Source organism: Pantoea sp. CFSAN033090 (assembly GCF_001264395.1).
Taxonomy (GTDB): domain Bacteria; phylum Pseudomonadota; class Gammaproteobacteria; order Enterobacterales; family Enterobacteriaceae; genus Pantoea; species Pantoea agglomerans.
The window spans coordinates 1-112,397 of the sequence record NZ_LGYX01000001.1; the positions used below are offsets into that span (position 1 = coordinate 1).

Here is a 112,397-nt window from a genome sequence, read left to right on the forward strand (position 1 = left end):
CCTTCTCCCACCACCATCTCGTATGTTGCACACCATCCCCAAAATAATACCTAAGCTTCCTGTTCTGCGGGGAGAGGGATGAGAACCTTCGATTAAGGTTCGGGTCGAGCATCGCGAGACAACGCGCTTCAGCGCGGCCCGCAGGGTGAGGCGCAACGCGCCGAATAATCCTTCTCCCACCACCATCTCGTATGTTGCACTCAATCCCAGACCAATACCTAAGCTTCCTGTTCGCCCCCACACTCCTGCCCGCTTTCACACAATCTCAGCCTGTTCCGCCATGACTTTTACAGCAAAAATCGCTACCATCTCCGCCTGACATTTCTGAACAACGGTCGATCTCATGAAATTTGTTTCATTTAACATCAATGGGTTGCGTGCCCGCCCGCATCAGCTTCAGGCACTTGTCGAACAGCATCAGCCCGATGTTATCGGTCTGCAGGAAACCAAGGTCCATGACGACATGTTCCCGCTGGAAGAGGTGTCAAAGCTCGGCTATCACGTCTTCTATCATGGACAGAAAGGTCACTACGGTGTTGCCCTGTTAACCAAAGCTGAGCCAGTGTCAGTGAGCCGGGGTTTCCCGGGTGATGACGAAGAATCCCAGCGCCGCCTGATCATCGCGGAACTTCCCAGCCCGATTGGCGATATCACGGTAATTAACGGCTATTTTCCGCAGGGCGAAAGCCGCGACCATCCCACCAAGTTTCCGGCTAAAGAGAAATTCTATCGGGATCTGCAACGTCTGCTGACCGAAGATCTGCCTGCTGATAAGCCGGTTCTGATTATGGGCGACATGAATATCAGCAGCACCGATCGGGATATTGGTATTGGTGAAGAGAGCCGCAAGCGCTGGCTGCGCACCGGCAAATGCTCCTTCCTGCCGGAAGAACGCGAGTGGATGGACCGCCTGCTGGGCTGGGGGCTGGTTGATACCTGGCGTGAGCACAATCCGGAGGTGGCGGATCGCTTTTCCTGGTTCGATTACCGTTCGAAAGGGTTTGATGATAATCGCGGGTTACGCATCGATCTGGTGCTGGCGAGCAAAACCCTGGCGTCGCACTGCGTTGAGACCGGCATTGATTATGAGATCCGGGGCATGGAAAAACCGTCTGACCACGCGCCCATCTGGTCAACCTTCCGCTTTTAACTGACGGTCGCGTGGCAGAGCGCCACGCGACGGCTATTTCACTATTTTCCAGATCAGGTTATTAGTGCCGATGGAGTGTTCATCACGGGCACATTGCAGCAACACCCCCTCTGATTTCACCACCGCGCCTTCCGTGTAGTTACGGTTCTCAAAGATACAGCAGCGGAGACAGTCTGGCTGACGTCTCTCTGCCTGTGTCCATGCCTCGGGTGGCATATCCACCACGACATCGGTGTTACCACCGTTGCTGCCCTGCTGTGGCATCGACTGATAACGACTGTTGGCCTGCGCCAAGCTGGTTGCCAGCGACAGGGCCACGACCAGTAATACTGAATAACGCCTCATTCCGTCTCCTTCACTTTACGCCTGGTTTTGCGCACCGGACGTTTCTGTCCGGTGGACAGTAATCCCCGAAATGCATGCGCCGCAGGCTGCTGTCGCGCCTGCTGGATCAGACCGGTTAAGGTCTGCACCAGCGGCTGCATGAATTCATCATAGCGGCAGGCCTTTTCGCTGATACGCGTCAGTGTCGATTCCCACTGCGCCGTCATATCCGGGCGTGCTGCCAGATCGGGCAGGGAGTGAATCAGGGCGCGTCCGGCATCCGTAGAATTGATATAGCGGCCCTTCTTCACCAGGAAGCCACGACGAAACAGTAATTCGATAATGCCGGCGCGTGTGGCTTCCGTTCCTAAACCATCGGTCGCACGCAGTACTTTCTTTAATTCTTTATCCTGAACGAAACGGGCAATGCCGGTCATTGCAGAAAGAATGGTGGCATCGGTAAACGGGCGTGGCGGCTGGGTTTGCTTCGCCAGCACCTCTCCGCGCTCACACAGCAGCTCATCCCCTTTCGCTACCACCGGCAACGGCATGCCGTCGTTCTCTTCATCACGCTCTTTGTTGCCCAGCAGCGCACGCCAGCCCGCTTCCGCCAGGAAGCGCGCTTTCGCCACGAATTTTCCGCCAGCAATATCGAGATCGATGACACATTTGCGGAATACCGCATCCGGGCAGAACTGCATCAGATACTGGCGCGCCACCAGTTCATAGATATGCTGCTCGTTTTCACTGAGTTTCACCGCGCTGGCACGGGCCGTTGGAATAATGGCGTGGTGGGCATCCACTTTTTTATCATCCCAGCAGCGATTTCTGCGATCGGCATCGAAATCTGCCGGTGGGGTCAGCTGTGACTGATGCGCCTGTATCGCCTTTAACACCGCATGACGACCGGCAAAATGCTCTTCAGGCAGATAGCGGCTGTCCGAACGGGGATAGGTAATCAGTTTGTGGGTTTCGTAAAGCCGCTGGCAGGTATCCAGCACCGTCTGCGCACTCAGCCCGTAACGTTTAGCGGCCTCGATCTGCAGGCTGGATAAGGAAAAGGGCAGCGGCGCCACCTCATTTTCGCGCTTATCGCTGTAAGCAGTGACGATCGCTGGCTGGCCCGTAATACGCGCCACCACATGCTCCGCCAGGGCGCGTTTGAGCAGGCGGCCCTCTTCATCCTGCCACGGTTCACAGGCTTCACTGGGGATCCAGCTGGCGATAAATCGGGCGCCGTCAGGCGTGAGGATGTGCGCTTTAACTTCGAAGTAATCTTTCGGCACGAAGTTCTCGATCTCTTCATCGCGCCGGACCACCAGCCCAAGCACCGGCGTCTGCACCCGGCCCACCGACAGTACGCCATCATAGCCTGCATTGCGTCCCAGCAGCGTCCAGGCGCGGGTCATGTTAATGCCATAGAGCCAGTCCGCCCGGGCGCGGGCCAGCGCCGAGACGCACAACGGAATAAACTCGCGATTTTCACGCAGGCGGTTCACTGCCCGATCCACCGCCTGAGGATTGAGGTCGTTAATCAGACAGCGCTGCACCTTGCTGCGTTTTTCAGCCGGCAGGTTCAGGTAGTCGAGCACCTCATCCACCAGCAACTGCCCTTCCCGATCCGGGTCACCGGCGTGCACCACTTCATTCGCCTGCGCCAGCAAGCCCTCAACCACTTTCAGCTGCTTAGCGACCGAGGGACGCGGCTTTAGCTGCCATTTTTCCGGAATGATGGGTAAATCCGCCAGCGACCAGCGCGCATAACGGCTGTCATAACTGTCGGGTTGCGCCTGCTCCAGAAGATGGCCTACGCACCAGGTGACGATCTGATCGTTGCCGCAGGCAATGAATCCATCACCGCGTCGATGCGGTTTCGGCAGCACATCTGCGATAGCACGCCCCAGGCTCGGTTTTTCCGCAATAAACAAACGCATTGAATCAGGTAATCCTTAACATCAGGGGAACGCAGTGATAACCGGTTGTCCGCTGTCGGTTTGAATACTGAGGCTATGTTAGCCTGGCAGGCCCGCTGGCGTAAGTGTGATGCGCGGCGTTAGCGAGCGTTCGCACAGGAACCGTGCAAAAAGCAGGGCTGAAATGCACCCTGCCGGAACCGGACAAGCATTGTAGTCAGAAGTAACGGACGAAAGGCGCCGTGTCAGGTGGGAGCACCGTAGTGCTGGATTTCAGTTGCGGGGTGCCCAGATAGAGAAAGCCGACGATGGCATCCTGTTCGCGGCAGCCAAACCCCTGGCGTACCTGCTCGTCATCGGTCCAGGGACCACTGCGCCAGATACCGTTGTAACCCTGAGCGACGGCCGCCATCTGCATGGCCATCACTGCACAGCTTGCCGAGGCGATCTGCTCCCAGCGCGGCACTTTGTGGTGCGCTTCACAATGTGCCACCACCGTAATGATCATCGGTGCGCGAAACGGTGACTGGCTCGCTTTGTTAATCGCTTTTTCATCCAGCTGTTTATCGCGTGCTGCCTGCTCCAGCAGCTGGCTCAGCCGGTCGCGACCCTCATTTTCCACAATGATAAAGCGCCAGGGTTGCAGCGTGCCGTGATCCGGGGCGCGCATGCCAGCCCGCAGGATATTTTCCAGTGCGTCACCCGCAGGTGCCGGCTCAGTCAGGCGTGAGGCCGAACGTCGGTTGACCATTAACTCCAGTGCGTCCATGTTTCTCTCCCGATCTCTGTAATGTTGCAGTTATCCTGGCACAGGCAGATTTTTTGTAACAGTGCGCAGTGATTTCCTGCTGACTTTTAACACGCCGCTCTTTAGGATGAGCTCGTCGGGGAAGTCTGGTCCGCGCGGCGGCCACTTCCTGCTACATATTTATGGAGAGTCTGATGCGCACATTGTGGCGAATAATTGCAGGTCTGTTCCGCTGGAGCTGGCGGGTACTGAATTTTATCAGGGAATTTATTCTGAATATTTTCCTGATTTTGTTGATTGTGGTGGGTGTAGGGATCTGGCTGCAGGTCAGCGGGTCGGGCGGCAGTTCAGCGCCGATTCAGCAAGGCGCACTGAAAGTGGATCTCAGCGGCGTGCTGGTGGATAAACCGTCGGTAAGCAATCGTCTGAGCAAAATTGGCCGCCAGCTGCTGGGTGCCAGCAGTGACCGTTTACAGGAAAATTCGCTGTTTGATGTGGTCGACGCTATTCGTCAGGCAAAAGATGACAGCAACATTAAAGGCATGGTGCTCGATTTACGCGAATTTGCCGGTGGCGATCAGCCTTCACTGCAATATGTGGGTAAAGCGCTGCGCGAATTCCGCGACAGCGGCAAGCCGATTTATGCACTCGGCGACAGCTACAGCCAGGCGCAGTATTACCTTGCCAGCTACGCCACCAAAATCTATCTGTCGCCACAGGGCACCGTAGATCTGCATGGTTTCGCCACCAACGGACTCTATTACAAAACCTTGCTGGAGAAGCTGAAAGTCACCTCACACGTCTTCCGTGTCGGGACTTACAAATCAGCGGTTGAGCCGTTCCTGCGTGACGACATGTCCCCTGCCGCACGGGATGCAGACAGCCGCTGGGTCGGTCAGCTGTGGCAGAACTACCTGAACACCGTGGCAGCGAATCGCCAGATTACGCCGGAGCAACTCTTCCCCGGTGCTGCTGCGATTATTGCCGGATTAAACGCCGTTAAAGGCGATACCGCGCAATATGCGCTGGATAACAAGCTGGTCGATGCCCTGGGTTCACGTGCGGCAGCCGATCAGGAGCTGGTAAAAACCTTTGGTCTGGATAAGCAGAGCAACGATTACCGTAGCGTCAGCATCTATGACTACAGCGTGAAAACCACCTCCACGCAGCAGGATGGCAACATCGCGGTAGTCATGGCCAGCGGTGCCATCATGGATGGTGAAGAGACGCCGGGCAACGTCGGTGGCGACACGACGGCGGCGCAGATCCGCGATGCGCGTCTCGATCCGAAAATCAAAGCGATTATTCTGCGGGTGAACAGCCCGGGTGGCAGCGTCACCGCCTCGGAAGCGATTCGTGAAGAGCTGGCGGCAGCGCAGGCGGCCGGTAAGCCGATTGTGGTCTCGATGGGAGGCATGGCGGCGTCTGGCGGTTACTGGATCTCAACCCCTGCCAGCTACATTGTGGCGAACCCCAGCACGCTGACTGGCTCGATTGGCATCTTCGGCGTGATCAATACGCTGGAGAACAGCCTGGACAGTATTGGCGTGCACACCGACGGTGTTGCGACCTCACCGCTGGCGGATATCTCAACCACCAAAGCGCTGCCAACAGAAGTTCAGCAGCTGATGCAGCTGACCATCGAAAATGGCTACCGCAACTTTGTCGGTCTGGTGGCGAAGTCACGTCATAAAACGCCAGAGCAGATTGATGCCATTGCACAGGGCCACGTCTGGACCGGCAGCGATGCGAAAGCCAATGGTCTGGTTGATGCACTGGGTGACTTCGATGATGCCGTGAAGAAGGCGGGCGAGCTGGCGAAAGTCAGTAATCCGCAGCTGAGCTGGTATCAGGATGACCCGAGCTTCCTGGATATGATGCTGAGCCAGATGAACGCGTCGGTGCAGGCTGTCCTGCCTGATACACTGAAAGCCTGGCTGCCAGCACCGATGCTGGATGTGATGAGTGCTATGAAAGCCCAGCCTGGCCTGTTCGACAAGCAGAACGATCCTCAGAACCGTTATGCATTCTGCCTGAACTGCGGCGAAGTGCGATAAACCTCGCAGCCCGGCCGCTGGTCGGGCTGCTTTTCCCCGCTATTCCCCTTATACTGCGCGTTTTATGGCGAGTCTGAGTTCTCTAATGCAAAAGAAAAACATCTACGTAGCCTACACTGGCGGGACGATCGGTATGCAGCGTTCGGCGCAGGGTTATATTCCCGTCTCCGGACACCTGCAGCAACAGCTGGCTAACATGCCGGAGTTCCACCGCCCTGAGATGCCTGATTTCACCATTCATGAGTATCAGCCGCTGATCGACTCTTCCGACATGACCCCGCAGGACTGGCAGTCTATCGCAGAAGATATCCGTCAGAACTACGATCGCTATGATGGTTTTGTGATCCTGCATGGCACCGACACCATGGCATTTACCGCCTCAGCACTCTCCTTTATGCTGGAAAATCTGGCCAAGCCGGTTATCGTCACGGGCTCGCAGATTCCGTTAGCGGAATTACGTTCAGATGGTCAGCAGAATCTCTTAAATTCGCTCTATGTGGCGGCCAACTATCCGATCAGCGAAGTGTCGCTGTTTTTCAATAACACGCTCTATCGCGGTAACCGGACCACCAAGGCACATGCAGACGGCTTCAACGCCTTTGCTTCGCCCAACCTCTCTGCGCTGCTGGAAGCGGGCATTCATATTCGTCGCCTCAATACACCGCCAGCCCCAGCCGGTCAGGGCGAACTGAAGGTTCACACCATTACGCCTCAGCCCATTGGCGTGGTCACCATCTATCCCGGCATTTCAGCCGACGTTGTACGTAACTTTCTGCGTCAGCCAGTCAAAGCATTGATCCTGCGCTCCTATGGTGTGGGTAATGCACCGCAGAACAAGGAATTTCTGTCAGAATTGCAGCAGGCCAGCGAGCGTGGCATCGTGGTGGTAAATCTCACCCAGTGTATTTCCGGCAAAGTGAATATGGGCGGATACGCTACCGGCAATGCGCTGGAACATGCTGGTGTCATCAGCGGATTTGACCTCACCGTGGAAGCGGCGCTGACAAAGCTACACTTTTTACTCAGCCAGGATCTTTCGGCCGATCAAATCCGAGCCAGAATGCAGCAGAATTTGCGCGGCGAACTGACTGAAGACTGAAACGGAGCGATATGTAATGAAGCGGGCACTCATCATTATTGATATTCAGAACGATTTTTGCCCCGGCGGCCCGATGGCAGTCCATGAGGGCGACCATACGGTCGAGGTGGCGAATCGTTATGCGCGACTGTTCCGTGAAAACGGCGAATGCGTACTGGCGCTGCAGGACTGGCATCCGACCGATCACGGCAGCTTTGCCTCGGTTTCCGGCGAGCCGGTCTACACGCTGGGCGAGTTAAATGGTCTGGCCCAGATCTGGTGGCCCGATCACGGCATTCAGGGCTCGACTGGCGCTGATTTTCATCCGGGTCTGGATCGCTCACTGTTCGATGCGACGTTCCATAAGGGCCAGGATCAGGATGTCGACAGCTATAGCGCCTTTTTTGACAATGGCCATCGCCGTAAGACCGAGCTGGACAGCTGGCTGCGTGAGCGTGGGATCACCCATCTGGTGATGCTGGGGCTGGCGACGGATTACTGCGTCAAATATAGCGTGCTGGATGCGCTGGAGCTGGGTTATCACGTTGAGGTGGTTAAAGAGGGCTGCCGGGGCGTCAATCTGAATCCCGAGGACAGCGAAATTGCCTTTGCCCAGATGACCGCTCAGGGCGCGATTCTGATTTAAAATGGAGCTGGCATGACGCCAGCTTTTTTTTTAATGCAGATGGATGCGGGTCACGTCAGGGTCAATTCCAAACTCTTCTTTGAGCTCTTTTTTCGACTTCATCACCATTTCGCCACCTTTGCCGATGGTCATGTGCTGCGGCGCGTCGTTGTGCCGCGCCTGCCACATCATGACCAGCTGCAGGCAATTGTCGCGCTGCTCCTGGGTCAGTGCCACGCCATCCGGCCATTTACCAATCTCAACCGCCGTGGCAAGACGCTGATAGACTTCAGGCGTCATCGATGCAAGCATTGCTTCAAGCTGTTCCTTCATCGCCATTACCCTTTGGTCTGTTCGCCCTGCTCGTCGGTGAAATTCAGCGAGGCGGAGTTAACACAATAGCGTTCGCCGGTCGGCTGCGGGCCGTCAGGGAAGACATGTCCCAGGTGCGCATCGCAGCTGCCACAGCGGATCTCAATACGCTGCATACCGTGTGAATCATCTTCAATATAGCGAATCGCATCATCACTGACCGGCTGGTAGAAACTGGGCCAGCCACAGCCCGAGTCATACTTCGTCTCAGAGAGAAAAAGTGGCGCCTCACAGATCAGACAGTGGTAGATCCCTTCCTGCTTGTTGTGCAGCAGTGCGCCGCTGTAAGGCGGTTCCGTTCCGCGTTGCTGAGTGACGTAGCGTTGCATTTCGGTCAACTGTGCAATTTTTGCTTCGGGTGCGGTGTCTTTAGCCATTTTAGGATTCCGGGCAGTGCCATTCTGAAAAATTCGACTATTATTCTAACAAATGATCAACATAACCCGGGTCTTTTTTTGTGCTCACCCTTTCAGCCTGCTCTCTGCTAAGCGGATTTGTGACATCGATCACCTTTTATCCGGAGCATCCCTATATATTCGGCGATTGATTCAACGAAGCGCGATATCATTGGCGGCGCGCAAGCGGTTGCGCATCGAATAATTCCTTTCAGGCGAATTGATTTGTCGCAACAATTGACACGATTCCGCTTGACGCCTGGTAAGGTTTTTGTAATTTTACAGGCAACCTTTTATTCACTAACCAATAGCTGGTGGAATATATGACTATCAAAGTAGGTATCAACGGTTTCGGCCGTATCGGTCGCATCGTTTTCCGTGCTGCTCAAAAGCGTTCTGACATCGAAATCGTTGCTATCAACGACCTGCTGGACGCGGATTACATGGCGTACATGCTGAAGTATGACTCTACTCACGGTCGTTTCGACGGCACCGTAGAAGTTCAGGATGGCGCACTGGTGGTTAACGGTAAAAAAATCCGTGTTACCGCTGAACGTGATCCGGCCAACCTGAAGTGGGATGAAGTGGGCGTTGACGTTGTTGCTGAAGCAACCGGTATCTTCCTGACCGACGAAACCGCGCGTAAACACATCACCGCAGGTGCTAAGAAAGTCGTTCTGACCGGTCCATCTAAAGATGACACCCCAATGTTTGTTCGTGGTGCAAACTTCGACAAATATGATGGCCAGGATATCGTGTCTAACGCATCCTGTACCACTAACTGCCTGGCACCGCTGGCAAAAGTGATCAACGACAAGTTTGGCATCGTTGAAGGTCTGATGACGACCGTTCACGCCACCACTGCTACCCAGAAAACCGTTGATGGCCCGTCTCATAAAGACTGGCGCGGCGGCCGCGGCGCATCGCAGAACATCATTCCTTCATCAACTGGCGCAGCTAAAGCCGTTGGTAAAGTTCTGCCAGAGCTGAACGGCAAACTGACCGGTATGGCATTCCGCGTACCAACCCCTAACGTTTCCGTTGTTGACCTGACCGTGCGTCTGGAAAAAGCGGCTTCTTACAAAGAAATCTGTGCTGCAATTAAAGCGGCTGCAGAAGGTGAGATGAAAGACGTTCTGGGCTACGTTGAAGATGACGTGGTTTCTACCGACTTCAACGGCGAAATCCTGACTTCAGTGTTTGACGCTAAAGCCGGTATCGCGCTGAACGACAACTTTGTGAAACTGGTTTCCTGGTACGACAACGAAACTGGCTACTCAAACAAAGTTCTCGACCTGATTGCACTGGTTTCTGCTAAATAAGGCAGTCAGACATCATTGAGAATAAGGGCGACTTCGGTCGCCCTTTTTTTGATCCGCACAGGAAGGAATCGAACATGCAAGATAAACTGTTTTCTCTGCCGGTGGTCACGCAGATCTCCCCTTACCTCACCCAGCGCCAGATAGGTGAACTCCCCGCCATTGTTGTGAGTCACCCTAAAGTGCGGGCAGCCATTACGCTTCAGGGCGCGCACCTGATCGCCTGGCAACCCAGCGGCGAAAAGCCGGTACTCTGGCTGAGTGATAAGAGTCTCTTTGCACCGGGTAAGGCGATTCGTGGCGGCGTTCCGATCTGCTGGCCGTGGTTCGGCCCGGCGGGCGAACCGGCACACGGCTTTGCGCGGGTTCAGCCGTGGAAACTCACGGCGCATGATGAAAATGAAGATGGCGTCATGCTGACGCTGGTGCTGGAGAGCAACCCTCAGACGCTGAAGCTCTGGCCGCATGAATTCACCCTGATTGCCCGCTTCCGCCTGGGCCAGCATTGTGAGATTGAGCTGGAAGCCTATGGAGACTTTGAAGCGACGGCGGCTCTGCACAGCTACTTTACCGTCAGCGACATCAACGGTGTGGAAGTCTCGGGTCTGGGCAATAGCTATATCGACAAAGTCAATAACGGCGAGGTGGCCAGCAGCGACGGCAAACAGCGTTATCCTGGACGCATCGACCGTATCTTTACCGCAGCAGAGGATTGCTCAGTAATTAATGATACTGCGGGCGAGCGGCAGATCGAGGTGTACCACCATCATCATAGTGACGTTGTCACGTGGAATCCGGGTGTGGAACTCTCCTGCAGCATGACGGATATGGCGAATGAGGGCTATAAGACCATGGTCTGTGTGGAGACGGCGCGTATCAGCAAACCGTTACGCAGCGCGGGAGAAAAACCGGCACGGCTGGCCACGACGTTCCGCCTCAAAAAGAGAGCCGCAGCCAGCGATAACGTTAACGGCTAAACAATATCCAGCGGCAACTTATGCTGTGGCGCTGGCCAGGCGCGATCGATGAGCTGCAAATCCTCATCGGTCAGTTCCACCTCCAGCGCCGCCGCATTTTCCTGAACGTGGGCCACGGAACTGGCTTTAGGAATGGCAATCACCCCTGGCTGACGAATCACCCAGGCCAGCAGTAATTGCGCCACGCTGATGCCCTTCTGCTGTGCAATCTGAGTCAGCTGAGGATCGGTAAAGAGTGAGTCACGTAGCCGTCCGGCCTGGGCCAGCGGACAGTAGGCCATGACCGGTACGCCACGCTGCTGACATGCCGGCAGCAGATCAAATTCAATGCCGCGTGAAGCCAGATGATAGAGCACCTGATTGGTCGCGCAGGCCTCGCCCTTCTCTTCATCCCACAGTTCGGCCATATCATCGGTGTCAAAATTCGATACGCCCCAGTGACGAATTTTGCCCTGCTGCTGCAGGCGTTCCATGGCGCGCAGTGTCTCTTCCAGCGGAATATTGCCGCGCCAGTGCAACAGGTAGAGATCGAGATAATCGGTTTGCAGACGTTGCAGGCTGCGCTCACAGGCTGCAATGGCATCCACTTCGCCCGCATTCCACGGATAAACTTTGGAGACCAGCAGCGCCCGGTCGCGACGGCCCAGCAGTGCCTGCCCGACCACCTCTTCGGCTCCGCCATCTGCATACATTTCGGCGGTATCGATAAGCTTCAAGCCGCACTCAAGACCCGCCTGCAATGCAGCGACTTCATCAGCACGCTGCGCCGGGTTTTCACCCATATACCAGGTGCCCTGACCGATCACCGGCAGATCGCCAAAACCGGCAAAGTTAATCGTGTTACGCATTCTGCTCTCCCGCCCCATTCTGAGGCCCTGTAAAAGAACAGAGGGCAATAAATGCCCTCTTTTGGTGCGTTATCAGAAGGTATAGCTGACACCCGTCCAGATTAACGCCTGCCCGCTTTTATCAATCATCGGGCTGTCTTTGATTTCGCTGTCGAAACGGATATAACGCCCCATAACGCTGGCATTCCACTGCGGCGCAATCTGATAGCTGGCGCTCAGTTCCACATAAGGTGACCAGCTGTCATCCGGGTTGTAACGGCTGATGCCGGTACGGGCGCTTTCATGCCCGGATACCCCATAGTAATAACGGTTTTGATTGGCGCTGTTCCACGTGGCCCCGATGCCCGGCGTCAGGCTGAAGTCACCCATCTGGAAGCGATAGAGGTATGTCAGGTCCCAGATCATCCCGTTGCTGTTATTGAGCACATCACCCAGTAATGAGGTACGGACAATCCCCCAGTCAGCGGTGTGACGATAGGTTGCGCCACCCATCAGCGTCATGCGGCGTTTATCCAGCCCTTTCATGTCGCCCAGGTCGTTGTCGCTGGGTTTGTACTCCTGCGGTGAACCCAGCAGCGTCAGTGACAGCTGGTTCTGAGGATCTTTCCACAGGTAGTAGCCGCCCTGCAGGCTGCGGAACCAGAAGTCTTCACCCTCGTAATTGATAACCGGAAGCGGGATATACCGGTCCTGGCCGCCGCGATAAGGTGAATCGGCATAGATGACCGATGCGCCAATGGAAAGCGGTGCGGCATTCGCGTGCGTGGCCAGTAAATAACAGGGCAGAAGTGCAACAAGCGTCTTAAATTTGAATTGGTTCACAATTTATTCATTCCATAAATATAACAATCAAACAGGAAGTCTAACGTTTTTTCACGGCTGGATTAACTTATATCGAAATCCTTTAAGTGACTGATCGATGAAAGTGGCATTAAAGGTTAAAAACACGTTAAGTTAAAGCATCACCCATAAGAACGCATCTCACAACAGACCCGCTGTACAGTTGATCTTCCCCTCATTAACCCAAACCCGTGGAGGAAATTTCCTAGAAGCCATCTACAGTTAGAAGTAACAGCAGACATTTTGTACGAGCAGAGTAACCATAAAAGTTGTGTATCCCGATAAGAAAGATCAGGTTGGCATAAGGGTTGCTGTACTCAACAGAGAATATCTTCCGGGAGCTGCTATAAGCCTCTAATTACGCTCCTTACCTGTGCTAAAAACGAAAGGACGGGCATCGCTATGAATATATTCGATCACTATCGTCAGCGTTATGAAGCTGCCAAGGACGAAGAGTTCACACTGCAGGAATTTCTTGCTATCTGTAAGCAGGATCGCAGTGCATACGCCAACGCTGCAGAGCGACTGTTAATGGCTATCGGAGAGCCAGTAATGGTCGATACTGCTCAGGAGCCACGCCTTTCCAGAATATTCTCCAATCGTGTGATGGGACGCTATCCGGCGTTCGAGGAGTTTTACGGCATGGAGGAAGCGATTGAACAGATCGTCTCCTACCTGAAACATGCCGCTCAGGGACTGGAAGAGAAGAAACAGATCCTCTATTTACTGGGACCGGTAGGTGGCGGTAAATCCTCACTGGCGGAACGGCTTAAGTCGCTGATGCAGCGGGTACCCATCTATGTACTGAGCGCCGACGGGGAACGCAGCCCGGTTAATGACCACCCTCTCTGCCTGTTTAATCCGCAGGAAGATGCGCATATTCTCGAAAAAGAGTATGGCGTGCCGCGCCGTTATCTCGGCACGATTATGTCGCCGTGGGCCGCTAAGCGACTTCACGACTTCGGCGGCGATATCTCGCGCTTCAAAGTGGTGAAAGTCTGGCCGTCAATCCTGGAACAGCTGGCGATTGCCAAAACTGAACCGGGTGATGAGAACAACCAGGATATCTCCGCGCTGGTCGGTAAAGTGGATATCCGTAAACTGGAAAACCACGCGCAAAACGATCCTGATGCTTACGGTTACTCCGGCGCACTCTGCCGTGCCAACCAGGGCATCATGGAATTCGTTGAGATGTTCAAAGCGCCTATCAAGGTGCTGCACCCGTTACTGACGGCGACGCAGGAAGGGAACTACAATGGCACCGAGGGGATTTCGGCGCTGCCGTTTAACGGCATTATTCTGGCGCACTCCAACGAATCAGAGTGGGTGACGTTCCGTAATAACAAGAATAATGAGGCGTTCCTTGACCGTGTCTATATCGTCAAGGTGCCCTACTGCCTGCGGGTCTCTGAAGAGATCAAAATCTACGACAAGTTACTTAATCACAGTGAGCTGGCGACCTCGCCCTGTGCACCGGGTACGCTGGAAACGCTGGCACGCTTCTCTATCCTGTCACGTCTCAAGGATCCGGATAACTCCAGCATCTATTCCAAAATGCGGGTCTACGATGGTGAAAGCCTGAAAGATACCGACCCTAAGGCGAAGTCCTGGCAGGAGTATCATGATTACGCCGGTGTGGATGAGGGGATGAACGGCCTTTCAACCCGCTTTGCCTTTAAGATTCTGTCGCGGGTATTTAACTTTGACCACGCCGAAGTGGCGGCCAACCCGGTGCACCTGTTCTATGTACTGGAGCAGCAGATTGAGCGCGAACAGTTCCCACAGGATCAGGCCGAGAAATACCTTGAGCACCTCAAAGGCTATCTGATCCCCAAATATGCTGAGTTTATCGGCAAAGAGATTCAGACCGCCTATCTGGAATCTTACTCTGAATATGGTCAGAACATCTTTGACCGCTATGTGACCTATGCCGACTTCTGGATTCAGGATCAGGAGTATCGCGATCCCGATACCGGACAGCTGTTTGATCGTGAATCGCTCAACGCGGAACTGGAGAAAATCGAGAAGCCCGCTGGCATCAGTAACCCGAAAGATTTCCGTAATGAGATCGTCAACTTCGTGCTGCGCGCCAGGGCACACAATAACGGTCGCAACCCGAACTGGACCAGTTACGAGAAATTACGCACCGTGATCGAGAAGAAAATGTTCTCGAATACGGAAGAGTTGCTGCCGGTGATCTCGTTTAATACCAAGACCTCTACCGATGAGCAGAAAAAACATGATGATTTTGTCGATCGCATGATGGAAAAAGGCTATACCCGCAAACAGGTTCGCCTGCTGTGTGAATGGTATTTGCGTGTGCGTAAATCGTCCTGATAAGAGTCTGTAAGCTTGCCGGTAAGTGATACCGGTCTGACAAGGTCGGGTTCGCCCGGCCTGCTTACAATGTAGTTTGGGGGAATACCATGGCCTATTTCATCGATCGCCGACTCAACGGCAAAAACAAGAGCGCGGTAAACCGCCAGCGCTTCTTGCGCCGTTATAAGTCGCAAATTAAGCAGTCGATCTCCGAGGCCATCAATAAACGCTCGGTGACCGATGTAAGCAGCGGTGAGTCTGTCTCTATCCCGATTGACGACATCAATGAGCCAATTTTCCATCAGGGACGCGGCGGCAACCGCCATCGGGTCCATCCGGGCAACGACCATTTTGTGCAGAATGACCGGGTCGAGCGACCGCAGGGTGGTGGCGGCAGCGGCAGTGGCCAGGGCAATGCCAGTCAGGATGGTGAAGGTCAGGATGAGTTTGTCTTTCAGATATCGAAAGATGAGTATCTGGACCTGCTGTTTGAAGATCTCGCCCTGCCTAACCTGCGCCGGAACCAGCATCGCCAGTTGAATGAGTATAAGACCCACCGTGCCGGCTTCACCTCCAACGGTGTGCCTGCCAATATCAGCGTCGTACGTTCGCTGCAGAACTCGCTGGCGCGTCGTACGGCGATGACCGCGGGTAAACGCCGGATGCTGCACGAACTGGAAGAAACGCTGCTGGAGATTGAGAACTCTGAACCGGCTCAGCTTCTGGAGGAGGAGCGGCTGCGCAAAGAGATCGCCGAGTTGCGGGCGCGTATCGAACGGGTGCCTTTTATCGACACCTTCGACCTGCGCTACAAAAACTTTGAGAAACGACCGGAGCCTTCCAGCCAGGCGGTGATGTTCTGTCTGATGGATGTATCCGGATCCATGGATCAGGCCACCAAGGATATGGCGAAACGCTTCTATATCCTGCTCTACCTGTTCCTGAGCCGCACCTACAAGAATGTCGATGTGGTTTATATTCGTCATCACACGCAGGCTAAAGAGGTGGATGAACAGGAGTTCTTCTACTCTCAGGAGACCGGTGGCACCATCGTTTCGAGTGCGCTGAAACTCATGGATGAGGTGGTGAAAGAGCGCTATGACCCGGCGCAGTGGAATATCTATGCTGCGCAGGCGTCAGATGGCGATAACTGGGCCGACGATTCACCGCTCTGTCACGAGATCCTGGCGAAGCATATTCTGCCGGTGGTGCGCTATTACAGTTATATCGAGATTACCCGCCGTGCACATCAGACGCTGTGGCGCGAGTATGAGCATCTGCAGTCGACGTTCGATAACTTTGCTATCGAACACATTCGTGAGCCGGAAGATATCTACCCGGTGTTCCGATCGCTGTTCCATAAACAGGCAACGGAAGCCTGATGCACTAAGCCGGCTCATCGCCGGCTTTTTTTATCTTCCGAATAACCTGCTAAAACAGTCTGTTTTCTGCCGCTTGCCTGCCAACCCCCTCATTCTTCACATTAATCTGATTCCATACGCTGTTAAGCAATTCGTATAATGATCATTTTCACAATGACAACTCCTTGATAAAACATTATCTTTCAGAGATAGCATGGATATTTGTCACCAGTCGCTGCACCGCACTGTCATATCTCAGGAGATCGGGTTTGAACCACACTATTGTCTACAGTCTGTTTATCATCGGTTCCGTGCTGGTCGCATCGAGCATTCTGCTCAGCTCTTTCTCATCCAGACTGGGTATCCCCATTCTGGTGATCTTCCTCGCTCTCGGCATGCTGACCGGGGTTGATGGTATCGGCGGCATCGCCTTTGATAACTATCCGGCGGCTTACTTAATCTCGAACCTGGCGCTGGCGATTATCCTGCTGGATGGCGGCATGCGGACCAAAGCCAGCTCATTTAAAGTTGCTCTGGGGCCAGCGCTGTCGCTGGCGACCGTCGGGGTCATGATTACCGCAGGCTTAACCGGTGTGGTCGCCGCCTGGTTGTTTAACCTGGATATGATGCAGGGCTTCCTGATTGGCGCGATTATCGGCTCCACGGATGCCGCCGCCGTCTTCTCACTGCTGGGTGACAAAGGCCTGAATGAGCGCGTCAGCTCCACGCTGGAGATTGAATCGGGCAGTAACGATCCGATGGCGGTGTTCCTGACCATTACGCTGATTGAGATGATCGAACAGGGCCGCAGCGGCCTTGACTGGATGTTCCTGGTGCATCTGGTGCAGCAGTTTGGTCTGGGTATCGTGCTGGGCCTGGGCGGCGGCTGGGCGCTGCAGCAGCTGATTAACCGTATCAGTCTGGCCGGTGGGCTCTATCCGCTGCTGGCGTTGAGTGGCGGCATTCTGGTGTTCGCCCTGACCACGGTATTAGAGGGCAGCGGCATCCTGGCGGTCTATCTGTGCGGCTTTTTACTGGGCAACAGGCCGATTCGCAACCGTCACGGCATTCTGCAGACATTTGACGGCATGGCGTGGCTGAGTCAGATTGGCATGTTCATCGTGCTGGGACTGCTGGTAACCCCGTCTGATTTGTGGCATATCGCGGTTCCGGCGATGATCCTCTCGCTATGGCTGATTCTGGTGGCGCGCCCACTGTCGGTCTTTATTGGTCTGCTGCCGTTTCGCAGTTTTACCACACGCGAACGCGTCTTTATCAGCTGGGTCGGTTTACGCGGCGCGGTACCGATTATCCTTGCGGTCTTCCCGATGATGGCCGGATTAGAAAACGCGTCGCTCTATTTTAATATCGCCTTCTTTGTGGTGCTGGTCTCCCTGATGTTGCAGGGCACCTCGCTGGGCTTTGCAGCGAAAAAAGCCAAAGTGGTGGTGCCGCCTACCGCATCGCCTATCAGCCGTATCGGTCTGGATATCCACCCCGAAAATCCGTGGGAGCAGTTTGTCTACCAGCTCAGCGCTGACAAGTGGTGCATCGGTGCCGCACTGCGTGACCTGCAGATGCCACGTGAGACCCGCATCGCCGCCCTGTTCCGTGACAATGTGCTGATGCATCCGAATGATGGGACGCGACTCAGGGAGAACGACGTCATCTGCGTGATTGGCCGTGAGCGCGATCTGCCAGCGCTGGGTAAAATGTTCAGCCAGTCGCCGCCGGTTTCCCTGGACCAGCGTTTCTTTGGTGACTTTATTCTGGATGCTGAAGCTCGCCTGCGCGATATTGCGCAGATTTACGGACTGGAACTGGATGAGAACACCAACGATCAGCAGTCGCTGGGACAACTGGTGCTGAGTATGCTGGGCGGCGCGCCGGTGGTTGGCGATCAGGTTGAGTGGAATCAGCTGACGTGGACCGTCGCGGAGAAAGAGGATAACCGTATTGTGAAGATTGGTGTCCGCCCGGCTGAAGAGAAGGAATAATCCTAATCATTCAGCCACGTTATTTTCTGTCGATACGCTAAGCTTAAAAGTCTATGCCAGCAAAAACGGGAGAAATGAATGGGACACGTGGTTAAAATTGGTCGTTATGAGATTGTTGATGCCGATCTTGACAGTGAGAACCTCGACACCGTCAGCATCCCCTGTCACACCAATCCCGGCTTAATTACCCAACTTGATGGCTGGGATCGCGATACAAGCGTCCCGGCATGGATTGACGGAGAACCGGTGGATCTGCAGATTGGTCATTACGATAAACAGCAGGACCGCTGGATTTTAAAAAAACCTGCCTGAGTCCGTTATCACTACCGCCAGTCGTAAGATTTGGCGGTAATTCCTAAAAAGCGTCTTAAACAGTTTGGTTATAACCAACCCCCGCCTTATTTTATCCAGTAAAAACCAAAACTTAGCCATTTAAAACTTTAATCACTTTTGATGTTTTCAGATTTTTTCCGTATTAACTCTGTCAAATAACTCCTGCATACTCATTCTCAATGCTGCAACATTTCGTGAGTACTATCACGCTTTAGCCGTTATCTTTTTTGCAGCTGCACTGGCTTTACTGACTGCAACAGACTGAAAATTATTTTTTAATTTTTCAGAAGCCCACCCCTGAGCGCGTACATGATTCTGGTCAGGCCATCTTTTACTTGAGAAAGAGAGCAGGTTTTATGGCAAGTACATTGATAATGAATAGCCCGAGCCGCTCGTGGAGCGGCACGCGTAAAAATATCATCGTGAAATTCGCCCTGAGCTTTTCCGATCTGATTGCACTTAACCTCGCACTGTTTTTATCTGCCGCGACGATACAGGGTATTTGGGGCGAGCTGGATACCTTTATTCCACCTCATCAAATTGAATATCGTTTTGTGGCACAGTTTATTATGTCAGTCATGTGTACCGGCTGGTTCTGGGTACGCCTGCGTCACTATACCTATCGCAAACCCTTCTGGTTTGAGCTGAAAGAGATCATTAAAACATTATTTGTTTTCTCGCTGCTCGACCTCGCGCTGATCGCCTTCTCTAAATGGGATTTCTCCCGCATGGTGTGGGTCTTCAGCTGGACATATGCCCTGCTGCTGCTGCCGCTGATGCGTGCTCTGGTTAAACGCGCCATTCACAAGGCGGGTCAGTGGCAGAAAGAGACCATCATTATTGGCTCCGGCAGAAACGCCACCGAAGCTTACGCGGCGCTGCAGAGTGAAGAGATCCTGGGCTACAACGTACAGGCCTTTATCTCGGTCGATGATGTTCCGGCTCAGCAGAGCGTGAATGGCGTGCCGGTGATCACCTGGAAAGATATTAACTGGCAGACCATTGACCGTGACAACGTGCAGTTTATTGTGGCTATGGAGTATGAGCAGCAGCCGATGCGCGATCGCTGGCTGAAATTCCTGTCGAAGATGAACTGCCGTTCAGTTTCAGTGATCCCGACGCTGCGCGGCGTGCCGCTTTACGGCACCGACATGTCCTTTATCTTCAGCCATGAAGTGATGATTCTGCGTGTCAGCAACAACCTGGCGAAACACTCCTCCCGTTTCATGAAGCGTGCCTTTGATATCGTGGTGGCGTCGATGCTGCTGCTGTTCCTCGGCCCAATCTTCGCCCTGCTCTGTTATATGGTAAAACGTGATGGCGGCAATGCCATTTATGGTCACGAGCGTGTGGGCCAGAATGGCAAAAAATTCAAATGTCTGAAATTCCGTTCCATGGTGACCAATTCCAAAGAGGTGCTGGAGAAATTACTGGCAACCAGCGAAGAGGCGCGGATTGAGTGGGACAAAGATTTCAAACTGAAGAATGACCCGCGCGTGACCCGGATTGGTAGTTTCCTGCGTAAAACCAGCCTGGACGAGTTGCCACAGCTGTGGAACGTGATTCGTGGCGAGATGAGCCTGGTTGGTCCGCGTCCGGTGATTGAAGCTGAGCTGGAGCGTTATGCCGGTGATGTCGACTACTACCTGATGGCCAAGCCGGGTATGACCGGTCTGTGGCAGGTCAGCGGACGTAACGATATCGACTATGATACCCGCGTCTATTTTGACTCCTGGTATGTCAAAAACTGGGCGCTCTGGACCGATATCGCGATCCTGTTCAAAACCGCAGGCGTGGTGTTACGCCGCGACGGCGCTTACTAATCAGACCTCGGCGATGCCTGTTTACAGCAGGCATCGCACTTTCCGCACGACTTCCTCTATCTTTTTTGCCGCTGAATCATTACCCTCTGCGATCGTTTTTAAACAGAACGCTTACCCTCTGGTTGTTATGCAAAAATTTACTCTGCTGTTATTAAGCCTGGTGCTGCTGGCACCCTTAGGCATCGATCTCTATTTGCCCACGCTGCCACAAATCGCAGAAGGGCTGGATACGCCGGTTAATCTGGTGCAAACCACCATTCCCCTGTTTCTGCTGATTATGGGGCTGGGACAACTGGTGACCGGCCCGCTGGTGGACAACTATGGCCGTAAGCCGATTGCCCTGCTGGGCCTGGCGCTTTACATCACGGGGAGTGCCATCGCCGCCACCGCCACCTCATTCCCGCTGTTCGTCCTTGCCCGCCTGGTGCAGGGCTGTGGCGTCTGCTGCAGCGCGGTCGTGGCCTTTAGCGGCGTGCGTGACCGCCTGAGCGGTGATGATGCCGCCCGTGCATATGGCTTCCTGAATGGCGCATTAAACATCGTCCCGGCCCTGGCTCCGCTGCTGGGCGGTTTGCTGGCCAGCGCCTTTGACTGGCGCGCACCCTTCTGGTTTCTCTGCGCCTACGGCGTGCTGATTACGCTGCTGGTGATTATCTGGCTGCCAGAGACGCGCCCGGCGGATACCCTGCGGGTGAAAGGATTACCGATTAAACAGTATGCCGCGATCCTGCGTCAGCCGCGCTTTCTGGCGTTCGCGTTCGCCAATGCCGGTGCGCTGGGCATGGTGCTGACCTACGTGTCGCTGGCACCGCAGGTATTAATGACCGAAGGCGGGCTGACGCCAATCCAGTTCTCTTTTGCTTTTGGCGCCAACGGTTTCTGGATCATGTTTGTCAGCATGTTCGTGAATAAAGCGATTCGCAAAGCGGGTCGCCCTTTCTGCCTGGCGATGGGATTCTTCACTATGCTGCTGGGCGCGGTGCTGCTGGTTGCGGGGATGCAGATCTTCCCGGCGGAGATGCAGACGCACTGGGCGCTTTACATGTTCCCGGTGGCCGTTTCAGTTGCCGGGCTGGCCTTTACGGTAGGACCGGCCACCAGCTATGCGCTGGAGCCCTATCAGCAACAGGCGGGCGTGGCGTCCGCCTTGCAGGGATTCATTCAGATGGCCGGTGGCGCGTCAGGCAGCCTGGTCATTGTGGCGCTGCCGGTGGCGGAGAAGCTGTCGCTGAGTCTGATGATGCTGCTGGGTGCAGCGCTGGCCTTTATCGCCTGGCGCTGCAGCAGAAAGATGCGCGGCAGCCTGACCGCGCTTAAATAACGGTTACCGGAACGCGGGGTGCCAGCGCACACATCAGCTCGTACCCTACCGTTCCGGCCGCTTTTGCCACCTGATCGATTTTCACCTGCTCACCCCACAGCTCCACGGCTGAGCCAATACCGGCCTGGGGACAGGGGGTCAAGTCGACGGTGATCATATCCATCGAAACCGCACCAACCACCTGAGTCATCACACCATCGACACAGACGGGCGTACCCGTCGGGGCATGCCGTGGATAGCCATCCGCGTAGCCACAGGCCACCACGCCAATTCGCTGCGCTGCACTGGCTTGATAGCGGTAGCCGTAACCCACTCCATCGCCCGCCTGTAGCTGCTGGACCGCAATAATCTCACTGCTTAAGGTCATCACCGGCTTAAGGCCACTGCCTGCAATGTCCTGCCAGTCACCGCTGGGCGACGCGCCATACAGAATGATGCCGGGACGGACCCAGTCAAAGTGCGCTTCAGGATGCCACAGGGTGCAGGCGGAGTTGGAGAGCGATCGCGGACAGTTCAGCCCCTCAGCCGCCTGCTCTACGCGCTGCAATGGCGCAATCAGACCCTGCGGATTTTCCGCATCGGCAAAATGGGCCATCAGCGTCATCTCACCTACCGTGCTCAGCGCCCGCAGCTTTTGCCATGCACCGTTGACCTGTTCCGGGCGAAAACCCAGCCGGTTCATCCCGCTGTTCATTTTGAGATAGATATCAACCGGTGCTGCAAGTCTGGCACTGGCCAGCGCGTTGATTTGCCAGTTACTGTGTACGCTGGTGGTGAGACGATAACGGTCAATCAGCTGCAAATCCTCTGGCTGGAAGAAACCTTCCAGCAGCAGAATCGGCTTTTTCCAGCCCTGTTCGCGCAGCTGGATCGCCTCTTCCATATTAAGAAACGCGAAGCCGTCAGTGGCAGATAACGCCTCGCGCACGCGATCAATGCCATGGCCATAAGCATTAGCTTTCACCACTGACCAGACGCGGGAGGCGGGTGCCGCCTGGCGAACAACAGTCAGGTTATGACGTAACGCCTGCTGGTTGATGGTAGCGACAATCGGACGTGACATCCTCTCTCTCCCTGAATACTTAACGAGTTGCGTTGGCTTTACGCAGCGGCGATGAGGTCGCCGCGAAACCGGGTAAGTAGCGGAACACCGCTAAGTCATCCGCCGCAATGGCCGGCTTTTTACCGGAGATGAGATCGGCCAGCAACTGACCAGAACCACACGCCATCGTCCAGCCCAGCGTACCGTGACCGGTATTGAGCCAGAGATTAGAGATCGGTGTGGCGCCCACAATCGGCGTACCGTCTGGCGTCATCGGACGCAGACCGGTCCAGAAACTCGCCTGCGCGAGATGACCGCCTTCAGGATAGAGATCACTGACCACCATCTCCAGCGTTTCCCGCCGCGCTTCGGTGAGTTTGGTGTTAAAACCAACAATTTCCGCCATCCCGCCGACACGAATACGATCGTCAAACCGCGTCACCGCCACTTTATAGGTCTCATCCAGGATAGTTGAAACCGGTGCGGCGTCAGGATTTTTAATCGGAATAGTGAGTGAATAGCCTTTCAGCGGATAGACCGGAATATCGATGACATTTTTTAACAGCGCGGTCGAGTAGGAACCAAACGCCACCACATAGCTGTCCGCCTTGATGATCTCATCACCGCACTTCACGCCATAGATGCGATTGCCATCGCGCAGCAGGTGGTCGACCGGAGTATTAAAGCGGAAGACTACGCCCGCCTCTTCGGCCATTTTTGCCAGCCGCTGAGTAAAGAGCTGACAGTCGCCGGTTTCATCATTGGGCAGGCGTAATCCGCCGGTGAGTTTATGCTGAGTTGCCGCCAGTGCCGGTTCAACGCGAGACAGTTCATGCGCCTGCAGCAGCTCATAGGGCACGCCCGCGTCGCGCAGCACCGCAATATCTTTGCTGGCGCTGTCGAACTGCTGCTGGGTACGGAACAGTTGCAGCGTCCCGCCCTGACGGCCCTCATAGGCGATGCCGGTTTCACTGCGCAACGCTTTCAGACAGTCACGGCTATATTCAGCAATCCGCACCATGCGGCTTTTGTTCTGCTGATAGTGATTGATGTCGCAGTTGCGCAGCATGTGCCACATCCACTCCAGCTGAAAACTACTGCCATCCAGCCGGATAGCCAGCGGCGCGTGGCGCTGAAACATCCACTTCACCGCTTTCAATGGCACGCCGGGCGCTGCCCAGGGTGCGGCATAACCCGGAGAGATCTGACCGGCATTCCCTGCACTGGTCTCCATCGCTGCGGCGGGCTGACGATCAATGACCGTCACCTGATGTCCGGCACGTGCCAGATACCAGGCACTTGCCACCCCGACCACACCACTTCCAAGAATTACAACGTGCATAGCTCCCCCACCCGACCTGTAAAAGCATAATTCACTGTTCAACTGATGATAGTCAGCGGATTTACATAGCGGACACCACCACAGAATTTCACCATCCATTTCACATCTTTTTTACTTTTCAGGTAACTAAAATCTTGTCGCGCGGCCAATTTCAGCGCTTTATGCGTCTTAATCCTTAAACACAGAAATAAATGACAACGAAGGCAGTTAAATCTGCCTGTTGCAGGAGATTCATTCAACCCCATACATTCCGCTTATAAACAGGATTAGATTCCGCAATTTATAATAAGGCTAGTATTAAAGGCTGTTAAATTCTCTGCCGCACCACTCTTAATGATTTTGTGCCAAAGAATTCGTTTGAGTTCGCATTTCGGATAAGCGACAGTGGGCTATCATTGTTGTGTTCGCTCAGTTTTTTTCGGGTTCCCTTTTTCAGGATGAAGCCTTAAATAACCAGAACGGGTTGTCTTTCGGGTCAGCCGGTTTGCAAAAAAGAGGTGCGCTATGACGACAATCTTTGACGAAGCCATCAGAGACAGCAAACGACTCAATGACGGACCAGACTGGACATTCGAACTGCTTGATGTCTACTTAGCCGAGATCGACCGGGTTGCTAAACTCTACCGGCTTGATACCTACCCGCACCAAATCGAAGTGATTACCTCTGAACAGATGATGGATGCCTACTCCAGCGTCGGCATGCCAATCAACTATTCACACTGGTCATTCGGCAAAAAGTTTATCGAGACCGAACAGCGTTATAAGCATGGTCAGCAGGGTCTGGCCTATGAGATTGTCATCAACTCTAATCCCTGCATCGCCTACCTGATGGAAGAGAACACCATGACCATGCAGGCGCTGGTGATGGCGCATGCCTGCTATGGCCATAACTCTTTCTTTAAAAATAACTATCTGTTCCGCAGCTGGACGGATGCCGGGTCGATTGTCGATTACCTGTTGTTCGCCAAAAACTATATCAGTGACTGCGAAGAGCGCTATGGCGTCGAAGAGGTAGAGCGCTTGCTCGACTCCTGCCATGCCTTAATGAATTATGGCGTCGATCGCTATAAGCGCCCGCAGAAGATCTCTCTGCAGGAGGAGAAGGCGCGGCAGAAAAGCCGTGAGGAGTATCTGCAAAGTCAGGTGAACACCCTGTGGCGAACGCTGCCACGGCGTGAGAAAGAGACCGTGACCTTTGAAGCCGCGCGCTATCCCTCTGAGCCGCAGGAAAACCTGCTCTATTTTATGGAGAAAAACGCCCCGCTGCTGGAGTCATGGCAACGTGAGATCCTGCGTATTGTGCGCAAGGTGAGCCAGTATTTCTATCCGCAGAAACAGACCCAGGTAATGAATGAAGGCTGGGCGACATTCTGGCACTACACCATCCTCAATCACCTCTATGATGAAGGCAAAGTGTCGGAACGCTTTATGATGGAGTTCCTGCACAGCCACACCAACGTCGTGTTTCAGCCGCCCTATAACAGTCAGTGGTATAACGGCATCAACCCCTATGCTTTAGGGTTCGCGATGATGCAGGATATCAAGCGTATCTGTCAGTCGCCGACCGAGGAGGATCGCTACTGGTTCCCGGATATCGCCGGTTCCGACTGGCTGGAAACGCTGCATTTTGCGATGCGCGAGTTCAAGGATGAGAGTTTTATCAGCCAGTTCCTGTCGCCGAAAGTCATGCGCGATTTCCGTCTGTTTACCGTACTGGATGATGACCGCAACAACTATCTCGAAATCGCCGCGATCCACGATGAGGCGGGCTACCGGGCGATTCGCCAGCAGCTCTCCGCGCAGTACAACCTGAGTAATCTCGAACCGAATATTCAGGTCTATAACGTCGATCTGCGCGGTGACCGTTCGCTGACTCTGCGCTATGTGCCGCAGAGCCGCACGCCGCTGGATAAAAGCCGTCGCGAGGTGCTGAAGCATGTGCATCGTCTGTGGGGATTTGATGTGATTCTGGAACAGCAGAACGAGGATGGCAGCGTAGAGCTGCTGGATCGTAATCCACCACGTGGTTCATCACTCTGATGGGATAAAAACAAAAAACCGGACGCGATGTCCGGTTTTTTTTAACGCTTACTGCCGAGATCGTCAGGCAGATTCTTCTGCATACTGTGCCAGATTTCACCGCTGCGGCGGCCGTAGTTGCGCACCACGTCCACAATCTCATCCTGTCCGGGCTCTTTGTCGCACAGTTCCAGCAGTTTGAGATAGAAATCGCGCGCGACCTGACGGGCTTCCGGATTAGAGAAGTAGTGGCGGCCAACGCGGGTATAGAGCCCTTTCAGGCCATTCAGAATCAGACCGTAAATCGGGTTACCTGACGCAAACGCCAGACCGCGGAACACCCGGTAGTCGAGTTCGGTATAGGCATCAGCCTGATCGGCAGCCGCACTGACGGTTTCCAGCACTTCGCGTGCTTTGTCCGGATGATGGCGCAGCGCACGGCTGATAAAGATCGATGAAATGTTGCTGCGTACCGACAGCAGGTTGTCGATCAGCACCGGAACGCTGTCGTGATCGAGACGGGCCAGCGTTTCCAGAATATTCAGGCCGGACGTCTCCCAGAAATCGTTCACCCGTGTTGGTTTACCATGCTGAATAGTCAGCCAGCCATCGCGCGCCAGGCGCTGCAGCACTTCACGCAAGGTGGTGCGCGTCACCCCAATCAATTCAGAAAGCTCACGCTCAGCAGGAAGAATCGACCCTGGCGGAAAGCGACTGTTCCAGATGCTTTCAATAATATACTCTTCAGCAAATCCCGCTGGACTCTGAGCCTTTATAACCATAGCAATGTGTTCTCGTTGCTTTTCTAATCATGATGGGCACTCATCATACCAGACGCCCTATAGCGGATATAGCCTGCGTAACCATTAAAACCGGGCGCAGGCGCATATTTCCGCATGCCTGACCGCAGTATCAGCGGCTTCAGGATCACGGGCGGGCTGAACGACTTTCTGCGCTGAAATAGCGCGTGCCACAGCACCGCGGAGTGTCAGCGTTCAGCCACCCTGAAAGCGCAGGACTTTGACAGCATATAACCCGCGTCTGCCGTTTCGCCTCCTGCCGCATGCGATCGCCTCTGTCGCCGCTGCGGATCTCCCCGCTCTTCACTGACGGTCGTTCTGCAGATAAGGTCTGGCTTATCCTCATTTAACCTGCTCTGGATCAGAATCAGGTCATGTTTGCACACGATTTTTCCCTGTCCCTGGCTGGTTTGCAAACGCTTTTGGTTTACACTGCGTGGCATTAACGTTTACAGGGAATGCAATATGTTGCGATATCTGAATCAATGCTCACGTGGTCGCGGAGCCTGGTTACTACTGGCACTGACTGCACTTGCACTGGAATTGACAGCACTCTTTTTTCAGCACGTAATGGGCCTGAAGCCCTGCGTGATGTGTATTTATGAGCGCAATGCGCTGTTTGGTGTGCTGGGCGCGGGTCTGGTTGGTGCGATTGCGCCAAAATCGCCGTTGCGTCTGGCGGCGCTGGCGTTGTGGATCTACAGTGCCTGGGAAGGTCTGCGTCTCTCTTATGAACATACCATGATTCAGCTGCACCCTAACCCCTTCACCACCTGTGATTTTGCTGCCCGCTTCCCCAGCGGCTTACCGCTGGATAAGTGGCTGCCGTCGGTGTTTCTTGCCAGCGGTGACTGTGCAGAACGCAGCTGGACTTTCCTGACGCTCAGCATGCCGCAGTGGATGATTGTGGTGTTCGCCGGTTATCTGCTGGTCGCGGCGCTGGTGCTGATAGCCCAGCCGCTGAAACCTAAACGCCGCGATCTCTTTGGTCGCTGAGATCAAAAAAGGCTGCCACTGGCATAATGCTGGTCAGTTAAGCGACAGGTGATAACGCAGTCTGGTGCCGGGCAGGGGCTGGCGGTCCTCGCGCCGCTGCGCGGTTCCTTCACTTCATTCCTCTGCCTGACGGACCGCCGGGGATGGCACATCCTGTGCCGCCCCGCCTTTCGCCCGCGTCCTGCGGGCTCTCCTGGCAGACTCATTCTGTTCAGCGCTGCGGATTGCCTGCCCCTGCCCGGCACCAGCCTGCTCTGAAACTTCAGTGTGTATTGTTAAAAAGGGCACGAGAGTGGAGGCCTGAGCGCCTCTGCTGCTGAAAGGGCTATCCGCAGCGCTGAGGCGTGACGGTGGGCCAGAAGTCCACGCCGGGAAGCGTGGACAGGTCGGGGCCGGCCAGGGATGGCCGATCCCCGAACGGTTCGTCGGCACGACGTCAAAGCCGAAGGTACCGCGTGAGCGGCGCGAGGACGGCCCGGCAGCAGCAGAGGTGCGCAGGCACGCGCTGCGGCTTGCTCGCCCGGAAAAAAAGCTGCCACGTTTGACCGTGACAGCCTTTACAAATCTAATCTTAACTGACCAGCATTATGCCACTGGCAGCCTTTTTTCTGTTCCGATTGATAGCGCGGCACTCAGCCGTTGCGATCGGGGCGATCAATAATGTGATCTTCCCAGTCCCGCACTTCACTCTCACGCACCGCAATATACCGCACCGAAATACGCTGCGCATGCATCGCTGTTTTCGAACCGGCCCGCAGCGGATGCCATACGGGTAAATCTTTGCCCTCACCCAGCAGCCGGTAGGCGCAGGTGCGCGGCAGCCAGTTGAAGGTCGTCAGATTTTCGCGCGTTAACTTGATGCAATCCTCTTCAAGCTCGAAGCGGCGCTCATAGTTGCGGCACTGGCAGGTTTTAATATTGAGCTGATCACAGGCGACATTGGTGAAGTAGATCTCATCGGTGTCGGCGTCCTGCAATTTGTTCAGGCAACACTGTCCACAACCATCACACAAGGATTCCCATTCCTCATCGCTCATTTGTGCCAGGCGTTTTTGTTGCCAGAAAGGGGTGTCAGTCATGATGATTTGTCCGGATTGTGCCTAAACCGCACCTTATAAAGCCTATGCGGCGGTGATGCAAGTTTTTAGAGTACGCGCGTGCTGATGCCGTGACCCGCCAGTGAAACTTCCAGCTGATCACCCGAGCGCATCGGGCCTACCCCTTCTGGCGTACCGGTCAGAATCACATCGCCTGCACGCAGCGTAAAGTAGTGGCTCATATGGGCAATCAGCGGCAGGATTTTATGAATCATGTCTTCGGTGTTGCCGTGCTGACGCACTTCACCGTTCACCAGCAATTTAAGCTCGACGTTCTGCGGATCGCCACTGAATTCCGTCACCGGGATAAAACCAGAGACAGGACAGGCGTTATCAAAGCCTTTGGATTTTTCCCACGGCTGGCCCGCTTTTTTCAGCCCGGCCTGCAGGTCACGCAGTGTCAGATCCAGCGCCACGCCATAACCTGCAATCGCCTTAGCCACATGCGCATCGGTCGCCTGCTTCAGTGTCGCGCCGATCAGCACCGCCAGTTCAACTTCATGATGGACCTCGCCAAACGCGTCGGGAATAGAGAGCGGCTGACGCAAATCACACAGCGCCGTTTCCGGCTTGATAAAGATCACCGGTTCGGTTGGGGTTGCGCTGCCCATCTCTTTAATGTGCTTTGCATAATTACTCCCGACGCAAACCACTTTGCTGACCGGAAAATCTAACAGAGCGCCTTGCCAGTTACGATGCTGATACATGCTCATCCCCTGTTCAGGTTAGGTGTGATGCCAGCGCTGCTGGCGGGTTGATGTTTGCTCATGCGTTGATCGAAATGCCAACCTCATAGCGTGATAATAAGATCCTTTTAACGGTCCGGGTTGCGTAATTTGTCAGAAAGCGTAAATGCAGGCGTTGAAGTGCTGAATAATCGTACAAATCAGGAGAAAAAATTGAGCAGGGAATTTAAAAAGGGGTGAAACAGATAAGCTGCACCGTTAATTTTGCGCAGCATCAGGGCAATATTACCCTGCCAGGATCGCACCGACAGGATTTATATTTACAGAAGAATCCGAGTTAAAGTTTTTTATCGGCCTGTAAATGAATGTTGAGGAGACTTTCAATCGGCGGAGGGAGCTGTAAATAATAGCCCTGCTCGCTTAATCCCTGCTTAACTTTATTGATATCCGCATTAGCCAGCCTGTCCCGCCCCGCCAGCTTAAGCACCATCGCCAGCTGCGGCTTGCCAAAGCCTTTCAGCAATTCTTCCGGAACGCGCGAGAAATCGTCCTTTTTTTCAACATAGAGATAAGTCTGGTCACGTAACGGGCTTCTGTAGATCACACAAAACATATTTTTTACTCGAATTAACCGGCGTTGAGGCTTGTCTGAATATAGCTGTAACTATAACATGCTTGCAGAACTTCGAATATTCACCGTTAGCGCTTCAACGATGATTTTATCATCGCCAGGCTTTCGGTAGTGAAAACAGGACTGAGTCGGGACAGATGTCGCAAACGCCAATCGAATTCAAAGGTAGCAGTTTCACCCTGTCTGTCGTCCATTTGCATCACCATGACCCTGCGGTGATTCGCAAGGCACTCCAGGACAAGATTGACCAGGCTCCAGATTTCCTGAAAAACGCGCCGGTGGTACTTAACGTCTCGACATTAAGTGCCGATGTTAACTGGAAACTGTTGCAACAGGCGGTTCTCGCCACCGGTTTACGCATTGTCGGCGTAAGCGGCTGCAAAGATGAAGCGCTGAAACGTATGATCGCCCGTGCCGGCCTGCCCGTGCTGGCAGAAGGTAAAGAGGCCAGACCGCAAGCCGCCGCGCCGCAGCCAATACCAGAACCACTGCCGGCTGTAACCGAAACGGTAGCAACGAAAACCCGCATCGTGAACACCCCGGTGCGCTCGGGCCAGCAGATTTATGCGCGTGACGCCGATTTGATCATCACCAGCAGCGTCAGCGCCGGCGCCGAACTGGTCGCCGATGGCAATATTCACATTTACGGCATGATGCGCGGTCGCGCCCTGGCGGGTGCCAGCGGTGACCGCAACTGCCAGATTTTCTGTACCAACCTGGCTGCCGAGCTGGTCTCGATTGCCGGAGAGTACTGGATCATGGATCAGATCCCGCAAGAATTTTTTGGTAAAGCTGCGCGCCTGTGCCTGCAGGATGGCGCGCTGACTATCCAGACACTTAATTAGGCCCCTTTTCTTTTGTTAAGGAAATCAACATTTATGGCACGCATTATTGTAGTTACATCCGGTAAAGGGGGCGTTGGTAAGACCACGTCAAGCGCGGCCATCGCCACCGGTTTAGCGCAGAAAGGCAAAAAGACAGTTGTGATCGATTTTGATATCGGTCTGCGTAACCTGGATTTGATCATGGGCTGTGAGCGCCGTGTGGTCTACGACTTCGTTAATGTAATCCAGGGCGATGCCACACTGAACCAGGCGCTGATTCGCGACAAACGCACGGAGCAGCTCTACATTCTGCCTGCGTCGCAGACCCGTGATAAAGATGCGCTGACCCGTGAGGGTGTAGAAAAAGTTCTGAACGATTTGGCTAAGATGGAGTTCGATTTCATCGTCTGTGACTCACCGGCAGGGATTGAAACGGGCGCACTGATGGCGCTCTACTTTGCCGATGAAGCCATTATTACCACCAACCCGGAAGTCTCTTCTGTCCGCGACTCCGACCGCATCCTCGGCATCATCTCATCCAAATCCCGTCGCGCTGAAAACAGTCAGGACCCGGTGAAGGAGCATCTGCTGCTGACCCGCTATAACCCTGGCCGGGTGAACCGTGGCGATATGCTGAGCATGGAAGATGTGCTGGAGATCCTGCGCATTCCTCTGGTCGGCGTGATCCCTGAAGATCAATCGGTGTTACGTGCCTCTAACCAGGGCGAACCGGTGATTCTTGACGGCGAATCTGATGCTGGCAAAGCCTATGCCGATACCGTTGAACGGTTGCTCGGTGAAGTACGCCCCTTCCGCTTTATCGAAGAAGAGAAGAAGGGTTTCCTGAAACGCCTGTTCGGGGGATAAACCATGGCATTACTTGATTTCTTTTTATCCCGGAAGAAGAACACTGCCAATATAGCCAAGGAAAGGCTGCAGATTATCGTGGCAGAACGGAGAAGGGGCGACAGTGAGCCCCACTATCTTCCGCAACTTAAGCGCGACATTCTGGAAGTGATTTGCAGATATGTGAAGATCGATCCAGAAATGGTAACGGTTCAGCTCGACCAGAAAGGTGATGATATCTCGATTCTGGAGCTGAACGTGACGCTGCCGGAAACGGATGAAGTGACTAAATGACGCTGACCGTTTGCTGAATTTCCCCTGCGCTCTGGCAGGGGAAATTTAACCGGTTAACAACCCGCCAGAATCTCCTCAATGCCGGGTTTCAGCAGTTCGCCCCGCCATCCGGTGAGTAACTCCGGCTGACGTCCCTGCGGCTTCAGGCCCCAGTGCTGACTTAATACCTGATTAATCTGACGTCGTGACGCCAGTAGCTCCTGACTGAATCCACTCTGCTCGCTCACCTGCTGCACCAGCGCTTTCATCGCTTTAAACACTGGCTTGTAGTGCGGATGGTCAATCAGATTGCCCAGCGGAGCCGGCAGTTCGCTCTCATCCAGCGCGTCAGCTTCTGCCACCAGCGCCACCAGGGCTTTGCCGTGGAAACGAATCTCGTGGCCTGACAGCCCCAGATGATCCAGCTCGCCCAGCGAGCCGGGCATAAAGCGCGCCACTTTCCACAGGTGCTCTTCGCGCACCACAAAGTTAACGGCCATATCTTTTTCACGCGCCAGCTTCAGACGCCAGGCCGCCAGTCGCTGTAACGCCGCCAGCTGACGCGGACGTAACTGCCAGGCATTGGTAATATCCCGCCAGGCTTCATCCGGCGACAGGCTATCCAGACGACGCTGACACAGGTTATCGCACTCACTGAGTGCCGCCGACATATTGCCGGCCTCTTCCGTATTGATCATCAGCTGACGGGCAATCGGCAGCAGATAGTGAACGTCCGCCGCCGCATACTCGCACTGACGCTGGGTCAGAGGGCGCGCCAGCCAGTCCGTGCGTGATTCACTTTTATCGAGTTCGACCTGAGTGAAATGTGCCACCATTGAGGCAAAACCCCAGGAGAGCGGCTGGCCAGAAAAGGCAGCCAGAATCTGGGTATCGATCATGGGCGTCGGCAGCACGCCGAAACGGTGCAGGAAGACTTCCAGATCTTCACCCCCGGCATGCAGGAATTTGGTGACGCTGGTGTCGGTCAGCAAGGCAATAAAGGGTGACCAGTCACGGATATTCAGCGGGTCAATCAGCACCAGTTGCTGATCGTCGAACAGCTGGATCAGGCCAAGCTGAGGGTAGTAAGTGCGGGTGCGGACAAATTCGGTATCCAGGGCCACCGCCGCGTGCTGGCGCGCTTTCTGACACACGTCTGCCAGTTGATCATCCTGGTCGATAAGGGAATAGTTCACGTCTGATTTCCACCGCAGCCAACAACGCGCGGCGCTCCATGTTAAAAACAATAAAAACGCCGGACATGCCGGCGTTCAACCTCAATTTCTGCCCGGATTCAGCTCGCGCCGGGTTTCGCCTCGTCGCGCAGCTCACGCCGCAGGATCTTGCCGACGTTGGTTTTAGGCAACTCATCACGAAACTCAATGATTTTCGGCACCTTGTAACCGGTCAGCTGACGGCGACAGTGATCGAGCACCTCTTCTTTGGTGAGCGATGCATCTTTTTTCACGATGCAGACTTTTACCGCTTCGCCAGAAAGATCGCTGGGCACACCGATAGCCGCGGCTTCACGCACTTTAGGATGCTGCATCAGCACGTCTTCGATTTCATTCGGATAGACATTAAAACCTGATACCAGAATCATATCTTTTTTGCGGTCAACGATGCGAATAAAGCCTTCCTGGTCAACGGTAACAATATCACCGCTGTGGAGCCAGCCATTTTTCAGCACTTCCGCTGTCGCTTCCGGATGCTGCCAGTAGCCCAGCATCACCTGCGGGCCGCTGATGCAAAGTTCGCCCGGCTCACCCGGAGGAACTTCATTGCCGTCATCATCCAGAATCAGCACATCGGTCGAGGGCACCGGCAGACCGATACTGCCGGTATGACAGCTGATGTCATAGGGATTGACCGACACCAGCGGAGAACACTCTGTCAGGCCATAGCCTTCCAGCAGATAGTGTCCGGTCAGTTTTTCCCAGCGCTCGGCCACCACTTTCTGCACCGCCATTCCGCCACCGGCAGAAAGACGCAGCGTTGAAAAATCGAGTTTATTAAACTGCTCATCGTTGAGTAGCGCGTTAAACAGCGTATTCACGCCGGTAATGGCGGTAAACGGAAATTTCCCCAGCTCTTTAACAAAGCCGGGGATATCGCGCGGATTGGTGATCAACAGATTCTGACCGCCCAGCTCCAGGAACAGCAGGCCATTCACCGTTAAGGCGAAGATGTGATAAAGCGGCAGCGCGGTGACAACACACTCTTTACCGTCACGCAGCACCTTGCCGTAGGTCGCGCGTGTCTGCTCAAGATTCGCCTGCATGTTGCGATGGGTCAGCATCGCCCCTTTGGCCACGCCAGTGGTGCCACCGGTGTATTGCAGGAAGGCGAGATCGTCATTGGAGACCGTCGGGCGTTGATAATTGAGCGTTTCGCCGACTTCCAGTACGTGGCGAAATGAGATTGCCCCCGGCAGATGGTATTTGGGCACCAGCTTCTTCACATACTTAACGACAAAGTTAACCAGTGTCGCTTTTATTGGCGCCAGCTGATCGCCCATCCGGGTCAGGATGACGTGCCGCACAGCGGTTTTCGCCACCACTTTTTCCAGCGTGTGCGCAAAATTCGAGACAATGACAATCGCACTGGCCCCACTGTCATTGAGCTGATGCTGCAGTTCGCGCGGCGTATAGAGCGGATTCACATTGACCACGACCATACCTGCACGCAGCACACCAAACAGGGCCACCGGATACTGCAGTAAATTCGGCATCATCAGTGCCACCCGGTCACCCGCTTTCAGGCCCAGCTGTTGCTGAAGATAGGCGGCAAAAGCGCGGCTCTTCTCTTCCAGCTGACGATAACTCATCTTCTGACCCATGTTCAGGAACGCGGGTTGATCGGCGTAGCGTTTTGCGGCCTGCTCAAACAGATCCACCAGCGAGGTGTAACGATCTGCACTTATTTCGGCAGGCACATCTGCCGGGTAGCGTTTCAGCCAAACCTTATTCAAGGATCCACCCCGATAATTATGTTGTATTTCCATCGCTGCCTCAGCCAATCTGGTTTGTTAACAATATTTTAACTGATTGTACCAGTTTGCCTGTTTTGGCATGTTGAGGTTGCGAAGTGCATCACTAAATTTCGTGCTGATAAAACAGGCAAATAAAAAGCCCGGCAGCGAGCACCGCGACCGGGCTGATACTTAAATGTTTTTTGCACTTACTCGGTCAGAATGCTCTGCACCTCTGCCGGCCCACTGTTCATCATTCCCCAGTAGGGATTCGGACCCCAGTATCCACCGCGATGGCGGGTCGGACCATACCAGATCCAGGGATCCATCGGCTGGGGTGGTGCTGTCACCTGCTGGGTAAGTCGCCAGCGCTGATAACCGCGCACATCGATGACCGCAAATTTATAATCCGCTTCACCAATTTTGCCCTGCTCTGTCCCCTTAAGGGTACCCAGCACCGTCACATACTGGTTTCTCACATCCACCGGATCAACAAAACCGCGGATATCGGCATAAATCCGACCGACCGAGGCCGCACCCAGACGCGGTCTGGCGCTATCATCCAGCGGCTGCGCAGCAATCTCAAGCCGGGTTTTGCCGTTCAGGTTAGTGACATTCACTACCTTGCCGCCAAAGCGAGATTCCTGCCCGACAAAGAGCGAAGGATTGCTCATGACCCGCAACAGATCCTGCTGCGGCTGAGGTGAGCTGCCCTGCAGCGTGTCAGGAATTGAGACACAACCGGTTAACGCCAGCACACAGGTCAGCAGCAGACCTGAAAGCCCTTTACCACACATTGACGACATAGACGTTCTCCCGTTAGGTAAAGAGTTAGACTGGACGCATAACAATAAGTTGCGTGCATTTTACCGGCCAGGTAATTTTTTCCAGGCGACTTCATTACGCAGATAAGTGGGCTCCGCCGTTTCCGGCAGCAGCGTCTTCCCCTGCGCCAGCGCAAGGGTCGCCAGCGGCAGCATATCTTCTGCAGCGGGCAGCGTAACGTCACTGGCGTTCAGGGTAAGCTCGTGTCCCTGCTGCAGGGCAGGATAAGCCTGCCAGCCGGTGCCTGCGGTCATCCATTCGCCAGTGAGCGCCTGCATCCGGGCCAGTGCCGCTTCGGGCGACAGCACGCTTTCGCTGGCCTCACCCTGCCAGGCACCCTGTTCATCACGCTGGTATTCGGCCCAGTAGACCTCGCCCATCCGCGCATCAATAGCGGTTAATACCCGGGTAGCACCGTGCAGACGCCACGCGCCTTCCGCCAGCGTGGCCAGCGTGGAAACCGCGATCATTGGCAGTGAAGCGCCCAGTGCCAGTCCCTGCGCAATACCAATGCCAATCCGCACGCCGGTAAAACTGCCAGGGCCGCGACCAAAGGCGAGCGCGTCCAGGTCGGTCAGTTCCAGCTGCTGTGCCAGCAGTAGCTCTTCGATCAGCGGTAAAATACGCTGGGTGTGATCGCGCGGGGCAATTTCGAATCGGGCATCAATCTGTTGCTGATTCAGCAAGGCGGCTGAACAGGCTTCTGTCGCCGTATCCAGCGCTAAAATTCGGGCTGACATGACTACCTCAGAAGAAAGAAAACGGCGCGCATCTTAGCATAAAATTACGCGTCTGGTTCGGGTTGCTGGCGGATAAAGGCGATGGCGCGGGCAATGTCCCGGGTGCGCGGCGTCGGCGGCAGGCTATTGAGAAACAGCGCGCCATAAGGACGAGAAACCAGACGCTGATCGCAAATCACCAGTACGCCACGATCGTCGGTATCGCGAATTAAACGTCCCACGCCCTGCTTCAGGGTGATCACCGCATCCGGCAGCTGCACATCCGTAAAGGGATCGCCGCCACGAATCCGGCAATCTTCCATTCTGGCTTTCAACAGCGGATCTTCCGGTGAGGTGAACGGCAGTTTATCGATGATCACCAGCGACAGCGCATCACCCCGTACATCCACGCCTTCCCAGAAACTGCTGGTCGCCACCAGCAGGGCATTGCCCTTATCGATGAACTGTTTCAGCAACTGACCCTTGCTGGTTTCACCCTGCACCAGCACGGGCAGCGTCATTGAGGCGCGAAATTCTGCGGCCAGCTCACGCATCATCAGGTGCGACGTGCAGAGAAAGAAACAGCGGCCTTTATTGGCATCAATCAGCGGCTTCATCATTGCGGCCAGCTGGCGTGCACCACCCGGACGGTTAGGCTCAGGCAGATTGCGCGGAACGCAGAGCAGCGCCTGCTTCGCAAAATCGAACGGGCTGTTCAGAATCAGGCTTTTTGCTGCATTCACACCCAGCCGTTCGGCGAAGTGTGCCATTTTCTCATCCACCGCCAGGGTGGCTGAGGTGAAGATCCATGCAGCCTTACGATTATCCATTACTTCACGGAAGCGTTCTGCCACCGAGAGCGGCGTCAGCGCCAGGATAAAGTGACGTGAGGTACATTCATACCAGTAGCTGTAGCCCGGCTCGTTAATCGCCCGCAGCCGTTTTAACCGGCCACGGTAGAGTGCGGCTCGCTCGAAGGCGGCATCCAGCAGGGCTGAACGGCCCAGTGAGAGTTTGATAACGTCGTAACAGAGCTCAAGCGCATCATCCAGCAGCGTAAACATTCGCAGGATGTTGTTATCGCTCAGCAGTTCACGCAGGTTACCGCGATAGCCGGGATCGCCTAATGACAGGCGAAAATCCTGCGCGCACTGCGCCAGGCGGTCAGCGGATTTCTGCAGCTGCTGAGCATCACGCACCTCGGTGCGGTAGGCGGTAATAATATCTTTGGCGAGATCGAGTAACTGGCGGCTGGAGAGCTGCTGACCAAAATACTGACTGGCGATATCGGGCAGCTGATGGGCTTCATCGAAGATCATCACATCAGCTTCGGGAATAAGTTCGCCAAAGCCGCCCTCTTTCACCACCAGATCGGCAAGAAAGAGATGGTGGTTCACGACCACCACATCGGCGTCCATAGCGCGCTTACGCGCTTTGACCACAAAGCACTCTTTATAGCGAGGGCAGTCAGTGCCGAGGCAGTTATCGTTGGTGCTGGTGACCAGCGGCCAGACCGGGCTGTCTTCGGTCACGCCCGCACAGCTGCTGATGTCGCCATCTTCCGTCTGCGATGACCAGCTGCGCAGCGTCACCAGATCGGTCAGCCCCTGCGCGGTGAGATCGCCGCCCGCCATCGATTGCTGTTCCATGCGTTCCAGGCAAAGGTAGTTGGAGCGTCCTTTCAGCAAAGCCGTTTTACCTTTGAAATCCAGCGCCTTGATCATCGTAGGCAGATCGCGGCCATAGAGCTGATCCTGCAGCGCCTTGGATCCGGTGGAGACAATGACTTTTTTACCGGCCCGCAGAGCGGGAGCCAGGTAGGCATAGGTTTTTCCGGTGCCGGTACCGGCCTCGACCACCAGTTCACCCTGCTGTTTTACGGCTTCAGATACCGCCTGCGCCATCTCACGCTGTGCTTCACGCGGCTTAAAGCCTGCGATCGCCAGCGCCAGCGCGCCATCCACTGCAAAATCGTCTGCCACATACCCTCACTAAGAACGGCAAAAACACTGTAATTATGTCAGTATTGGATCAACAAAGCAAAATTGATAATTATCAATAGCTTATCTATTTTTAGCCGTTGGGAGTGTGGCAACCAGTGGCTCAGGATCGCGTCTGAAAGATGGGAAAAAGGCGGCAGGTGGCCGCCTGAAAAGAGTCTCTCGCAGCATCGGGATGCCTGGTGGAAAAGTCGCACCGCGAAAGGAAGCAGAAATCGCTGTGACTACTCTACAATCATGCGCCCATTGAGATGCTGCAACGGACGATTATTGGTGGTTTTCAGCGCCTGTTTAAAGGCGTCGAGCTGCGCCTGAGAGAGCGAAACCGGCTGTTTCAGCACCAGCCAGCGAATCCCCTCGCTGCAGGGCGGCGTCGTCAGGGAGCCGCTGAAACGATAATAGTGCAGATCTTCCGGGAAGAGATCGCGTAAATTTACCTGGCGATTAATGGTTACCTGCTGGTTTTCCTGTTTCGGCATAGCGTCGATCAACGGTGCCAGCGCCGGATTCTCTTTACCGACCTTAAACATCACCGCGACCACGGCCAGATCGCCATCTTCTTTGCTGTGTACAAAGTGGGCTTCCAGGGGAAAGGTGTGCCCATTAATCTGGTTCTCACTCGGCGTATGGAAGTGATACTGACGCAGCGTGAACTTTTCACTATCCAGTACAAAATCATCTTCTTCGTCAACGGTCACCTGAATCGTGTGCCCATTGTTGATCACCTTCTCAGCCGACGTATGGTAGGCCAGATCGAGTGCCTGTAAATGCCCCTCAATCGGATCTTTAATATTGATAGGCGACTGGGACTTACCTTCGTGGCAGATGTGGAAGTCGCTGGTCAGTTCGCTCCAGTGTTCCGGGCCAGCTTTGCCTTCGTACGTCCAGTGCGGTTCCGCCGCACCGGCTACGTTGAGGGTAGAAAGCGCCACAACCAGACTTAACATTTTTGGTAATTTCATTTTTATCCCTGCTTTATAAGCTTATTTGCGGCAGGGATACTATTCCGCTGACTACTGAATCAGCAAGGTGACAAAATGCGTTAAATCAAAATCAGAACGAATAAAGAGTTTATAATTACAATCAATGTTAATTTAATTAAGAAACATCACGATGTGACGTTTTTAAGCACTTCAGTAAAGGGTTGATATCAATCTCTCTGAATAAAAGAGTTTCATTTTTCTGTATTTATCATTTTGATCGTCGAAACGAGCCGGGAGGGAAATTTTGCACTAAATTCAGGCGACGTAAGAAACCGCAAAACTGCACGCAGGCGGTTTTGCGGTGCAACGCGATAACGCGTCATAAAAGATTATGCAGGTGACGCTAGACATCCTTTTCTAATGGTTCCTCTTCTTCATCTTCTTCCTCATCTTCAGGATAAATCTCAGCGTCATCGGGCAGCGGCTCATCGTAATCAGGGCGTTCAGACATAAATTCCTCCGGTGTCAGATAGCAATTTTGCTATGCCCTTTGAGTGTAGCTTACTCCTGCCATCTGTTTTGCAAGGCTCGCAAAAGATATCAGAAATGCGGGCGCTGCCGCAGACTCTGCTTCGCCACTGCGTGAAACAGCCTTGCGTCACAGCCGGTGCTGATAGCGTACCGGTTAATCGGATGCCCATTCGCCTCCCCCAGCCGCGTTATCATTGACGTCAGTCTGATAGCGGGTTTAATAATTCGCCGCTGAAAAAACTGTGTTTTCAAAAAAACCTCTTACTCGTTTAATGAATAAAAGGCCGGAACTTAACTGCCTATAATACAGGGACACGAAAAGTTAATGATGCGATTCAAAGCACAATTATGCACAAAGAAAGGTAACATTAAATAAAAACTCAACAGGAGTAGCATTAAACATCGTTATGTTGTTATAAGAAAAAATCCCTGATATAAAAGAGACAGAATTTAAACGTAACCTGTGAGCATTAGCGGATTGAATATTTCCTCTGATGCAGCCACGCTGACTTAACAGATGGTAGAGAGGTAATTAAAAATTCAGGCGTTCTGTTATCTCTCACAGGCAATAAAAAATTGTCGCCGGATGAGTCACATCACAATAGAAACCATGCCCCACGGCATCCGTCCTCTTTAAAAGGCCGTTTAAGACTATCTCGCTAAAGATATCCATTAATGTAAATGAAGTGGGGTTTTATATTATAAGTTAAATGGGATGTAATCTGGCTGTTGCTACCCTGTTGCATCTATCCGTCAAAATGGACACCATTACCTCAACAAGGAGAAATATCATTGTTCCCTAAATTACCCCGGTATAGCTTAGTGATTCTGACGCTGAGCGGTTGCGTTACCAACGATGAGGTCAAACTTAACCCAGTTGGTCAACATAGTGAACCTGTCATGCCGCATATAAACCAGGGAATCAGCCCTGCACAGCGGCGCGCGATTATGTCCGGCGAACAACCAGACTGGTCTGACGTTTATCCTCAGCGAATCAATAAAAACTCGTCAGCTGTCAGGAAATGATCTGCACGTCGTAGCAGTTAACGTCGTTACTCCACCACTCACATAGCGTAAAAAACACTGTGGAAAATAATCAACACGTCGATGATGTCTCCCTATGGGATTGGATTGTCACATTAATTTTAACCGGCATACCCGTATTAAATTTTTTCATGCTGCTTTACTGGTCCTTAAACCGAAGGACTAAACGTTCAAAGAAAAACTACGCCAGAGCGAGTTTATTATTGATATTCATCGTACTCATCTTCTATATCATTACCCTGGAAGTTACAACGGGCTATTTTCTTTTTAAACATTACTGATCCTTAAACTGACAGCGTCATACCCTTAAATGGAGTTTTTTATGGTGCGTTATTTCACTTTTATATTATTTGGCGTCACTTCGGCTTGCTGCATAGCAAAAACGTCAGTGGTGATGAATAACACCCTGAAGGCACAAGAGATAAAATCGGCAAAAATTGTTTACATTGGCGAGGTTAATGGCAATAAAGTGGCAGAATTGATGGCAGGCATCGATGATATTAATGCAAGTTACCCTGCTGTAAAAGAAATATCGCTTTATATAAACAGCTTTGGCGGTGATATGGAAGCTGGCTATATGGGCGGCCAGGCCGTCAGGGGGTCAAGGATTCCGATAAAAACCATCAATGCCGCAATGACGGGTTCGGCGGCCACCCTGATTTATTGCTCAGGGGCGCAAAGGGAAACATTACCCAGCGCAACGTTTTTAATCCACCCTGCAGCGAGTCAAAACATTCAGAGCAACTATCTGAAAAAAAATGAAGTCATTTTACTCAGCAGAGATATCGATAATGTCAGTAAAATATTCAGGGACACCTATGCATCCTGTTTCAAAGATGACGGGATAGAGATAGATAAAGCCTTATTCAGTGAAGACAACCGTATTTACCTGCGTTTTCCAGAATCTGTAAAACAGGGTATTGCACAAAAACGTGTTGAAGGAATCGCCCCCGCTGATGTCGCTTATTACATCTTCACTTCAGAGGCCAGCGGCTAGCGGCTAGCGGCTAGCAAAAATAACGTTATTTATGCCTGCTGGACGAATACTTTTTATCAGATATGCGCCGCCTGGACAGATGGGCGTGCTGGCGGGGAGACATATCGAGCCGTTAGCGGGTAATCCAGAGAAGAACATAACGCAGACGACGTTCAGATGGGGCGCCGCAGGATCTCACCATCAATATCACGGTGGATTTTCGCAGTAAGCGCTACCCTTGCATGGTGAGTTTTTTGAGCAGCAATAGCAGGGTGATTCAACACTGGCCAGATAAAAAGCGGCAAATAAAGCAGGCCGCTCAGCCAGATACGGCTTATTCTGGTACAGGGCGTTTATCTGTTTCTGGCTGGTGACCTGATATCACGATTATTAGCGACGCTGCTGTTGCGACCTGCTTATAAGCGGACGTACAACGCGCCCGCCAGCATAACGATGAACAGAATAGCGAAGGTAATAAAGCCCTGCTTACTGCCACGGGACAATCCAACAAATGCCGAAACCACAATAAACAGCAGCGTCAGTGCGCCGACCATCACCCAAAAAAGATACTGCGTATTCGCCATGCCTGAATCCTCATCCGTAGCGCGATTTATCTGCTGTTTTATAACATTTTTATGCCGCGCGTGCCCTCACTTCTCCCGCTCTTTCGACGCTTTATGCTGCTTTAGTGCAGCAGGGCTGAAACAGTGACAACGTCCGCGGCTCATGATCATGATGCAGACAGTGTGATGCAGTTAGCAAATGCAGAGGAACGCAGCGAGTAAACAAACGCGCGGATTATAATGATTAAATCAGCTTACCGTTGGGATGTGGCACCCGTAGGCTGACGTGCTGAGACTGGTTTAACATTGCCGTTCAGGCGGTGTAAAACAGATGGCCTTAACCCGACTGCCTGACTCAGGCGGAGGAATGTATGAACTGTTTCCGCATCGGCTCTCTGGCTGGCGTGCTGCTGCTCTGTGGCTGCCAGGCACCCACGCCTGATCAGGCTCGTCTGCAGCAGCCTGTTTTTCAGGGTCAAAGCACCCGCACCGTCCCTCAGCTCAGCGACTGTATTTATCGCGGCTGGTCCACCACCAGCGTCATTGCCAGAGATAACACCACCCACACCCAGCCCAACGGCAGCGAGATCAGCGTTTTTACCTGGGAAGATTCGATTTTTGCGGATGTGTCGCCCCGCCGAAAAGGGGCTGAGGTGAAATATTTCACGACTTTCCGGATGGCGCCTCAGGTGATGGCGGACAGACAGGCGATTGTTGAGCGCTGCCTGTAAAGCGTAAGGGGTGACAGCGATGTCGGGAGTGTGCCAGGCTAATGCGCAATTAACCAGGGAGAAACCGATGAGTATTACCCGCATTGACCCGGAACACCGTATGTCCGAAGCCGTGATCCACAACGACACGATCTATTACACCAGTGTGCCTGAGAATCTGGATGCCGATGCAGAAGCGCAGACAGCCAATGCGCTGGCAGTGATTGATGCGATTCTGACACGGCTCGGTAGCGATAAAAGCAAAATCCTTGATGCGACGCTGTTTCTGGTGGATAAGGCCGATTTCCCTGCGATGAACCGCGCATGGGACGCATGGGTCTCTCCAGGTAATGCGCCGGTGCGCTGCACGGTACAGGCCGGTCTGTTGAATCCGAAGTACAAAATCGAAATTAAAATTATCGCTGCACGTTAAAACGCCGGGCGTTATTCCTCTTCGTTTTCTTCATCTTCGTCTTCGAATAGCGCCCGAATCCGTTCGCCCTTGAAATTTTGTCGGATCTCCTGCGCCACCTGGGTGATCGCTTCACCGCTCGACAAACCTCCCGCCATCAATTCCTGAATACGTTCGACGGCCTGCTGCTGCTGCTCATGAGAGAGAGCCGGTATTCCTATAAACATGTTTCACTCCTGCGTTGGGGCAGACAGTATCCCACGCGGAACTAACAGGTGCCAGTCAGGAAAAAATATGGCAGTCTGACCGCCTCTTTGCTCTCTGATTTCTCTGCCCGATGATTGTTGAAACCCTCAGTCTTGATTATACCCCGGATGCGCTGACTCAGCGTTTTGCCCCGATTGCCCATCTGCCCTGGGCGATGCTGCTCTCCTCCGCGCAGGCGAACCACAGTGACAACCGCTTTGATATTCTGACCGCCGATCCCCGCGCCACCCTGGTGACCCGCGGTGCGATGACTATCCTCAGCGACCCGACCGGCACGACCGAATCAACCGCCGATCCCCTGCTGCTGGTGCAGCAGCAGTGTGATGCGCTGGGCGTGACGCCGGCTGCCAGCGATGCCCTGCCGTTTCAGGGCGGTGCGCTGGGCCTGTTTGGTTATGATCTGGGCCGCCGGTTCGAGTCGCTGCCTCAGCAGGCCGCAGCCGATCTCACCACGCCTGACATGGCGGTGGGTATCTATGACTGGGCATTGATTGCCGATCATCATCAGCAGACCCTGACGCTGGTGGCGTTAAAGAACGCAGAAGAACGCGCCGCCTGGCTGGCGCAATGGCCTGCGCGCGAGGCCGCACCCTTTTCACTGACCAGCCGCTGGCGCTCCAACCTCAGCTATGAAGATTACGCTGCGCGTTTTGCGGCGGTTCAGGCCTATATTCAGGCGGGTGACTGTTATCAGGTTAATCTGGCGCAGCGTTTTCAGGCCGGTTACCAGGGTGATGAGTGGCAGGCGTTCAGTATACTCAACGCAGCTAACCGCGCGCCGTTCAGCGCTTTTCTGCGTCTGCCGGAGAGCGCAATCCTTAGCCTGTCGCCGGAGCGCTTTCTGTCGCTGAATAATAAGCAGATCGAAACCCGACCGATCAAAGGTACCCGGCCACGCTGTGACGATCCGATTGCTGATGCGCAACAGGCTGAGTCGCTGCGCCATGCAGAAAAAGATCGGGCCGAAAACCTGATGATTGTCGATTTGCTGCGCAACGATATTGGCCGCGTGGCGCTACCCGGCTCGGTCACGGTGCCTGAACTGTTTGTGGTTGAACCCTTCCCCGCCGTACACCACCTGGTGAGCACGGTGCGGGCGCAACTGCCTGATACCCTGCAGGCCACCGATCTGCTGCGCGCCTGTTTTCCGGGCGGCTCGATTACCGGTGCGCCCAAGATTCGGGCGATGGAGATTATTGATGAACTGGAGCCGCAGCGGCGCAATGCCTGGTGCGGCAGCATTGGTTATCTCAGCCTGTGTGGCCGGATGGATACCAGCATCACCATTCGCACGCTGATCGCTGAAGGTCAGCAGCTCTACTGTGCGGCGGGCGGTGGGCTTGTTGCAGACAGCGATCCCGAAGCGGAGTATCAGGAAACACTCGACAAAGTCAGCCGGATCTTACCGGCACTGGAACAAACCGGAGGTTCAGTTGGCCCTGACGCTTGATGATTTCCGCAGCCGTTTTCTGTTGCAGCAGCCAGCCCGCAGCACACAATTGCTATCCGGGCGCCATGCGGCGGTGCTGGTGCCGATTGTGGCACGGCCTGAACCCGGTCTGTTGCTGACGCAGCGCTCACACGCCTTGCGCAAACATGCCGGACAGGTCGCCTTTCCCGGCGGGATGCAGGATGACACTGACGCATCGCTCATCGCCACAGCACTGCGTGAAGCACAGGAAGAGGTTGGCATTGAGCCGCATCAGGTCGAGGTATTAGGCGCTCTGCCCGCCGTGACCAGCAGCACCGGCTTTCAGGTGACGCCGGTACTGGGGATCATTCCGGCCGATCTGCGATTAACGATTAATCCGGATGAGGTGAGCAGCGCCTTTGAGATGCCGCTGGCCGAGGCTTTGCAGCTCAGCCGCTACAGCGCGCTGGAGGTGCATCGGGCTGGCGTTCGCCACCCGGTCTGGCTGTCGCGCTATCAGGATTATCTGGTGTGGGGCATGACCGCGGGTATTATCCGATCACTGAGTGCTCAGATCGCATTCTGAGACCTTTCTCGTTTTTCTCTCTCCGGCCCGTCAGGTTACTGGCGCGCTGCGCTATAATTTTTTCTATCCGTTTTGATAAGTTTATTTCATGCGAAAAGCTGCTCTTTCCTGGTGCATGACCATTACTATGGGCGCCATAAACTGCCCCGGCAGACTGAGAATAATTGTGAGGAGTGTCACCTGTGATTAGTGTTTTTGACATGTTCAAAGTGGGCATCGGCCCCTCAAGTTCGCATACTGTCGGCCCGATGAAAGCAGGTAAACAGTTTGTGGACTTGCTGTGCGAACAGGAAAAGCTGCAGGAGGTCACCCGCATCGCCGTGGATGTTTACGGTTCTCTCTCTCTGACCGGCAAAGGCCATCACACTGATATCGCCATTATTATGGGTCTGGCGGGTGAATCGCCGGATACGGTGGATATCGATGCGATCCCCGCCTTTATTAAAGATGTTGAGCAGCGTGAGCGACTGCTGCTGGCGAAAGGCGCACACGAAGTGGATTTCCCGCGCGAAGGCGGCATGGTATTTCGCAGTGAGAACCTCTCGCTGCATGAAAATGGCCTGCGCCTGCTCGCGTTTGCGGGCGACCTGCTGATCCTGTCAAAAACCTATTACTCCGTTGGCGGCGGTTTCATTGTTGATGAAGAGCACTTCGGGCAGTCGGCACTGGATGAAGTCTCTGTGCCCTGGCCGTTCCACTCCGCCAAAGATCTGCTGGCTCACTGTCGTGAAACCGGCCTGTCACTCTCAGGTCTGGTGATGAAAAATGAGCTGGCGCTGCACAGCCGCGATGAGATCCATGCCTATTTCACTAACATCTGGCAGACGATGCAGGCCTGTATCGACCGCGGTCTGAATACCGAAGGCGTGTTGCCAGGGCCACTGCGCGTGCCGCGTCGCGCCGCCTCCCTGCGTCGCCTGCTGACCTCCTCTGACAAGCACTCCAGCGATCCGATGATTGTTATCGACTGGATCAATATGTATGCGCTGGCCGTTAACGAAGAGAACGCCGCGGGAGGCCGCGTGGTGACCGCGCCAACTAACGGTGCCTGCGGTATCGTGCCTGCGGTGCTGGCTTACTACGATCACTTCATTGAACCAGTGACACCTGACATTTTCCTGCGCTATTTCCTCGCCTCTGGCGCCATCGGCGTGCTGTACAAAATGAACGCCTCTATTTCAGGCGCGGAAGTGGGCTGTCAGGGTGAAGTGGGTGTCGCCTGTTCTATGGCGGCGGCCGGTCTGGCTGAACTGCTGGGCGGCAGTCCGGAGCAGGTCTGCGTGGCGGCTGAAATCGGCATGGAACATAACCTTGGTCTGACCTGTGACCCGGTAGCCGGTCAGGTTCAGGTGCCCTGCATTGAGCGCAATGCTATCGCCTCGGTTAAAGCGATTAACGCGGCGCGCATGGCACTTAGGCGCACCAGCGAACCCCGCGTCTCGCTGGATAAGGTTATCGAGACAATGTATGAAACCGGCAAAGATATGAACGCCAAATACCGTGAAACTTCGCGTGGCGGTCTGGCGATTAAAGTTCAGTGTGATTAAGCGAAACGATTAACTGACTAAAAAACGTGCAAACGTAATAAAATCCGCATCCTGCGCTATCTCAGCGCAGGTTTAACCGGTAGAGTGATTTCCGCGCAGCCGTCCGGCTTACGCAACTTTCCAGACCTGCTTTTCTGCATTCCGGCCTCAATGTTGATCTGACCGTGCCGATACTCACCCCGTTGTGTTTTGCTTTTTACTGGCTTTTTGGGAAGGTGAATACAGATGTTTATGGCCCAGCAATCTGTTGGACAATTCAGACGCAAGCGTGTGCTGATAGCGCTGTCGATCGCCACCGTGGTGCTGATATTAACCCTGGCCTTTCGCTATATCGAAGAGAAGTCACGTATCGAGCAGCAGGCGATGGATTTCGCCGATAAAGCGATTATGCGGTTTGACCGGATGTTTTCACCGCTGGAGGTTTCAGCCAATAATACGCTGGGTCTGGTCGGCGTTCCCTGTCAGGATGTTCGCTTTCCACTCATCGAAAAAATCTCTTCCCTGCAGACGGTCCGGGCGATCCTGCTGGTGGATAACGACGTGCTCTACTGCTCCAGTATCTACGGGCCGCGCACCATCCCCTTTAGCCAGACTTACCCTGACTTAGCCTTTAACAGTCAGCGCATGACGCTGGCAACCGATGAGTACCTGCTGAAAGGCTCGCCCATTTTACTGCTGTGGACGCCAAAGAGCCTGGATAACCGCTCCGGGATTTTGCAGGTGATCAACATCGAAATGATGAGCAATTATCTGCTGGAGCCGCAGTTGCCCTGGGTGGAACGCGCTGTCTTTAACGTCAATGGAGAGAGCCTGGAGTATGGCAATCCACTGATCGAGCCCACGGTGCCGTCTGAAGACGAAGTGAGCTATGAGCAGGGCTCGCTGCGCTATCCGTTTACGCTTACTCTCTATGGCCCCTCTCCGACCCGCCTGGCGCTGGCGACGCTTCCCTCACAGCTCCCGCTGGCGCTGCTGCTGAGTCTGCTTATGGGTTACATCGTCTGGCTGGCGACCGCAAATCGTATGAGCCTGAGCTGGCAAATCAGTTATGGCATTACGGCCCGTGAGTTTATGGTTTATTGCCAGCCGCTGATCAACACCAAAAGTGGTGAGTGCGACGGTATTGAGTTACTGCTGCGCTGGCATAATCCCCGTCAGGGCTGGATTGCCCCGGATGTCTTTATTCCCCTGGCCGAGCGACAGAACCTGATCAAACCGCTGACGCGCTTTGTACTGAATGAGGTGGTGAGTCAGTTACCGCAGCTGCCCGACGATCCCGCGTTCCATATCGCCATTAACGTTGCCGCCAGCCACTTCCGCGACCACGCCATTCTGGAAGATCTGCACAACCTGTGGTGGCCTGCCAATCCGGTGCCGAAACTGGTGGTGGAGCTCACCGAGCGCGATGCCCTGCCGGTCGTGGACCAGTCGGTGATTGCGCAACTGCACGACATCGGTGTCCGGCTGGCGATTGATGATTTTGGCACCGGCCACAGCTCGCTCTCCTACCTGAAAGATCTGCAGCCAGATGTGCTGAAAATCGACAAGATTTTCACCGCAGCCATCGGCACTGACGCGATTAATGCCACGGTGACGGATATGGTGATTTCGCTGGCCCAGCGCCTGAATATCAGTCTGGTGGCCGAAGGCGTGGAAACAGCTGAGCAGGCGGCCTATCTGCGCGAACGCGGTGTGGATCATCTGCAGGGCTACTATTTTGCCCGCCCGATGCCGCTGCAGGACTTCCCGGCGTGGCTGGCGCAGCATCAGGCTGATGCCCGCAGGTGACAATCGCCTGAGCCCCGTTTCGCCCTGCCTGATGACCTTACGCCACAGACAAAAAAACAGCCGCGGCAATGAGCCAGCGGCTGTCGGAGAATTCAGCGCGGCCGGTAAGCCCGGCAGCGCCGCTGCATCAACGAGAACGATTAGCCCTCTTCATCCTCATCATGCGGTTTATCTTTAGTGACACGCACCAGATCGATACGGTAGTCGGTCGCTTCGATAATCTGGAAGTGCAGCGGAGTAATATCAATCACATCGCCAGGAAGCGGTAACTGCCCTTTCTGCTCAATCAGCAGGCCCGCCAGCGAGGCGTGGTCTTCTGTCGGATCGACCAGTTCATGGAAGTCGAGCAACTGCTGCAGCGAGTGCAGATCGGTCCCCCCTTTCACTAACCAGCCATCACCATCCGCAATAATATCGGGCGTTTCATCTTCATCCGGGAATTCACCCGCAATCGCTTCCAGCACGTCCAGCGGCGTAATCAGACCCTGAACCACACCAAACTCATTGGTGACAATCACGAAGCTGCCCTTGGCACGACGCAGCACGCCAAGCAGGTTGATCGGATCCAGCGTCTCCGGCACCACGATAGTCGGTGTATTGGCCGCAAAGGTCGCCACATCCACACCGTGCTCCAACGCCACCAGCAGCTCTTTGGCTCGCACTACGCCGACAATTTCATCCAGTTCACCCCGACAGACCGGGAACAGGCTGTGTGGCGTATCAAGCAGCTGACCGCGAATCTCATCTACCGGCCGATTCGCATCGACCCAGGAGATTTCACCGCGTGGCGTCATGATGCTGCGAATCGAGCGGGAAGCCAGCGTCAGCACGCCATTAATCATATAGCGCTCTTCATCTTTAAACGCTTCCTGCGGCATCGCTTCCGCCAGTGCAGCCTCTTCGCTGCTGCTGGTGTTGCCATTGCTGGCGGTCTGGGCACGGTTGCGGCCCCCCATCAGGCGTAAAATTGCTTCGGCGGTGCGTTCACGCATCGGGCGATTTGACTGATGGCGGATAAAGTTACGACGTGCAACCTGGTTGAACAGCTCAATCAGAATCGAGAAGCCAATCGCCGCATAGAGGTAGCCTTTAGGAATATGGAAACCAAAGCCTTCTGCCACCAGCGACAGACCGATCATCAGCAGGAAGCTCAGGCAAAGCACCACTACAGTCGGATGCGCGTTAACAAAGTTGGTTAACGGCTTAGAAGCCAGCAGCATCACACCCATCGCAATCACCACGGCGGTCATCATCACCGGCAGGTGGTTCACCATACCCACGGCGGTAATCACAGCATCCAGCGAGAAGACGGCGTCCAGTACCACAATCTGCGTCACGACAGCCCAGAAACTGGCATATCCCCGATTACCGGATCCGTCGAGCTGCCGGTTCTCCAGCCGCTCGTGCAGCTCCATGGTCGCCTTAAACAACAGGAACAGACCACCCGCCAGCAGAATTAAATCACGACCGGCAAAGCTGAAACCGCCTACGCTAAAGAGAGGCGTCGTCAGCGTCACCATCCAGGAGATCAGCGACAGCAGACCCAGACGCATGACCAGCGCCAGTGACAGGCCAATCAGGCGTGCTTTATCACGCTGCTTCGGCGGCAGTTTGTCGGCCAGGATGGCAATAAACACCAGGTTATCAATGCCGAGTACGATTTCCAGCACCACGAGCGTCAGTAAACCCGCCCAGATTGAGGGGTCGAATAAAAATTCCATTATTTATGACTCCAGAACAGGGAACAGATCGCGGTGCCGCTTATCAGCGCAGCAATGCGTGACATGCAGGTAGTCGGGAAAGCGGTGAAAACGCCGTGAGGCGAAGGGTGACGCGCCAGCAGGCGCAAAGAACAGATTAAGCGACGTCGGTGACGATCCATAAAGGTGGGCTGAAGCCCGTTACTCCTGAGTAATAAACAGAACGTTAATGTATCAGGTCGGCGAATTGCGTCAAAAAATTTTCTTATTTTTACAATCTGCCTGACGGATGATCAGGCGCATAAAAAGGGTTACTGGCCGCTTCACAGGATGAATAGCTGACAGACATCACATAATTTATTTTTTCGATCACTAAAATAAATCGCGACTTTACCGCCTTGACGTAGTTAACCCATGTTTTTTCGACGCTATACCGATAATTCGAATCATCCGGTTAAACAGATCATCAAAGCACTTCAATACAGTTCATTGACTCAGATGAGCATCTCTAGCGAACGGAGGTAGCACGTGACCATTGCGATAGTAATTGGTACACACGGCTGGGCAGCGGAACAACTGCTGAAAACAGCAGAAATGCTGTTGGGCGAGCAGGACAATGTCGGCTGGATAGATTTTGTCCCCGGTGAAAATGCAGAAACGCTGATTGAAAAATATCAGGCACGACTGGCAGAACTTGATACGACGCAGGGAGTACTGTTTTTAGTTGATACCTGGGGTGGCAGTCCGTTTAATGCGGCCAGTCGCATCGTGGTCGACAAACCGCAGTATGAGGTCATAGCCGGGGTCAATATCCCGATGCTGGTCGAAACCCTGATGGCGCGCGATGACAATCCCGGTTTTGACGAGCTGGTCGCCGTGGCGGTGGAGACCGGCCGTGAAGGCGTCAAAGCCCTGAAAGCCAAAGAAGAAGCGCCGGCGCCAGCCGCGGTGAAACCGGCCGCTGCGGTGCAACCGGCTAAGCCGATGGCGCCTGGTGACCACATGAAAATCGGGCTGACACGCATTGATGACCGTCTGATTCATGGGCAGGTAGCAACGCGCTGGACCAAAGAGACCAATGTTCAGCGCATTATCGTAGTCAGCGATGAAGTGGCCAACGATCATGTGCGCAAAACCCTGCTGACACAGGTTGCTCCGCCCGGCGTCACGGCCCATGTGGTGGATGTTGATAAGATGGTGCGGGTGTGGAACAACCCGAAGTATGGTCAGGATCGCGTGATGCTGCTGTTTACCAACCCCACCGATGTACTGCGCGTGGTGGAACAGGGTGTCGATATTAAAACCGTCAACATCGGCGGAATGGCGTTCCGCCAGGGGAAAACTCAGGTCAATAATGCGGTCTCGGTCGATGAAAAAGATATTGCCGCGTTCCGCAAACTCAATGAACGCAATATTGAACTGGAAGTGCGTAAAGTTTCCAGTGACCAGAAACTGAAAATGATGGATCTGATTGCAAAAGTTAACGCGTAACAGAAGCACTTATGCGCCTGCGTTTCCGGGCTCCTGGTTATCCTGCTGAGGACAAGAAGTATGATGGAAATAACCTCGCTACAAATTATTTTGATTTTTATTGTCGCCTGTATTGCCGGTATGGGGTCGATTCTGGATGAGTTCCAGTTTCACCGTCCCCTGGTGGCCTGTACCCTGATTGGTATGGTGCTGGGTGATATGAAAACCGGCATTATTATCGGCGGTACGCTGGAGATGATTGCGCTGGGCTGGATGAACATCGGTGCCGCCGTTGCGCCTGATGCCGCCCTCGCCTCCATTATCTCGACCATCCTGGTTATCGCTGGCGGTCAAAGTGTGGGTGCCGGTATTGCGCTGGCGATTCCGCTGGCCGCCGCCGGACAGGTATTGACCATTATCGTGCGTACGCTGACCGTCGCCTTCCAGCATGCGGCTGACAAAGCCGCAGAGAAAGGTAACCTCACGGCCATCTCCTGGATCCACGTCTCTGCCCTGCTGTTACAGGCGATGCGTATCGCTATCCCGGCGCTGATTGTGGCGATTTCGGTCGGCACCAGTGCGGTTCACGCCTTACTCAGCTCTATTCCGGACGTGGTGACCAACGGCCTGAATATCGCCGGTGGCATGATTGTGGTGGTCGGTTATGCGATGGTCATCAACATGATGCGCGCAGGCTACCTGATGCCGTTCTTTTACCTGGGCTTCGTCACCGCGGCCTTCACCAACTTTAACCTGGTGGCGCTGGGCGTCATTGGCGTGGTCATGGCGGTGCTCTACATTCAGCTCAGCCCGAAATACAACCGTGTGGCGGGAGCACCAACAGGTGCTGCGACCGCAAACGATCTTGATAACGAACTCGATTAAGGAACAGGTGAGCACATGGTTGATATTACGAAAGTCGAAAAGAAACTGACACCCGGTGATGTTCGCGCCGTCTTTCTGCGCTCTAATCTGTTCCAGGGTTCATGGAACTTTGAACGCATGCAGGCGCTGGGCTTCTGCTTCTCAATGGTGCCGGTGATCCGCCGTCTCTATCCTGAGAACAATGATGATCGTAAGCAGGCGATCAAGCGTCATCTGGAGTTCTTTAATACCCATCCTTATGTGGCCGCGCCGGTTCTGGGCGTGACTATGGCGATGGAAGAGCAGCGTGCTAACGGCGCCCCGATCGACGATGGCGCGATTAACGGCCTTAAAGTCGGCCTGATGGGACCCCTAGCCGGTGTTGGCGACCCGATCTTCTGGGGTACGGTGCGCCCGGTGTTTGCCGCGCTGGGAGCCGGTATCGCCATGAGTGGCAGTCTGCTGGGTCCGCTGCTCTTCTTTGTGCTGTTTAACCTGGCACGTCTGCTGACCCGCTACTACGGCGTGGCCTATGGCTATCGCAAAGGGATAGATATCGTCAGTGATATGGGCGGCGGTTTCCTGCAGAAACTCACGGAGGGCGCGTCGATTCTCGGCCTGTTTGTCATGGGGGCGCTGGTCAACAAGTGGACACACGTTAACATTCCGCTGGTGGTGTCACGTATTACCGACTCGACCGGTAAAACCACCGTCACCACCGTACAGTCGATCCTCGATCAGCTGATGCCGGGCGTGGTGCCGCTGCTGCTGACCTTTGGCTGTATGTGGCTGTTACGCCGTAAAGTGAACGCGCTGTGGATTATCGTCGGCTTCTTTGCTATCGGTATCTTTGGTTACTGGATCGGCCTGCTCGGTCTGTAATTTCACCCGGCCGGGAGCCTGCGCTCCCGGCTTTTAAGCGTGGTGAGCTGAGCCACAACCGGCTGAGCTCACCCTGTTTGAGGTAGATGTGATGTCATTAACCGACGCGCTGATTGCGTGTTGTATTGCCGCCCTGATGGGGTTTGCCATTTATCACGAGGCGATTCTGCCGCGTCGCCACGGTCCGACCCGCTTACGGGTTGCGCTGCGCAGGCAGCATAAGCTGGATAGCCTGATTTTCATCGGCCTGCTGCTGATCCTGCTGTGGAACAACGTCAGCCATCACGGCCCGCAGCTCACCACCTCACTGCTGATGGTGCTGAGTTTTCTGGCGTTCTGGCTATTCTGGCTGCGAAAGCCAACGCTGCTGATGAAAAGTGAGGGGTTGTTTTACGCCGGTGTCTGGATCGATTACCGGCGAATTCAGGGCATGAATCTCTCTGAGGATGGCATTCTGGTGATTCAGCTGGAACAGCGTCGGCTGCTGATCGCGGTGCAGCAACTCGACGATCTGGAGCGCATCTATAACACCCTGGTCGAGGCGCGCTAGTCGCGCTGCCACACAGTCAGGGTAAAGTCTGCGTCGCAGCTGAACTGCTCGCTCTGCTGCAGGGTCTGCCAGACCTCTTCACGCGCCCGCCAGGCGAACGGCGTCATCTGAAGCAGGGTCGTCGCGGCTGTGCCGGTTAATGCCATCGGGTAACGCAGCGCTTGCTGCGCCACCTGGTGGAATCCGGGATACGCTTTCTGCTCCGGCACATGCAACTGCACTTCGCGGTAAATCAGCGCCTTGAACTGCTGCAGATGATGCGGGCCCGGTGTCACGGTCAGTACCAGGCCACCCGGCTTCAGCACGCGCGCCAGTTCCGCTTCATTGCAGGGTGCGTAGATTCGGACAACCGCATCCAGGGCGTGATCGGCAAAGGGTAAGCGCTGGCTGGAAGCGACGCAGAAGCGCACCGCCGGATAGCGCTTTGCTGCCAGCCGGATCGCCATTCTGGCGACATCCAGCCCATAGACCTGCCCGGCCTCGCCTGCTGCGTCAGCCAGTGCGGCGGTGTAGTAACCTTCGCCACAGCCGATATCCAGGATTTTGCACTCCGGCTGGCTCAGCGCGGGCGCAAGCAGGCTGACGACCCGATCACGCAGCGGCTGGTAGTAGCCTGCCTCAAGAAATTCGCGTCGTGCCTGCATCATCTCTGCACTGTCACCCGGTTCACGCGACCGTTTATGCTGAACGGGCAGCAGATTGACATACCCTTCTTTCGCCTGGTCAAACTGATGGCGATTCTCGCAGCACCAGCTGCGCGAAGTAAAGGCGAGAGGAGAGTGACAAAGAGGGCAAATCAGGGACATAGGGTGCTCCGGCATCAGATAACGCGGCGCAGTGTAACCTTAACGTTTACGCATCGGAAGCATAAAGAAAGCCCCGGCTGAGAAGCCAGGGCTTTGAGATTTCATGTCAGGGTGCAATGCACCGAGGCGGAGTTGAATCAGATAGCCGTAACGTTAACGGCTGCCGGGCCTTTCTGGCCGTCCTGAATTTCGAACTCAACGCTCTGGCCTTCAGCCAGGGTTTTGAAACCATTGCCCTGAATAGCGGAGAAGTGTACGAACACATCTTTGCTACCGTCAGCAGGGGTGATAAAACCAAAACCTTTAGACTCGTTGAACCACTTAACCTGACCTTTAATCTTTGCCATTTTGCAAATTCCTTTAGATGTTTATTTAGCCCGAAGGCTGTCGTACAGAAAAACCAGAGACATTACTGCATGAGGCACTAATTAAGGTTCGGCAAGGAAGCGGTATTCAACGTCAACGTCTTTACTCGTTCTTCTTTACAGACTTCTTTACAGAAGATGCCATGCATAAACAGAACTGTACCTCGTTTAACTCAGGATTTGTTATCACATATCCTAAAAACAATGGCAAGCCATTTTTAAGGGCCTCAGCCAGCCTGCGCACATAATTGCCAGAAGGCTCACATTGCCTGTTCTGTGGCGTTTACAAATGCCGATGCAAATTAAGCCCGCTCTCTGGCCAGACCCCTCTCCGGCCTCTGTTGCCGGGTCTAACCCAATGGATACCATAAGAAATTAATATTTCACAAATATGGCAATAACAGAATGAATAAGCGAAGCGCGAAAAGTTGAAAATATCAATAATCCGGCGTCAATCCTGTACAGCGCCTTTTATTTCGTACAGATAACACTTTTTTTGCACCAAAAGCAGGAGCCAGACAGTCGTCCTGCTCCAAATAAAAGCATTGAGCCCGATTTTACTTATTAAGAATTTAACTTTTGATTTGAAAAATTGATATCAGATAATAAAAACGGGCTTTTGTTTTAACTCTGAGGTTTTAGGATAATTCCTGGGCATCCTTATTCAGCCCGCGGCTTTCGCCTATTCGCCACGGTGCGAAACCGCCCTTTTGCTCGTTTGCCCGCAGCAGCGCATCCGCCAGTTCTTTGGGTGGTGCATCCAGCGACTCATCGGCCAGTTCGAACACGCCCCAGTGGATGGGCAGCGTCAGCGGCTTGCCTGCTGCCTGCCATAGCGCCACCGCCTGATCGGGATTCATATGTTGGCCCGCCATGAACCATTCAGGTGCATAAGCGCCAATCGGCAAAGCCGCCAGGCTGAACGGGCCGAGTCGGGCAGCAATCTCCGGCAGGCTATCGCTGTAGCCGCTGTCGCCCGAGAACCAGAAGCGCACGGAGGCAGAACGCACGACCCAGCCGCACCAGAGCGAACGGTTTCGATCGCGCGGCGTTCGCATACTCCAGTGACGTGCCGGCACCGCATCAAAACAGAGGTCGCCGACAGTAAACTGTTGCCACCAGTCGAGCTGATGGACCTGTTTCACGCCCCGCGCCCTGCACCATTTTTCCAGGCCCAGCGGCACAATGAAGGTCGCCTGCGGAAAACGCCGGACGATCGCTTTAACCGTCGGCCGATCAAGATGATCGTAATGGTTATGTGAAATAAGCACGACATCCAGACGCGGCAGATCAGCGATGCTAAGCGGTGCGGGCGTTTTTCGCTGCGGCCCGGCAAAAGAGAGTGGCGAGGCGCGTGACGAGAGTGCGGGATCGATCAGGATATATTGCTGGTTCAGTCGCAGCAGCACGGCGGCATGGCCCAGCCACCAGATGCGATCGTCACTGCCGCTGATATCAGCGGGCTGCCACCACTGTTCGGTGAAAGCCCTGTAGCCCTGCTGCGGTGGCAGCGGCAGCCCCTGCGCTTTGCGATCCCTGCGCCAGCGCTGCAGATCGCCCGGCTTGCGCCGTTCCGGTTCAGGATTGCAGAATCCCTCGGGCGTGTGATGCGCTTTGCTGCTGTCATACCACGGATTTTTCCAGACCATCCCGCCTCTCTGCTGTGATTATCGTTCCGGAATCAACCGGATAAAGTCGCGTTTCTCGCGATCGTCATCGGTTTTTTTACTCTCTGCCCCTGGCTGCATCTCAATCAGACGGCGCAGCAGCTGATTCTGTTTCTTCTGCTCTTCCAGCAAAGATTCCAGTAAGCGGATTTGCTCACCGGCGCGCACGCTGGCGCGGTTGACAAAGAACCAGGCGATAAACGCCACAATCAAAATAATGACCAGCAGGCCATAGCTGACCAGTGGGCCCGAATTTGCGGCTAACTCATTCATAACTGCCTCGTAAAACTCAGTGGAAACGCCAGAACATGGCAACCGCCCATTCTACCTGTCGCCATCGCAAAAGATAATGGGGTTAACATCAATGCAGAATTTGCCGTTTCAGTTATCTCTGATCGATCCCACCAGAAAAGCGAGGCATGCTGATATCATCATAACCGGCGGCACCAGGTGGAGCGCTGAGTTATCTTTCACAAGGAGACATAATGAAACTGTTTATTCGTACGGTAGGCTTGCTGGCGGTGATCTGGCTGGCGATGCTGTTTACCGGCTATGGCGTATTAACCGGCAGTACTAAAAATGCAGCCGGCCTTGGCCTGCAGTGCAGCTATCTGACCGCTCGCGGTGTGATCAGTGCGCAGTATCTGCATACTGACAGTGGCGTGGTGGGTGTGACTGATTGTCCGTTGCTGAAGAAAAGCGGAGAAGTGATCGATAATTAACAAAACAGCGGGCCACATGGCCCGCTGTTTTCAGAACGGATAGTCGTGATAGCCCATCTCTGAGGAGAGCGTACGCGCCGCCCGATGCAGCATGGCCACGTAATCCTGGCGGGCATCTTCTGAAAAGCGAATGGTGGGAAAAGAGATGCTCAGTCCCGCAATCACCACGCCAAAACGGTCAAACACCGGCACAGCGAGGCAGCGTAAGCCCTCTTCCTGCTCTTCGTTATCTTCACCATAGCCCTGTGTTCTTACCTGATCCAGCGCCGTAATCAACGCCTCCGCGCTTAACAGCGTATTGGCCGTGCTCCGTTTGAATTCGACATCCCGCAGGATCTCCTCAACTTCGCTGCGATCGCGCCAGGCGAGCAGAACTTTCCCAATTGCGGTGGTATGCAGCGGATTACGACGGCCAATGCGCGAATACATACGCAGGTTGTAGAGGGAGTCGATTTTATGGATGTAGACAATACTGTCCTCTTCCAGCGCCCCCAGATGAATGGTTTCTTTGGTCAGACGCGAAAGCTCACGCATCTGCACATCCGCACTGCGGATTAAATCGACGTTCTGCAGCGCTTTAGCGCCCAGTTCAAACAGCTTCAGTGTCAGTGAGTACTTCTCGCTCTCACCTTCCTGCGTGACATAACCCAGCGACTTCATGGTCTGCAGGAAACGGTAAACGGTGCTTTTTGACATCATCACGCGCTGCGCGAGCTCAGTAATACCGTGATCGCGCTCTTCACCCAGCGCCTGCAGAATGCCGAACACTTTAAGTACCGAAGAGACGGAATCGGGCTGTTTATCATTTTCAGCAGAGGACATCGCGCACCTTGTTAAACCTGTTTCAAAAAAAATGGAACGGACTGTCAGTATAGAGTGAGGCATACGAAGGCAGCAATGCTTTAACCATTACGTCATATTTAAAGACAGTTTTTTCTCCGTCCGATCGCTGCATTTCAGCGTTAATTTCATTAGCATGATGATATTCACCCTCTTTAGTAATTAACTTATGACACTCTCTCCTCCTCAGGATGGATTACCCGCGCGTCAGCGCTATATGGCAATCGTCACCATCGCGCTGGGTCTGACCATGGCGGTGCTGGATGGCGCGATAGCCAATGTCGCCCTGCCCACTATCTCGCGCGAACTGAATGCCAGCCCGGCGCAGTCGATCTGGATAGTGAACGCCTATCAGATTGCGATTATCGTCTCGCTTCTGTCGCTCTCCTTTCTGGGCGACATGCTGGGTTATCGTCGCGTCTATCAGGCGGGCCTGGCGCTGTTTATTGCCACTTCGCTGTTCTGCGCCTTCTCCACCACCCTGACCATGCTGACTTTCGCCCGCGTGCTGCAGGGATTAGGAGGTGCAGCGCTGATGAGTGTGAATACCGCGCTGATACGCATTATCTATCCGCAGCGTCATCTGGGACGCGGCATGGCGATCAACTCGCTGGTCGTGGCGGTTTCAACCGCGGCAGGCCCGACGGTCGCCGCAGCGATTCTTTCGGTGGCAAGCTGGAAGTGGCTGTTTCTGATTAACGTCCCGCTGGGTGCCATTGCGCTCTGGCTGGCGCTGCGCACGCTGCCTGATAATCCGCAGAAAGCGACGGCGCAGAAATTTGATGTTCCCAGCGCGATCATGAACGCCCTGTTCTTTGGTCTGATCATCTCTGCGCTGAGCGGATTTGCACAGGGACAGAGTCATCTGCTGGTGCTGTCGGAGGTCATTGCTCTGCTGGTTGTGGGCTGGTTCTTTATTCGTCGTCAGTTAAACATGGCGGTGCCGCTGCTGCCGGTTGATCTGCTGCGTATCCCGATTTTCAGCCTGTCGATGGGAACGTCGGTCTGTTCGTTCTGCGCGCAGATGCTGGCGATGGTGTCGCTGCCCTTCTTTCTGCAAAACGTCCTGCAGCGTGATGAGGTGGCAACCGGTTTACTGCTGACGCCCTGGCCGCTGGCAACCATGGTATTTGCGCCGATTGCCGGCCGGCTGATTGAACGGGTGCATGCCGGGCTGCTGGGCGGCATCGGGCTGGCCATGTTCGCCCTGGGGCTGTTTCTGCTCGCCTGGCTGCCGGCCAACCCGGGTGATGGCGATATTATCTGGCGCATGATGCTGTGCGGTGCCGGTTTTGGGCTGTTTCAGTCACCCAACAACCACACTATTGTCACTTCCGCTCCGCGTCATCGCAGCGGCGGCGCCAGCGGCATGCTGGGCACCGCGCGCCTGCTGGGCCAGAGTATGGGTGCCGCGCTGGTCGCGCTGATGTTTAATCTGTTTGATGATCGCGGGACGCACGCTTCGCTGCTGCTGGCGGGCAGCTTTGCCGCCGTGGCCGCGCTGGTCAGTGTGTCGCGGATGACGCAGACCCGCGCCTGATGGCAGAAACAGAAAAGGCGACCACCTGACAGAGTGTGACCCGATTCGCTGTAAGGCCGAGCCTTCACAGGGAACCCGGTCAGATCGGAAAGACTTCTGTCATCCATGACGGTCGGCCCGCACCATCCATGGCGCGGGACGCTTTCCTCCTCTGCCCGGGTTCCCTGCATGTTGAGCTAAGATATTGCTGTCAGATTCAGTCTGATTATGGTTTCTAAACAGAAAAGGCGACCCAGGGTCGCCTTTTTTGCTCTGCTTAACGCTACTTCAGATACTGACCGCTGCGCAGTGCTTCAATACGCTTATCTAACGGCGGATGCGACATAAACAGCTCGCTGAACGATTTGCCCTTACCGTTGATACAGAACGCCATCATGCTGCTCGGCTCCTGCGGTTCGTAGCTGGTTTTCAGGCGCTGTAACGCCGCAATCATCTTCTCACGACCTACCAGCTTCGCTGAACCGGCATCGGCATGGAACTCACGGTGACGCGAGAACCACATGGTGATGATGCTGGCGAGAATACCAAACACCAGTTCCAGCACCATCGACACCGCAAAGTAGACCAGCGGGTTGCCGTTGCTGCTCTCCTCACCATCGCGGTTGCCGGACATAAAGCCCGCCGCGATCTGCGCCAGAATACGTGAAACGAAAATCACAAAGGTGTTCACCACACCCTGGATCAGCGTCATGGTGATCATGTCGCCGTTGGCGATGTGTGACACTTCGTGTGCCAGCACCGCTTCCGCTTCATCACGGCTCATGTTCTGCAGCAGACCGGTTGAGACAGCAACCAGTGAGGCGTTACGCCGTGCGCCAGTTGCGAAGGCGTTGATGTCAGGTGCGTGATAGATCGCCACCTGCGGCATCGCAATACCCGCCTGTTGTGCCTGACGGCCAATTGTATCCACCAGCCAGCGCTCGGTTTCGTTGCGTGGCTGTTCAATCACTTCACCGCCAACCGATCGCAGTGCCATCCACTTCGACATCAGCAGTGAAACAAACGCACCGCCGAAGCCAAACAGGCCTGCCATGATCATCAGGCCCTGAACACTGCTTGACTGGATCCCTGTCAGGCTGAGAATCAGCCCGAATACCAACATCACAGCCAGGTTGGTCATCAGGAAAAGAGCAATACGCATCATTTTTGTTAATCTTCCTCAGTAGTTCACGCGCCTATACGCGGATCCATATCCTATGGGCATTGGGCTGCTTTTCAAGCAACCTTAACGTTTAAGTGCCTAAAAAGACATAACTTTACATTCTGACACGCCTGATGAGGAGCCCAGCCTTCAGGCACCTTCACCAGCGCTAATCATTGCTTACTGGAAACTTTTCTGAGTACAAAAAAAAGCACCGCTGAGCGGTGCTTTTTCTGGCAATAGCTGTTTATTTAGCCGCTGGCGCCTCTGGCTGGGATTTCTCCAGCTGCGCAAGATCGTTAGCGATCTTCACCGTCTCATCAAGATACGGATCCGGCTCTTTATAATCTTTCGGCAACTCATCCAGGTTTTTCAGCGGTTTTTTGCCTTCGGCCTGATAGCGCGCGTTGATCCGCTCCAGACGAGACGCATCATCTTCGTGGTTCTCTTTCTCGCGCTGAGCGAGATTAAGCGACACGATGTTGCGCTTATCTTTCAGGGCATTGTAACGGGCAATGTCCTTCATGATGTACTGGAACTCGCGATCCTGAGCGATGCGGTCAGCATGCTGCTTAGTCAGCTGCACCACCAGCGGTTTCACATCACCGGTTTTGACATAGGTCGCCGCTTTGATGCTGTCCCACGGCAGTGCGTTATCCTCAAATTTCTCACCGGTTTCAGCCGCTTCAACGCCGGTTGGCATCAGCAGATCCGGCGTGACGCCTTTACGCTGTGTACTGCCGCCGTTAATGCGATAGAACTTCTGAATGGTGTAAGAAACGGAGCCTAACGCAGGCCACTCCGGACGCAGCATCTGATCGTAAATGCGGTTCAGAGAGCGATACTGCTGAACGGTGCCTTTACCAAAGGTTGGCTCGCCAACAATCACCGCGCGACCGTAATCCTGCATCGCGGCAGCAAAGATCTCAGAAGCTGAGGCGCTGAAGCGATCGACCAGCACCACCAGCGGTCCTTTGTAGTAGACAACGCCGTCGTTATCGCTGTCTTCACGAACCCGACCATTGTTGTCGCGTACCTGAACCACCGGACCACTCGGAATAAACAGACCGGAAAGCGAGACTGCTTCGGTCAGCGCGCCGCCGCCGTTGGTACGCAGATCGATCACCACACTGTCGACGTTCTGTTTCTGCAGTTTCTGCAGCTGTACTTTGACGTCGTCGGTGAGGCCGACATAGAAACCAGGAATATCGAGCACGCCCACTTTCTGCTTGCCGACATTTTTGATGGTCAATTTAACCGCGCGATCTTCCAGACGGATTTTCTCACGCGTCAGCGTCACAGTACGGGTTTTGGTACCCTTACCGGCTGGCAGAACTTCCAGGCGCACTTTGCTGCCCTTAGGTCCTTTAATTTTTGCCACGACATCATCCAGACGCCAGCCGATCACATCTTCCATCGGCTTGCCTGGCTGACCCACACCGACGATGCGATCGCCAACGGTAATGGCTTTGCTCTTCGCGGCCGGGCCGCCTGCGACCATCGAGTTGATCACCGTATAGTCGTCATCCATCTGCAGAACCGCACCGATGCCTTCCAGTGACAGGCTCATTTCGGTGTTGAACTGCTCGGTGTTACGCGGCGACAGATAGCTGGTGTGCGGATCGATTTCGCGGGCAAAAGCGTTCATCACCAGCTGGAAAACATCTTCACCGTTGCTCTGGGCCAGACGACGGATAGCGAAGTTGTAACGCTTGGTCAGAACGTCGCGGATCTCGTTATCATCTTTGCCCGCCAGCTTCAGACTCAGCTGATCATATTTGACCTTGGCATCCCACAGCGCATTCAGTTCAGACTGATCTTTCGGCCAGGGTGCTTTCGCGCGGTCAATGTCGATAGTGTCATTGCCGCTGAAATTCATCGGACGAGCCAGCACCGTCAGCGCATATTGATAGCGCTCAAAACGGCGTTTCTGCGCCAGATTATAAATATCGTAAAAGAGATCCAGCTTGCCACTGCGCAGCTCATCGCCGACGGTGTTTTTTTTGCTGGCAAACTGCGCCACATCTGACGCCAGCAGCACATTGTGGCTGTAGTCGAGCATGTTCAGATAGCGATCAAAAATTTTCGCTGAAAAGTTCTGATCCAGGTCGAACTGGCGATAGTGGGAACGGGTAAAGCGCGAGGTTACGCGCTCACTGACCGTCGGATCCTGCGGATCTTCGTGAAGCTGGGGAATCTGATCGGCGCGGGTAATGTTCTCCGCGCCGAAGGTTGGGCCTGCTAATAGCAGGCCCGCAATAAGTCCAACTTTAAAAAGGGTGTTCATGCCGGGGTTAGCCTCCGTTTCAGAACTGCAAGTGTTCTGCGCGCACAATCATTGCCATGCCGGAAGCGAGCTGGACCCGAACGCCGTCTTTTGATACTTCAAGAACGGTAGCGTCCATCGCACTTTTGCCTGCTTTAACTTTAATACTCTGGCCGGGTTGCAAAGTTGAGGTATCAGTGATGGGTCGGGCTTCCTGCTCCGGACGTGGGGCTGGCTTGCGATGCTGTGAGGCGGTCGCACGCGGTGCAGAGGTCTGCGGACGCGGTTTACGCGCGGCTTCGCCTTCTGCAGGCTTACGTGCCGCGGGCTTGCGTGGACGACGCGGTGCCGCGCCCTCTTCGCTTTCGCCTGCTTCACGACGCGCGGCGCGCTGCTGGTCACGCTGCGCCTGGACGCGTGCTTTCGCTTCTTCCAGTTGCTTGCGTGCATGCTCAACGTGTTGCTCATCCAGCACGCCACAGGCGTTACCGTCGAGATCGACACGGATAGCACCGGCTTTGATGCCGTACAGATAACGCCAGCTTGACGTATAGAGACGCAGCGCGGAACGCAGCTGTGTTTTGCTCAGACCCATTTCGCCCTGAACACGCTCGACCAGATCCTGAAAGATACCGATTTTGAGCGGACGCGCTTCACCTTCAGCGCTAAAGCAGTGCGGAAAGCGCTCCGCCAGAAAAGTGATGACTTCTTTACTGCTATTCAACTTAGGTTGATTTTCCATGAAATTTCCTGATTACAACGGGTTTGCCGACCAGCGCAGGCATGAACAGGCGACATTATAATGACAACATCGCTAAATGCCATGTGATCCAGTCGATTAGCTGCGCGTCAGCTGCAGATATTTTTCTAAGTCGCTGTTCGCAAGCACTTCACAAAGCCCATCAGTCAGTGTGACCAGCCCCGATTCGTCGTCGCTGTCAAAGCGATTGTACGCCACGCTGTCGATGTCCAGCACCCCAACCACAGTGCCATTCACTTTCAGAGGAATCACAATCTCAGCATTGCTGGCAGCGTCACAGGCGATGTGGCCCGGGAAGGCATGCACATCATCTACGCGTTGCACTTTTTCTTCTGCCAGCGCCGTGCCACACACACCTTTACCGACCGGAATGCGCACACAGGCGATTTTGCCCTGGAACGGGCCCAGCACCAGCGTATCCGCTTCCGTCAGCAGGTAGAAACCAGCCCAGTTCACGCCATCGAGACGTTCGTACAGCAGCGCGCTAAAGTTTCCCATCGCGGCGAGGAACGCCGTTTCTCCCGCCAGTAAGGCGCGCATATCGCGATTCAAATCGGCGTAAAAGGCAGTTTTGTTCATTATTTAACCGTTACCAATGACATCTGAACGGGGCATTAAAGACCGTTCGTTAAAAATAAGTTTTAAATATCCAGAGCCACAAGGTGAATCATAGCGTTAGTTGCTATACCCTTAGCATTCTGTGGATCGAAGCGTGATGCCCGAGACAGGCACACAGACAATGTCTTTATGACCGATATCTGTTACTTCTGAAGAGCGAAGATTGCATCACCCTATGAAAATTCACGCTATCAGCCAGACATTGCCTCACGCACGTTATCAGCGTTGCCCGCAATGCGATACCCTTTTTTCCTTACCGGATGTGAAATCTCATCAGTCGGCACATTGCCCACGCTGTAACGCCGAAATTCTCAGTGGTCGCGACTGGCCGATGACCCGTCTTATGGCGATGGCCGCCACCATGATTGTGTTAATGCCCTTTGCTTTCTCCCTGCCGCTGGTAGATATCCGGCTGCTTGGCATGCGCATCAATGCCAGCGTACTGGAAGGCATCATACAGATGACCCAGCAGGGTGATGTACTGACGGCCTCAATGGTGGCGTTCTGCACCATCGGCGCGCCGGTGACGCTGGTGGCGGGTATCTGTTATCTCGGTATCGGCCACCGGCTGGGCATGAACCTGCGTCCCGTGCTGCTGATGCTGGAGAAGCTGAAAGAGTGGGTGATGCTCGATATCTATCTGATCGGCATCGCCGTGGCGTCAATTAAAGTGCAGGACTATGCTTCGCTGGAGATTGGCTACGGGCTGGCGGCTTACATCGCCCTGACAGTGCTGAGCGTGCTGACACTGATCCATCTGAATATGGAGCAGCTGTGGGAGCATTTCTACCCACAGACGCCTGGCAATATGGCCCGTGACGATATGCAGGTCTGCCTGAACTGTCACAACACCAGCATACCCGATGAACGGGGCCGCTGCCCGCGCTGCCATACGCCGCTCGACTTCCGACGCCGCCATAGCCTGCAGAAATCCTGGGCCGCGCTCATCGCATCGATTGTGCTGTTGATCCCCGCAAATCTGATGCCGATCTCCGTGGTCTACCTTAATGGCTCACGGCGTGAGGACACCATCTTCTCCGGCATCCTGGGGCTGGGCGAAGGCAATATTCCGGTGGCGGCGATTGTTTTTATCGCCAGTATTCTGGTGCCGTTTATCAAGGTGCTGGTGATGCTGACTCTGCTGCTCAGCATTCATTTTCGCTGTGAACAGGGGCTGAGAACCCGCATCCGCTTGCTGCGGTTTGTCACCTGGGTTGGCCGCTGGTCAATGCTCGATCTGTTTGTCATTTCGTTAACCATGTCGCTGGTCAACCGTGATCAGCTGCTGGCTTTTACCATGGGACCGGCGGCGCTGTTTTTTGGCGCGGCCGTCATCCTGACCATTATGTCTGTTGAGTGGCTGGACAGCCGCCTGCTCTGGGATGCACATGCAACAGGAAACGCCGACTACACCGACTAACGCAACGCTGCGCAATAAGCGCAAAATTTCGCCCTTCTGGCTGCTGCCGATTATTGCGATGCTGATCGCCTGCTGGCTGCTCTGGACCAATTATCAGGAGCGCGGCACCACCATCACCATCAATTTCCAGACGGCGGATGGTATCGTGCCGGGTCGCACCCCGATCCGCTATCAGGGCGTGGAAGTGGGCACCGTGCAGGGCATTAATCTCAGTGATGATTATCGCAGCATTCAGATTAAAGCCAGCATCAAGAGCGACATGCGCGATGCGCTGCGTGAAGATACGCAGTTCTGGCTGGTGACGCCTAAAGCCTCGCTGGCGGGTGTGTCGGGGCTGGATGCGCTGGTCGGTGGTAACTACATCGGGATGATGCCGGGTAAAGGTAAACCCAGCGAGTCGTTCACCGCGCTGGATACGCAGCCCAAGTATCGGGTGAATACCGGCGAATTGATGATCCATCTGCATGCGCCCGATCTCGGCTCGCTCAACACCGGCTCGCTGGTCTATTACCGCAAAATTCCGGTTGGCCGGGTCTATGACTACAGCATTAACAGCAAATCCGATGGCGTGTCGATTGATGTGCTGATTGACCGTCGCTTTATCAATCTGGTGAAAACCAACAGCCGTTTCTGGAATGTGTCAGGCATGAATGCTGACGTCAGCCTGAGCGGGGCTAAAGTGCAGCTGGAGAGTCTGGCGGCGCTGGTCAATGGCGCGATCGCGTTTGACTCGCCACAGGGTGCGGAAACGGCCAAAGCTGAGCAGAATTACCGGCTCTATCCCGATCTGGCACATAGTCAGCGCGGCGTGCAGATCACACTGGATCTGCCTAACGGCAACAATCTCAAGGCGGGCAGCACCCCGCTGATGTATCAGGGACTGGAAGTCGGCACGCTGACCAAACTGAACCTGCAGGATGGCGGCAAGGTCACCGGCGAGCTGACGATCGATCCCTCTGTTGTCGGTCTGATGCGCAGCGGCACCCGCATTGAGATGCACAGCCCGAAAATCAGCCTGACGGATACCAGCCTCAGCGCGCTACTGACCGGCAACACGCTGGAACTGGTGCCAGGTGAAGGCGAGCCGCAGCAGCACTACACCGTGCTGGCGTCCAATGAGACTCTGCTGCAGAAGCCCAATGTGCTGACGGTAAAACTCAGCGCGCCAGAGAGCTATGGTATCGATCAGGGCCAGCCGCTGATGCTGCACGGCATGCAGATTGGTCAGGTGATGTCGCGTACGCTGGATGAAAATGGCGTGAATTTCGTGGTGGCGGTCAATCCTGAAAATCGTAATCTGGTGCATGGCGACAGCAAATTTATCGTCAACAGTCGACTGGATGTGAAGTTCGGCCTTGATGGCATGCAGGTATTAGGTGCCAGCGCCCGTGAATGGGTGGATGGCGGTATCCGGCTGGATCCGGGCAAAAAGGGTGAGCCAAAAAGTGCCTATCCACTGTTTGCCGATGCTGAAAAAGCGGAAGAAGGCATTACCGGCGATGGCCCTTCTACCACGCTGATGCTGACCGCCAACAGTCTGCCTGACGTGCAGGCCGGCTCTGTCGTGCTTTACCGCAAATTTCAGGTGGGTGAGATTGTCAAAGTCACGCCGCGCGCTGACGCCTTTGATATTGCGGTACATATTCAGCCGGAGTATCGCAAGCTGCTGACCAGCGAAAGCGTGTTCTGGGCGGAGGGTGGCGCACGCGTCAGCCTTAACGGCAGCGGCCTGACGGTGCAGGCATCGCCGCTTAACCGCGCGCTGAAAGGCGCGATCAGTTTCGACAATATGAGTGGTGCGCAGTCGGCCAAAGGGGCCAAACGCGTCCTCTATCCGTCTGAAACCGCCGCCCGCGCGGTGGGTAGCCAGATTACGCTGCACACCTATGACGCCAGCAAGCTCTCTGCCGGAATGCCGATTCGTTACCTGGGTATTAATGTCGGCCAGGTGGAGTCACTGTCGTTAAGCAAAGATAACAATCAGGTGGTAGCGAAAGCGGTACTCTATCCGGAGTATGTCAACGATTTCGCCCGTCTCGGCAGCCGTTTCTCGGTGGTCTCACCGGAGATTTCCGCTACCGGCGTGAATCATCTGGAAACCCTGTTGCAGCCTTACGTCAACGTGGATCCCGGTAAAGGTGGCGCCGCGCGCACGTTTGAGCTGCAGGAGAGCACCATTACCGACTCCCGCTACCTTAATGGCCTGAACATTTATGTTGATGCCACTGAGGCCGGTTCACTGTCGCTGGGTACGCCGGTGCTGTTCCGTGGTGTGGAAGTGGGTACCGTGACCGGCACTTCACTGGGTAATATGGCGGATCGTGTGCAGATCGCCCTGCGCATCAGTAAGAAGTACCAGCATCTGGTGCGTAATAACTCGGTGTTCTGGCTGGCATCCGGCTATAACCTGGACTTCGGTCTGGTGGGTGGCGTAGTGAAAACCGGGACCTTCCAGCAGTTTATTCGCGGTGGCATTCAGTTTGCGACGCCGCCGACGGTGCCGCTGGCGCCACAGGCGAATCCGGATAAACACTTCCTGCTGCAGGATGAAGCGCCGAAAGATTGGCGTAACTGGGGAACGGCGATCCCGTCTCCGCGCTAAAGGCTATCTCAAACGGGCAGACTGTTCTGCCCTTTTGAGTGTTTAAAGTCAGCACCGGCTCAGGGAGCATACGCCTTATTCACTCCCTCAAACGGGCAGCCTGGCTGCCCGTTTCCTTTCCTCATGATACACTGCCGCCTTTGCCTTAACTGGAATGTGCCCGTGTCTGATGCTTCTTCGCTTTTCCCCGCCGATTTTCTCTCGTTAATTCGCCAGAGCCTGCCCGATGAGGCGAGCTTCGCGCAATTTATTGCCTACAGTCAGCAACCCCTACGCCGCAGTATTCGCGTCAATACCCTGAAGATCAGCGTGGCTGACTTTCTGAGTCAGACGGCTAATTATGACTGGCAGCTGACGCCGGTGCCGTGGTGCGAAGAGGGATTCTGGATCAGCCGGGAAGATGAGAGCCTGCCGCTGGGCAGCGTGGCTGAGCATCTCAGCGGCCTGTTCTACATTCAGGAGGCCAGCTCCATGCTGCCGGTCACCGCGCTGTTTGACGCTCAGCCAGAGGTCAGCGCCGTGATGGATATGGCGGCGGCACCGGGTTCTAAAACGACCCAGATTGCTGCGCGGATGGGCAATCAGGGCGTTATCCTGGCTAACGAATTCTCTTCCAGCCGGGTAAAAGTATTGCACGCCAATATCAGCCGCTGCGGCGTCAGCAACAGTGCCTTAACGCACTTTGACGCGAGGGTCTTCGGGCCAGCCCTGCCGGAACAGTTCGACGCCATCCTGCTCGATGCTCCCTGCTCCGGCGAAGGGGTGATTCGCAAAGATGCTGATGCGCTGAAAAACTGGTCGCTGGCAAGTACGCATGAGATCGCCGCGACCCAGCGCGATCTGCTCGACAGTGCCTTCCACGCCCTCAAACCCGGCGGCACGCTGGTTTACTCCACCTGCACCCTGAATCAGATTGAGAATCAGCAGGTCATTGCCTGGCTGCTGGAGCGCTATCCGGACGCTGTTGAGGTTGTAGCACTCGATGGTCTGTTTGAGGGTGCCGGACAGGCCGCGACGCCCGAGGGCTATCTGCATGTCTTCCCGCAGATGTTCGACAGCGAAGGCTTTTTCGTTGCCCGGCTGCATAAAACCGCGTCGGTCGAGCCCTTACCGCTGCCGGGCTACAAAGTGGGTAAACTGCCCTTCTCCCACCTCAGCCGCAAGCTGGAAAGTGAGATAGCCCAGGCCGCCGCCGCTGTCTCTCTTAAATGGGATGCGTCGCTGGAGCTGTGGCAGCGTGATAAAGAGATCTGGCTGTTCCCGAAGGCCGTCACCCCGCTGCTGGGTAAAGTGCGGTTCTCGCGCATCGGCCTGAAGCTGGCAGAAACCTTTGCTAAAGGCTATCGCTGGCAGCATGAAGCGGTAATTGCGCTGGCAAAACCGGATGCGGCGCAGACTTTTGAGCTCACCGCAGCAGAGGCGGAAGAGTGGTATCGCGGCCGGGATATCTACCCGGAAACGGAACCTACCCGTAATGAGATGATTGTCACTTATCAGCAGCAGCCGCTGGGGCTGGCTAAAAAAGTCGGCAGCCGTATCAAGAACAGCTATCCGCGGGAGCTTGTGCGCGACGGACGCCTGTTCCGCTGAGTCACTTTATTTGCAGCATCGTCAGATGATTGCCAAACACTGCGCCGGTATCGATGTAGTGCAGATTGGCAATCGTCAGCGACTGTTTCAGCGGCGTGTGTCCGAAGTAAAAGGCGTCTGCGCCACGGATGCCCGCCCGTTCGCCTGACTCCATCGCCTCCAGCCGCTGACGGCTCCAGACCACCTGCTGCCAGTCGAGTGGCTTATTCAACGCATATTCCCGGGCCGGATAATCAGCATGAGCAATCACAATAATTCGCTCTTCGAGTTGCAGATGGAGAATCAGCGGCAGCTCACGGCAACGCTGCAACGCGTGACGCGCCGCAATCAACGCTGCACCACGCAGCCGAAAGAACCAGTCGCCACCGTTCATCTGCCAGAGCGCCATTTCCTGCCCCTGTAATGCTGATAGCGCCATCTCCTCATGATTCCCCCGCACGCAGCGAAACCAGGGCTCCTCCAGCAGCGCCAGACAACCCAGGCTGTCGGGACCGCGATCGATGATGTCACCTACCGAAATCAGTAAGTCCTGCTGCGGGTCAAACTGATGCTGCTGCAACAGCGAATCCAGTTCGCGGCGGCAGCCATGCAGATCGCCGACCACCCAGATCCGTCGCCACGCTGCGCCATTCAGGGATTGGTAATACATCGCTGCACCCGGCCTTTGTCTGCTGAAACCATCTTCAGAGTATAGTCAGGGCTGACCCTGTACTGGCATGACGCGCTGGAAAGCAGAATGCAAATGAGGCTGGCTGAAAGGGAGCAAGGGAGCAAGGAGGCCGGGCGAAGCGATTAAAGAGAGATGAAAGGTACGTCCCTCCCGGCGCTTATCTCCGGCACTCAGTAAAGGTGGTAGCTCTGTCAGGGACGAAATACATCATAATGCGATCAGGCGCGCCAGGCTATTCTGCCCCCACCATATCTGTAGTCATTTGGGATCAGCTACGCATTTTAGCCGGATATTTCTGCAGTTTCTCTGCCGGACGCACCGGACGGCGCACCAGCTCACCGCCGCAGTTGGGGCAAAGATGAGTGAGATGCTCAGCACAGTCAGCGCAGAACGTGCATTCAAACGAGCAGATGCGTGCCGCCAGAGAAGATGGCGGCAGATCAACGTCGCAGCGTTCACAATTGGGGCGAAGTTCCAGCATGGTGTGACTCCTTAAAAAAGCGGTATGCGCCAGCTTCGCGGTTGCTGACCCCAATGTCGAGCCAGCAACCGGACAAGAGTGTGTCAGATCCGGACATCCTGCTTTAATGGTGCAGTCAGCGGTGCTTTGCCGCTGCTATTTGTCCCGCTGATCCTCAGGAAGGTCATCGGGCAAATCCTCTTCGTCAGCTGTGTCATCGAACTCAGCACTCTCCTCTTCCGGCTCCTGACCGCCCATCGACGCATGAATCACCTCCTCTTCCAGCGTCGGGATCAGCGCGGCACCCAATGGCGAGGTCGCCAGACTGTCAGGCATCACCACATGCGGCAACGGTACTTCGGTCGTCGGAAGCGGACCCGGCGCACGCACATAACTCAGTCCGCCAATCACCAGCGCACAGAGCATAAAGAAGAGATAGAGCATATTGCTGCCCAGCGGCTGCATCAGCGCACCGACCACCAGCGGGCCGATACTGGCGCCAATACCAAACGCCATCAGCAGACAGGCAGTTAACGAGACACGACGATCGGCGGCGACCTGATCGTTGGCCAGCGCCACCTGTAATGGATAGAGCGCAAACTGCATCATGCTGGCGGCAAAGGCGATGCCAATCATCCAGTGGAAGGTCAGATGCGGCAGTACCACCAGCGGCACGCAGGCCACGGCAAAGAGCATGGCAATAATGAATAACAGCCGCTGGCGGTCATAGCGGTCAGAGAGCCAGCTCAGCGGAAACTGCGACACCAGCCCGGCAAAAATCGTGAGACTCATAAAATAACCGGTCTGGCTGGTGGTGAAGCCTTTGCTGCTGCCATAAACCGGTGCCAGGCCATAGAACGCGCCAATCGCCATGCCGGTCACCAGGGTGGTGCCGAGCAGTTTGGGAATAGTGCGGATAAAATAGCCCAGCTCCATCGGCGCCGGTGTCATGGGCCGGACGTGAGTGCGGGTAGTCAGTGCAATCGGCACCAGACAGAGCGCGAAACAGAGCGCCACAATCAGCAGCGTGCTCACCCCAAACCCCGATTGCAGGCTCAGTATCACCTGTCCGCCACTGAGTCCAAGGTAGGTGGCGACCATATAGAGGCCGAAAATCATGCCGCGCTGGGAAGATTCCGCCTGATCGTTGAGCCAGCTCTCCAGCACCATGTACTGGCACATCATGCAGAGCCCGATAATCAGACGCAGAAAGACCCACAGCGGAATAAAGTCCGTCAGCCCGTGACCTACAACCGAGGCGGTAATGATCCCGGCACAGGCCACGTAGGCACGGATATGGCCGACGCGGGCAATCAGGTTGTGCCCCACCTTGCCACCAATCACCAGCCCGATATAGTTAGCCGCAATAATCGCGCCGATCAGCGCACCATTAACCTGCTCACTGGCCAGCCGCAACGAAACGTAGGTAGTCAGTAAACCGGAACCCAGCAGCATCAGAAGCGTAGTGGTATAGAGCGGCAGAAACGTACTGAATATTTTTCCCATATGACTCCCTGTCTACGCTTTTCAGGCATCAGGCCAGCAAAGCCCTAAAGATAGTCGATTTCGGCAGGTGAAGCGGTATTGTTCATGACGACGGTAGCGAAAAAAAAGCCCGCCAGCAATTGCTCACTGACGGGCCCTGATTTAAGCGCTTGGGAAGCTGATGTTGCTGCCCGGCGCTTCACGGTTGAGATGGATGAAGTTCAGGTGTCGCTCATACTGATCCAGTATGTCGATGATCACCTGCTCTTTGCTGTAATCCATTAAGTCATTACCCTGGCTGCCTTCCATCAGGAAGGTTTCCAGCCGGTAGTAGGTCGACTTACCGCTGCGGGCGCGATAGGTAAAGCCCGGAATCGAATATTGCTGCGGCCAGACCTGATAGATAAAGTCCTGCTCCTCGCCCAGATGGACGCGCAGATCCAGATAGCCAATCGGGTTGCTTTCATCCGCCTCAACGCTCTCCAGCGTGACCCGGCCATCCCGCAGCTCCAGCTCTTTCGCCACTTCCTGCATCGCCGGATAGATGGTTTTTTCCATCATCTGCTGGGTATAACGCGAGCCAGGGTAGTTCATCAGGCGCGACAGACGCTTCTTCCAGGTCAGGCGATCGGTCGCATGAGCCAGATAGGGCGCGGTGTCGCGCGTGGCGCTGGCCCGACGGTGATCTTCAATCTTCAGGGATTTAAACAGCCCCGCCATGACAAAGAAGATAACAAAGCTGAACGGCAGCCCCATGATTACCGTGGTGTTCTGCAAGGCAGTGATACCGTTGGTCATCAGCATACTCAGTGTCAGTACCCCAATCGCCACAGACCAGAAGATACGCAGCCAGTTCGGTGCATCACTGTTGATGTCTTTCAGTCGCGAGGTGAAGTTACCCAGCACCAGCGAGCCGGAATCCGCCGAGGTGACGTAGAACAGCATACCGGTAATAGTCGCGACCGAGGCGCTGAGTTTAAACGCCGGATACTGCGCCAGCAGGCTATAGAAGCCGCGCTCCGCATGGTTCATCACTTCCTGCGCAAACTCCGTATTGCCGTGAATGATCTGATACAGCGCGGCATTACCGAACACTGACAGCCACAACAGCGTAAAGGTAAACGGAATAATCAGCGTGCCCAGCACGAACTCGCGGATGGTACGACCGCGCGAAATACGCGCCAGGAACAGGCCGACGAATGGCGACCAGGCCACCCACCATGCCCAGAAGAAGAGCGTCCAGCTGTTCATCCACTGGGTCGGACGATCAAAGGCAAAGGTATTGAGCGTCATGCCCATGAAGCGGTTGATGTAATCCCCGACGTTCAGCACCAGCGCATTCAGCAGGAACTCGGTGTTGCCGAAGAACAGCACAAACAGAATCAGTCCCAGCGCCATGATCACGTTGAGTTCGGAGAGAATACGGATCCCTTTATCGACGCCCGATGTGACAGAAATGGTGGCGATCACCACGGAAAGGACAATCAGCGCAGCCTGCGCGGTCAGGCCTTCCGGGATATCAAACAGCACTTTGAGGCCATAGTTAAGCTGCACGACCCCGATGCCGAGCGTGGTGGCGATACCAAAGATGGTGCCGACCACGGCGGCGATATCTACGGTGTGGCCAATCGGGCCATAGATGCGTTTACCAAAGATGGGATAGAGCGCGGAACGGATGGTGAGCGGCAGGTTATAGCGATAGCTGAAGTAGCCCAGCGCGATGCCCATCAACGCATACATTGACCAGCCGGTCAGTCCGTAGTGGAACAGCGTCCAGACCATCGCCTGGCGGGCCGCTTCCATCGTCTGCCCTGCCCCCTCCGGCGGCTGCATATACTGCGTCACCGGCTCGGCGACCGAGAAGAACATCAGGTCGATGCCGATCCCGGCGGCGAACAGCATGGCGGACCAGCTAAGGACGCTGAACTCGGGTTTGGAGTGCTCAGGCCCGAGCTTGATCGAACCAAAGCGTGAGCAGGCCATATACAACACAAAAACAATATAGAGTGTGGCAGCCAGCATGTAGTACCAGCCGAAGGTGGCGGAAACCCAGTTTACCGCCTTGAGGATCCAGCTCGCGGCCAGTTCACTGTAGAGAATCGTCACGAGTGAAAACGTCAGAATCAATCCGGCAGAGGTATAAAATACAACGGGATTGAGTCTGTCTTTTTCACCGGCAGGTGGATTATTCATCGGTTACCTCTGGTTAATGTCCTGAAAATACGCAATGGATAAGTCTTGCCGTCCACGGCTTTCCGGCCGTGCGGCCCTGTTTCGTTCTGTCACTTCCTGTTAATCGCTCAGGCAAACCAGCCTATTTTAGCACTCATTGCCGTTTCGCTTTCGCTACATTTAAAGAACAGCATCCTAACAAAGTTTCTTTTTATATTGAACGTGCAATCAAAAAAAGTTTAAATAGGGGCTCGATTTGAGGGTGGAGCTGGAGCTATGCCAAAGGTAGGGATGCAGCCGATACGTCGTCGGCAACTGATTGATGCGACCCTGAGCACGATTAATGAAGTGGGGATTAATGATGCCACTATCGCCCAGATCGCCCGTCGGGCGGGGGTTTCCACCGGCATCATCAGTCACTATTTCAAGGACAAGAACGGCTTACTGGAAGCCACGATGCGTGATGTGACGCGTCAACTGCGCGAGGCGGTACTGTCGCGGTTAGAACCGCTGGCCGGTGCCTCTGCAGAACAGCGGTTGTGTGCCATCGTTGAGGGTAATTTTGATGATACCCAGGTGCACACGGCAGTGATGAAAGCCTGGCTCGACTTCTGGTCGAGCAGCATGCATCAGCCCCAGCTTAATCGCCTGGAGCGGGTCAGCAGCCGGCGGCTCTACTCAACGCTGGTGGTCGAATTCCGGCGTGAACTGCCGCTCGAGAAGGCACGTCTGGCCGCACACGGGCTGGCTGCCCTGATAGATGGTCTGTGGCTGCGCGCTGCGCTGAGCGGTAAGCCATTTAACCCGGTCATCGCCCTCACACTGACCACCCAATTCATCCGTCAGCAACTGGCTGGCGAGCACGAATAACGGAAGGAGAAAACATGTCCCGATTCACCGAGCAGAAACTCTACATCGATGGCGCTTATGTTGCCGCAGCGTCTGGCGAAACGTTCCAGACGATTAACCCGGTCAACGGCGAAGTGCTGGCAGAGGTTCATGCCGCCGGCCAGGAAGATGTCAATCGCGCCGTTGCTGCCGCCAGAAAAGGCCAGAAAGTCTGGGCCGCGATGACCGCCATGGAGCGCTCGCGCATCCTGCGTCGCGCCGTCGATATTCTGCGTGAGCGTAATGATGAGCTGGCAGAGCTGGAAATGCTCGATACCGGTAAGCCTTACAGCGAAACCTCAGCGGTCGATATCGTCACCGGCGCAGACGTACTGGAGTATTACGCCGGTCTGGTTCCGGCGCTGGAAGGTCAGCAGATCCCACTGCGTGAAACCTCCTTTGTTTACACCCGTCGCGAACCGCTGGGCGTGGTAGCTGGTATCGGTGCCTGGAACTACCCGATTCAGATCGCCCTGTGGAAATCCGCGCCCGCGCTGGCAGCGGGTAACGCGATGATTTTCAAACCGAGTGAAATGACCCCGCTCACTGCCCTGAAGCTGGCGGAAATTTACACCGAAGCGGGCCTGCCGGATGGCGTGTTCAACGTGCTGCCGGGCATCGGTTCGGTCACCGGTCAGTTGCTCACTGAGCATCCTGGCATCGACAAAGTCTCCTTTACCGGTGGCGTCGTCAGCGGCAAAAAAGTGATGGCCAATGCAGCAGGTTCAACGCTGAAAGAGGTCACCATGGAACTGGGTGGTAAATCACCGCTGATCATCTTTAATGATGCCGATCTCGACCTGGCCGCCGACATCGCCATGATGGCGAACTTCTACAGCTCCGGTCAGGTCTGCACCAACGGCACCCGCGTCTTTATTCCTGCAAAACTGCAGGCCGCATTCGAGGCGAAAATCAGCGAACGCGTTGCCCGCATTCAGGCAGGCGATCTGCGTGACCCGGCGACCAACTTTGGTCCGCTGGTCAGCTTCAGCCATCGCGACAATGTGATGCGTTATATCGAATCCGGCATCGCTGAAGGCGCACGCGTACTGTGCGGCGGCAAACGTCTGACCGGTGGCGATTTCGACCAGGGTGCCTGGGTTGCACCAACCGTGTTCACCGACTGCCGTGATGAGATGAAGATTGTGCGTGAAGAGATCTTCGGACCAGTCATGTCGATCCTGAGCTACGAAAGTGAAGAAGAAGTGATCCGCCGCGCCAATGACACCGAATTTGGTCTGGCCGCCGGGCTGGTGACGCAGGATCTCAATAAGGCGCACCGCGTGATTCATCAGATCGAAGCAGGTATCTGCTGGATTAATACCTGGGGCGAATCAGCCGCAGAGATGCCAGTGGGGGGTTACAAGCACTCCGGCATTGGCCGTGAGAATGGCCTGATGACGCTGCAGAGCTACACCCAGGTGAAGTCCGTGCAGGTTGAGCTGACGCGTTTTCAGTCAGTCTTTTAATCACTTAACCTGAGGAACGATGAATGGAATTTGATTACATTATTATTGGAGCCGGATCCGCAGGAAACGTTCTGGCTACCCGTCTGACCGAAGAGAGCAACGTGAGCGTCCTGTTGCTGGAAGCGGGCGGCCCGGATTACCGCTTTGATTTTCGCACCCAGATGCCTGCGGCCCTCGCCTTCCCGTTACAGGGCAAACGCTATAACTGGGCTTATGAAACCGAGCCAGAGCCTTACATGAACAATCGCCGCATGGAGTGTGGTCGCGGCAAAGGTCTGGGCGGTTCATCACTGATTAACGGCATGTGTTATATCCGCGGTAACGCGATGGATCTCGATAACTGGGCCAGCGAACCTGGGCTGGAGAACTGGAGCTATCTGGACTGCCTGCCTTACTACCGTAAAGCGGAAACCCGCGATATCGGCCCGAACGATTTCCACGGCGGCGACGGCCCGGTGTGCGTTGCAACGCCTAAAGCGGGCAATAACGTGCTGTTTGAAGCGATGATTGAGGCGGGCGTACAGGCGGGCTATCCGCGCACTGACGACCTTAATGGCTATCAGCAGGAAGGTTTTGGTCCGATGGATCGTACCGTCACACCAAACGGTCGTCGCTCCAGCACCGCGCGTGGCTATCTCGATATGGCCAAAGGCCGCGCCAACCTGAAGATCATCACGCATGCCACCACCGATCGCATCATCTTCGATGGCAAGCGTGCGGTCGGCGTGGAGTATCTGCAGGGCGACAGCAACACCATTAACAAAGTGACCGCGCGCCGTGAAGTGCTGCTGTGTGCCGGCGCTATCGCCTCGCCGCAGATCCTGCAGCGTTCTGGCGTGGGTTCTCCTGAGCTGCTGAAGCAGTTCGACATCCCGCTGGTTCACGACCTGCCGGGCGTGGGTGAAAACCTGCAGGACCATCTGGAGATGTATCTTCAGTATGAGTGTAAAGAACCGGTCTCAATCTATCCGGCTCTGAAGTGGTGGAATCAGCCGAAAATCGGTGCAGAGTGGATGTTTAACGGCACCGGTATTGGTGCCAGCAACCAGTTTGAAGCGGGTGGCTTTATCCGCAGCCGCGAAGAGTTCAGCTGGCCGAACATTCAGTATCACTTCCTGCCGGTGGCGATTAACTACAACGGTTCCAACGCGGTTGATGCCCACGGCTTCCAGTGTCACGTTGGCTCGATGCGTTCTCCAAGCCGCGGTCATGTACGCCTGAAGTCACGCGATCCGCGTCGTCATCCGGCCATTCTGTTTAACTACATGTCGCATGAGCAGGACTGGCATGAGTTCCGCGATGCGATTCGCATCACGCGCCAGATCATTAATCAGCCGGCGCTGGACAAGTACCGTGGCCGTGAAATCAGTCCTGGACTGGATTGCCAGACAGATGAGCAACTGGATGAGTTCGTGCGTAACCACGGCGAAACCGCCTATCACCCATGCGGCACCTGTAAGATGGGTAACGACCCGATGTCCGTCGTTGATGGCGAAGGGCGTGTGCATGGACTGGAAGGCTTACGCGTAGTGGATGCGTCGATTATGCCGCTGATCATCACCGGTAACCTGAACGCCACCACTATCATGATTGGCGAGAAGATTGCCGATAAGATTCGTGGGCGCGATCCGTTGCCACGCAGCACCGCCGCTTACTATGTCGCGGGTGATGCACCCGTTCGCACGGTTCCGCAGCGCGCTGAATAATACGTGACAGCGTCACTTAATAATAGCCGGGCACTTTTGCTGTCCGGCTATTTTTTTCATTACGGTTTACCACACATCCTTTTCCACACGTCACCCTTTTCAAAGCATCAAACCTTAACAGACATCAAACAAAGCAGCATCTGCTGTTGATCTGGTGATGTGCAGAATGCTATAAATCCAGCGTCTATTTAACCGGAGGCACTATCCGTCCACTGATGAGAAGCAACAATGTGGATGTGTTGTAAATTTTATGAGCAGAATGTTCATGTCAAACCCCCTGTATTCCCCCTCTTGCCTTTCTGGCTGGAACGCCGCCGATCAGCACTGGCGTAACGCCCTGTAGTCCCCTCACCACTTCGAACTGTTCTGAGTCTGCCCGCACGTTGTGCGTTGTTGCAGGTCGTCATTTATCGTTGCTGGAGAGCACCCATGCGCGCCTGGGTTTTATTATCACTCGCTATTGTTACGGAAATTATTGGTACCCTTTTTATGAAATGGTCCAGCCTCAATGGCAGCCATTCCGGCTACCTGATGATGCTGGGCATGATTGCCTGTTCTTATATTCTGCTGAGTTTCGCCATTAAACGTATCGCCCTGGGCGTGGCTTATGCGTTGTGGGAAGGTATCGGCATCATGCTGATTACGTTATTCAGCGTGCAGCTGTTTGGTGAAACGCTGTCAGCGCTGAAAATCTGTGGGCTGGTGACGCTGATCGTCGGAATTGTGTTGATCAAAACCGGCACCCAATCATCAGCGGAGGTTAATCATGCTCATCGCTGATCTTGTTCATGCGTCCTGGCTGGCGCTGGCTATCGTGCTGGAAATTGCCGCCAACATATTCCTTAAATATTCTGATGGGTTTAAGAAACCGCTGTACGGTCTGCTTTCCCTTTGCTGTGTCCTGCTCGCATTCAGCGCACTCGCTCAGGCGGTCAAAGGTATCGATCTCTCGATCGCCTATGCGGTCTGGGGCGGTTTTGGGATTATCGCTACTGTCGCGGCCGGATGGGTGTTGTTTGGCCAGCGGCTGAACCGCAAAGGCTGGGCCGGCCTGACCCTGTTGCTGGCCGGTATGATCCTGTTAAAACTGGCCTGATCGGCCATCTCAATCAGTGATATTGATTAAGGGTGTGCCACTGCACGCCCTTAACTTCCTGTGCTTTCCCGCCCTGTTTCGGTTGATTTTTCCCTCTTACCTGTGCTCGGAATCTTCTTACTTTTGTAAAGGCCCGTTTACATATCTGTTGCCTTAGGGCTTAGTGAGCGCCGAAGGTCGGATAAAAACGAGGAATAGTTATGTCTGCAACACGAGGTTGGTCTACGGAGCTGGAGGGATTACGCGGCATCGCTTCCCTCTGGGTATTAGTTGGCCATATCAGCTTACTGGTTCATTGCCACATCACGCTTATTTCATCCCCTGGCATTGGGGTCGATCTTTTTATTCTGTTATCGGGTTATCTGATGGCGAAAAACTACGTCGAGCGTCAGCAGAAAGAGCCGTGGCAGAGTACAGAGACCATTAAGAAGTTCTGGATCCGGCGCTTCTTCCGCATCGCCCCGCTCTACTATCTGCTGTTAATCATCGCCCTGATTTATGGCCCGTGGTTTGGCGAGATGCGTGACACCATTGCTCATTTCTATTCCGGCACCGCCACTGAGTCGTCGCGTTACAATGACCAGTCGCTGGCAAACATCCTGACCCACTTCAGTTTCCTGTTCGGCCTGCTGCCCGAATATGGTTTTAATACTGTGCTGCCTGACTGGAGCATCGGGCTGGAGATGCAGTTCTATCTGCTATTCCCGTTCATCATGCTGGTGACGCTGCGCTTTGGTTATGCCGCATCGCTGATTGGCATCATGGCGCTCTGCTGCGCTGGCCGGTATGTGCTGGCAGATTATTATGAGGCGTTTGAGATGCCTTCAATGATCCTGATAAAGTTAAATATGTTCCTGTCGGGCATGCTGCTGGCCGAGGCGATTCGCCGTAAATCCCTGCTCTACGTCGCTTTTGCGCTGCTCGGCCCGGTCGCCAGCGTGGCGATGGGCCTGGGCGCGATTAAGCTGCAGGTGATTATGGAGGCGCTGATGATCGTCGGTATGACGGCGATTCTGTGGCAATACCCACAGGGCAGCCTGATGGCAACGCTGATTGCTCTGCCGCGTAAGCTGCTGAACAACCGTCTCAGCACCTGGCTGGGCGACGTGTCGTTTTCGGTCTACCTGCTGCATCTGCTGATTGTAATCCCGCTGATCGCACTGCTGCTCAATCACACCGACATCGAGTTTAAGAGCGACATGATGCGTTTCCTGATTGTCTGCGTCTCTGCCATCCCGGTGACCTATGCGCTGGCCTCTTTACTCTATAAGTATGTTGAGAAGCCCGGCATTCAGATTGGTAAGCGCGTGCTGAAGCCGAAGCTGGCCGATCAGACCAGCTGAGTTTTACGCAGGCCATCCCTTTCTTAAAAGCCCCTGACGGGGCTTTTTTATTGCCGCTTCACATGGCCTCACCTGAGCGGAAGTCAGCACACCCGCTGAGGTGAACTACACTTTGCCGGTTAGCAATCTGACTCAGAGGAGAGAACATGAGCATTCAGCATCTGCTGCTATCCACCGACGGTGGCGCAGTGATCATTGAAGCAGAACAACTCGAAAGTGAGCTGGTTATCCCGCCCCACCTGCAGACCCTGACCGGCGGTGAAGCTGACAGCGATACCGGCCATCGGGTGGCGGTAACAAAGCACTACTGCAAGGGACGCTACTATGCGGTTGCCCTTGATCGTCATGCGGCCAGCAATGAAATTGACGACGTGATCGACCTGCTGCATCCGGCCCCGCTCGATTAGTCTTTGTCAGACCGAACCCGTACATGTTCCGCTGAACTGCTGGCGGGAAAGCTCAGTATTGCCGGTGTGCGGCATTTACCTACTCAGAAGAGGATAAGCATTATGCAAAAGAAGAAGTGGTTTGTTTCTTACGTGATTAAGCCCAAAGGTGAAAATCATGTCACGACTCACGCCTTTATCGAGGGCGACGATGTCGAGGAGGCGCTGGAAGCCTTTATGTTCGAAACCAAAAAAAGCCTGTCGCTGGAAACCGAAGAGCTGACTCTGCTTTCGGTGAGCCTGGTGTAGACTCTGATTAACCTCGCGATTGCGGGGTTTTTTATGTCCTGTATCAGGATCAGTTATCTATTTATATTATTTATAATTTCCCTGGTGCGGCACTCAATTACTTACTGGGATACGGCCAGGCGTGATCAACGCCAGTTGATGAAAGCAGCCCGGTAACCGCCAGATACGCCAGTATCAGGACAAACAGCACAATCGCTGCAATTTCAATGGATTTGAGTAAGTGATGCTTAGCCATAAATAACCCTCCTTCAGATGTGTGTAATCAGACTTCACCCCATAAACTATAATGTTACCGGTAAAGTTCAAGTGAAAATCACATCATGAAACATAAAGCCGCGCTTATTAATGCTTTAACGGAATGTGCTCTTACGTATTCAGAGGGAGGGAACTGGCCTTACAGGCATAAAAAAGCCCGCACGGCGCGGGCTTCTGCGATTATCAGCACGGATTATTCAGCAGACTGACCGCTAAAGTCGATTACCATCCTGCCGCGGATCTTGCCCTGAATCATCTCATCGAAGATGGCATTGACCTCACCAATCTTCCTTTTGGTCACCTTCGGCACCACCTTCCCTTCTGCCGCAAACTGGAAAGCTTCCGCCAGATCGTTACGCGTCCCGACCAGCGATCCCACCACCTGAATGCCATCGAGCACCAGACGCGGAATATTCAGGCTCATCGCTTCCGGCGGCAGTCCGACAGCCACCACCCGACCACCGGCCCTGACCGCATCGACAGCAGAGTTAAACGCTGCTTTGGCAACCGCCGTTACCACAGCCGCATGCGCCCCACCGGTTTGCTCCTGAATAAAGCGAGCCGCATCTTCGCTGGCCGAGTTTACGACCAGGTCGGCGCCCATCTCTTTCGCCAGTGCCAGTTGCCCATCACTCACATCAACCGCGATCACTTTGGCGTTAAAGACGTTTTTCGCATATTGCAGAGCGAGGTTTCCCAGCCCGCCAAGACCGTAAATCGCCAGCCACTGACCCGGTTTTACCTCGGACACTTTCACCGCTTTATAGGTGGTGACACCGGCGCAGGTGACACTACTGGCGGCGTAAGGATCAAGCCCGTCGGGGACTTTGACCGAATAGTCTGCAACGACGATACACTCTTCAGCCATACCGCCATCGACGGTATAACCGGCATTAACGACCTCTCTGCAGAGCGTTTCGTTACCGGAGTTGCAGTATTGACAGTGTCCGCAGCCCTTAAAGAACCATGCCACGCTGGCACGATCGCCTGGCTTAAGTGAGGTGACATCTGGCGCGACTTCCTCAACAATACCGATACCTTCGTGGCCCAGCGTCACGCCGGTTTTATCACCGAAATCACCGTTCTTCACATGCAGATCGGTATGGCATACGCCACAGCATTCCATCCTGAGCCGTGCTTCGCCCGTTTTGAGAGGACGCAGCGTCTTCTCAACCACTTCAACCTTGTGTTCACTGTTAGCAATTGCCGCTTTCATAAACGATGCTCCTTTTGATTGAAGCTTTAAGGATAAGCCAAACCGCGGTGATGACAAGATGACAGGTAAGCTTTGGGTGCGAGGCTGGCAGGGTTGTTTCTGCTTTTGCAGAGTGGAGTGGGTTTTTGGGATGGAGACACGGCGCGGACGCTTAAGTACGGCAAATTTCAGTTATTCGTGAAGGAATTTATTGGATGAGCATGAAGCGCATTTAACCGGAGGTTTAATTCAGTTTCCGCTTCGTAGTTGAACTTGCTGTTTCTCGCATTTTCCAGGAATGATAATTTCTGTGTTGGTAAATGATTAGCATGACATTACGGAGAGCAAGTTACCCGGGTTTTCCCTGGTATTGCGAGGGAGGTGAGATTGATAAAGAGCAACTCAGCTTATGCAGCAGCATTTTTTCTGACATGGAAGGGCCGACGATCTGCTTCATGCAAGCATTTATCATGAGGCGTGGTTACGAGAATTTTCCACCCTACCCGTACTGCTTTACTGATTGCTGTCTGAGCCGGATAAACACAGATTACATCCGCGGCCTTCGACTTTTCTTTCTTCTTAAGTAATCAACCAGGATTAACTTATCTATTGGTTTGCTCAGAGTGACCCACAATTAAAAAATACCAAAGGTATTGAATATATAAATACATTCGGTACTTCTTTTTTAAGAACTTGAGTATTAGAATTCGGGGATGGAAAAGAAAAAAGAACTTACTCCAGAGCAGATTGCCGATGCTACTCGTCTGAAAGCTTTGTATGAGTCAAAGAAGAAGTCGCTGGGCATTACGCAGCAGCATATAGCCGATGCTTTGGGTATAACCCAAGGCGGTGTTGGGCATTACCTGAACGGAAGAAACTCACTGAACGTGTCAGTGGCGTCTGTGTTTGCGAAGATGCTTCAATGCTCAATTGCTGATTTCAGCCCCACGCTTGCCAGAGAGGCAAGCAGCTACGCTTCAGCGGCTGATGCTAACGTATCAAACCCCAGAGACTACAACTCGACTGCACGCTACCCGGTACTAAGCAAGGTTCAGGCTGGCGCATGGGCAGAAGCCTGTGAACCCTATACCATTAAGGATGTCGATATGTGGCTTGAATCTGACGCACATATACAGGGAGATGCTTTCTGGTTACAGGTGGAAGGCGATTCGATGACAGCACCGATCGGACTAAGCATCCCGGCAGGAACGTATGTATTGTTCGATACAGGCCGCGAAGCGGTAAATGGGAGCCTGATCGTGGCGAAACTCACTGATGATAACGAAGCTACGTTTAAGAAGCTCATCATTGATGGCAGCCAGAAATATCTAAAGGGTTTAAACCCTCAGTGGCCTATGGTACCAGTGAACGGCAACTGCAGAGTATTGGGCGTGGCGATCGAGACGAAGATGAAGTTGGTGTAAAGCTCATTGGAAGGAAGAGGCTTTTGCTCAACTGGTACCCGCCCCTTCCAGCCATTACCAAAGCTTTAAAAACCGCTTACCCCGTAAGCCCGAAATTTGCGAAATACAAAAAGCCCGCCACTGAGCGGGCTTTTTTGTGTCTGTTCCCCTCTCCTGAAAAATAAATTCCCTTCTGAATCAAACAAATAATACCGTTGACATTATATTTAATACCAAAGGTATTGTCAATTGCCAGTACCGCAGGTATTATTCACACATCAGCAGGACGAACTCCTCACCAGGACGGTGATGCTCTTTAACAATATGACCTTTTGAATACACAAGCAGAGAAGAGCTTTTCAGGCTGATGCAATGAAGATGCTTGCTGATGTGGTAGCTCCCCAAAGCGAATAATCCTGAGTGGAAAGCTCCACACTTCAATACCCAGCAACCAGCGTCGTATGACAGCTGTTAACCCAGGAGAACATCAGAGGCCAGGTTTTCTGAAAGAGCGCAGTAAAGTTAATAATGGCACTAAACTAAATTTATAATTTAAAAGCTGCATATACATACAGTAAATAACTGTCCACGGCATAAATAAGACGAAGGTGTCTGAATAAATTCAGAGCCTAACTCACTCAACTTAAAGAGGATTGACCATGTCTCATACAGACCAGGAATTTGAAGATCTGCAAGACCTTAACACCCTGTATCGCTCCGCGATTCTGGATACCACCGAAGCTCTCGGCTGGGGTATCGAAATTCTCACCAAAGTGGTAGCGGCAAGTAATGCTGGCACGCTGGGTTCGTTCTCTGCGACCGATCAATACCAGGCTAAGCAGACCCTGATGTATCTGAAAAGCCGCAAAGACGATAACGTTCAGTTCCGTAAACCCGGCGACCCGGCACCGCGTTCGTTTGCGCAGTACGACAAAGGCTAACTCAATTAATTGAGTATTACATAGGCCGATCTCAAATCGGCCTGCTCAACCTAATTGAATTATCTGTATTAATCTTTGTTTAAAGGACTCTAAATTATGACTTCTGCTACAGACCTTGCACAACAGGCAATCAAGAACATCAACGCCCTCAAAGCGCTGGCTGAAAGAACAGGTGAAGTCCCGGCTGATGTTCAGGCTCAACTGGGCGCTTATGCCAATCAGGTCGATAAACTGACCAGGCAGTTAGGCAGCGAGCAAGAGACCCGTGAGGGTTATCGCGTTAATATTTTGATGGATGCTGAGCAAATTGGCCTGGCTCTCGAAATCATGAATAAAATCGAGGATGGACTCGGCGATAAAAGCATTCCTCAAATGCCTGTTACTTTGCGACGTCAGCTTACTGAAACACTAATGTATGTTACGAATCGGCAGAGTGATCTCCTTGTTTATCGCAAAGAGGGTGACTCTGAACCTCGTTCGTACGAAGAGTACCGCATGGGAATTTAAATTTTAGTAAACAGTCGCCTGCGGGCGGTTTTTTGTTACCTGGCTTTGTTCGCCGCAGCAATGAGCCCGAACGCAGCAAGAAATAAATTTTGAAAAAGTGCTACAAAGTGCGTATGAAACCGAATAACCTTATAATTATTCTTTAATGCTCACAGTATGGGTTCTGCATGCTTAGATCTGGGATTTTATTCGCTGCTTTTATTATTTCTGGGGTCGCCATCGCAGAGCCTGGAGGTTTTACCTTTGACATTAATGGCGCGCAAGAGCCATACCCAGCAGCATGCATAGAATCAATCTATTATGTAGCCAGGGATGAAGTTGAGTCTGAGAATGTAATCTTCAACCTAACCGACGAGTGTGGAAAAAGGTTATATAAAGTTACGAGGCAAAATATTGGCAAGAGCCTTTCTATCTATTACAAAGACAATCTGCTTTCCAGCGCTATGATAGCCTCTGCGCTCAACAACAATTTCAGACTATCAAGTAAAGAGATGCCTCGCGTGATCCTAATGCAGCTTCTTAATGATCACGGGGCTAAGCATGGTTAGCGAAAAACCTGGCGGCGCACAGTAGAGATGAGCGCGATAGGATTAACGTGGATTTTGCCGCATCAGGAGTCGCTTACAGGAATGTTGCGCTGCAGAATCCGTGTGGCACTGACCCGGCTTACCAGAAGGATGAGAAGTGACTATCGTTTTCATTCCCTCACTTATCAGCTTACTTGTTTTTAAAGCCGAGGAGAAAGGCTCTCCTTTGACTGAAGAGGAAGTATTAGATATTCGTGATAATGCTACCGCCATTAACCTGCATACTGAAGGGGTCTTAAGCATGATTGAGAGTCGTGGATATCAGGATATAGATTCGGAAAGTTGCTGGGACGAATGGCTGAATTATAATAAGTAGAGCTCAAGTTTTACCACGAAGAGTCGATGAAGTTTCCACGGGGATAAGACACGATTTATCAAAAGGAGGAGAAGCTTTGAGGTGGATTTTTTTATCTGGAATGTTGCTTTCCATGACAGCAATATCGGATGACAGGTCATTCGAAACGCCAGAGGTTAAATGCCTGAATCACCAGACTATTCCGTTCATAAAGTCCGATATTCAGCCAAAAAAAATCGTTGATGAGGCTTATGTCACTTGCAAGCCTGAACTGGAGGAGTGGAAGAAAACGCAGGAGCCGTTGCCTGCTGAAATGAAGCAGCGCATGCACAAAGAGCTTTATGACTTCTACATCAGGATGATTGAAAAACGACGAGATTATGAGACCAGTAAATCCGCGGAAGTCACCCACTGAGGCGGTTTTTTTAAAATGCAGCCGCTTACTGCACGGGCTATACCCTGACAGTGGCGGCATCGCTTACGGTATGGATGAACTGCATGCAGGCAGTACAGGTATTGATACTGATACTGCCGCATCGAATAGTGCATAGACGTAAAGGACTGAATTAAAATCCATTCTACGCCCGAATTTTTCAGTTAAAACTTTTCAATGGCTAAATGTTTAATTCTGCCATTGAATCATTTCATCCAGCCTCTTCAGAATGTCAGGGAAATAGCTTTCATTAAGGCCAAAGCTGCCTTTAACCTGAACGCTGTCGGCATGGGGTTCCGGTCGGAGGATAAAATCAATAGTTACGCTATCAATACTATTTTCATTTGTCAGTATCATATCAAGCTGATGAATATCGCTCTGATATTTAAACGACTTTAACTTTTGCTGAGCAATTATAGCCTGATGAAAAGCTGAAAATTCTTTTTTCAACATTTTCAACTCTCCAACAGTGAACTCAGTCTTAAACGCCACCTTCAGGCCGCTTACCGAGAATTCTATCCAGGACTGTATCCAATCCCAGTGATGGTTAACAGGATCGGCTTCGTTATCCACTATGCGTTCAAAAGGTGCGATTGCGAAAGTAAATTCTTCACTCCTGATATCAAACATGGAAATGTTCCTGTTAATTAATGAAAATATTGAAAATGAGATATTGTCCAGTCCGATTCTCTGACAATCACCTCAAATTTGTACTTCTGATAGACATACTCTTGAAGCTGCTTATCGAAGCGAAGCTTATAAATGTCCGTTTCGTATCGGAACATTCCCTTACCTTCACGAGGATCTGGCATGCGCTTGCCATAACGAATAGCCCTTTCCTGAATTTGCAAAGGAACACATCGAGCGGGTTCGTGCATATGGCTTGCGGCTGTTTCCGTCATTTTAAGATTGCGCGCATGTAGCCCGAATTTCAGCCGCCCACGCAAAATAGATACCGTACCCTGACTAATTTTTGCTGAGATTGCCGCACGTGAGCCAGTTTCAAATAGTACCCGTCCGGTACGAAGAATACGAAAAACACCTAACGCTAATAATGCAATATCAGTTGGATCAATTAGCGGTGCTTCTTCAAGGTGAAGAAAATGCCCCTGCACGTCATAAATCTGCCATAAGCCAGGAGCCTGTGCTACTGAGTAACCGATACACATACCGCTGGTTTCATCTGTTACGGGCTTTGCATTTACTGGCAAATGGCTGGGGCGAATCTCAAAAAAAACGCCCTGAGGCAATCTCGACTTAAATGTGTAGTAACGTCCAGGCTCCTGTTTTGCTGCTGTTCCTGATATCATTCTCAATCCCTCGTTCATGATAATGGCTGTATTATAGTGCCACACTAAGATAAAACGATCACTCTCCGAAATTTACCCATCCGTCCGTCAGAGAACTATAAATACGTGAATCCCTCGGCACGAGCTGTGTCCCCTAACATACCTTCAATCAATGGACATCGGATGAATGATTAACGTCACTGTGTCTGCATTATCGAAATCAATAACGGCATGTTTGTCATGAAGACCTGATCCAACGTAACGCCCCAGATGCATTAATGAGAGTAGTAGTCGAAGCGCGCGAAATGAGAGGTATTAAGATTGGGCCAGACCTGCCGAATTTTCATGAGATGAGACGCGTTTAAAGTCGACTATTTGATATGAGAATCGAAGAAGTTTTTTGTAAAGGCCATTCGACCATAAAAAACTTTTCTATGAAGAAAAAACAATCGTGATTCAAGCGATCAGGAATATGTGATGGCATAGATTAAATATTGTGATTTCGGGTTATTTCGTAAAAGTCCCAGAAAAATCTTTATAAATCATAGAACAAAAAAAGACCGAATACGTTTTTAGCCCTTAAAATTCAATAGGTTATGCTTAATTATGGCGGCAAGATGGCTCCGCCAATTTTCAAATTACATCATTCGACAATATCGATCGCTTTAATTTTTTGAATTGCTGCAGCGATTTCATCAGGATCGTAGTTTGATGCATCAATTTCTTTTACTCTTCCTCCATCAAAAACAATCCGCACTTTTTTCCCACGCTTGATGAAAGCTACAATTATCCCTGCGACTGCACCTACAACTGCCGAAGCAATAGGAAGAGCTATGCTAATATACTCCAAGTGTCCAGTAGAAAAACATAGTGGCCCTCTTTCACTTTGTAGCCCTAGTTTATCGAGTTCTTCTTTAAATTCGTTTATAATGTCCCATTTTGCCCGACAATGGATTGACTTTATGAAATTATTCATTTTTTCTGAAAATCTCTCTTTTTTGAAAAGAATAAAAATTATGATTGCTTTTTTCGGAAGCGGGCTAACGATTCTTATGGTTAGAAATCTATCACTCTCATTTGAGACAACATCTCCAGATCGTTTAGCCTTTTTTATAGCAAACGTATATCAAACACGCTTACCTTCTGAAGAATCAACCATTTTATTAACTGGCAATGATGAAAAAATCATCGATCATAAAAATAAAAACCATAGAAATAATTATTAAAAAACAAGCCAAAGCATACTGCTTTGGCTTATTAATATTATTTTTGCTTTATTTCCACTTCGTCACTTTCAAGAGGTAAGTATTCTGATATTTTTTCGTATAACTCATCAATGAAATCTTTATGCTTAACACACCATTGAGTCAAGAATGCTTCTTTTACTCGAGACTCAGAGACTAATCCGATGACCCTACCCAACTGACTGAATAAGAGATGATAGTCACGATTCGTATTTCTAACACTGACCATTTTTTCTTTTAATTGTTCTTGGAATTCAAAGGGTTTTAATAGCTGAACAGCAAGCTCACCCGATAAATCGTCAATACTATCCAAAATGGAATTATAAACAGTTGATTCTGGTCCTGCTCCCGGAAGTCGGAAAATTAATTCTTCATCTGAATCATGCTGTAATGAGTCTCCATCAATGATACACAACGATTTTTGTTGTGAACTAGGATCTATATTGTGGTTTTCATGAACTTTAACTGAAGTCCCATCACCTTTCATTGCATGAATGGAAATCGCATCAATAGCAACATTTGGCATAAAGTTTAAGATTGTTTTCACCCAAAGTGCAGCAAACTCATCTTCAACAAATATGATTAGCTTAGAATTTATCTGCCCACTAATCGCACGCAATGATTTGACGTCGAGTTTACCTTGATATAGTTGACCATTAACTGAGGCCCATATAGCTTCACTAGGGAGAGGAATTAATGCATCATTAGAATGAGTTGTGAATATAGCCTGTATCTTTTTTCTTTCTGCAAGTTCTATTAGGTATTCGACCATTCTTATAGTGGCGATTGGATGCAAACCATTTTCTATTTCTTCAATAATAACTAAAGAATGGTCTTCAGCGGCTTCAAGTTGCAAGACCATCCTAATGATACTAGATTCACCAGCACCAAAATGAAACTCAGAAAATGAATCTCCAGTTTTATTGACCCCTGATAATAAAGTTACATTACCATTATCATCAACTTTCATGTGCTTAAATTCTGAAACGTCTTTATCAAGTATAGCAGATACTGAAAATGCAACGATTTCTGATAAACCTTCAATTCTATCAGGTTGAACAACAAAATTGTTAGAGACACAACGCTTTAATTCTTTTCTCTCTGAGGCTGGAACAGTGCGAATGACACCAAAAATGAGTACGTTTCTGTCAAGAGTTCCCCTTACCCATTTAAGATTGTGGTATTTAGCAGTACGTTTAACTGTATCATTGTTTTTCTGTACCCCCCTATCAATAGCTTCGTACTCAATTTTCCAATTCTGCATACTAGCATCGTATGCTCCGCTTTTAGCAAAAAATAGAGCTGGCGCTACTTCTTTATATAAAATAGCAGCCGCACCAGCTATTGTTGACTTCCCACCTCCATTTGGGCCGACAATAGCAGTTACGGGAAAATCCAAATTGACTGTTTTATTATTAATTGACCTAGCTTTGTCGATATTAATTTTAAGGAGATATTTACCATATTTTTTTGCTTTCACTTTTTCTAACAATTCATTTATCGTACCTTGTCTAATTTCACTTTGAAACATAGCAATTACTCCATTCGCCCAAGAGAAAATTATAAATATATTTAAAAACTGAAATCCATTGTCAATATAACTTTACCAGCAGTATTAACCTCCTCTGATTTGCAAATAAAACTCGCACCCTTACTTGTCACATCAATCTTTTTTCCTGGTAAAAGTGCAACGTCGTAGATATCGTATTTATCATTTACACCTAGCAACCATCGACCATTACTAATTTCATCTAAACTCATATCGACAATCCATGCTCCAGTATTACCTGTAATCAAAACAGGTTTACTGACTGCGTGGGGGATAAAAGCCAAATTAATTTCCCAGTATTGGGCATCCTGCAAAATTCCTGCTACCAAATTTTTACGAGGAATTAGAGAGTTCCCGCTTTGTTGGCTATTTTCTTTTTTTTGCTGAATACCTTTTCCAATTGCTAGCCAATGCAGATCAACGCCTGTATCAATCGCACACGCCACGACAACATCACCTGGAAAATAATTTCTACGCACCCACGTACTGACTGTGCCGGATGATATGCCAAGCAGGTCGCAAAGTTGCTTTTGAAGGGTGAAACCATACGCATCCATGATTCTGCGCAGCACGGCTTTGCCACCATTGGATGTGATTTCTTTCAAAAGAGCTTCGCCAGAAGGCAGGCTTATGGTTCGCTCCAAGCTTGCATTTGCAAGCTTGCCATTCAAAAGCCATTGCAGATCTACGCCCGTATCAAGCACGCACTTAATAATAGCGCTACCCGGCACGCTATTACGCTTTGACCATGCACTTACGTTGTTTGACGGAACATTGAGGGCTTCAGCCAATGCGCGTTGTGTCGTCACACCATAAGCTGAAAGCAACCTCTCAATCACTTCTTGGGCATTTGACTCTAAGTTAGGCATACATTACTAACCGCAAAAGTAGTTTATATAATCACAAATGTGATCTAACGTATGCACACACCACATGTAACACCGTAGAACACACTAATTAACTGGAGATACTGCGTTATGCATACTGAAAATGCAAACAGTCAGAACGCATTTGACTTAGTGCAATCTCAAGATTTTATTGCCAATGTCGCAGCGATTTTGATGCCAGCCATCCGCGAAGCGATAAACGACTCCGTAAACAAAGCCGTCACGCTCGCCACATCCCCAACAATGTCCAAAAAGGACTTTGCTGCAGCCAACCGCATTAGCCTGTCAGTGCTGGAAAAATGGATTGCTAACGGGATTGTGCTGCTCGCCCCTACTCCCTCTTTCACATACACGCAGAACCGCACCAATCGTAAGACCGGCGAAGTGGTAGAAACCACCATGACCAAACATGGCAATCCGCTTATCAATGTTGCTGCATGGCGTGAAAAGAATCGCCAGCAGGCAATCAAATGCCGCTACATCAAACCATAACTTGATTTTGCAAGTTAAGAAGGATCTGAGCATGTTTGATTTCAAGGTTTCTACCCATACCCACTACGACGATGCCTGTCGCAAATTCGCGCTAACTCACAACATGGAAGACGTCGCTAAGCAGTCCGGCATGCGTGCGCAAACGCTGCGTAATAAGCTGAATCCAGACCAGCCACATCAGCTTACCGTCTTAGAGGTTTTAGCCCTTACCGATGTTACTGAGGATGCAACGTTAGTTGATGGCATGCTGGCGCAAATCCAGTGCCTGCCTTGTGTGCCGGTAAACGAAGTCGCAGATGAAAAATTCCCCCTGTATGTCATGAAAGCCACCGCAGAAGTAGGTCAGTTAGCAGCTGGGGCAACTTCGGCAGAACCTATGACAGCTAACTGTAAACGCGGCCTGCTGCAAAATGTTAATAGCGGTATTCGCTGCTTAACACTGGCCGCAATGGCAGTACAGGCGCGTATTCAGGCTAACCCGGCACTGTCCTCAACTGTCGATGCTATCAGCGGCATCGGTGCATCTTTTGGCATGAGTTGAGGGGGGATCATGATCTCACTGGCTGCAAGGCTCACACGCCAAAGCCCGTCCATGTCATATGGACACGGCTGGATCATGGGAGAAAACGGTAAGCGCTGGAATCCAGTAACGCCGTCAACTTCAGAAGTAAAAGCACAAGCATTACCTAAGAGGGGCAAATCTTGGCTATCGAAGGCGATTCCATGCTGGTCAAACTGACAACCGGTCAACGTGTTGCCGCGCTGAATCATGTTGCTCTGCTTCGGGCTCAACTGATGGGTAGTAATTGCGAAAAAGATGTAGCCCGTTTTATTACTGAAATGCGCGATGTCACTGACAGCAATTATCAGGATAACAAACGTGCTTTAAGTGCCATTTTCTTCCTAGCTAATATTGGTAAAGACCGACACTCAGCCGATTTTACTGATCTCACTACTGATGAAAGAAACGCACTGATTCGCGCAATGAACCACCTGAAAGCTGTTGTAAGTTTGTTTCCCAAACGAATGACTCTTTCAAACTAAATAACCAAAGCAATTAATTGGCGTAAACCCGCCGGGATTCACTTTGCCTCAATAAAGGAAAATCACATGCTTAATAAATTATCTGGTACCACTAAGCCTGGTTCCTATATCGAACTCGATATGATGCTAAATGATGCGCGTCGTGAAGAACGCCGCGGTCGTGCTGACCTCATGATATTTCGCCTTAACATCCTGGCCTCGAAAATTCGCCGGGAAGAATTAACCTGTGTCGAAGCAGCAGAGCTACTTAGTCAGGAAGCGGAAAAAATCCAGGCACAGATTGAGGAGGCACACTAATGGCTGACTCAATGGACATTGTACAGCAGCGCACTGACGAAATGCTGGCTCGCAATATCGCCAACATCATCAATCGCGCGCCTGCGATAAGCGCCTCATTTTGTGAAGACTGTGATGCCCCAATTCCTGAAAAGCGCCGGCGCGCGTATCTGGGTGTAACTCGCTGTGTTTCCTGTCAGGAAAATGAAGAACATCGCAATAAACACCGGCAGGGTAATGCCTGATGCATGAGGAATTTGCTTACCCGTGGAATGCTCCACGGGAAGCCCTCGCCAGCCCGTACCCCACCTATGAGGAAATGCACAGCCGCAGTCAGACGATTGCGGCTTTAGTGCGTGCGCAGGAGCTACTTGAAAAGCAGCCGACGGTGATACAGCTCGACGTTAAACGCCGCGTTAGTGATCTTGAAAAGACACAGGGAACAGCCCGCGCCAATGCGTACTTAACCAAAACATTTGTTGAGCGCACATTGCCACGCGTTGAAACCGTTAACGCTCAATATCGGGTCGGCGTAATGAAGGGGAGCACATTAAATTTACTCGGGGGTAACGCAACTGAGCGTGAAAACACGGCTGTAGCAGGTGGTCAGCTTTTCAATCTAATGCGCCGCTTCAACCGACTGCCTGACATGGCGCGCGCCGACGTCGATGTACTGGCCGGGGATGTCGCTAATTTCATCCTCGCCGAGCTGGTACAGGCACACGCGCAGGCCAGCGACGAGTCAGATTACAAATACACGCACCGCGTTTATATGACCGCCGCCACCATCACCCGCGAGCTGAACCAGACGCCGCCATTATGGGATAAAGTCACGTCACGGCTGTTTGACCCGGAGGAAGTTATCCCGGCGATCATGCGTATGCAGACGGAAAAATGGTGGAAAGGCCGACTGCGCCGCGTGGCCGCATCATGGCGTGAACATCTTCAGATTGCCCTGACTAACGTCAGTAAAAAGCACACCCCCTACGCCAGCAGCATGACCGTTTCAGAGTGGCGCGAGCAGAAGCGCCGCACCCGTGAATTTTTGAAGGGAATGGAGCTGGAAGACGAAGAAGGCAACCGCATCAACCTGATCGAGAAATACGACGGCAGCGTGGCCAATCCGGCGATTCGACGCTGCGAGCTGATGACCCGTATTCGTGGCTTTGAAAACATCTGCAATGAAATGGGCTTTATAGGCGAGTTCTACACGCTAACCGCCCCGGCGCGCTATCACGCCACAATTAAAACCGGGCATCGTAACCGCAAATGGAACGGTGCCAACCCGGCCGACACGCAGCGTTATCTCTGCAGTGTCTGGCAGAAAATCCGCGCCAAGCTGCACCGCGAAGAAATCCGCATCTTCGGGATCCGCGTTGCTGAGCCTCATCATGATGCGACCCCGCACTGGCACATGCTCATGTTTATGCGCCCGGAGCAGGCTGAGCGCGTGCGCGAGATTGTGCGCGATTACGCCTGGCAGGAAGACGGCAGCGAGCTCACAACTGACAAGGCCCGTAAGGCCCGCTTTCACGCCGAGGCTATCGACCCGGAGAAAGGCAGCGCAACGGGTTACGTAGCTAAATACATTTCCAAAAATATCGATGGTTATGCGCTGGATGGCGAGACAGACGACGAGAGCGGCAAAGATCTGAAAGAAACCGCCTCGGCTGTTTCCGCTTGGGCGGCACGCTGGCATATCCGGCAATTCCAGTTTGTGGGCGGCGCGCCGGTCACGGTTTACCGCGAACTGCGCCGCATGGCTGACAGCGAAACCGCGCACGGACTTAGCGTCGAGTTTGCGGCCGCGCATGACGCAGCTGATGCGGGAGACTGGGCAGGATACGTTAACGCGCAGGGTGGCCCGTTCGTGCGCCGTGACGAGCTGGCCGTGCGCACATGGTATCAGGCAAGCGAAGACGTGAATGAGTACGGCGAGGAAACCGTGCGTATTAAGGGCATTTATGCAACTGAAGTTGGCGACGACACGCCGATCTTAACCCGCCTGATGCAGTGGAAGATTGTTCCGAAACGTGCCGTTGATTTGGGTTTTGAATTTAAGGACGCGTCCGCGTCCTCTCGGAGTTCTGTCAATAACTGTACGGAGCCAACAGGCTCTGAAGCAGCTATCGATTTCACAAAGCCCCCTACTCGCGCCGAGCGAAGAAGGATTATTAAGCGATTAAGAGAAAATCCAGCGCAGCAGCAACCTGAGCCGGACAGATACCCACCTGAAGTGAGTCATTGCACAGAACGGGAGGCGTTGAAAAAGAGTTTCTTCGAGATCTCTAGGTTAACACTGTCCGACGGCGAAGCTGTGCGCATGATGAAAGGCTATACAATCAGGGTTGGAGAGCTTTCTTACTGGAGCGGTACAAGCGGCTATCTGTTCCATAGACGGAACAAGAATCCTGCTCCCTTAAAAAGATTTAATGCTCTTGCGAAAAAAAGCGGCATACCTGTGCCTGATTAATAAAACGGCAGTCGGACTAATCTGAGCCGCACGATTCTTTACGATTCCAAAACGCCATGATACTGTTTATACATACAGTATATTTTGACTAGAAGGAGTTAATCATTTGATGGACATAGATAATCTAAGCGAGACGGTTGCACGCATCCAGTTCATTGCTGACGTATCACTGATCGCACACTGCAAAGAAGATGAATTAAAAATGGCACTGTCGATGATCAGCGACATGGCAGGGACAATCGACACATCTGTTTTCGAAGCTGCCATATACCGCCAGGCTGAATGATTAATTGCCCCTTCCCTACCGTTCACTAGCCACCTTTCAGGTGGCTTTTTGCTTCTGCATCAAAGTGCATATGCTTGCATGAATCCGCATGATCCAAATTGGATCGCTAAGCGTGTGTGAGGCCGGTGCTGGCGCGTTCAGAGGTAACACATGCACCTGCATGAAAAGCGATGCATAAAGCGGGCAGGCGTGGCGGGGATAGCATTGCGCGCGGGGGGACAAACATGTATGTGCAGGCTGCGCCTGTCGGGTGGAGGCGCACATCATTGTAGCAAACGTCAGGAAGGGGGGAGCGTAAATGCAGGAAAACGCGTCAGAGCATGTCAGGCTGGGTGTGATTTGGCTAAGAGAAATCATTGGGAGTTTTAGTGAGAGGGACACTCTTAAGCGCATTACATTAGGCGCAGATTTCCTGTGAATCTTCTTCCATCGATTTTATAGCGTAGTGGCATTGGTTTGTAATGACGCACCCGCGTCATCAGTTTAGGCATGAGGTAAGAACAGAATTTACTTTTGCCATACTAAATGGGATATTAAAAAGACCAAGCTAAATCCGCCCAATATTATTTTCGCAAAATAATTGTTTTTCAATAAAAACTCTATTTCATTCAATTAGATAACAAGGAAGGTAAATATGAAAGATGAAGAATACCCATATGCAATAGTAATCGCAGTTTACCCAACATTCCGCCACTTTTTCGGAGACTGGGTTTTACACGAATATCGAAGTGAGCATAGCGGCCCATTCCAATGGAGAAAAAGAATCGATGTGGTCGATGGGTTCAAAAGAATAATTTGCTTTAGCGATTTTGATGAGGCTAAAGAAAGGGCTGAGTCTTTAAACCTTGAACTACAAGTCGCAATTGCAAATTCTGATGAAGTTAATGAAGTAAAAAACTCGCTATATATTAAAGCAGAAAAGGCTATTAAAGCCAAGTCTCGCCTGCAGAAGGAAGAAAAATTAATGCTCAATGAGGCTATAAAAATAACTTCTGAAATACCTAGACCATCAAGAGAAGAAATAAAATTATCAGAATACTATGCAAGGATGCCGCATGAAGGAGTGCTTAATGAGTTGATGGAAGAAATCAATCAGAACCCCTTAATAAAAGTTGCGCATTTAAAAAACAGTCGGGTAGTTTTGGGTAAATCTTCTCATTCATCTCATGAGAATCATTGGCAAGGTATGTATGCATACAGAGAGAAAGCAACTCAAGTTGCTTACAGAGAGAAGATCGCTAGTGCATTTGGATTCTCAGGAAAAGACCACTGGGGAAAAGTTAAGTCTGAAATCAGAATAATGCTTTTACCAAGAGCGAACGAACTACTGCAACTTGCTAGTGTTAAGAGAATGCTCTCTGAGGCGAAACTAAGAGGGCAAAAAGCATTAATGGCTGGAAGCTATGTTTTTTGGTATGAGGAGGAGGGAGGTATAGGCTGGATAGTCAAAGCATCCAACAATACTGAATCGAATAAAAGTGCAGAAACACTTTGGCATGAGGGTACTATACTTTCTAAAAATCATGGAAGAATAGTTGTTTTCCCTTACGTTAAGGAAAATGGAGACAAAGTTCAAGGCCATACAAAAAATGCTCCCCATGATGGAAAGGCCAAGCCTAGACACCCTAGTGAATATTTAGAGCTCCCTTTTGATGTAATTGATGAGGATTTAATGATAGGTCTTTTTGGTGAGTTGAATTACGATTGACATTAATGGCTGCCAAAGGAAAAACAATTCCTTTGGCTTTATTTTATGGAAGCTCGTAAGGTGTGAACGAAATTACTTCTTGCCCCACCCATTCATTTAATTCTTTCATTCGTTCCTGTAATGGTGTCAGCTCGTTACGAACAAATACCTGAGACGCTTTCACCGCGTCGCCGAACCCGCCGGAGTTGTCCGGGATAATCCCCATCATCTGCGGTGGCACGCGGTGCGCGCTTAACAGGTCATCGCGGCTGGCCTTCTTGATATTAAAGAAATCGTCTTTCGTCGCCACCTCGCTAAGCGGCAAAATCTTGATGCCGTCCGGCTTACCGTTCGGTGCGTACATAAACAGGTTACGGAAGTTGCCGATCCCTTTCGTGTCGCGCATCGCCTGGCGCATCCGGTCAACGTCGCTGCTGCTCTGCGCCGCGTCGGTCATGTACAGGATGTAACCGGCGTGCGCGCCGTTCTGATAATACTTGCGGCGGAACAGCGTAGCCGCCTCATTCAGCCAGGCGGAGTTGAGCGCGCTGAGGTATTCCGGCAGGCCGTAAAGCTCCTGATTAATATCCGGCTCCAGCAGGTGAAACACGCTGCCGGCCGAAAATTCATGCGGCTCTTTCCAGTCATTTACAAACCAGTAAGCGCCATCCTTCACGCCCCTGCGGGTGAATTTGGCCGGGGTGGTTTCAAGGCGCAGCGGCCTGCCCAGGCCGTTGCGGCGCAGCTCGGCAAAGGCGTTGCCGAAGACCAGATAATCCAGTGCAAACTTACTGAACTCCTGCTGACTCATCATCGGATGTGGAATAAACGTTGAGGCCAGAATGTTGCGCTTCACGTAAATCGGCGAGCTGTGATGCACGGCCGAGCGCAGGCTCTTAGCCAGCCCGCTAAAGCTGACCGGCGGCTCAAACCAGCGCCCGTTACCGATGCACTCGGCGTAATCCAGAATGTCGCGCTTATCCATGACCGGTGTCGGATCGCCAAAGGTAAACGCCTCGGCGTGCTGCTGCGGTGCGGTTGCCTGTACAGGCTGCGCGGTGGCGGTGTGAGCCTTGCGGCCTCTGCGTTTGCTCATCAGTAAAATTCCAGAATTGAGGGATTAGCGCCGCCGCTGGCTGCGGTAAGCGGTTCGTTTAACAGTGCGTGCATGATGGCCCAGGCGACGTCAGCATGGCTGGCCTCTTCGCTGCGGCTCGCCTCATAGGTTGAGCGGTTGCCGCTGGCCGTCATGGTTTTACGGATAGCCATAAACGACTGCGTGATATCCGTCGCCCCGGCGTCATACTCAAGCCGCCCGCTGCTGATGGTGTCTTTTGCCTTCAGCACCATTGCGGTTTTCACTTCCGGTGAGTATTTGATTTCCCGTGCGGCTGGGTAAAACTGGCGTACCAGCTGGAAAACACCCTGACCGATGCCGGTTGCATCCACGCCGATATATTCGACGGTGTATTTTTTGGTTAAGTCCTCGATAGATTTCGCCTGCGCGGCAAAGTCCATGCCCCGCCACTGGTGACGCTCCAGCACGCGGAACTTTCCGCCCGCTACGAGCGGCGGCGCGATAACCGCACAGCCTGCGCTGTCGCCGGTGTGCGACGGGTCATAGCCGATCCAGACCGGCCGGTATGCAAACGGGCGCGGCAGGTACGGGTTAAAATCTTCCCACTCTTCCAGGCTGTCGATCATGCAGCTCTGCAGCTCGGCAAACGGGAACACGCTCGCGGCGTCGTCGACAAACTCACACATCAGTAGGTTCTGATATTCCGCCGGGCTGTATTCAAGCTGCAGCTGGTCAATGTCGAACAGGTTGCAGCCGCCGGTCAGCGCATCCTCAACAGTCACAATCTGCCGCCACTGCCCGTCGCCGCACAGCGCGCCTTTCGCCAGGTGCGAGTGCGACAGGTCTATCTCGATGCGATCATCTTTGCTGCGCCGCCCCTTGTTAAACAGCTCGCCTGACCAGAACGGATAAGCGCTGTGTGACAGGGCCGACGGCGTGGAAAAGTAGGTGGTGCGCCATTTCTTGTGCAGCGACATGCCGCTGGCAACTTTGCGCAGCTCCTGAAATTTCGGGATCCAGAAATATTCGTCCAGATAGAGGTTGCCGGTGTAGCTCTGCGCGGTACGCACGTTCGTGCCGAGAAATATCAGGCGTGCGCCGTTCGGCAGCACGATGGGATCGCCTTTCAGGTCAACGTCAGCCTGGCGGGCAAAGTCGATGATGTAGTTTTTAAAGACGTGCGCCTGCGCTTTGCTGGCTGAAAGAAAAATCTGATTACGGCCGGTGGTCAGCGCATCGATCAGCGCCTCGCGGGCAAAGTAGAACGTTGCACCAATCTGGCGCGACTTCAGTATATTGCGGATGCGGTGAGTCAGCCCGGCTTTATGCCAGTTGAGCTGATACTCAAAGCAGTTATCCATAAACACGCCGGTCAGCTTGTCTACCTGTTCCTCGCTGAACTCATTTTTAACAACCGGCTGGCGCTCGCCTTTGTTGCGGTTGCGCACGTTGGGGTTTAAGTCGGCCTCGTTGCCGCTGCTGCGGTAGCGCTCAACGCGGGCAAGGCGCTCAATCTGACGGCCGAGCGCGTCTATCTCTTTGTAATCACCATTGCCCTTTACCTCTTTCATAATGAGCTGAATCAGCCGGGCTTCCATACTGGATTCAACGCGACTGATGGGCGCGACGTTGTCCCACGCGTCGCGCAGCTTCCAGCTCTGCACGGTTGGCGTTTTCTGTCCGAGCGTCTCCGCAATCTGGCGCACGGAATAACCCTGCCAGTAAAGCAGCGCGGCCTGACGGCGCGGATCGCTGATGATGGTTGTCGGTGTCATGTTCATACCGGCAAGGCTACCGGTGCCGAAAATAGCGCGCCTGCTGTCCCTGTTTGCTGATGCATCAGCGGGCTGGCATTCGTTGAGGGATTGTGTGGCGACGGGGAAACTGGCCCCGAACCAACCCAACATCTGACCGGAGCCTGATTAATGGCAGCAATCAAATCAAAGCGTTTTCGTATCGCAGTTGAAGGCGCAACTACAGACGGCCGCGCAATTCCGCGTGAGCACATCGCGCAAATGGCGAAAAACTATGACCCGACGATGTACGGGGCGCGAATTGACCTTGAGCACATCAAAGGCATCACGCCTGACAGCCCGTTTCGCCGTTTTGGTGACGTGGTGGCGCTGTCAGCTGAAGAAATTGCTGACGGGCCGCTAAAAGGCAAGCTGGCGCTGCTCGGGGATATCGATCCAACAGATGAGCTGGTTGCTATGACAAAGGCACGCCAGAAAATTTATACGTCAATTCAGTACAACCCCAAGTTCGCGGATACCGGTGAGGCATATCTGATCGGCCTGGCTGTTACCGACAATCCTGCCAGCCTCGGCACGGAAATCCTGAGCTTCAGCGCCTCGGCGACCGTTAACCCGCTGGAATCCCGCAAGCAGCATAAAGACAACCTTTTCAGCGCCGCTGAAGAAACTGTCATTGAGTTTGAAGAAGTGGCCGAGCCGTCGCCGCCCCTTCTGACGCGTATCACCGCCATGTTTACCGGCCAGAAAAAGGCAAGTGGCGAGCAGTTCGCCGACGTCAGCGCGGCGGTAACGGCCGTCGCTGAGCAGGTACAGCTGAACGCGGAGAGCCAGACGCAGGAGCTGTCGGCGCTGGAGCAATCCGTCACCGCACGTCTGGAGGCTATCGAGCAGCAGGCCGGGGAAGACCGCGCCGCTTTCGCTGCGCTGCAGGGCCAGCTTTCGCAGACCGACGGCAGCTTTACCCGCCGCCCGGCGGCAACCGGCAGCGATCCGAAGTCCGGCGCGCAGACCGACTGCTAATCAGGCGTTGCCTGAACGTTAAAACCCAACAAAGATATAAACAGGAACGCCAATGCGTAAGAATACCCGCTTCAAGTTTAACCAGTTCATGTCCCGCCTCGCCGAGCTGAACGGCGTCGAAACCGACGACATGAACAAAAAGTTTACCGTTGAGCCGACGGTCACGCAGACCCTGATGAACCGCGTGCAGGAGTCTTCCGACTTCCTGACCCGCGTCAACATCGTGCCGGTGTCCGAAATGAAGGGCGAGAAAATCGGGATCGGCGTGTCCGGCTCAATTGCCAGCGTGACCGACACGGCAGGCGGCGACGAGCGCGAAACCGCTGACTTTGCCGCGCTGGATAAGCGGGGTTATGAGTGTGTACAGGTCAACTACGACTTTCACATCCGATATAACACCCTCGACCTGTGGGCGCGATATGAAGATTTCCAGGCCCGCCTGCGTGACGCCATCGTGAAGCGCCAGGCGCTTGACCGCATCATGATCGGCTTCAACGGCGTGACCCGCGCCAAAACCTCTGACCGTGCGAAGTTCCCGATGCTGCAGGACGTGGCCGTTGGCTGGCTGCAGAAGTACCGCAACGATGCGCCGGAGCGCGTGCTGAGCAAAATCACCGACGAAGCCGGTGCCGTGGTGTCTGCGAAAATCCGCATCGGTAAAAGTGGCGACTATGCCAACCTTGACGCGCTGGTTATGGATGCCACCAACACCCTGATCGAACCGTGGTATCAGGAAGACCCTGAGCTGGTTGTGATCTGCGGCCGCCAGCTGCTGGCTGACAAATATTTCCCGATCGTCAACCAGTCGCAGGCCAATACCGAGCAGCTGGCAGCCGACCTCATCGTCAGCCAGAAACGCATCGGCAACCTGCCAGCTATCCGCGTGCCGTACTTCCCGGCTAACGCGCTGATGATCACCCGTCTGGATAACCTGTCAATTTACTTTCAGGAAGGCACGCACCGCCGCCTGATTGATGAAGTGCCGAAGCGCGACCGCATCGAGAACTATGAGTCCATCAACGAGGACTACGTGATCGAGGATTACGCGGCCGGTTGCCTGGTTGAAAACATCGAAGTCGGTGAGTTCAGCGCGGCAGCAGAAACCCCGGAGGCGTAACGCATGTTAAGCCCTGCCCGACGTCACCGCATGCGCCAGCAGGCTATCGAAGCCTCGCAGAGTGCCGACAACCCGCTGCGCCACGCCAGCGGCTATGAGCAGATGCTCATCAAGCTCAACGACGACAAGCGCCGCCTGAAGAAAGTGCACTCTAACGAGCGCAAGGCGGAAATGAAGCGTCAGCTGTTGCCTGAGTACCTGCCGTGGGTGTCCGGCGTGCTGGAGAAAGGCAAAGGCGCACAGGATGCCGTGCTGATGACCGTCATGATCTGGCGGCTCGATGCGGGCGACGTGCCCGGCGCGCTGGAGATTGCCCGGTACGCGCTGACGCATGGTCTTGTGTCGCCTGACGGCTTCAAGCGCGCCAGCCTGCCCTATCTGCTGGCCGAGGAAGTCGCCAGCGCGGCAACGCGCGCCTGGACGGCAAAAGCGCCGGTCGATGTTGACCCGCTGCTGACAACCATTGCGATGACGGAATCTGAAGACATGCCCGATCAGGTGCGCGCCAAGCTGCACAAGATAACCGGGTATGTGCTTCGCGATGCGGGCAGGGCTTCGGAGGCGATGACCCACCTTGTAAGGGCGCATCAGCTGCACGACGGCTGCGGCGTCAAAAAAGACATTGAGCGGCTGGGAACGGCGATGAAAAAACAGGCCATCGCCAGCCGCTGACCGAACGCGACCCCGCGCACGGGCGGCAGGACGGCAACGCACTTTCAGTGTCTGCGCCGTCCTCCACCGCCCACCTATTTCAAAGGCCGATTATGAATAACACATTTGTTATCCCCGCCCCGCGACCGGCAGACGCTGCCGAGCCGCCAGTAAAGAATACGTTTTTCTGGCCTGACGTTGACCTGCAGCAGCTGCGCGATTCGCTGCGCTATGAGGGAACGGTCACGGCGCAGCGCCTGCGCCTTGCCGTGAAAACGGCGATTTCAGAGGTAAACGCCGAGCTGTACGACTGGCGCGCCGTGCAGATTGCGGCGGGCTTTAAGGCGCTGGCCGACGTGCCTGCGGAATCGCTGGACGGCGAGAGCGAAAAGATTACGGCCTACCTTGCCGCCGTCAGTGCGCTGACCGCCGCCACCATCGTTGAGCGTTATCGCGGCTATGACGCCAGCGGCACGAAAAAGGCGGACGAAATCGAGGCGAGCGCCGACGAGTACTGGCGCGACGCGCGATTCAGTATCAGCCGCATCGCCGGTAAGCCTGGCTGCATTGTGGATCTGCTCTGATGAACATTTACGCGCAACAGGGCGATACCGTTGATGAAATCTGTCAGCGCTATTACGGGCGAACCGGTCAGGCCGTCGAGCTGGTTTATGCGGCTAATCCGGGCCTCGCCGAAAGCGGGCCGGTGCTGCCACACGGCTGCGAGGTGACGCTGCCTGATCTGCCTGAATCTTCAGCAGGTGAAACCGTCAACCTGTGGGACTAAAAATGGAAAAAATCAGCTCTGTGATCAACTACCTGATTGGCCTCATCCTGATGTGGTTCGGCCGTCATACGCCACAGGATATCGCCTTTATGGTCGGTTCCGGCGTGGCCGTTATCACGCTCATTACTAACGTGGCGACGTTCTTTATCAACTGGCATTACCGCCGTAAAACCTACGAGCTGCAGCGCCTGCGGGGGGTGAGCCTTGAGCCAGACCGTTAAACGCTGCGCCGTGGTGGCCGTGCTGGCAATTGCCGCGCTGCTGCCACAGTTCAAAACCCTGAAAACGTCCGAGGCCGGACTTGCGCTTATCGCCAACGCCGAGGGGTGCCGCACCTCGCCCTATCAGTGCAGCGCCGGAGTCTGGACTAACGGCATTGGTCACACAGAGGGCGTAACTCCGCAAAGCCAGATCAGCGAGCGACAGGCGGCGGTCAATCTTGTGTATGACGTGATGCGCGTCGAGCGCGGGATCGATGCCTGTATGCGCAGCGATATGCCACAGCCGGTCTATGACACGGCCGTGTCATTCGCCTTTAACGTCGGCGTGCGCGCGGCCTGCAGCTCGACCTTTGCCCGGTATATCCGGCTGCAGCACTGGCTTGATGCCTGTAACGAGCTGCGGCGCTGGGTGTTTGTTAAGGGCGTAAAAAATCGCGGGCTGGAAAACCGCCGCGCAAATGAGACAGCCTACTGCCTGCGGGGTGTGTCATGACGCGCCTGATAGCTCTGCTTCTGGCCGTGGCTCTGCTGGCGCTGGGCGTAACCGGCTGGCAGTGGAAAGAAGCCAAAGACGATCTGACCAGCGCACAGCGCATTATCGGCACGCTGTCAGCCGGTATCGAGAGCCGCGACAGGGCAATAGCCCGGCTGGATGCCGATGTGAGGGCCAGCCAGAAGCGTGAGGCCGAGCTGCGGCTGATGCAGGGGCGCGCCAGCACGGCCGCGCTTAACCGTGAAATGACCATACAGAGAGAAACCGATGCAAATCCGATACTGCGTGACTGGTCTGCTGCTGCTTTGCCTGACGATGTTATCCGGCTGCACGCCCGCCCGGCCTTCGCCAGCGCCAGAGATTATCTGGATTGGGTGTCCGCGCGTGACAAGCTGCCCGGTGCCGGGAAACAGCCTTAAAACTGCTGGCGATCTGGCGGCTGACAATCGTCAGCTTGAGGCCGCACTCGCCGCCTGCGGGCTACAGGTCGAAATAATCAAAGACTGCCAGGAACAACACGATGCTGAAACCACAACAACTGCGCCAGGCGCTGACCGACAGCGTGCCGGAGCTGCAGCGAAACCCTGACGCACTGAACGTGTTTATCGACAGCGGGCGCATCGTCTCGACGCTTGCCAGCTCGCTGTCGTTTGAATACCAGTACCGGCTTAACATGGTCATTACCGACTACGCCGGTAACATCGACCTGCTGATCGTGCCGCTGCTTGCCTGGCTGCGAACGAATGAACCCGACATTATGGCAACCGAGGAAAAGCGCCGGACGGGCTTTACCTTTCAGGCGGATGTTATCAGCGACACGGCCAGCGATATCAGCATTGAGCTGCAGCTGAGCGAGCGCGTGATCGTGAAGCAGGCCGACGACGGGCTGCACGTGACCCACGTCGGCGAGAACCCGCTGCCGGAGAATGACGCCCGACCTGTGCAGCTTTATGTTCACGGCGAGCTGGTTAGCGAGTTGCAGACATGAGCGAGTTGCAGCTTGTAAATGACCGCATGGAGGCGCTTATCAGCAGCCTGTCAGCCCCGGCGCGCAAAGAAATGGCGCGCAGCATTGGGCGCAAGCTGCGCGCGAGTCAGCATCAGAACATCAAGCGCCAGCAGGCACCTGACGGCACGCCCTTTAAAGCCCGTAAAACGCAGCCGGTGCGCAGCAAAAAGGGCCGCATAAAGCGCGAGATGTTTGCAAAGCTGCGCACCGCTAAGTACATGAAGACGCAGGCCAGCCCGAATGAAGCCGTGATCGAGTTTGCGGGCAACGTGCAGCGCATGGCCCGCGTGCATCATTTCGGCCTGCGCGACCGGCCATCGCGTAAAGGCAAAGAAGTGCAGTATGAAGCCCGCCCCCTGCTCGGGATAAGCGAAAAAGATTTAGATATAATCGAAGCTGCCGTGTTAAATTACTTAGTTAATATTTAAAGGAGGCACATTAATGGAAAGTAATAAAATAAAAACAGTAACTCTGTATTTTGGATTAATATTCATCTCACTGGGTGTTGTTGCATGCCTCTTTGGAAATGTAGCGGGCGGCAGCGTAGTTATAATCACTGGCTTGGCTCTAATGCTTCTAAGTCAATTTCAACTAGAATCAATAAAAATGCTAGGGCTAGAAGCTAAGCTGATTAGCACCATTAATGATGCCGAAAAAGTCTTGGAGAAGCTAAAGAAAATCTCACTGCCAATTTCCGAAATTGCCTTAGCAACTGCTGCAAAGTCAGGGAGGGTTGGTTCTGCCACTCCGTCAAAAGATATGATGGAATATGTCATGACCATTGAAGAGCAATTAAAAGGTATGGGGATTAAAGAAAGTGAGTTAACAGCCATCAAAAAGCCTTGGATTCGAACAGCATCTTACGATTTATCATCTCGGCTACAACAAAGATTCTTGCTTTATTATGATTTTTTATCTGATAAAGAAAGCGAAGCGATTTCAACCTTAAATGATGGAAACGAAAACGACAGATTAAAAAAAGATGAAATGCTTCTTAAAATAAAATCATTAGAAGCAGAAAAGAAAGCTGCACAGAGCTTACTGTCTTTCGATACTGTTATTAGTTATGTCGATGAACTGATATCATTTATTAATAGATCTAAAGCTTTGAGCGAATCACAGCAAAAGGCATTTATAGCAAACAACCTTGAAGCCATAAACGATATTAATCACCTTATTAATACGGGACAAATCCGCCGACCAAATCATCCTGACAGTTTCCCCATCAAGGATTAATTCACTTTGTTTGCTGTTCTCTGAACAAACTCCTAATCTTTGCCTCTTCAGCCGTAAGAAAGCACTCTTACGGCATGAACGAACAAATCGCAGAAATCCAGCGCCTGCTGCGCAACTTAATCCGCATCGGAACCGTGTCTGCCGTCAATCTTGACGGCGGGCTATGCCGTGTCGATACAGGAAAAAACACAACCAACTGGCTCCACTGGCTGAGCGCCCGCGCGGGTAAAACCCGCTCCTGGAATGCGCCGTCAGTGGGTGAGCAGGTGCTTGTTCTGTGCCTCGGCGGCGAACTCGATACCGGCTTTGTGCTGCCGGGTATTTTCTCCGATGACAACCCGGCTCCGTCTGCCTCGGCCGATGCGCTGCACTGGTCATTTCCTGACGGCGCGGTGATCGAGTACGAGCCGGAAACCGGCGCGCTGAACGCAACCGGCATACAGACAGCAACCATCAAAGCGGCGGTAAAAATCCTGTTCGACTCGCCAGAAGTAGAATGCACAACGCTGCTCAAAACTGCGCAACTGGAAGTCACAAAGGGCGCAACGATGAAAGGCAACGTTACGCATAGCGGTGGCAAGTTGAGTTCTAACGGTGTCGTCGTGGATGACCACGATCATGGCGGCGTGCAGCGCGGTGGTAGCAGAACGGATGGCCCACAATGACGACCACAAAATATATCGGCATGAGCCGGGAAACAGGCGGCACGCTGACCGACCTCGATCACATCCGGCAATCCGTGCGTGACATTCTGCTGACCCCTGTCGGCACCAGAGTGATGCGTCGCCAGTATGGTTCGCTTTTATCCGCCCTGATTGACCAGCCGCAAAACGAGGCGCTGCGCCTGCAGATTATGTCGGCCTGCTATATGGCGATCCTGAAATGGGAGCCGCGCGTAAAGTTGACTGCCATCAGCTTTGAGTCGGATATCAACGGCGCAATGGTGGTTGAGCTGTCCGGCAACCGCACCGACAACGCGCAGCCTTTTTCCTTAACCGTTCCTGTGAGCTGAGACTATGGCAACTATCGACCTGAGCCAGTTGCCCGCGCCAGATGTGGTGGAGTCGCTGGACTATGAAACCCTGCTGGCCGAGCGAAAGGCTACGCTGATTTCCCTTTACCCTGCTGACCAGCAGGACGCCGTCGCCCGCACGCTGACGCTGGAGTCAGAACCTATCGTTAAGCTGCTGCAGGAAAATGCCTATCGTGAGCTGATCCTGCGCCAGCGCATCAACGAGGCGGCAAAGGCCGTCATGGTTGCGTATGCGCTGGACGGCGACCTTGACCAGCTCGGCGTAAACAATGGCGTACCCCGCCTGATCATTACCCCGGCCGACGATACAACCATTCCGCCAACCCCCGCAGTGATGGAAAGTAACGATGATTTCCGGCTGCGCATCGCCTCCGCCTTTGAAGGGCTGAGCGTGGCCGGGCCAACCGGCGCTTATGAGTACCATGCCAGAAGTGCTGACGGCCGGGTAGCCGATGCATCAGCCATCAGCCCGTCGCCTTCAGTGGTCACGGTGACAGTGCTCGCGCGTGAGGGCAACGGCGTGGCCGGTGATGATCTGCTGGCCGTGGTGAATACAGCGCTCAATGATGAGGACGTGCGCCCGGTTGCCGACCGGGTGAGCGTGCAGTCAGCAAAGATTGTGGAATACGAAATCGTGGCCGAGCTGTACCTCTATCCGGGGCCGGAAGCGGAGCCAATCCGCGCCGCCTCAGAGGCAAAGCTCGCAGCCTTTGTCAGCGCGCAGAAGCGCCTCGGCCGCGACATTCGCCTGTCTGCGCTGTATGCCGCTATGCACGTTGAGGGCGTGCAGCGCGTCAATCTGATTAAGCCTGCTGCAGATGTGGTACTTGATAAAACACAGGCCGCTTACTGCACAGGCTACACGCTGACTGTGGGAGGCTCGGATGAGTGAGCGCCTGCTGCCGACCGGCTCGACACCCCTTGAGATTGCTGCTGCCGAGGCGCTGGCAAGTCCAGGCGCGATGAGCGTGCCGCTGCGCCAGTTATGGAATCCGTACACATGCCCGGTGGAGCTTTTGCCCTATCTGGCGTGGGCGTGGTCAGTTGACCGCTGGGATTCAGCCTGGCCTGAATCGACAAAGCGAGCCGTTGTTGCCGCCTCGCAGTACGTGCACCGGCACAAGGGCACTATCGGGGCAATCCGCCGCGTCGTTGAGCCGCTGGGCTATCTCATCAAGATAATTGAGTGGTGGAAAACCAACGAATCGCCAGGCACGTTCCGGCTGGACGTGGGCGTACTGGATACCGGCATTACCGAGGAAATGTATAACGAGCTGGAGCGCCTGATAGCTGACGCCAAGCCCTGCAGCCGTCACCTTATCGGCCTGTCTATTAATCTCGATGCTAACGGCACTCTGCCGGTCGCCGTTGCCAGCTACAGCGGCGACGAGCTGACTGTTTACCCTTACACCCCTGAACTTATCAGCGTCGTCGGGCCGGTCTATTCTGGCGCGGCGGTGCATCTTATTGACCTGACGGAAGTGAGCGCATGACGACAAAATATTTTGCCCTGCTGACCAATCAGGGCGCGGCTAAGCTGGCGAACGCCGCCGCACTCGGCACGAAAGTGAACATCGCCTCTATGGGTGTCGGCGATGGTGGCGGCACGCTGCCGACGCCTGACGCGGCGCAGACTAAGCTCATCGGCGAGAAGCGTCGCGCGCAGCTTAATTCCCTGACCGTTGACGCGGCAAACAGCAGCCAGATTATCGCCGAGCAGATTATCCCAGAGAATGAGG

At 53.6% G+C, this 112,397-nt stretch carries 117 protein-coding genes and 1 other RNA gene (1 of these 118 running past the window's edge); 74 read left to right on the forward strand and 44 right to left on the reverse strand.

Translation table 11 applies throughout. The features are described from left to right. Window positions 1-57: 57 nt before the first annotated feature. A non-coding RNA gene (locus AFL22_RS22970) (RtT sRNA) lies at window positions 58-185 on the forward strand. A 158-nt stretch (window positions 186-343) separates the two neighbouring features. Next, complete coding sequence (gene xthA / locus AFL22_RS00005) at window positions 344-1,150, forward strand: exodeoxyribonuclease III (RefSeq protein ID WP_010260640.1); 807 nt, start codon at window positions 344-346, stop codon at window positions 1,148-1,150. A 33-nt stretch (window positions 1,151-1,183) separates the two neighbouring features. On the opposite strand, the gene AFL22_RS00010 is transcribed toward xthA, so the two are convergent. The 3 genes from AFL22_RS00010 to AFL22_RS00020 all read right to left on the reverse strand — a co-directional run bounded on the left by AFL22_RS00010 (window position 1,184) and on the right by AFL22_RS00020 (window position 4,156). Then, window positions 1,184-1,495 (reverse strand): DUF1496 domain-containing protein, encoded by a 312-nt coding sequence (locus tag AFL22_RS00010; RefSeq protein WP_052270513.1) that lies wholly within the window; start codon window positions 1,493-1,495, stop codon window positions 1,184-1,186. Further along, window positions 1,492-3,408 carry a DNA topoisomerase III gene (locus AFL22_RS00015; RefSeq protein WP_052270514.1) on the reverse strand — a complete coding sequence of 639 codons (1,917 nt, stop codon included), beginning with the start codon at window positions 3,406-3,408 and terminating at the stop codon, window positions 1,492-1,494. Before AFL22_RS00015 ends, AFL22_RS00010 begins: the two co-directional genes overlap by 4 nt. 196 nt (window positions 3,409-3,604) lie before the next feature. Continuing rightward, window positions 3,605-4,156: an NAD(P)H nitroreductase gene (locus tag AFL22_RS00020; protein ID WP_052270515.1), complete on the reverse strand. Its 552-nt coding sequence runs from the start codon at window positions 4,154-4,156 to the stop codon at window positions 3,605-3,607. A 173-nt stretch (window positions 4,157-4,329) separates the two neighbouring features. On the opposite strand from AFL22_RS00020, the gene sppA reads away from it, so the two are divergent. The 3 genes from sppA (at window position 4,330) to pncA (ending at window position 7,916) form a co-directional block, all read left to right on the forward strand. Continuing rightward, complete coding sequence (sppA, locus tag AFL22_RS00025; protein ID WP_010260631.1) at window positions 4,330-6,192, forward strand: signal peptide peptidase SppA; 1,863 nt, start codon at window positions 4,330-4,332, stop codon at window positions 6,190-6,192. Between the two features lie 85 nt (window positions 6,193-6,277). After that, complete coding sequence (gene ansA / locus AFL22_RS00030; protein WP_052270516.1) at window positions 6,278-7,291, forward strand: asparaginase; 1,014 nt, start codon at window positions 6,278-6,280, stop codon at window positions 7,289-7,291. 16 nt (window positions 7,292-7,307) lie between these two features. Continuing rightward, window positions 7,308-7,916: a bifunctional nicotinamidase/pyrazinamidase gene (gene pncA, locus AFL22_RS00035; RefSeq protein ID WP_052270517.1), complete on the forward strand. Its 609-nt coding sequence runs from the start codon at window positions 7,308-7,310 to the stop codon at window positions 7,914-7,916. A gap of 30 nt (window positions 7,917-7,946) precedes the next feature. Here pncA and AFL22_RS00040 read toward each other — a convergent pair whose 3' ends face one another. Both AFL22_RS00040 and msrB read right to left on the reverse strand, forming a co-directional pair. Beyond that, window positions 7,947-8,228 (reverse strand): DUF1315 family protein, encoded by a 282-nt coding sequence (locus AFL22_RS00040; RefSeq protein ID WP_003852750.1) that lies wholly within the window; start codon window positions 8,226-8,228, stop codon window positions 7,947-7,949. Between the two features lie 5 nt (window positions 8,229-8,233). Beyond that, a complete protein-coding gene (msrB, locus tag AFL22_RS00045) occupies window positions 8,234-8,644 on the reverse strand; it encodes a peptide-methionine (R)-S-oxide reductase MsrB (protein WP_010670269.1) in 411 nt (136 codons plus the stop codon). 341 nt (window positions 8,645-8,985) lie between these two features. On the opposite strand from msrB, the gene gapA reads away from it, so the two are divergent. Both gapA and AFL22_RS00055 read left to right on the forward strand, forming a co-directional pair. Further along, window positions 8,986-9,984: a glyceraldehyde-3-phosphate dehydrogenase gene (gene gapA / locus AFL22_RS00050; RefSeq protein WP_003852747.1), complete on the forward strand. Its 999-nt coding sequence runs from the start codon at window positions 8,986-8,988 to the stop codon at window positions 9,982-9,984. A 74-nt stretch (window positions 9,985-10,058) separates the two neighbouring features. Beyond that, window positions 10,059-10,958, forward strand: coding sequence for a D-hexose-6-phosphate mutarotase (locus AFL22_RS00055; protein WP_031592764.1), 900 nt, complete (start codon window positions 10,059-10,061; stop codon window positions 10,956-10,958). Here AFL22_RS00055 and AFL22_RS00060 read toward each other — a convergent pair. Both AFL22_RS00060 and AFL22_RS00065 read right to left on the reverse strand, forming a co-directional pair. Beyond that, the gene (locus AFL22_RS00060) at window positions 10,955-11,806 is read right to left on the reverse strand and encodes an aldo/keto reductase (protein ID WP_052270518.1); all 852 of its coding nucleotides are present in this window, start codon (window positions 11,804-11,806) and stop codon (window positions 10,955-10,957) included. The two genes, AFL22_RS00055 and AFL22_RS00060, sit on opposite strands and share 4 nt — an antisense overlap. A gap of 72 nt (window positions 11,807-11,878) precedes the next feature. Continuing rightward, entirely contained in the window at window positions 11,879-12,628 is a 750-nt protein-coding gene (locus AFL22_RS00065) for a MipA/OmpV family protein (protein ID WP_010260609.1), read from the reverse strand. Window positions 12,629-13,048: 420 nt separating this feature from the next. Between AFL22_RS00065 and yeaG the strand changes: the two genes are divergently transcribed. The 6 genes from yeaG to AFL22_RS00095 all read left to right on the forward strand — a co-directional run bounded on the left by yeaG (window position 13,049) and on the right by AFL22_RS00095 (window position 21,800). Beyond that, entirely contained in the window at window positions 13,049-14,983 is a 1,935-nt protein-coding gene (gene yeaG, locus AFL22_RS00070; protein ID WP_010260606.1) for a protein kinase YeaG, read from the forward strand. 89 nt (window positions 14,984-15,072) lie between these two features. After that, on the forward strand, window positions 15,073-16,347 hold the full coding sequence (locus tag AFL22_RS00075; protein WP_010670273.1) for a YeaH/YhbH family protein: 1,275 nt from the start codon (window positions 15,073-15,075) through the stop codon (window positions 16,345-16,347). Window positions 16,348-16,595: 248 nt separating this feature from the next. Further along, entirely contained in the window at window positions 16,596-18,323 is a 1,728-nt protein-coding gene (locus tag AFL22_RS00080) for a potassium/proton antiporter (protein WP_010670274.1), read from the forward strand. A 78-nt stretch (window positions 18,324-18,401) separates the two neighbouring features. Next, window positions 18,402-18,635, forward strand: a complete 234-nt coding sequence (locus tag AFL22_RS00085; protein ID WP_010260598.1) for a DUF1480 family protein — start codon at window positions 18,402-18,404, stop codon at window positions 18,633-18,635. A 377-nt stretch (window positions 18,636-19,012) separates the two neighbouring features. Then, the gene (gene wbaP, locus AFL22_RS00090) at window positions 19,013-20,479 is read left to right on the forward strand and encodes an undecaprenyl-phosphate galactose phosphotransferase WbaP (RefSeq protein WP_029519111.1); all 1,467 of its coding nucleotides are present in this window, start codon (window positions 19,013-19,015) and stop codon (window positions 20,477-20,479) included. 127 nt (window positions 20,480-20,606) lie between these two features. After that, complete coding sequence (locus tag AFL22_RS00095; protein WP_033779053.1) at window positions 20,607-21,800, forward strand: multidrug effflux MFS transporter; 1,194 nt, start codon at window positions 20,607-20,609, stop codon at window positions 21,798-21,800. On the opposite strand, the gene dadX is transcribed toward AFL22_RS00095, so the two are convergent. Next, complete coding sequence (dadX, locus tag AFL22_RS00100; protein WP_052270519.1) at window positions 21,793-22,863, reverse strand: catabolic alanine racemase DadX; 1,071 nt, start codon at window positions 22,861-22,863, stop codon at window positions 21,793-21,795. The genes AFL22_RS00095 and dadX overlap by 8 nt on opposite strands. 19 nt (window positions 22,864-22,882) lie before the next feature. Next, entirely contained in the window at window positions 22,883-24,184 is a 1,302-nt protein-coding gene (locus tag AFL22_RS00105; protein WP_052270520.1) for a D-amino acid dehydrogenase, read from the reverse strand. 504 nt (window positions 24,185-24,688) lie between these two features. Here AFL22_RS00105 and AFL22_RS00110 point away from each other — a divergent pair. Beyond that, entirely contained in the window at window positions 24,689-26,224 is a 1,536-nt protein-coding gene (locus AFL22_RS00110) for a SpoVR family protein (protein ID WP_010260586.1), read from the forward strand. Window positions 26,225-26,265: 41 nt separating this feature from the next. Here the strand turns inward: AFL22_RS00110 and fadR are convergent, their stop codons facing one another. Next, on the reverse strand, window positions 26,266-26,985 hold the full coding sequence (fadR, locus tag AFL22_RS00115; protein ID WP_010670276.1) for a fatty acid metabolism transcriptional regulator FadR: 720 nt from the start codon (window positions 26,983-26,985) through the stop codon (window positions 26,266-26,268). A gap of 483 nt (window positions 26,986-27,468) precedes the next feature. Here fadR and dsbB point away from each other — a divergent pair, with 483 nt between their 5' ends. Further along, complete coding sequence (gene dsbB / locus AFL22_RS00120) at window positions 27,469-27,999, forward strand: disulfide bond formation protein DsbB (protein WP_010260580.1); 531 nt, start codon at window positions 27,469-27,471, stop codon at window positions 27,997-27,999. Window positions 28,000-28,631: 632 nt separating this feature from the next. On the opposite strand, the gene AFL22_RS00125 is transcribed toward dsbB, so the two are convergent. The 3 genes from AFL22_RS00125 to AFL22_RS00135 all read right to left on the reverse strand — a co-directional run bounded on the left by AFL22_RS00125 (window position 28,632) and on the right by AFL22_RS00135 (window position 30,395). Further along, the gene (locus AFL22_RS00125) at window positions 28,632-29,078 is read right to left on the reverse strand and encodes a YcgN family cysteine cluster protein (protein WP_010260578.1); all 447 of its coding nucleotides are present in this window, start codon (window positions 29,076-29,078) and stop codon (window positions 28,632-28,634) included. A gap of 65 nt (window positions 29,079-29,143) precedes the next feature. Beyond that, on the reverse strand, window positions 29,144-29,803 hold the full coding sequence (locus AFL22_RS00130; protein ID WP_010260576.1) for a fumarylacetoacetate hydrolase family protein: 660 nt from the start codon (window positions 29,801-29,803) through the stop codon (window positions 29,144-29,146). Between the two features lie 316 nt (window positions 29,804-30,119). After that, a complete protein-coding gene (locus AFL22_RS00135; RefSeq protein ID WP_010260572.1) occupies window positions 30,120-30,395 on the reverse strand; it encodes a YcgL domain-containing protein in 276 nt (91 codons plus the stop codon). A gap of 155 nt (window positions 30,396-30,550) precedes the next feature. On the opposite strand from AFL22_RS00135, the gene minC reads away from it, so the two are divergent. The 3 genes from minC to minE are packed head-to-tail and all read left to right on the forward strand — an operon-like array spanning window position 30,551 to window position 32,377. Then, the gene (minC, locus tag AFL22_RS00140) at window positions 30,551-31,258 is read left to right on the forward strand and encodes a septum site-determining protein MinC (protein ID WP_010260571.1); all 708 of its coding nucleotides are present in this window, start codon (window positions 30,551-30,553) and stop codon (window positions 31,256-31,258) included. A gap of 33 nt (window positions 31,259-31,291) precedes the next feature. Next, entirely contained in the window at window positions 31,292-32,104 is an 813-nt protein-coding gene (minD, locus tag AFL22_RS00145; protein WP_010260569.1) for a septum site-determining protein MinD, read from the forward strand. 3 nt (window positions 32,105-32,107) lie between these two features. Further along, window positions 32,108-32,377: a cell division topological specificity factor MinE gene (minE, locus tag AFL22_RS00150; protein WP_008925314.1), complete on the forward strand. Its 270-nt coding sequence runs from the start codon at window positions 32,108-32,110 to the stop codon at window positions 32,375-32,377. Between the two features lie 53 nt (window positions 32,378-32,430). On the opposite strand, the gene rnd is transcribed toward minE, so the two are convergent. The 6 genes from rnd to AFL22_RS00180 all read right to left on the reverse strand — a co-directional run bounded on the left by rnd (window position 32,431) and on the right by AFL22_RS00180 (window position 39,833). Further along, the gene (gene rnd / locus AFL22_RS00155) at window positions 32,431-33,552 is read right to left on the reverse strand and encodes a ribonuclease D (RefSeq protein ID WP_052270521.1); all 1,122 of its coding nucleotides are present in this window, start codon (window positions 33,550-33,552) and stop codon (window positions 32,431-32,433) included. A 98-nt stretch (window positions 33,553-33,650) separates the two neighbouring features. Then, a complete protein-coding gene (gene fadD / locus AFL22_RS00160) occupies window positions 33,651-35,327 on the reverse strand; it encodes a long-chain-fatty-acid--CoA ligase FadD (protein WP_010260565.1) in 1,677 nt (558 codons plus the stop codon). A 209-nt stretch (window positions 35,328-35,536) separates the two neighbouring features. Further along, window positions 35,537-36,133, reverse strand: a complete 597-nt coding sequence (locus AFL22_RS00165) for a Slp family lipoprotein (protein ID WP_052270522.1) — start codon at window positions 36,131-36,133, stop codon at window positions 35,537-35,539. 60 nt (window positions 36,134-36,193) lie between these two features. Continuing rightward, a complete protein-coding gene (gene tsaB, locus AFL22_RS00170) occupies window positions 36,194-36,892 on the reverse strand; it encodes a tRNA (adenosine(37)-N6)-threonylcarbamoyltransferase complex dimerization subunit type 1 TsaB (protein ID WP_052270523.1) in 699 nt (232 codons plus the stop codon). A gap of 44 nt (window positions 36,893-36,936) precedes the next feature. Next, window positions 36,937-38,853 (reverse strand): ATP-dependent DNA helicase, encoded by a 1,917-nt coding sequence (locus AFL22_RS00175; protein WP_010260556.1) that lies wholly within the window; start codon window positions 38,851-38,853, stop codon window positions 36,937-36,939. A gap of 242 nt (window positions 38,854-39,095) precedes the next feature. Then, a complete protein-coding gene (locus tag AFL22_RS00180; protein WP_052270524.1) occupies window positions 39,096-39,833 on the reverse strand; it encodes a carbonic anhydrase family protein in 738 nt (245 codons plus the stop codon). A gap of 1,858 nt (window positions 39,834-41,691) precedes the next feature. Between AFL22_RS00180 and AFL22_RS00185 the strand changes: the two genes are divergently transcribed. Further along, entirely contained in the window at window positions 41,692-42,366 is a 675-nt protein-coding gene (locus tag AFL22_RS00185; protein WP_052270525.1) for an ATP-dependent Clp protease proteolytic subunit, read from the forward strand. A 395-nt stretch (window positions 42,367-42,761) separates the two neighbouring features. Here AFL22_RS00185 and AFL22_RS24180 read toward each other — a convergent pair whose 3' ends face one another. Then, window positions 42,762-42,929 (reverse strand): hypothetical protein, encoded by a 168-nt coding sequence (locus AFL22_RS24180; protein WP_010260551.1) that lies wholly within the window; start codon window positions 42,927-42,929, stop codon window positions 42,762-42,764. Between the two features lie 350 nt (window positions 42,930-43,279). Between AFL22_RS24180 and AFL22_RS00190 the strand changes: the two genes are divergently transcribed. Beyond that, window positions 43,280-43,639 (forward strand): hypothetical protein, encoded by a 360-nt coding sequence (locus AFL22_RS00190; protein ID WP_010260549.1) that lies wholly within the window; start codon window positions 43,280-43,282, stop codon window positions 43,637-43,639. 67 nt (window positions 43,640-43,706) lie between these two features. Continuing rightward, entirely contained in the window at window positions 43,707-44,051 is a 345-nt protein-coding gene (locus AFL22_RS00195) for a RidA family protein (protein WP_003852699.1), read from the forward strand. Between the two features lie 11 nt (window positions 44,052-44,062). On the opposite strand, the gene AFL22_RS00200 is transcribed toward AFL22_RS00195, so the two are convergent. Then, window positions 44,063-44,257 carry a YoaH family protein gene (locus tag AFL22_RS00200; RefSeq protein ID WP_010260545.1) on the reverse strand — a complete coding sequence of 65 codons (195 nt, stop codon included), beginning with the start codon at window positions 44,255-44,257 and terminating at the stop codon, window positions 44,063-44,065. Between the two features lie 110 nt (window positions 44,258-44,367). On the opposite strand from AFL22_RS00200, the gene pabB reads away from it, so the two are divergent. From pabB to AFL22_RS00220, 4 genes are all read left to right on the forward strand, one after another. Then, on the forward strand, window positions 44,368-45,747 hold the full coding sequence (pabB, locus tag AFL22_RS00205; RefSeq protein ID WP_052270526.1) for an aminodeoxychorismate synthase component 1: 1,380 nt from the start codon (window positions 44,368-44,370) through the stop codon (window positions 45,745-45,747). After that, window positions 45,731-46,294, forward strand: coding sequence for a CoA pyrophosphatase (locus tag AFL22_RS00210; protein WP_022625545.1), 564 nt, complete (start codon window positions 45,731-45,733; stop codon window positions 46,292-46,294). Before pabB ends, AFL22_RS00210 begins: the two co-directional genes overlap by 17 nt. 182 nt (window positions 46,295-46,476) lie before the next feature. After that, window positions 46,477-47,841: an L-serine ammonia-lyase gene (locus AFL22_RS00215; RefSeq protein WP_010260538.1), complete on the forward strand. Its 1,365-nt coding sequence runs from the start codon at window positions 46,477-46,479 to the stop codon at window positions 47,839-47,841. Between the two features lie 225 nt (window positions 47,842-48,066). Continuing rightward, the gene (locus AFL22_RS00220) at window positions 48,067-49,629 is read left to right on the forward strand and encodes a cyclic diguanylate phosphodiesterase (protein ID WP_022625544.1); all 1,563 of its coding nucleotides are present in this window, start codon (window positions 48,067-48,069) and stop codon (window positions 49,627-49,629) included. Window positions 49,630-49,769: 140 nt separating this feature from the next. Here AFL22_RS00220 and AFL22_RS00225 read toward each other — a convergent pair whose 3' ends face one another. Further along, on the reverse strand, window positions 49,770-51,350 hold the full coding sequence (locus AFL22_RS00225) for a TerC family protein (protein ID WP_010260533.1): 1,581 nt from the start codon (window positions 51,348-51,350) through the stop codon (window positions 49,770-49,772). Window positions 51,351-51,857: 507 nt separating this feature from the next. Between AFL22_RS00225 and manX the strand changes: the two genes are divergently transcribed. The 4 genes from manX to AFL22_RS00245 all read left to right on the forward strand — a co-directional run bounded on the left by manX (window position 51,858) and on the right by AFL22_RS00245 (window position 55,095). Then, window positions 51,858-52,820 (forward strand): PTS mannose transporter subunit IIAB, encoded by a 963-nt coding sequence (gene manX, locus AFL22_RS00230; protein ID WP_052270527.1) that lies wholly within the window; start codon window positions 51,858-51,860, stop codon window positions 52,818-52,820. 63 nt (window positions 52,821-52,883) lie between these two features. Further along, the gene (locus AFL22_RS00235; RefSeq protein WP_010670765.1) at window positions 52,884-53,684 is read left to right on the forward strand and encodes a PTS mannose/fructose/sorbose transporter subunit IIC; all 801 of its coding nucleotides are present in this window, start codon (window positions 52,884-52,886) and stop codon (window positions 53,682-53,684) included. 15 nt (window positions 53,685-53,699) lie between these two features. Next, entirely contained in the window at window positions 53,700-54,545 is an 846-nt protein-coding gene (locus AFL22_RS00240; RefSeq protein WP_010260523.1) for a PTS mannose transporter subunit IID, read from the forward strand. A gap of 91 nt (window positions 54,546-54,636) precedes the next feature. Further along, on the forward strand, window positions 54,637-55,095 hold the full coding sequence (locus AFL22_RS00245; protein WP_022625541.1) for a DUF986 family protein: 459 nt from the start codon (window positions 54,637-54,639) through the stop codon (window positions 55,093-55,095). Here AFL22_RS00245 and rlmA read toward each other — a convergent pair. The 4 genes from rlmA to AFL22_RS00265 form a co-directional block, all read right to left on the reverse strand. Then, window positions 55,092-55,901 carry a 23S rRNA (guanine(745)-N(1))-methyltransferase gene (rlmA, locus tag AFL22_RS00250; RefSeq protein ID WP_052270528.1) on the reverse strand — a complete coding sequence of 270 codons (810 nt, stop codon included), beginning with the start codon at window positions 55,899-55,901 and terminating at the stop codon, window positions 55,092-55,094. The genes AFL22_RS00245 and rlmA overlap by 4 nt on opposite strands. A 137-nt stretch (window positions 55,902-56,038) precedes the next feature. Further along, window positions 56,039-56,248: a transcription antiterminator/RNA stability regulator CspE gene (gene cspE, locus AFL22_RS00255; protein WP_003852684.1), complete on the reverse strand. Its 210-nt coding sequence runs from the start codon at window positions 56,246-56,248 to the stop codon at window positions 56,039-56,041. Between the two features lie 656 nt (window positions 56,249-56,904). Then, window positions 56,905-57,915 carry an MBL fold metallo-hydrolase gene (locus AFL22_RS00260; protein WP_052270529.1) on the reverse strand — a complete coding sequence of 337 codons (1,011 nt, stop codon included), beginning with the start codon at window positions 57,913-57,915 and terminating at the stop codon, window positions 56,905-56,907. 18 nt (window positions 57,916-57,933) lie between these two features. After that, the gene (locus AFL22_RS00265; protein ID WP_010258793.1) at window positions 57,934-58,206 is read right to left on the reverse strand and encodes a YebO family protein; all 273 of its coding nucleotides are present in this window, start codon (window positions 58,204-58,206) and stop codon (window positions 57,934-57,936) included. Window positions 58,207-58,418: 212 nt separating this feature from the next. Here AFL22_RS00265 and AFL22_RS00270 point away from each other — a divergent pair, with 212 nt between their 5' ends. After that, complete coding sequence (locus AFL22_RS00270; protein ID WP_010258788.1) at window positions 58,419-58,655, forward strand: YobH family protein; 237 nt, start codon at window positions 58,419-58,421, stop codon at window positions 58,653-58,655. 30 nt (window positions 58,656-58,685) lie between these two features. On the opposite strand, the gene kdgR is transcribed toward AFL22_RS00270, so the two are convergent. Next, a complete protein-coding gene (gene kdgR / locus AFL22_RS00275) occupies window positions 58,686-59,477 on the reverse strand; it encodes a DNA-binding transcriptional regulator KdgR (protein WP_010670769.1) in 792 nt (263 codons plus the stop codon). Window positions 59,478-59,664: 187 nt separating this feature from the next. Between kdgR and AFL22_RS00280 the strand changes: the two genes are divergently transcribed. Then, entirely contained in the window at window positions 59,665-61,035 is a 1,371-nt protein-coding gene (locus AFL22_RS00280) for an MFS transporter (RefSeq protein WP_052270530.1), read from the forward strand. Between the two features lie 262 nt (window positions 61,036-61,297). Here the strand turns inward: AFL22_RS00280 and htpX are convergent, their stop codons facing one another. The 4 genes from htpX to AFL22_RS00300 form a co-directional block, all read right to left on the reverse strand. Then, the gene (htpX, locus tag AFL22_RS00285) at window positions 61,298-62,179 is read right to left on the reverse strand and encodes a protease HtpX (protein ID WP_003852678.1); all 882 of its coding nucleotides are present in this window, start codon (window positions 62,177-62,179) and stop codon (window positions 61,298-61,300) included. 244 nt (window positions 62,180-62,423) lie between these two features. Next, window positions 62,424-64,463: a carboxy terminal-processing peptidase gene (prc, locus tag AFL22_RS00290; RefSeq protein ID WP_052270531.1), complete on the reverse strand. Its 2,040-nt coding sequence runs from the start codon at window positions 64,461-64,463 to the stop codon at window positions 62,424-62,426. Window positions 64,464-64,482: 19 nt separating this feature from the next. Continuing rightward, a complete protein-coding gene (gene proQ / locus AFL22_RS00295) occupies window positions 64,483-65,184 on the reverse strand; it encodes an RNA chaperone ProQ (RefSeq protein ID WP_052270532.1) in 702 nt (233 codons plus the stop codon). Between the two features lie 96 nt (window positions 65,185-65,280). Further along, a complete protein-coding gene (locus tag AFL22_RS00300) occupies window positions 65,281-65,781 on the reverse strand; it encodes a GAF domain-containing protein (protein ID WP_010258773.1) in 501 nt (166 codons plus the stop codon). Between the two features lie 214 nt (window positions 65,782-65,995). On the opposite strand from AFL22_RS00300, the gene yebS reads away from it, so the two are divergent. The 3 genes from yebS (at window position 65,996) to rsmF (ending at window position 71,432) form a co-directional block, all read left to right on the forward strand. Continuing rightward, window positions 65,996-67,240: a membrane integrity lipid transport subunit YebS gene (gene yebS, locus AFL22_RS00305; protein WP_022625536.1), complete on the forward strand. Its 1,245-nt coding sequence runs from the start codon at window positions 65,996-65,998 to the stop codon at window positions 67,238-67,240. Continuing rightward, window positions 67,209-69,842: a PqiB family protein gene (locus AFL22_RS00310; protein ID WP_010258767.1), complete on the forward strand. Its 2,634-nt coding sequence runs from the start codon at window positions 67,209-67,211 to the stop codon at window positions 69,840-69,842. The genes yebS and AFL22_RS00310 overlap by 32 nt, the downstream gene beginning before the upstream one ends. Window positions 69,843-70,004: 162 nt before the next feature. Then, window positions 70,005-71,432, forward strand: a complete 1,428-nt coding sequence (gene rsmF / locus AFL22_RS00315) for a 16S rRNA (cytosine(1407)-C(5))-methyltransferase RsmF (RefSeq protein ID WP_197276771.1) — start codon at window positions 70,005-70,007, stop codon at window positions 71,430-71,432. A 1-nt stretch (window position 71,433) separates the two neighbouring features. Here the strand turns inward: rsmF and AFL22_RS00320 are convergent, their stop codons facing one another. From AFL22_RS00320 to AFL22_RS00335, 4 genes are all read right to left on the reverse strand, one after another. Then, a complete protein-coding gene (locus tag AFL22_RS00320; protein WP_052270534.1) occupies window positions 71,434-72,081 on the reverse strand; it encodes a metallophosphoesterase in 648 nt (215 codons plus the stop codon). Between the two features lie 289 nt (window positions 72,082-72,370). Continuing rightward, window positions 72,371-72,583 (reverse strand): DUF1272 domain-containing protein, encoded by a 213-nt coding sequence (locus tag AFL22_RS00325; protein ID WP_010258758.1) that lies wholly within the window; start codon window positions 72,581-72,583, stop codon window positions 72,371-72,373. Window positions 72,584-72,718: 135 nt separating this feature from the next. Further along, window positions 72,719-74,068, reverse strand: a complete 1,350-nt coding sequence (locus tag AFL22_RS00330) for an MFS transporter (RefSeq protein WP_010670774.1) — start codon at window positions 74,066-74,068, stop codon at window positions 72,719-72,721. A 141-nt stretch (window positions 74,069-74,209) separates the two neighbouring features. Then, entirely contained in the window at window positions 74,210-76,240 is a 2,031-nt protein-coding gene (locus tag AFL22_RS00335; RefSeq protein WP_052270535.1) for a choline transporter, read from the reverse strand. Window positions 76,241-76,495: 255 nt separating this feature from the next. Here AFL22_RS00335 and betI point away from each other — a divergent pair, with 255 nt between their 5' ends. From betI to AFL22_RS00375, 8 genes are all read left to right on the forward strand, one after another. Further along, window positions 76,496-77,089 carry a transcriptional regulator BetI gene (gene betI / locus AFL22_RS00340; RefSeq protein WP_010258750.1) on the forward strand — a complete coding sequence of 198 codons (594 nt, stop codon included), beginning with the start codon at window positions 76,496-76,498 and terminating at the stop codon, window positions 77,087-77,089. A 14-nt stretch (window positions 77,090-77,103) separates the two neighbouring features. Further along, complete coding sequence (gene betB / locus AFL22_RS00345) at window positions 77,104-78,576, forward strand: betaine-aldehyde dehydrogenase (protein ID WP_052270536.1); 1,473 nt, start codon at window positions 77,104-77,106, stop codon at window positions 78,574-78,576. Between the two features lie 23 nt (window positions 78,577-78,599). Next, window positions 78,600-80,282 carry a choline dehydrogenase gene (betA, locus tag AFL22_RS00350; RefSeq protein WP_010258743.1) on the forward strand — a complete coding sequence of 561 codons (1,683 nt, stop codon included), beginning with the start codon at window positions 78,600-78,602 and terminating at the stop codon, window positions 80,280-80,282. 429 nt (window positions 80,283-80,711) lie between these two features. Then, complete coding sequence (mdtJ, locus tag AFL22_RS00355; RefSeq protein WP_010258741.1) at window positions 80,712-81,062, forward strand: multidrug/spermidine efflux SMR transporter subunit MdtJ; 351 nt, start codon at window positions 80,712-80,714, stop codon at window positions 81,060-81,062. After that, window positions 81,049-81,378 (forward strand): multidrug/spermidine efflux SMR transporter subunit MdtI, encoded by a 330-nt coding sequence (mdtI, locus tag AFL22_RS00360; RefSeq protein ID WP_010258739.1) that lies wholly within the window; start codon window positions 81,049-81,051, stop codon window positions 81,376-81,378. Before mdtJ ends, mdtI begins: the two co-directional genes overlap by 14 nt. Window positions 81,379-81,578: 200 nt before the next feature. Further along, entirely contained in the window at window positions 81,579-82,721 is a 1,143-nt protein-coding gene (locus AFL22_RS00365) for an acyltransferase (protein WP_010258734.1), read from the forward strand. Between the two features lie 146 nt (window positions 82,722-82,867). Then, entirely contained in the window at window positions 82,868-83,128 is a 261-nt protein-coding gene (locus AFL22_RS00370; protein WP_010258727.1) for a hypothetical protein, read from the forward strand. A 102-nt stretch (window positions 83,129-83,230) separates the two neighbouring features. Beyond that, a complete protein-coding gene (locus tag AFL22_RS00375) occupies window positions 83,231-83,416 on the forward strand; it encodes a hypothetical protein (protein WP_010258724.1) in 186 nt (61 codons plus the stop codon). A gap of 97 nt (window positions 83,417-83,513) precedes the next feature. Here the strand turns inward: AFL22_RS00375 and AFL22_RS24185 are convergent, their stop codons facing one another. Then, on the reverse strand, window positions 83,514-83,651 hold the full coding sequence (locus AFL22_RS24185; protein WP_010258717.1) for a hypothetical protein: 138 nt from the start codon (window positions 83,649-83,651) through the stop codon (window positions 83,514-83,516). A 213-nt stretch (window positions 83,652-83,864) separates the two neighbouring features. After that, window positions 83,865-84,887: an alcohol dehydrogenase AdhP gene (adhP, locus tag AFL22_RS00380; RefSeq protein ID WP_010258714.1), complete on the reverse strand. Its 1,023-nt coding sequence runs from the start codon at window positions 84,885-84,887 to the stop codon at window positions 83,865-83,867. 692 nt (window positions 84,888-85,579) lie between these two features. On the opposite strand from adhP, the gene AFL22_RS00390 reads away from it, so the two are divergent. The 5 genes from AFL22_RS00390 (at window position 85,580) to AFL22_RS00415 (ending at window position 89,014) form a co-directional block, all read left to right on the forward strand. After that, entirely contained in the window at window positions 85,580-86,290 is a 711-nt protein-coding gene (locus tag AFL22_RS00390) for a S24 family peptidase (protein WP_052270538.1), read from the forward strand. A gap of 638 nt (window positions 86,291-86,928) precedes the next feature. Next, window positions 86,929-87,210, forward strand: coding sequence for a hypothetical protein (locus AFL22_RS00395; protein ID WP_052270539.1), 282 nt, complete (start codon window positions 86,929-86,931; stop codon window positions 87,208-87,210). A 96-nt stretch (window positions 87,211-87,306) separates the two neighbouring features. Then, window positions 87,307-87,717 carry a hypothetical protein gene (locus AFL22_RS00400; protein ID WP_052270540.1) on the forward strand — a complete coding sequence of 137 codons (411 nt, stop codon included), beginning with the start codon at window positions 87,307-87,309 and terminating at the stop codon, window positions 87,715-87,717. Window positions 87,718-88,401: 684 nt separating this feature from the next. After that, complete coding sequence (locus AFL22_RS00410; RefSeq protein WP_052270542.1) at window positions 88,402-88,620, forward strand: hypothetical protein; 219 nt, start codon at window positions 88,402-88,404, stop codon at window positions 88,618-88,620. Between the two features lie 76 nt (window positions 88,621-88,696). Then, window positions 88,697-89,014, forward strand: coding sequence for a hypothetical protein (locus AFL22_RS00415; protein WP_241773156.1), 318 nt, complete (start codon window positions 88,697-88,699; stop codon window positions 89,012-89,014). A 207-nt stretch (window positions 89,015-89,221) separates the two neighbouring features. On the opposite strand, the gene AFL22_RS00420 is transcribed toward AFL22_RS00415, so the two are convergent. The 3 genes from AFL22_RS00420 to AFL22_RS00430 form a co-directional block, all read right to left on the reverse strand. After that, window positions 89,222-89,662, reverse strand: coding sequence for a hypothetical protein (locus tag AFL22_RS00420; protein WP_052270543.1), 441 nt, complete (start codon window positions 89,660-89,662; stop codon window positions 89,222-89,224). A 17-nt stretch (window positions 89,663-89,679) separates the two neighbouring features. After that, window positions 89,680-90,342 carry a hypothetical protein gene (locus AFL22_RS00425; protein ID WP_241773157.1) on the reverse strand — a complete coding sequence of 221 codons (663 nt, stop codon included), beginning with the start codon at window positions 90,340-90,342 and terminating at the stop codon, window positions 89,680-89,682. Window positions 90,343-90,964: 622 nt separating this feature from the next. After that, window positions 90,965-91,297, reverse strand: coding sequence for a hypothetical protein (locus tag AFL22_RS00430; RefSeq protein WP_052270544.1), 333 nt, complete (start codon window positions 91,295-91,297; stop codon window positions 90,965-90,967). On the opposite strand from AFL22_RS00430, the gene AFL22_RS23885 reads away from it, so the two are divergent. Then, complete coding sequence (locus AFL22_RS23885; protein ID WP_156311567.1) at window positions 91,284-91,547, forward strand: hypothetical protein; 264 nt, start codon at window positions 91,284-91,286, stop codon at window positions 91,545-91,547. The genes AFL22_RS00430 and AFL22_RS23885 overlap by 14 nt on opposite strands. Before the next feature lie 37 nt (window positions 91,548-91,584). Here the strand turns inward: AFL22_RS23885 and AFL22_RS00435 are convergent, their stop codons facing one another. Further along, window positions 91,585-93,096 carry an AAA family ATPase gene (locus AFL22_RS00435; RefSeq protein ID WP_052270545.1) on the reverse strand — a complete coding sequence of 504 codons (1,512 nt, stop codon included), beginning with the start codon at window positions 93,094-93,096 and terminating at the stop codon, window positions 91,585-91,587. Window positions 93,097-93,137: 41 nt separating this feature from the next. Further along, complete coding sequence (locus tag AFL22_RS00440; RefSeq protein ID WP_052270546.1) at window positions 93,138-93,983, reverse strand: phage repressor protein CI; 846 nt, start codon at window positions 93,981-93,983, stop codon at window positions 93,138-93,140. 108 nt (window positions 93,984-94,091) lie between these two features. Here AFL22_RS00440 and AFL22_RS00445 point away from each other — a divergent pair, with 108 nt between their 5' ends. From AFL22_RS00445 to AFL22_RS00480, 9 genes are all read left to right on the forward strand, one after another. Further along, window positions 94,092-94,493: a hypothetical protein gene (locus tag AFL22_RS00445; protein WP_052270547.1), complete on the forward strand. Its 402-nt coding sequence runs from the start codon at window positions 94,092-94,094 to the stop codon at window positions 94,491-94,493. A 31-nt stretch (window positions 94,494-94,524) separates the two neighbouring features. Next, window positions 94,525-95,034, forward strand: coding sequence for a phage regulatory CII family protein (locus AFL22_RS00450; RefSeq protein WP_052270548.1), 510 nt, complete (start codon window positions 94,525-94,527; stop codon window positions 95,032-95,034). A 9-nt stretch (window positions 95,035-95,043) separates the two neighbouring features. Beyond that, on the forward strand, window positions 95,044-95,232 hold the full coding sequence (locus AFL22_RS22990) for a phage filamentation protein Fil family protein (RefSeq protein ID WP_072123790.1): 189 nt from the start codon (window positions 95,044-95,046) through the stop codon (window positions 95,230-95,232). Further along, entirely contained in the window at window positions 95,196-95,537 is a 342-nt protein-coding gene (locus AFL22_RS00455; RefSeq protein WP_052270549.1) for a DUF5347 family protein, read from the forward strand. The genes AFL22_RS22990 and AFL22_RS00455 overlap by 37 nt, the downstream gene beginning before the upstream one ends. Window positions 95,538-95,603: 66 nt before the next feature. Then, a complete protein-coding gene (locus AFL22_RS00460; protein WP_052270550.1) occupies window positions 95,604-95,834 on the forward strand; it encodes a DUF2732 family protein in 231 nt (76 codons plus the stop codon). After that, window positions 95,834-96,058 (forward strand): TraR/DksA family transcriptional regulator, encoded by a 225-nt coding sequence (locus AFL22_RS00465; RefSeq protein ID WP_052270551.1) that lies wholly within the window; start codon window positions 95,834-95,836, stop codon window positions 96,056-96,058. Before AFL22_RS00460 ends, AFL22_RS00465 begins: the two co-directional genes overlap by 1 nt. After that, window positions 96,058-98,286, forward strand: a complete 2,229-nt coding sequence (locus AFL22_RS00470) for a replication endonuclease (RefSeq protein ID WP_052270552.1) — start codon at window positions 96,058-96,060, stop codon at window positions 98,284-98,286. Before AFL22_RS00465 ends, AFL22_RS00470 begins: the two co-directional genes overlap by 1 nt. 109 nt (window positions 98,287-98,395) lie before the next feature. Continuing rightward, window positions 98,396-98,572: a hypothetical protein gene (locus AFL22_RS24190; RefSeq protein ID WP_052270553.1), complete on the forward strand. Its 177-nt coding sequence runs from the start codon at window positions 98,396-98,398 to the stop codon at window positions 98,570-98,572. A gap of 634 nt (window positions 98,573-99,206) precedes the next feature. Further along, window positions 99,207-100,280: a hypothetical protein gene (locus AFL22_RS00480; RefSeq protein ID WP_052270554.1), complete on the forward strand. Its 1,074-nt coding sequence runs from the start codon at window positions 99,207-99,209 to the stop codon at window positions 100,278-100,280. 43 nt (window positions 100,281-100,323) lie between these two features. On the opposite strand, the gene AFL22_RS00485 is transcribed toward AFL22_RS00480, so the two are convergent. Further along, complete coding sequence (locus AFL22_RS00485) at window positions 100,324-101,355, reverse strand: phage portal protein (protein WP_052270555.1); 1,032 nt, start codon at window positions 101,353-101,355, stop codon at window positions 100,324-100,326. Then, entirely contained in the window at window positions 101,355-103,118 is a 1,764-nt protein-coding gene (locus AFL22_RS00490; RefSeq protein ID WP_052270556.1) for a terminase ATPase subunit family protein, read from the reverse strand. Before AFL22_RS00490 ends, AFL22_RS00485 begins: the two co-directional genes overlap by 1 nt. A 144-nt stretch (window positions 103,119-103,262) precedes the next feature. On the opposite strand from AFL22_RS00490, the gene AFL22_RS00495 reads away from it, so the two are divergent. The 17 genes from AFL22_RS00495 to AFL22_RS00570 form a co-directional block, all read left to right on the forward strand. Beyond that, a complete protein-coding gene (locus tag AFL22_RS00495) occupies window positions 103,263-104,111 on the forward strand; it encodes a GPO family capsid scaffolding protein (RefSeq protein ID WP_052270557.1) in 849 nt (282 codons plus the stop codon). Between the two features lie 52 nt (window positions 104,112-104,163). Next, window positions 104,164-105,228 (forward strand): phage major capsid protein, P2 family, encoded by a 1,065-nt coding sequence (locus AFL22_RS00500; protein WP_052270558.1) that lies wholly within the window; start codon window positions 104,164-104,166, stop codon window positions 105,226-105,228. 3 nt (window positions 105,229-105,231) lie between these two features. Then, the gene (locus AFL22_RS00505; protein WP_052270559.1) at window positions 105,232-105,900 is read left to right on the forward strand and encodes a terminase endonuclease subunit; all 669 of its coding nucleotides are present in this window, start codon (window positions 105,232-105,234) and stop codon (window positions 105,898-105,900) included. A 92-nt stretch (window positions 105,901-105,992) separates the two neighbouring features. Next, window positions 105,993-106,463, forward strand: coding sequence for a head completion/stabilization protein (locus AFL22_RS00510; RefSeq protein ID WP_052270560.1), 471 nt, complete (start codon window positions 105,993-105,995; stop codon window positions 106,461-106,463). Beyond that, the gene (locus AFL22_RS00515; RefSeq protein ID WP_052270561.1) at window positions 106,463-106,666 is read left to right on the forward strand and encodes a tail protein X; all 204 of its coding nucleotides are present in this window, start codon (window positions 106,463-106,465) and stop codon (window positions 106,664-106,666) included. The genes AFL22_RS00510 and AFL22_RS00515 overlap by 1 nt, the downstream gene beginning before the upstream one ends. A 2-nt stretch (window positions 106,667-106,668) precedes the next feature. Further along, window positions 106,669-106,887, forward strand: a complete 219-nt coding sequence (locus AFL22_RS00520) for an HP1 family phage holin (RefSeq protein ID WP_010255079.1) — start codon at window positions 106,669-106,671, stop codon at window positions 106,885-106,887. After that, window positions 106,871-107,380: a lysozyme gene (locus AFL22_RS00525; protein WP_052270562.1), complete on the forward strand. Its 510-nt coding sequence runs from the start codon at window positions 106,871-106,873 to the stop codon at window positions 107,378-107,380. The genes AFL22_RS00520 and AFL22_RS00525 overlap by 17 nt, the downstream gene beginning before the upstream one ends. Then, window positions 107,377-107,799 (forward strand): Rz-like lysis system protein LysB, encoded by a 423-nt coding sequence (gene lysB, locus AFL22_RS00530; protein WP_052270563.1) that lies wholly within the window; start codon window positions 107,377-107,379, stop codon window positions 107,797-107,799. Before AFL22_RS00525 ends, lysB begins: the two co-directional genes overlap by 4 nt. Continuing rightward, window positions 107,696-107,968, forward strand: coding sequence for an Rz1-like lysis system protein LysC (gene lysC, locus AFL22_RS24340; protein ID WP_232526490.1), 273 nt, complete (start codon window positions 107,696-107,698; stop codon window positions 107,966-107,968). The genes lysB and lysC overlap by 104 nt, the downstream gene beginning before the upstream one ends. Further along, window positions 107,901-108,368 carry a phage tail protein gene (locus AFL22_RS00535; RefSeq protein ID WP_052270564.1) on the forward strand — a complete coding sequence of 156 codons (468 nt, stop codon included), beginning with the start codon at window positions 107,901-107,903 and terminating at the stop codon, window positions 108,366-108,368. The genes lysC and AFL22_RS00535 overlap by 68 nt, the downstream gene beginning before the upstream one ends. Continuing rightward, entirely contained in the window at window positions 108,365-108,817 is a 453-nt protein-coding gene (locus AFL22_RS00540; RefSeq protein WP_052270565.1) for a phage virion morphogenesis protein, read from the forward strand. The genes AFL22_RS00535 and AFL22_RS00540 overlap by 4 nt, the downstream gene beginning before the upstream one ends. A gap of 13 nt (window positions 108,818-108,830) precedes the next feature. Next, a complete protein-coding gene (locus tag AFL22_RS00545) occupies window positions 108,831-109,625 on the forward strand; it encodes a hypothetical protein (RefSeq protein ID WP_052270566.1) in 795 nt (264 codons plus the stop codon). 74 nt (window positions 109,626-109,699) lie between these two features. Beyond that, the gene (locus AFL22_RS00550; RefSeq protein WP_052270567.1) at window positions 109,700-110,290 is read left to right on the forward strand and encodes a phage baseplate assembly protein V; all 591 of its coding nucleotides are present in this window, start codon (window positions 109,700-109,702) and stop codon (window positions 110,288-110,290) included. Further along, a complete protein-coding gene (locus tag AFL22_RS00555; RefSeq protein WP_052270568.1) occupies window positions 110,287-110,637 on the forward strand; it encodes a GPW/gp25 family protein in 351 nt (116 codons plus the stop codon). Before AFL22_RS00550 ends, AFL22_RS00555 begins: the two co-directional genes overlap by 4 nt. A 4-nt stretch (window positions 110,638-110,641) precedes the next feature. Then, entirely contained in the window at window positions 110,642-111,550 is a 909-nt protein-coding gene (locus tag AFL22_RS00560; protein WP_052270569.1) for a baseplate assembly protein, read from the forward strand. Next, a complete protein-coding gene (locus AFL22_RS00565; RefSeq protein WP_052270570.1) occupies window positions 111,543-112,151 on the forward strand; it encodes a phage tail protein I in 609 nt (202 codons plus the stop codon). Before AFL22_RS00560 ends, AFL22_RS00565 begins: the two co-directional genes overlap by 8 nt. Further along, window positions 112,148-112,397, forward strand: partial view of a phage tail protein gene (locus AFL22_RS00570; protein ID WP_052270571.1) — the beginning only. It continues 890 nt past the right edge of the window; only the first 250 of its 1,140 coding nucleotides appear in the window; its start codon is at window positions 112,148-112,150; its stop codon lies beyond the right edge, outside the window. The genes AFL22_RS00565 and AFL22_RS00570 overlap by 4 nt, the downstream gene beginning before the upstream one ends.

Bases quoted from the DNA above. Each gene is read 5' to 3' on its own strand.
- AFL22_RS00185 (WP_052270525.1), top strand. From the start codon at position 41,692: ATGGTGCGTTATTTCACTTTTATATTATTTGGCGTCACTTCGGCTTGC.
- AFL22_RS00040 (WP_003852750.1), bottom strand. From the start codon at position 8,228: ATGAAGGAACAGCTTGAAGCAATGCTTGCATCGATGACGCCTGAAGTC.
- pncA (WP_052270517.1), top strand. From the start codon at position 7,308: ATGAAGCGGGCACTCATCATTATTGATATTCAGAACGATTTTTGCCCC.
- AFL22_RS00245 (WP_022625541.1), top strand. From the start codon at position 54,637: ATGTCATTAACCGACGCGCTGATTGCGTGTTGTATTGCCGCCCTGATG.
- AFL22_RS00135 (WP_010260572.1), bottom strand. From the start codon at position 30,395: ATGTTTTGTGTGATCTACAGAAGCCCGTTACGTGACCAGACTTATCTC.
- AFL22_RS00165 (WP_052270522.1), bottom strand. From the start codon at position 36,133: ATGTCGTCAATGTGTGGTAAAGGGCTTTCAGGTCTGCTGCTGACCTGT.
- AFL22_RS00515 (WP_052270561.1), top strand. From the start codon at position 106,463: ATGAACATTTACGCGCAACAGGGCGATACCGTTGATGAAATCTGTCAG.
- AFL22_RS00555 (WP_052270568.1), top strand. From the start codon at position 110,287: ATGACGACCACAAAATATATCGGCATGAGCCGGGAAACAGGCGGCACG.
- betI (WP_010258750.1), top strand. From the start codon at position 76,496: ATGCCAAAGGTAGGGATGCAGCCGATACGTCGTCGGCAACTGATTGAT.
- AFL22_RS00560 (WP_052270569.1), top strand. From the start codon at position 110,642: ATGGCAACTATCGACCTGAGCCAGTTGCCCGCGCCAGATGTGGTGGAG.
- AFL22_RS00130 (WP_010260576.1), bottom strand. From the start codon at position 29,803: ATGTATCAGCATCGTAACTGGCAAGGCGCTCTGTTAGATTTTCCGGTC.
- AFL22_RS00565 (WP_052270570.1), top strand. From the start codon at position 111,543: ATGAGTGAGCGCCTGCTGCCGACCGGCTCGACACCCCTTGAGATTGCT.
- AFL22_RS24190 (WP_052270553.1), top strand. From the start codon at position 98,396: ATGGACATAGATAATCTAAGCGAGACGGTTGCACGCATCCAGTTCATT.
- AFL22_RS00020 (WP_052270515.1), bottom strand. From the start codon at position 4,156: ATGGACGCACTGGAGTTAATGGTCAACCGACGTTCGGCCTCACGCCTG.
- AFL22_RS00485 (WP_052270555.1), bottom strand. From the start codon at position 101,355: ATGAGCAAACGCAGAGGCCGCAAGGCTCACACCGCCACCGCGCAGCCT.
- AFL22_RS00335 (WP_052270535.1), bottom strand. From the start codon at position 76,240: ATGAATAATCCACCTGCCGGTGAAAAAGACAGACTCAATCCCGTTGTA.
- AFL22_RS23885 (WP_156311567.1), top strand. From the start codon at position 91,284: ATGAAATTATTCATTTTTTCTGAAAATCTCTCTTTTTTGAAAAGAATA.
- AFL22_RS00400 (WP_052270540.1), top strand. From the start codon at position 87,307: ATGACTTCTGCTACAGACCTTGCACAACAGGCAATCAAGAACATCAAC.
- AFL22_RS00420 (WP_052270543.1), bottom strand. From the start codon at position 89,662: ATGTTTGATATCAGGAGTGAAGAATTTACTTTCGCAATCGCACCTTTT.
- AFL22_RS00235 (WP_010670765.1), top strand. From the start codon at position 52,884: ATGGAAATAACCTCGCTACAAATTATTTTGATTTTTATTGTCGCCTGT.
- yebS (WP_022625536.1), top strand. From the start codon at position 65,996: ATGAAAATTCACGCTATCAGCCAGACATTGCCTCACGCACGTTATCAG.
- AFL22_RS00320 (WP_052270534.1), bottom strand. From the start codon at position 72,081: ATGTATTACCAATCCCTGAATGGCGCAGCGTGGCGACGGATCTGGGTG.
- lysC (WP_232526490.1), top strand. From the start codon at position 107,696: ATGTTATCCGGCTGCACGCCCGCCCGGCCTTCGCCAGCGCCAGAGATT.
- AFL22_RS00010 (WP_052270513.1), bottom strand. From the start codon at position 1,495: ATGAGGCGTTATTCAGTATTACTGGTCGTGGCCCTGTCGCTGGCAACC.
- AFL22_RS00015 (WP_052270514.1), bottom strand. From the start codon at position 3,408: ATGCGTTTGTTTATTGCGGAAAAACCGAGCCTGGGGCGTGCTATCGCA.
- AFL22_RS00425 (WP_241773157.1), bottom strand. From the start codon at position 90,342: ATGATATCAGGAACAGCAGCAAAACAGGAGCCTGGACGTTACTACACA.
- AFL22_RS00535 (WP_052270564.1), top strand. From the start codon at position 107,901: ATGCTGAAACCACAACAACTGCGCCAGGCGCTGACCGACAGCGTGCCG.
- AFL22_RS00125 (WP_010260578.1), bottom strand. From the start codon at position 29,078: ATGACTGACACCCCTTTCTGGCAACAAAAACGCCTGGCACAAATGAGC.
- AFL22_RS00105 (WP_052270520.1), bottom strand. From the start codon at position 24,184: ATGCACGTTGTAATTCTTGGAAGTGGTGTGGTCGGGGTGGCAAGTGCC.
- mdtJ (WP_010258741.1), top strand. From the start codon at position 80,712: ATGCGCGCCTGGGTTTTATTATCACTCGCTATTGTTACGGAAATTATT.
- AFL22_RS00505 (WP_052270559.1), top strand. From the start codon at position 105,232: ATGTTAAGCCCTGCCCGACGTCACCGCATGCGCCAGCAGGCTATCGAA.
- AFL22_RS00495 (WP_052270557.1), top strand. From the start codon at position 103,263: ATGGCAGCAATCAAATCAAAGCGTTTTCGTATCGCAGTTGAAGGCGCA.
- AFL22_RS00540 (WP_052270565.1), top strand. From the start codon at position 108,365: ATGAGCGAGTTGCAGCTTGTAAATGACCGCATGGAGGCGCTTATCAGC.
- dsbB (WP_010260580.1), top strand. From the start codon at position 27,469: ATGTTGCGATATCTGAATCAATGCTCACGTGGTCGCGGAGCCTGGTTA.
- AFL22_RS00395 (WP_052270539.1), top strand. From the start codon at position 86,929: ATGTCTCATACAGACCAGGAATTTGAAGATCTGCAAGACCTTAACACC.
- AFL22_RS00055 (WP_031592764.1), top strand. From the start codon at position 10,059: ATGCAAGATAAACTGTTTTCTCTGCCGGTGGTCACGCAGATCTCCCCT.
- lysB (WP_052270563.1), top strand. From the start codon at position 107,377: ATGACGCGCCTGATAGCTCTGCTTCTGGCCGTGGCTCTGCTGGCGCTG.
- AFL22_RS00310 (WP_010258767.1), top strand. From the start codon at position 67,209: ATGCAACAGGAAACGCCGACTACACCGACTAACGCAACGCTGCGCAAT.
- AFL22_RS00440 (WP_052270546.1), bottom strand. From the start codon at position 93,983: ATGCCTAACTTAGAGTCAAATGCCCAAGAAGTGATTGAGAGGTTGCTT.
- betB (WP_052270536.1), top strand. From the start codon at position 77,104: ATGTCCCGATTCACCGAGCAGAAACTCTACATCGATGGCGCTTATGTT.
- AFL22_RS00240 (WP_010260523.1), top strand. From the start codon at position 53,700: ATGGTTGATATTACGAAAGTCGAAAAGAAACTGACACCCGGTGATGTT.
- AFL22_RS00450 (WP_052270548.1), top strand. From the start codon at position 94,525: ATGTTTGATTTCAAGGTTTCTACCCATACCCACTACGACGATGCCTGT.
- minC (WP_010260571.1), top strand. From the start codon at position 30,551: ATGTCGCAAACGCCAATCGAATTCAAAGGTAGCAGTTTCACCCTGTCT.
- AFL22_RS00180 (WP_052270524.1), bottom strand. From the start codon at position 39,833: ATGAAATTACCAAAAATGTTAAGTCTGGTTGTGGCGCTTTCTACCCTC.
- AFL22_RS00390 (WP_052270538.1), top strand. From the start codon at position 85,580: ATGGAAAAGAAAAAAGAACTTACTCCAGAGCAGATTGCCGATGCTACT.
- AFL22_RS00445 (WP_052270547.1), top strand. From the start codon at position 94,092: ATGCATACTGAAAATGCAAACAGTCAGAACGCATTTGACTTAGTGCAA.
- cspE (WP_003852684.1), bottom strand. From the start codon at position 56,248: ATGGCAAAGATTAAAGGTCAGGTTAAGTGGTTCAACGAGTCTAAAGGT.
- AFL22_RS00370 (WP_010258727.1), top strand. From the start codon at position 82,868: ATGAGCATTCAGCATCTGCTGCTATCCACCGACGGTGGCGCAGTGATC.
- minE (WP_008925314.1), top strand. From the start codon at position 32,108: ATGGCATTACTTGATTTCTTTTTATCCCGGAAGAAGAACACTGCCAAT.
- xthA (WP_010260640.1), top strand. From the start codon at position 344: ATGAAATTTGTTTCATTTAACATCAATGGGTTGCGTGCCCGCCCGCAT.
- AFL22_RS00060 (WP_052270518.1), bottom strand. From the start codon at position 11,806: ATGCGTAACACGATTAACTTTGCCGGTTTTGGCGATCTGCCGGTGATC.
- AFL22_RS00330 (WP_010670774.1), bottom strand. From the start codon at position 74,068: ATGGGAAAAATATTCAGTACGTTTCTGCCGCTCTATACCACTACGCTT.
- yeaG (WP_010260606.1), top strand. From the start codon at position 13,049: ATGAATATATTCGATCACTATCGTCAGCGTTATGAAGCTGCCAAGGAC.
- AFL22_RS00195 (WP_003852699.1), top strand. From the start codon at position 43,707: ATGAGTATTACCCGCATTGACCCGGAACACCGTATGTCCGAAGCCGTG.
- AFL22_RS00300 (WP_010258773.1), bottom strand. From the start codon at position 65,781: ATGAACAAAACTGCCTTTTACGCCGATTTGAATCGCGATATGCGCGCC.
- AFL22_RS00110 (WP_010260586.1), top strand. From the start codon at position 24,689: ATGACGACAATCTTTGACGAAGCCATCAGAGACAGCAAACGACTCAAT.
- AFL22_RS00075 (WP_010670273.1), top strand. From the start codon at position 15,073: ATGGCCTATTTCATCGATCGCCGACTCAACGGCAAAAACAAGAGCGCG.
- AFL22_RS00435 (WP_052270545.1), bottom strand. From the start codon at position 93,096: ATGTTTCAAAGTGAAATTAGACAAGGTACGATAAATGAATTGTTAGAA.
- AFL22_RS00200 (WP_010260545.1), bottom strand. From the start codon at position 44,257: ATGTTTATAGGAATACCGGCTCTCTCTCATGAGCAGCAGCAGCAGGCC.
- tsaB (WP_052270523.1), bottom strand. From the start codon at position 36,892: ATGTCAGCCCGAATTTTAGCGCTGGATACGGCGACAGAAGCCTGTTCA.
- AFL22_RS00085 (WP_010260598.1), top strand. From the start codon at position 18,402: ATGGGACACGTGGTTAAAATTGGTCGTTATGAGATTGTTGATGCCGAT.
- betA (WP_010258743.1), top strand. From the start codon at position 78,600: ATGGAATTTGATTACATTATTATTGGAGCCGGATCCGCAGGAAACGTT.
- ansA (WP_052270516.1), top strand. From the start codon at position 6,278: ATGCAAAAGAAAAACATCTACGTAGCCTACACTGGCGGGACGATCGGT.
- AFL22_RS00500 (WP_052270558.1), top strand. From the start codon at position 104,164: ATGCGTAAGAATACCCGCTTCAAGTTTAACCAGTTCATGTCCCGCCTC.
- sppA (WP_010260631.1), top strand. From the start codon at position 4,330: ATGCGCACATTGTGGCGAATAATTGCAGGTCTGTTCCGCTGGAGCTGG.
- AFL22_RS00225 (WP_010260533.1), bottom strand. From the start codon at position 51,350: ATGGAATTTTTATTCGACCCCTCAATCTGGGCGGGTTTACTGACGCTC.
- rlmA (WP_052270528.1), bottom strand. From the start codon at position 55,901: ATGTCCCTGATTTGCCCTCTTTGTCACTCTCCTCTCGCCTTTACTTCG.
- AFL22_RS00095 (WP_033779053.1), top strand. From the start codon at position 20,607: ATGCAAAAATTTACTCTGCTGTTATTAAGCCTGGTGCTGCTGGCACCC.
- dadX (WP_052270519.1), bottom strand. From the start codon at position 22,863: ATGTCACGTCCGATTGTCGCTACCATCAACCAGCAGGCGTTACGTCAT.
- AFL22_RS00260 (WP_052270529.1), bottom strand. From the start codon at position 57,915: ATGGTCTGGAAAAATCCGTGGTATGACAGCAGCAAAGCGCATCACACG.
- AFL22_RS00280 (WP_052270530.1), top strand. From the start codon at position 59,665: ATGACACTCTCTCCTCCTCAGGATGGATTACCCGCGCGTCAGCGCTAT.
- fadR (WP_010670276.1), bottom strand. From the start codon at position 26,985: ATGGTTATAAAGGCTCAGAGTCCAGCGGGATTTGCTGAAGAGTATATT.
- AFL22_RS00325 (WP_010258758.1), bottom strand. From the start codon at position 72,583: ATGCTGGAACTTCGCCCCAATTGTGAACGCTGCGACGTTGATCTGCCG.
- kdgR (WP_010670769.1), bottom strand. From the start codon at position 59,477: ATGTCCTCTGCTGAAAATGATAAACAGCCCGATTCCGTCTCTTCGGTA.
- AFL22_RS00265 (WP_010258793.1), bottom strand. From the start codon at position 58,206: ATGAATGAGTTAGCCGCAAATTCGGGCCCACTGGTCAGCTATGGCCTG.
- AFL22_RS00270 (WP_010258788.1), top strand. From the start codon at position 58,419: ATGAAACTGTTTATTCGTACGGTAGGCTTGCTGGCGGTGATCTGGCTG.
- minD (WP_010260569.1), top strand. From the start codon at position 31,292: ATGGCACGCATTATTGTAGTTACATCCGGTAAAGGGGGCGTTGGTAAG.
- htpX (WP_003852678.1), bottom strand. From the start codon at position 62,179: ATGATGCGTATTGCTCTTTTCCTGATGACCAACCTGGCTGTGATGTTG.
- AFL22_RS00510 (WP_052270560.1), top strand. From the start codon at position 105,993: ATGAATAACACATTTGTTATCCCCGCCCCGCGACCGGCAGACGCTGCC.
- AFL22_RS00220 (WP_022625544.1), top strand. From the start codon at position 48,067: ATGTTTATGGCCCAGCAATCTGTTGGACAATTCAGACGCAAGCGTGTG.
- AFL22_RS00545 (WP_052270566.1), top strand. From the start codon at position 108,831: ATGGAAAGTAATAAAATAAAAACAGTAACTCTGTATTTTGGATTAATA.
- AFL22_RS00190 (WP_010260549.1), top strand. From the start codon at position 43,280: ATGAACTGTTTCCGCATCGGCTCTCTGGCTGGCGTGCTGCTGCTCTGT.
- pabB (WP_052270526.1), top strand. From the start codon at position 44,368: ATGATTGTTGAAACCCTCAGTCTTGATTATACCCCGGATGCGCTGACT.
- adhP (WP_010258714.1), bottom strand. From the start codon at position 84,887: ATGAAAGCGGCAATTGCTAACAGTGAACACAAGGTTGAAGTGGTTGAG.
- AFL22_RS00490 (WP_052270556.1), bottom strand. From the start codon at position 103,118: ATGAACATGACACCGACAACCATCATCAGCGATCCGCGCCGTCAGGCC.
- AFL22_RS00465 (WP_052270551.1), top strand. From the start codon at position 95,834: ATGGCTGACTCAATGGACATTGTACAGCAGCGCACTGACGAAATGCTG.
- proQ (WP_052270532.1), bottom strand. From the start codon at position 65,184: ATGGAAAATCAACCTAAGTTGAATAGCAGTAAAGAAGTCATCACTTTT.
- AFL22_RS00375 (WP_010258724.1), top strand. From the start codon at position 83,231: ATGCAAAAGAAGAAGTGGTTTGTTTCTTACGTGATTAAGCCCAAAGGT.
- AFL22_RS24180 (WP_010260551.1), bottom strand. From the start codon at position 42,929: ATGGCGAATACGCAGTATCTTTTTTGGGTGATGGTCGGCGCACTGACG.
- AFL22_RS00520 (WP_010255079.1), top strand. From the start codon at position 106,669: ATGGAAAAAATCAGCTCTGTGATCAACTACCTGATTGGCCTCATCCTG.
- mdtI (WP_010258739.1), top strand. From the start codon at position 81,049: ATGCTCATCGCTGATCTTGTTCATGCGTCCTGGCTGGCGCTGGCTATC.
- gapA (WP_003852747.1), top strand. From the start codon at position 8,986: ATGACTATCAAAGTAGGTATCAACGGTTTCGGCCGTATCGGTCGCATC.
- prc (WP_052270531.1), bottom strand. From the start codon at position 64,463: ATGAACACCCTTTTTAAAGTTGGACTTATTGCGGGCCTGCTATTAGCA.
- AFL22_RS22990 (WP_072123790.1), top strand. From the start codon at position 95,044: ATGATCTCACTGGCTGCAAGGCTCACACGCCAAAGCCCGTCCATGTCA.
- AFL22_RS00480 (WP_052270554.1), top strand. From the start codon at position 99,207: ATGAAAGATGAAGAATACCCATATGCAATAGTAATCGCAGTTTACCCA.
- msrB (WP_010670269.1), bottom strand. From the start codon at position 8,644: ATGGCTAAAGACACCGCACCCGAAGCAAAAATTGCACAGTTGACCGAA.
- AFL22_RS00430 (WP_052270544.1), bottom strand. From the start codon at position 91,297: ATGAATAATTTCATAAAGTCAATCCATTGTCGGGCAAAATGGGACATT.
- AFL22_RS00550 (WP_052270567.1), top strand. From the start codon at position 109,700: ATGAACGAACAAATCGCAGAAATCCAGCGCCTGCTGCGCAACTTAATC.
- AFL22_RS00365 (WP_010258734.1), top strand. From the start codon at position 81,579: ATGTCTGCAACACGAGGTTGGTCTACGGAGCTGGAGGGATTACGCGGC.
- wbaP (WP_029519111.1), top strand. From the start codon at position 19,013: ATGGCAAGTACATTGATAATGAATAGCCCGAGCCGCTCGTGGAGCGGC.
- AFL22_RS00460 (WP_052270550.1), top strand. From the start codon at position 95,604: ATGCTTAATAAATTATCTGGTACCACTAAGCCTGGTTCCTATATCGAA.
- AFL22_RS00470 (WP_052270552.1), top strand. From the start codon at position 96,058: ATGCATGAGGAATTTGCTTACCCGTGGAATGCTCCACGGGAAGCCCTC.
- AFL22_RS24185 (WP_010258717.1), bottom strand. From the start codon at position 83,651: ATGGCTAAGCATCACTTACTCAAATCCATTGAAATTGCAGCGATTGTG.